The following is a 115,343-nucleotide window of genomic DNA, read 5'->3' as shown; positions in this document are numbered from 1 at the left end:
GAGTTGTGATGCTGAACTGGAAAGACAATGGCATACTCAGGAGAAAAGCCTTGCCGACGCGCCTGACTAACGCATTTTTGTTTACTAACCGCCTATCAACTTGCCAGGTAGTATACCACATATACCCTCTATAACTTTCCGATAGGCAATGTAGGTTTGTTAAATAATTATTAACTCATGAAGTAACCTACATATTCTATCGACTCGAAGATTAACTACCTTATTAACATATACCTGTTTGGTTTGTTTGGGAACCTTAGCGATCTACTGGCCGCAACAGCCGCAGACCAGCGCGTTATCTCCGGGCTCATTTTGTTATTTTTGATGCCCGACAGTTATTAATATTGCAGCCACATGCAACACACAGAGACCTATAAACTCACCCAATACAGCCACGGGGCCGGCTGCGGCTGTAAGATTTCGCCCAGGATTCTGGACCAAATCCTGCACAGCAACGCTACAGCCGCCCAACCTGCATTCCCGAACCTCCTCGTCGGTAATGACAGCCGCGACGATGCCGCCGTCATGGATCTGGGTAACGGCGAGGCTATCATCAGCACCACCGATTTTTTTATGCCCATTGTGGATGATGCCTACGACTTTGGCCGGATTGCGTCGGCCAACGCCATCAGCGACGTGTATGCCATGGGTGGAGAACCCATTATGGCCATTGCTATCCTGGGCTGGCCTATTGATAAGCTTCCGCCCGAAGTAGCCGGGCAGGTGCTGGAAGGCAGCCGCGCTATTTGCCGGGAGGCCGGTATCCCGCTGGCGGGCGGGCACAGCATCGACAGCCCGGAACCAATTTTTGGTCTCGCAGTAACGGGCAAAGTCAGGCTCCAGCACCTGAAGCAAAACAATACGGCCACGGCCGGCTGCCGGCTCTACCTGACCAAACCACTCGGCGTAGGTATCCTGACTACAGCGCAGAAAAAAGGCATTCTTCAGCCCGAACATGCCGATTTGGCTCCCGCCCAGATGGCGCAGCTCAACAAGTTTGGTGCTGTGCTGGGCCACCTGCCCTACGTAAAAGCCCTGACCGACGTAACCGGTTTTGGCCTGCTGGGTCACCTCACCGAAATGGCCGAAGGCAGCGGGCTAAGTGCCGAAATTGACTTTAACCGCGTACCCAAACTGCCAATGCTGGACGGGTACCTGGCGCAGAAAAGCATTCCCGGCGGTACGCACCGCAACTGGGACAGCTACGGCCACAAAATTGGCAATCTGTCTGACCTCCAGCGCTTTGTACTGGCCGACCCGCAGACCTCGGGTGGCCTGTTGATCGCCGTCGACCCCGACAGTACCGCCGAATTTGAGCGGGTAGCCGACGAAAACGGCCTTTCGCTGCAATACTTCGGGCGTCTGGTCGAGCAGCGGGAGAAAACGGTTTACCTGATCTGATTCATGAAACTCTATTACCGTACCGTCGGCGAGGCCGGCATACCCATTATTATTCTGCACGGCCTGTTTGGTTCGTCGGACAACTGGCTGACCATCAGCAAAACCATTGCCGACCAGGGCTACCGGGTTATTCTGCCCGATCAGCGGAACCATGGCCGCTCTCCCCGCAGCAACGATTTCGACTACCAAAGCATGGCCGCCGATTTAAAGGAATTGATAGACGACCTGGAGCTGGACCAACCAATACTGGTGGGCCACTCCATGGGTGGCAAAACGGTGATGCAATACGCCATGAATTTCCGTAACGACGGAACGCCAGGTAAATTCAGTCATCTGGTGGTGGTTGATATTGCGCCGAAGTTTTACCCGGTTCACCATAGCGACATTCTCAAGGGTCTCAACGCCATTAACCTGGCTTCCCTGAAAAGCCGTAACGAGGCCGATGCCGTGCTAAGCAGCCATGAGCCTTCGGTCGGTGTGCGGCAGTTCTTGCTCAAGAACCTGTACCGCAATGAACAGGGGCAGTTCGACTGGCGGATCAACCTGCCCGTGATCGAGCGGAAGATTCACGGCATCGGTGAGGAGCTGACCAATCCGCGTATCGTTACGGAGCCTACGCTGTTTATACGCGGCAGCGAGTCGTCGTACGTGCTGGACGATGATATTCCCGCCATCCGGCGCATCTTCCCCAACGCCCGGATCGCCACCATCGCCGGGGCCGGGCACTGGGTGCAGGCCGAAAAACCGGATGCGTTTGTAGAGGAACTGTTTAACTTTTTAGCCTGAAGTTCGTAGTTACAGTTCCTGCTTTTTAGCTACAAACTTCAGACTAAAGACCTCCAACTCTCTATGCCAACCCTCTACCTCATCCCCACTGTATTAGCCGACGGCACGGCGGAGCAGGTGCTGCCTCCGCAGGTGCGGGAGGTCATTGCCCGTACCGATGTATTTTTTGCAGAAAATATCCGCACGGCCCGGCGCTTTATTAGTAGTTTGAAGGTGGGCAAGGTAATTGACGAACTAACGTTTTACGAATTGACTAAAGATACGCCGGAGGCCGAAACCCGGCAGCAACTCCAGGATTTGCTTAAACAGAATCGTGATGCCGGGGTTATGTCGGAAGCCGGCTGCCCCGGTGTGGCCGATCCTGGTGCGGTAGCGGTGGGTATCGCCCACAAACTGGGCATGACGGTAGTGCCACTGGTGGGACCATCGTCGATTCTGCTGGCGCTGATGGCGTCGGGTATGAGCGGGCAGTCATTTGTGTTTCATGGCTACCTGCCCATCGACCGGCAGGACCGGGGCCGTACGCTCCGGCACCTGGAAAAAGAAGCCCGGCAACGGCAGCAAACACAGATTTTTATCGAAACGCCCTACCGCAACAACCAACTGCTAAGCGACATCCTAAACACCTGCCAGCCCGACAGCCGCCTGTGCATTGCCTGCAACCTGACGGCCCACGACGCCCTGGTGCGAACGCTGACGGTGCGGGAGTGGAAAACAAGCCCACCGGACTTACACAAAAAACCAACCGTCTTTTTACTTTTGTGATATGGTCAAGTCGTTTGTCTTTTCACCATTTCAGGAAAACACCTACGTTCTCTCCGACGATACCGGCGAAGCGGTCATTATTGATCCCGGCTGCTACGAGCAAACGGAAAAAGAAACGCTGGCCCGGTACATCGACGACAACAAACTGACCGTCAAACATCTGCTGCTGACTCACGCTCACCTCGACCATGTATTCGGCTGTGCGTTCGTGAAACGGAAGTACGGCGTAAAACTCTACCTGCACGAACGCGACATGGTCATCTTCAACGATGTGCCGGTACGCTGCCAGTTGTATGGCTTACGCGGTTTTGAGCCGACAGAAGTAGATGAGTACCTGCACGAGCATGACATCATAAAGTTTGGTAACACCACCTTATCGGTCATCTACGTACCAGGGCACGCGCCGGGCCATGTGGCGTTTGTCAACCAGGCCGAACGATACGTGATCAGCGGAGACATACTCTTCCGGGGCAGCATCGGCCGCACCGATTTCCCGTTTTGCAGCCATACCGACCTCATCAACAGCATAAAAACAAAAATGTACGCCCTACCCGACGACTATACCGTATACGCCGGCCACATGGAAACCACCACCATCGGCCGCGAGAAGCGCACAAACCCATTTGTAACGATGAATGATGAATGATAAACGATGAATAGGGCTGACACCAGTTTTGCATTCAACACTCATCATTAATCGTTCATCATTATGTTAAAGCATCTCCCCAACGCTATGACCTGTGGCAACCTGCTGTGCGGATGTCTGGGCATCGTTCAGGTCTTTGAGGGCGAGCTGGCCGTAGCCTCCTGGCTGATTCTGCTGGCGGCTGTACTCGACTTTCTGGATGGCTTCGTGGCCCGCGCCCTGCGGGCACAGTCGCCCATCGGCAAGGAACTCGACTCGCTGGCCGATTGCGTTACCTTTGGGGTGCTGCCTGCTTTCATTATATTCAGCCTGCTGAGAAATCCGGCCGATGGCGCTCCGGTCGGCAATGCCCCGCTCCTCCCCTATCTGGCATTCTCCCTGGCGGTTTTCTCGGCTCTGCGGCTGGCCAAGTTCAACATCGATACCCGGCAGAGTGATTCGTTTATTGGGGTACCCACGCCCGCCAACGCTATGGTTATTGCTTCCCTTCCGCTGATTCTGGTCTACCAGCCCGGCTATAGCAACTGGATACTTAATCCCTATGTGCTCTATGCCTATACGCTGCTGATGTCGTACCTGCTGGTGGCGGAGTTACCCTTGTTTGCTTTGAAGTTTAAATCGTTTGGCTGGCAGGAAAACCGGATTAAATTCATTTTTCTGATTATATCGGCGCTGTTGTTATTAATTTTGCGCTTCGCAGCCGTACCGCTGATTATCTTTTTGTATATCCTGCTGTCGGTTTTTGCGCCAAAACAAAACGCATGAGGGTTGATCTGCCATTCAATCACTCAGCCATTCAACCATTTAATTATTGATGAAATACATCGCCGAAATTGACATTATGCCCCAGAAAGAGATTCTGGACCCGCAGGGCAAAGCCGTTCGTCTGGGCCTGCATAACCTCCACATCGACTCCGTGGGTGACGTTCGCATCGGAAAGCACATTCGCCTGGAAGTAGAGGCCGAGTCGGAAGAACAGGCCCGCGAAACCGTCGATGCCGCCTGCCGCCAGTTGCTGGCCAACCTGATTATGGAAGAGTACACCTTCTCCCTTCATACTGCTTAAGCAGCGGAATACTATAATACCTACCAAAAAAAGTGCTATTTTTGCCGACTTTTCGGCATGACCATGACGTATTCCAAGATAACGGGACTGGGCTACTACGTCCCTGATACAGTTGTTACCAACGACGACCTGACGCAATACATGGAGACCTCCGACGCCTGGATTCAGGAACGGACCGGCATAAAGGAACGTCGCTACTTTACCTACGGCAAAGACACCAACGCCAGCATGGCCACAGCCGCGTCGCGCATGGCACTGGAACGGGCCGGTGTCGATGCCAAAGCTGTAGACCTCATCGTTTACGCCACCATCACTCCCGATTACTTTTTCCCTGGTTCCGGTTTTCTGATGCAGCGCGAACTGGGCCTCAACGGGATCGGCGTAATCGACATCCGGGACCAGTGCTCCGGCTTTGTCTATGCTTTATCCATTGCCGACCAGTTTATCCGGACAGGTATGTATAAAACCATTCTGGTAGTAGGCTCCGAAATTCAGTCGACCTGGATTGATAAAAGCACCAAAGGGCGGGGCGTAGCGGTTATTTTTGGCGACGGTGCCGGAGCCGCCGTGGTGCAGGCTACCGATGATCCGGAGCACCGCATCCTGTCGACGCACCTCCACGCCGACGGCCGCTACGCCGAAGACCTGTACGTAAAGGAGCCCGGCAGCAGCCGCCCTGATCGTTCGGCCACTAAAGAAATGGTCGATGAAGGCGGCTTCGATGTGGTTATGAACGGCAATGCGGTGTTTAAACATGCCGTAGTGCGGTTTACGGAAGTGATTCAGGAAGCGCTCCAGGCCAACGGGTACACCAAAGAAGACATTTCGCTGCTGGTGCCCCACCAGGCCAATATTCGTATCTCTGAATACGTACGCCAGCAACTCAACCTGCCCGACAACAAGATCGTAAACAACATTCAGCGGTACGGCAACACCACGGCAGCCTCCATTCCCATCGCCCTGAGCGAAGCCTGGGAGCAGGGCCGCGTCAGGCCCGGCGATCTGGTTTGTCTGGCCGCCTTCGGCAGCGGCTTCACCTGGGCCTCCGCACTAATCAAATGGTAGTTAAGAGTGATGAGTTAGCTGACGCAAGCTTTATTAACTCATCACTCATCACTCTTAACTCTAATAGTCACCTACCGCCAGCATCACCAGCGTGCAGGCTTCGATGGGCTGGATACCTTCTTTCTGTAATTGTCGCTCCAGCTCCGGATTTTCGGCACCGGGGTTGAAAATGACGCGCCGGGGCTTCAGTTTTTTAAGATAATCGTAATAGGGGCCCTGGTTGCGGGCTCCTACGTACATAGTTACCGTATCTATATCCTCCAGGTCGGGCAATCCGGTTTGAATGGGATGCCCCTGAATCTGACCGGGGCGTAAACCAATCAACGCAATGTCGTGGCCATGGCGCAGCAGGCTATGAGCCGCCCGATACGCATACCGGTCCGGTTTCTCACTGGCACCTATCACTAAGGTTCTATTGCGACTTTCTGTCATATTGCTGGTTTTGGTTGTACAAAAACTACATACCAGACGCCAAAATGTTTTAGGCTCCTCTCACCTACTCTATTTCTGTTGAAAAGCTATCAAACAAAACACCCGCTATTTGCAACAGCTATTACATCGTTTTCAACTACATTTTACAGGTCCGTTCGAAAAATATCGTTAACTGTGTTGACTTCCACGGCAATATCCCCTACCTTAGTTAAAATTAATGCAACATTTTTGTTTAATTGTTGTTTAACAAATGGCCACTTACAGAGCCGCCGTACTACTAAATTATATGAACCACTCAAACCCATGATTGAGAAAAAAAATCAAAGCTTCTGGAATGAAAAATGGGTGCTTATTGTATTCGACGGCGTCGAAAACCCACCCCGGTATGAGGTTTCCAATTACGGCCGTCTACGTAGTTTTCAATCCGGAGTAGATGGAACCATCATTAAAGGCTCAATTATTCAGGGGTACCGTTCGCTGAACATTCGCTCTGGCGGAAAAACCCTGAATCGCTACATCCACAAACTAGTTGCCGAGCACTTCGTATCCCGCGAGAATTCTGAGAAGACGTTTGTCATTCATCTGGACCATGATAAGCAGAACAACTACTACCAGAATCTGCAGTGGGTCAGCAAGGAGGAAATGATTGAGCATAACCGGAATAATCCGAATCTGAAAAACCGGGCAGTGCCCCGACGGACCCGCAATTACAAGCTCACCGAAAGTAAAGTTAAGATTATCAAGAAGTTGTTGCGTAATGATAAGAACCGGCTTAAGATGATTGCCAAACAGTTCGGCATTACGCATACCCAGTTAAACCGCATCCGGTCGGGCGAAAACTGGAAGCATGTAACCATTGAAGAAGAAGCCTGATCCGTCGCACGCAAACCCACTACGGCGCTGATGGGAACGCTGGTGGGTTTGCGCCTATATAGGGGCTTTCGACTGGCCATTCAGGGGTGGCACCACCAGCACCTGGGGCAGATTAATAAAGAACGATGTCCCTATCGTTTCCTCCGAGTCAAACCAGATACTTCCTCCCGCGTGTTCGACACCCCGCCTGGCAATTGCCAGACCCAGGCCGGAGCCGTTTTGCTTGGTACTGAAATTGGGCAGAAAAACTTTATGATGAATGGCTTTGGGAATACCGGCACCATTATCGTGTACCTCCAGATGAGCATTGGCCGTATCCGTATATAGCCGAACGGTAATCTGCGGAATACGCCCGGCCGGCACCGACTGTATGCCATTCAGGATCAGATTGGTCAAAATTCGGCTCATCAGTTGTCGGTCGCCCCGCACCATAACCGGCAGCGGAGTGATCTGGCGGTAAATGTGCATTTTGGTATCTTCCGTGTACAGATCAACCACTTTGGTCACGACCGGAGTCAAGTCAAACAACTCATTGCGCGGCATCGGCATTTTAGCAAAATCTGAGAACGAAGTGGCAATATCACTGATGTTGTCAATCTGATCGAGCAGCGACTCAAACGTTTGCCGGAATAACTGATGACTGCCTGCATTCGGATCGGCTATTTTCCGCTGAAGGTGCTGGAGTGTCAGCTTCATGGGCGTCAGCGGATTTTTGATTTCGTGGGCTACCTGCTTGGCCATTTCCTGCCAGGCCGACACCTTCTCGCTCTGCGCCAACGCCTGTTTGTTTTCCTCCAGCTTAATGAGCATTCGGTTGTATTCGCTGATCAGTAACCCAATCTCGTCGTCCGACTTCCACCGCAGGGGCTCATTCAGCTTATTGAGGTTTGTCCGGCGAATTTTCTGCGTCAGAATCTGAAGCGGCTTTGTGAGCAGATGGGCGGCAAAATAAGACAGCACCAGAAACAACAGAAACAGCAGGGTAAAAACATTCAGCGCCGACGTGGTAATGGCAATAATCCGCCGGTCGAACTCGGGCCGGGCCAGAAAATACGGAATACTGAGCACCCCCATTGAGCTGCCGGTGGTAGCTTTCAGCGGTACATATGCCGTATAGTACTCTTTTTTACCCAGCGACTCACTGAGCAATATACCGCCTTCATTGTGTTCCACCAGCCGGAGGTAGGCTTCGGGGTTAATATAGCGGGACAAGTGGCGCTTTTCGTAAATAATCGGTCGGGTGGTGGTAAACAAACGCCCCTGACTATCAAACAGGTTGACGTCCAGATCAGCCTCGCGGGAAATGGTTTTTATTTTCTCCTCCAGCGACGCCAGACTGCGCTTCCCCTGCCGGTACTCCTCCAGAAAAGACTTCATCACCAAAGCCATCTGGCTGGTCCCTTTAATATATGTCAGTTCCTGCTCCTGAGTGCTGTTTGCCTTAATATTACTCAGACTGATGGTAATTACCAGCAGCAACGGCATAAAAAACGCTATATTCAGCATTAGCTGAATACGCGTAGTATAGTTGATGCTAAATTGCGAGAGCCCATAGGTAATGGCGTAATAGATAATAACGGCGCTAACCGTCAGCACGAGCAGTAAAAACAGGAAGGAAAAATTGGTAAACAGCGTGTAAAACGGATGATAGGGCGAGGAAACTACAACTCGTCGGTCATCTTTACCGATTAGGCCCAGGTGTTTGTAGCCGTTTGCGATAATCCCCTGTTTGTATAAGATCGGATTGCCAAACCACCGGCCGGCACCATTCCCCTCATAGGCAAACTGTCCCGAGTTATGCAGTATCCGCTGGTCCGGGGCAAGCAAGGCGTAGCTGAATTCGTGCGATTCGTCAGTTTGGATCAAATTGTTTTCGGCCAGCAGTTCTTTATACACACTTTTGGGGATACCACTCAGCTTTTTTAGCAGCAGCACCACATAACCGACCACCCCCCGGCCGGCCAACTCAACCGGTACAAAGCTGATGTAGTGCCGGGCAAAATCGCCGGCCGATTCGTTGACCAGGAACAGCTCCGGATACAGGGTCTGATACCGGGGCTGGTGGTAACGGGTCATCAGGGTAGCATAAGACTCTTCGTCGGCCACCTTATCAAGGGGTTCTCCCCAGGCGTCGAACGCCAGCACCTGAACATCATACGTGTCGAAGTATCGATCCAAAATCACGCTTTTGACCTGTTGCTGAATTCGTTCGCGGGCAAACAGGGCATCGTTTAGCAGCGAATGCTGAATCAGGAAATCGCCGGCAATCGCTTTCTTTGCCTTGTTGAGCATCAACTCGCCCAGTTCGTCGTTGGTATTTAACAGCCGGCGGCCAAACTCCTGCTTCACGAACGACTCATTACGCAGCCCCTGATCAAAAAGCACATACGCCGGCAACAACGCACAAATCAGCGCGCTACAGATCAGGTAAAGCGAAGTCTGGTATCGGAACCGGTACAACGAATGTGGAAAGCGGGCCAGGTAAAGAATGACAAAATAAACACTATTCAGCAGCCAGACCGGCTCTGCACTCCTGTTTAACCAGAACCAGCCTGGCAGGGCCAGCCCCGTTCCGGCGGCAAACCAGATCAGCCCGCTGATGACCGGCTTGTTGAACCGGATAAACAGGCTGCTGAGCAGATGCATGACCAGGAAGTAAATAATAGCAATGCCAACGATGATCAGAAGCCCCAGCGTTTTCAGCGCGGTCACCCGGATACTCAAGGTGATGTCAAACGTAAAGGCCGGGTTAGCGCAAATCGTGATTAGTTGTTTGTAACACAAATAAAAAACCAGGTAACTGAGCACCACACATACCACCGAAAGACTGGTTTGTACCGCCGGAGACTGGTGCAGCAGGTACTGATAGGCCCGAAAGCGGAAGTATGTGCTACTGAGGTAGAACAGCCCAATCGCTACCATGCTTATGTTGATGAGCAGATCGCCCAGGGAGGGGGTCAGAAAGGAGGAAAAGTGTTTTGGGTTAAAGACCTCCGGATTACTGAACACAAACGGAATGTCAAAATACAACAGAAAAGCGCGTAACGCCACCAAATACCCCACCAGCCAAAGAAATCCCTGGGCGGGTCGACGCCGTTGCCTCAGGTACCCAATTTGCCGGATGACAGACAGGCCGAGCAACAGCACACCCGCCAACGCCAGCAGCAGGGATTCGGGTGACGCAAAATGGTGCCGAAAGGCGTTTGTCTGCGGAGGATATACTGAAAACAGAAAGGCGGGCGCAGCGTCGAAAATATTCTGGTATTGGTCCTGCTTTTTTCGCGAAATCGCTTCTGGGTCGTTCACGAAAATGTCCGGATTATACCCCGAGCGCAAATAGCTGTTCGATTTCTGATAACGTCGATAGAGGTTAATCAGCGAAACCAGGTCGTACGTTTGATCGGCATACTGCACCTGCCGGCGGCTGACCAGATACTGCCCCTGGTAAAAGTCGACGACGGTGGGTCGCGACTCAACAGCCGAAAGGGCCTGGTAATCCGGGACAAAGCGGTGATCGGACCAGAACACCAACTGCCCGTTCCGGAATACATAACACGGAAACTGCGCCGGAAAGTAAAGGCTCGCCAGCGAAACCGTTGTTTGCTTCTTCAGGCGCTGTTCCAGCGTATCCAGATCCTGCCGGCTATGTTCCAGACTTTTCAGCACCCGATCCTGCACAGTCAGCATATACTGAATGCCGGCATCGCCACCCACCCCCCGGTCCAGCCAAACATAATGAACGGCCGATAACAGCAGAAACATAGCCGACAAAATCAGAAACAGGTATCGGTAATGCTGCTTTGGCATACGCGCTCAGAATTAAGGTCTATGGCCGTTCAACGGTGAACCCACTACCTTCGCTATGGCGTTCATAGCCGATGGTCAGGCCCAGTACATACAGCAGATGCTTTTTATCGATTAGTACCCGCACGCCATCCAGCGCATAAACCTCATCGGTTTCGCCGGGCGTATCGAACCCCAGAACCCAGGATGCGCCACAGCCTCCCCCGCGAATGCCAACGCGCAACCCATATTCCGCCGGAATTTTGTTTGCCCGCAGCGTCTCCAGAATCTGGACTCTGGCCTCGGGGCTGATCTGTACCGGTTGTTCAATATCAATTCCTTGCTTCACTATAATGGCGGTAATGCTGTCGCTGTTATTCCTGTTATAGGCCAGAACAATGCGTTGCCTGGGACTTGCGACCAGTACAATAAACCAATAGGCCAAAAATAGCTATTTTTGGCCACATTAATACACACACTGTATGGAGTTAGTAAGTGAATTGCTCAAGTTAATTATACCCGCCGGGCTGGTACTTTACGGCATGTATCTGACGGTAAAACTGCTGCTGGAGCGCGACGCCGACCGGCACCGTTACGAGGCACAGAACCGCTACACCGAGGCCGTTATCCCGATACGACTGCAGGCGTACGAGCGCATGGTGCTGTTTCTGGAGCGTATCAGCCCCAATAACCTGCTGCCCCGGCTGGGCAGCAACGCCACCACCGCGCTGGAGTTTCAGCAGTTGCTGCTGCAGGAAATCAGGGAAGAGTTTACCCACAATCTGTCGCAGCAGGTATATATGAGCCAGAACGCCTGGGATCATATCCAATCGGCCATGAACGATGTGATGTCGCTGGTCAACCAGGCGGCTGCCAGTGTTGCAGCCGATGCCGCCCCCATCGACCTATCGAAGAAGATTTTCGGGCAGATAATTGATAAAGGGCAACAACCAACGGCCGAAGCGCTGCGGGTGGTCAAAAGCGAAATTCAGGTAATGTTTATGGAGCAGCCCAAAAGTGCCGGAGCCTAGCCTTCGCCGAAAACCTGGTTTGAAAGCCGCATGGCCTGCTGCCAGGCTCCCATCTGAAGTGCCAGTGGGTAACCTTCTTCCGACAGTACCTGAAGAATCTCTTCGGTCGGCAGGTTCCCGGTGAGTTCGTCGGCGGCCATGGGGCAGCCGCCAAAGCCGCGCAGGGCACCGTCGATGCGCCGGACACCGGCCCGCATGGCGGCTTTAACCTTACCGGCGGCTTCACCGGGCCGGGCGTGCAGGTGGGCGCCAAACTCTACCTCCGGAAAGGTGCGTAATAAGTGTCCGAACAATTGCTCGATGCCCTGGGGAGTAGATGTGCCTACCGTATCTGAGGGAGCAATAATCCGCACGCCCAGTTGCACCAGCCGCTGGGTAAACTCACCGACCAGGGCCGGACTGTACGGGTCACCGTAGGGGTTGCCAAAGCCCATCGACAGGTAGACCACCAGTTTCTTCTGGTGTTGTTCACACAGGGCCTGCATCTGCGCCACCTCCTCAAAGGCCTGGGCAATGCTCTTGTTGGTGTTCCGCTGCTGAAACGTTTCGGAGACCGACAGCGGAAAGCCCAGGTAGCGGATAGCATCGTAGCCAACGGCCTGCTCGGCCCCCCGCCCATTCGCCACAATGGCCAGCAGTTTGGTGGTGGTGGTGCTAAGATCCAGGCCGGCCAGTACCTCGGCCGTATCCTGCATCTGGGGCACGGCTTTGGGGGATACGAAACTGCCAAAGTCCAGCGTATCAAAGCCGACCTGCAACAAGGTGTTCAGGTACCGGATTTTTAAATCGGTCGGAACAAAGTGGGACAGCCCCTGCATAGCGTCGCGGGGGCATTCGATGAGTTTCATATGGTGAATAGAACGCAGGCTACCCTAAATACGTTATCAATTTAGAAAAAAACATATTAATGCTTTACCCGAATACCCTGGAATCCAAATTAGGTTTCGATAAAATACGCGAATTGCTGAAACAGGCCTGCATCAGCCCGCTGGGGCAGGATTATGTCGATAAGATTCGCTATACCGATAATTTTCAGCTCATCGACAAACTGCTGCGGCAAACGGCCGAATTTAAGCAGATTGTGCAATATGAGCCCGACTTCCCGGCCTCAAATTACATCGACGTACGGCCGCACCTCAGCAAAGCCCGCATCGAAGGCATGGCCTTATCGGAAACAGAGTTTTTCGACCTGAAGCTCTCGCTGCGCACCATTCAGCAGTGCCTGAAGTTTCTGGAACAGCGCGAAAGCAACAGCTACCCCTTCCTGACCGAACTGGCCGGACCGGTCGCCGTCGACAAAAAGCTGACCGAAGCCCTGGAGCGGGTCATCGACGACCGGGGCAATGTGCGCGACACAGCCTCGCCGGAACTCGCCAACATCCGCCGGCGCATCATTGCCGAAAACAGCAACCTGCGCAAGCGGCTCGACAGTATTCTGAAACAGGCCCGCACCCAGGGCTGGATACCCGACGACCTGAGCCTGACCGTGCGCGGGGGCCGGCTGGTGATTCCGCTGGCGGCCGAGCACAAGCGGAAAATAAAGGGTTTTATCCACGACGAATCGGCCACCGGGCAGACGGTATTTATTGAACCCGCCGAGGTGTTCGACGCCAATAACGAAATCCGGGAACTGGAGTACGAAGAACGGCGCGAGATTTACCGTATTCTGCTGGCGCTGACCGATCAGTTGCGGCCCCACCTGCCGGAAGTACAGAAAGCCGTCAATTTTCTGGCGATGATCGACTTTATCCGGGCCAAAGCGCGGCTGGCCGCGCAGTTGGATGCGGTGATGCCCAACCTGCAAAACCGGCCGCTGGTGAACTGGACCGAAGCCCGGCACCCGCTGCTGTACCTGTCTTTCCGGAAACAAGGCAAAAAAGTGGTACCACTCACCGTCCGACTCGACGAAACGCAGCGGATTCTGATTATCTCCGGTCCTAATGCCGGGGGTAAGTCGGTAGCCCTGAAAACCATTGGCCTGAATCAGTACATGCTGCAATGCGGGCTGCTGGTTCCCATCGCCGATTACTCCGAAATGGGCATCTTCCAAAACCTGTTTATCGATATTGGTGATGAACAGTCCATTGAAAACGACCTGAGTACGTACAGCTCGCACCTGACAGCCATGCGGCAGTTTCTGGTGGGTGCCAACAAGCGAACGCTGTTCCTGATCGACGAATTCGGTACCGGCACCGAGCCGGGTCAGGGTGGGGCCATTGCCGAGGCCATTCTGGAAGAACTGAATAAATCCAACGCGTATGGGGTTATCAACACGCACTACACCAACCTAAAAGTGTTTGCCGATAAAACGGCCGGCCTCATCAATGGGGCCATGCGGTTTGACGGTGAGCACCTGGAGCCGCTGTACGAACTCGAAATGGGTCGGCCCGGCAGCTCATTTGCCTTTGAAATAGCGTCGAAGATCAACCTGCCGAACGCGGTGATCAACCGGGCGAAGGAAAAACTCGGCAGTCAGCAGGTGAACTTCGAGAAGCTGCTGAAGGAGCTGGACATTGAGAAGCGCGTTTTTGCGGAGAAAAACATCGAGGTGGGTATCAACCAGCGGAAGCTGGCGCAGCAGTTGGCCGAATACACGGCCCTGAAGACGAAGCTGGAAAACGAGCAGAAGCAGATGCTCAACGAGGCCAAGCAAAAAGCAAAAGCCCTGGTGCAGGAGGCCAACCAACGCATTGAGAATACGATTCGGGAGATCAAGGAAAACAAAGCCGAGCGGGAGGCCACCCGGCAGGTACGGCAAAAGCTGGAGCAGTTTGAACAGCATACGCTGAAAACCGAAGTGCTGGCAGACGAGCCGAAGCCCCAGCAGCAGGAAGAGTTTGAGCATGCGGAGGGTGCCATTACCGTTGGTAGCTACGTCCGGCTCAAAGGGCAGCCTACGGTAGGCGAAGTGCTGTCGCTGCGGGGCAAAGACGCCGAAATCCGGATTGGCGATCTGAAATCGACCCTTAAGCTGAACCGCCTGGAGAAAGTGAGCCGCAAAACGTTCCGCGAAGCCACAGGCAAAGAAGAAAAACCCCGCGTGCAGGGCGTTGATATGAACGAGAAGATGATGAACTTTAGCTTCAACCTCGACATTCGCGGTAAGCGGGGCGAAGAAGCCCTGGGCGAACTAGACCAGTTCATCGATAACGCCCTGATGCTGGGCTACCCTGAACTCCGTGTCGTCCACGGCAAAGGCGACGGTATTCTGCGAACCTTAGTGCGCAATCACCTGCGCAGCTACCCGCAGGTAGCTCGCCTGGAAGACGAACACGTTGACCGGGGCGGCCCCGGCGTCACGATCGTAAAGATGAGATAAGCAAACAGCCCCGACAACCGTTGGGGCTGTTTGCTTAAAAACCGTGATAGAATAATTTTTCAGGTCCGCCGAAAACGGAACCTGCTGCACCCGGTTATTAGGTAAATTATCACTTCAACAGCCCGACGTATGAAAACGAAACAAAGCACTACCGGCCTATGGCTGGCCATTGGCCTTCTGGTCAGTATACTACACTATAGCTGCCAGTCGAAAGTAAAGGAAGCGACCAAAAACGTTCAGAACGAATACAAAGACGTTGTTGAAGCGAAGAAAGAAGGCGAAAGCCAGGAGGAAATACAGGAGGAGCGAAAAGAACTGAACAAAGCCCGGCAGGAGTATGTGGCGGTCTGGGAAGAAGAGCGAAACAAGATGAAAGACGAGATCAACAAAGGCCTCCAGCAGATTGACCAATCCATTGCCCGTCTGCAACAGCGAATGCAACAGGCGGATGTTAACGCACAGGATAAATACCGGCAGTCTATTTCGGAACTCCGAAAGGAGCGAACCCAGCTGGAGAGCCGCACCAAAGACGTTATGGCAGCCACGCAGGCCAACTGGTCGAATACCAAACGGCGGATTCGCAGCGCCATTGATGCATCCAGAAACCGGATCAACCGCTTGGTTGCCGACGCTAAATAACCGGGGGTATGGCTACCATAATCCGGCAAAATGATGCATTTTTGTGGTAAGTAAGTCCTGATAACTATGTTCCCAGCCAATCGTCTGACCTGTTACGCTGCGGTGCTCGGCAGCCTGCTCTCCCTATCCTGTTTTGCCCAGCAGGCCGTTCTGGTAACGCCACAAACGGCCGATTCGCTACTGCGTCACGTGCCGGCCATTCAACTGCTCGACGTTCGTACCGCCGGTGAGTTTGCCAATGGGCACCTCCGCAATGCCCGCAACCTGGATGTCCGGGACCCGGATTTTGAGAAAAAACTGGCTCAGCTTGACCCCAAACGCCCGCTGGTGGTGTACTGCCTGGCCGGTAGCCGCAGCGCCAAAGCCGCCGATATGCTGGCCAAAGCCGGTTTTACGCAGGTGTACGATATGCAGGGTGGCTTCGCCAAATGGTCGGGTAGCGGCCTGCTCGTTGAGGAAGGCGCTACGCCACCCAAAGGCGGTATGTCGCTGGAGGAGTTCACCCGCCTGACGGCCTCCGGCAAACCGGTGCTGATCGATTTCTACGCGAAGTGGTGCGCCCCCTGCCAGAAAATGCTGCCGACGGTGAAGAAGCTGGAAAAAGAACTGGCCAGCCAGGTCAGGATCATCACCCTCGATTACGATCAGAATCGCCAACTGGCCGTACAACTGGGTATAGACAGTATTCCCGCGTTTCTGATGTACAAAGACGGACAGGTCCGCTGGAAAGCCCTCGGCCTGGTCGAAGAAACTGAATTTCGCGAGCAGATCAGGGCAGTGCAGTAACCACCGACCCTGCCCCAATCAGCTTTATACGCAAAAGCCCCGCAACCGTCCGGCTGCGGGGCTTTATTTATTTACTTGATGTGATAGCTACCTGATACGCTAACTTACAGGTTAGGCTGCTGAAGTACTTTCTCTTCGGTAGCGTATGTTACCCGGCGGTTCCGCATGAAAATGTACAGCAGGGTAAACGCTACAACCAAAATAATGGGGAATGTTGTCATTCGGAGCAGCGTAGCCTGGCCGGCTGCCAGCTCCAGTTCATCACCCGACAGGCTCCCAGACAGTTGAGTTTTTGCGCTATCAATCCAACCACCGATAATAGGCTGGAAGATAGCCGTTGAAAACATACCCATACCACCAACGATCGACATACCCAGGGCACCACTCAGCGGAATGCGCTCGGCCACAAAACCAATCATGGTCGGCCAGAAATAACACACGCCAATGGCGAAGAAGATAGCGGCTACATAGGCCATTGCACCGGTCTGCGTACTGAACAGGTAAATACCGATGGTTGCGAAGATAGCGCCACCCAGCAGTACCCCCGTCTGATCCAGCCGATGAATAATAGGCCCACCGAAGTACCGGCCTACGGCCATCAGACCCGTTACCAGCGCCAGAATCAGCATCGGGCTGGCACCACTCTTGCTCATGATCAGACCTACCCACTGCTGCGGACCAAACTCAGAAATAGCGGTCAGGGCCATGCAGGCGAGAATGAACAGGAACAGGGGTGTCACCATAGCTTGGAAGTTCTTCGCCAGTGACGTTACACCTTCGACACGCGGCTGCGGGAATGTCTGCCCAAAATACAGGAACGCATACAACACCGTCGGGATCATGATCACCCAGATCTGCGCCTGCCAGGGCAGGCCGGCATCCGTCATAAATTTTGACACCAGACTACCGATTACGATACCACCGGGGAACCACATATGGAAACGGTTCAGCATTTTGTTCATCTGAGCCCCCGTATACATATCGGCAATCATCGGGTTACAGGCCGCTTCCGTACAACCATTACCAATACCGATAAACAGGGTTGAGATCAGCAGGGTTGAATAACCACCGGCGTAAATCGTCAGCAGAATACCCAGTGTGTGGCACAAAAAGGCAATCTGCATAATTGTTTTGGGACCAACAGAATGGTACACCAACCCACCAATAATCATGGAGATTGGAAAGCCGATAAACCACATGGAGTTGATAAAGCCAAGCTCCTCGGCGGTCAGATTGAACGATGTGCCCAACTGGGGCAAAATACCGGCCCGGATACTGAAGGAAAAGGCCGTGGTAATCAGGGCAAAACAACTGGCGTTAAAAAGCCGGGTCCTGTTAATGTCTAAGGTCATAGTTAAATTTACAGTTAAATGGAAGTTCGGAAAAGGTTTAGTTATAAACGTACAAAGATTTGTACTACTACAATTCTACGCATTTTTTTGAAATTACTTAATCTGCCTTTTTTCATTTCTCCATCGGATGCTCTTTGAGCAACTGATCCGGCGAGTAAAAATCCTTTTTACTCGCTGTTTCCGCCCGTACTTTTTTCACCTGCTCAGGCGTAATGGCCGGAGCCTGGTTGCCGAAGGCGTTCCGGACATAGGTCAGTACAGCGGCTACTTCTTTGTCGTTGAGCAAGCCGCCGTAGGGTGTCATGGGCACCTGCCCCGGATAGGTTTTGCCGTTTACTTCAATAGGGCCCATCAATCCTTTCAGCACGATCTTGATGAGCCGTTCTTCGTTGCCCTGTACCCATTTGGTGCCGGTGAGTGGCGGAAAACCGGAGGCCGTAAGACCACGCCCGTCGGGCTGGTGGCAGGTGATACAGTAGCCCTCTTTGGCAAAGATTTCGCGGCCCAGGGTATGTAGTTCCAGTTCGGTGCCTTTCAGAGTTGAGGTCACGGCTACTTCTTTCACTTTCTTCACCGGTTCTCCTTTCAGATGCGCCACAGCCGCTTCGTGCGCGTGAACCATCCAGTCATCGAGCGGCTTTTTGGTAGCCTCAGCCAATATCGGCAACCCCTTCTCCGGACCAATCCAGGAAGCAGCCACAATGGCCACCAGCCGCACCCGGCTGTTCTCATCCCGGACGGCCTGCATCAGCAGATCGGCCTGGTCGGCTACCTGGTGACCGGTATACCGCACTACCTGCACCGCAGCCGCCCGAACCCGGTAATCCTGGGCCTTGAGCAGTTGCCGCAGCAGCTTCTGATCTACTTTGTTCAGGCCCCAGCTTACCCACAAACCTTCCAGCAGATGGTGTTCGTAGCGGGGATCTTTTTTATCCAGCGTAGCCACCCAGGTGTTCAGTTTGGCTAAGACCTCATTGGCGTTGCGGCCCCGCAGCTCGCGCCGGGTGCGGTAGCGGGTGCGGTATTCCGGCAGTTTCAGGTTGTCCAGCAACTGATCAATGCTGGCCCCGTCGATTTTGGCCGGTGTCACCAGCGGCCGCGACGGATAGGTGATCCGGTATACCCGGCCGTGCATGTGGTCGCGCAGCGGGTCGCGGGCGTTATGCTGCATGTGGCCGATCAGGATATTGTGCCAATCGATGATATACAGCGAGCCGTCCGGGGCAAACTCCATGTCCACGGGCCGGAAGTTGCGGTCGTCGCTCACTACCAGGTCCATGCGGTGGCGGCTTTTGTAGCCCGTACCGTTATCCTCCAGCGTATGCATCTTCGTACCCAGAAAGCCGATGGTGTTGTTGATCAGGAAATCACCCTGCACGTCATCGGGAAAATGACGGCTGGACACTACTTCCAGGCCCGACGTAGGCCGCACCCGATGAGCCTCCTCAATCAGTTGCTTTGACTTATGCGTCGATTCACCGTAGCGGGGCAATACCGTGCCGGGGAGCATCCAGCGGAAATCGGGGCTGGAGGTTTCGGCGAAGAAAGGCTGACCCCACTCATCGACCATAATGCCCCACGGGTTCGGAATAGCCAGTTGGGCGGTGCGTTCCAGTTTGCGGAGTTGCGGGCTGTACCGGTAAAAACCGCCGTTGGTTGCCCGCACCGGTCCGTAGGATGTTTCTACGTTGGTATGCAGGAACACGCCTTCGCCCGTATAAATAGCACCGGACGGATCGGCCGTGAAGGCACTGCTGTTATGGTGGGTATCATGGTCATCGAAGCCGCTCAGCAGGATGTCAACTTTGTCGGCCCGGTCATCGCCGTTGGTATCCGTGTATAGTTTAAGGTTGGTGCCCTGGGAGACATACACGCCTTCGGGGGCAATTTCAAAGCCCAGAGGCAGGTGCAGGTGATCAACAAAGACGGTTTGTTTGTCGGCCTTCCCGTCGTTGTTGGTATCTTCCAGAATCAGGAGTTTGTCGTTTGGCTTCGGGTCACCCGGTTTGTAGTGGGGGTAACTGGGCATGACAGCCACCCACAGCCGGCCTTTGTTGTCGAAAGACATCTGCATGGGCTTAGCCAGATCCGGAAACTCCTGTTCAGAAGCAAACAGCTCGATTTTGAAGCCGGGCGGTACCTTGAGTTTGCTGAGGGCCTCCTGTCCGTAGAGGTACGTCAGGTTACCGTTTTTCTCCGGGTTATAGTTGGTTTTCACCTCGGGCAGGGGCCGCGTATTCGTATCGGCGGCTGCCAGATCCATCCGCTGCCCTTTCGAGGCTGCCAGCCAGATGGCGGTATCGCGGATCGCTGTCAGTTGGCGAATTTTCTCAATTTCGGCGGGGTAGTTGTCGGGACCGAACGGATTATACCGACGGCCGTAGGCATGCACGCCGTTCGGAATTTTGTAGTCGTTATGCCACATGAAGTTTTTCTCCATGACGGCTTCATGCACCAGCTTCCGGTTGCTTTCGGCTTTGGCCGCTACTTTGCCAAACACCTGGTCGGCCAGCAAAAGGCTCAGTTTTTTGTAGCCTTCATCGTTCAGTTGCGAGCCATCAATGGTGAGCGGTTCTTTATTAGCGGCATACCACTGCTGCGAGGGCGTAAAGGCATCGACAAAGAGCACCTTGTTTTTGTCGGCCACCTCTTTTGTGGCCTTCGTATAGAGGGCCAGGTTCTCATTCTCTTTTTTGCCGTTGGGCAGGTCGTAGCGATCCGACAGGTCTTCAAACGCAATAGGAGAAACCAGGGCCAGTTGCGGGGGTGCCGTTCCGTTGTATTTCTGGCTCAGCGTATGGTTGACGAAGGCATCGAGTTCAGCCTTGTAGTTTTCGAGGCCGGCCTTGCCCTGGAAGGATTCATTGTAGCCGAAGAAAGCCACAATTACATCGGCTTTGAGCCGGGTAAGCCACTGGTCGGGGGTTTCAAAATGCCCCTCGCTGTCGGAATTGGTAGCCAGTTCGGTCTGGAACTTCTCGGCACCGGGAAACGCCCAGGGCGAAAACCGGCTGGCGTGCGGCCGGAAACCGGGCGTATCGCCCCCGTCGCACATGTTGCGGATATAGAGCATATGTTCCGGATACCGCACCTGCATTTCGGTCTCAAAATGGCCGTAGTTCATCATCCGGGACCCCAGATTATTGCCGATCAGCATGATGCGGGCACCTTTGGCGAGCGTCAGTGACGGAGCCACATTCGTCCGAAAGGCGATAAAGGCAATCAGGATCAGGACAAAGGCGGTGAGTAAGGCGGTAAGGCTGTTCTGCCGGCGTAGCATGGCTTTCATAAGGTTCAGGCTTTAGCGTGTTGATCATAGGCAATATCAAAGGCTATCTTCCCCTTCCACCGGTCGGTGCCCCGACGCGTCGGAACCGGCTTGCCAAGCTCCCAGTGAATGGCGTTGATAACCAGCCGCTGCACCGCTTCCACCTTGAAATCTTCCGGATGGCCCAGGGTGGTCAGAAAGGCTTTGCCGCCCCATTGATTCTGCCAGGTCCAGGCAACCGGATTATCGACTGCGGCTTTATCCGGATTGACCGCCTTCCCCATCAGCAGCGGAACGGCTGATTTGGGCGGGTAATCCGGCAAGACGCGGTACAGCCAGGAAGGCACATGAAACGAAGGCTCCACGCCTGTCAGAACCGGGTGTTTGGCGGCTTCAGGAATGACTGACACATCGGTGGTACTCTTATGCCCATAGTGGGTATGCTTAGCCGGGCCGCCCCAGCCGGGAGGAGCGCCAAACGCAAACTCCCCGAAGGCATTCCACCGCTTCCGGTCGTCACCGTCCGGATAATTGAACGCGTGCGTTGAGGTTCGGAAACCCATCACGGGCTTGCCGGATTTCAGATAATCTTCAATATACTGAAGCTGTTCGTTGGGCAGCAGCCGCCAGCGCAGGAAAAAGACCGCCAGATCGGCATCTTTCAAGGCTTCCAGGCCGGGAATATCTTTTTCGCCGTTGTGGTCGGGCGACGACTTCAGCACAATGGTGCGCATGCCGTAATTTTTTTCCAGTTCGGCGGCAAACAGCGGCATGGTCAGTTCGCTGCTGTACTCATGGTCGCCGGTGACAAAGACCACCAGCGGTTTGCCGGCTTTACCCTGAGCCGCCCGGGCGAATGCCGATGATGCAGTGAGTTCCAGCAGGCTGGTTACGCCCAGAAGTCCGGAAGCCTGCTGCAGAAAAGATCTGCGGTTGGTTTTCATACTAGGTTGGGGTTGGAGACAATCCGTGGCCGTAGTCCGGCTGTTTTTCAGGTTTGTACTTTTACTCAAAAGAAAAGCACGAAAATACGTTCACTTACCCGGTTTACCCTAAACTTTTAACCCACTGCCGCTGCTAATCACCTGTATGTCGCTTACGGCTCCAGGGGTTCAGCCGGCCGCTCGCTTTCAATCGGTAGTGTAAACGTTACGGTAGTGCCCCGGCCTTCTACACTGTCGATATGGAGGCTTCCCCCGTGTAACTCTATAAACTGACGGACAATAATGAGTCCAAGGCCGGAACCCTGTATATTAACCACGTTGCCGGCCCGAAAGAAGGTTTCGAATAAATGAGGCATATCCTCCGCCGGTATACCGATTCCCCGGTCGATGACTGCCACGCTAAGTTCCCGACCAAACGTAAGGTGCAGTTCCGGATTGTTCTGGGAAAACTTGAAGGCGTTGGCGAGCAGATTGATCAAAACGTGCGTAATCAGCTTGGTATCCAGACAAACGGCCTGCGGGATACCCGAAACCCCTATCTCCACGTTCCGGTTATCGTTTCGTTCGCCAAAATGAGTAGCCACCACTTCCTTTACCAGAGCCTGTACATCTACGGGCCTGAGGCTACAGCTAATTTTCCCGGCATCAATTTTCCCGATGGTCAGTATATCGGCCATCAATTCACTGAAGTTGGTAATTTCCCGTTCAATGATTCCCAGATGGCGGTTAATGGCGGGCAAAACACCCTGTGTCGACCGTTCCAGATGCAGCCGGATCAAATCCAGACTCGATTGAATGGTAGCCATCGGCGTCCGGAACTCATGCGAAGCGGTAGCCACAAACTGCGATTTCATCCGGTTAAGCTCCTGCTCCCGCGCCAGTGACTGTTGTAGTACCAGTTCCTTTTCCTTCTGGTCGGTGATATCGGACGCAATGCCAATATAGCGCATGGGCTTACCGATCCGGGTGCGGATCACAAAGGTGCGTGAGCTAATCCAGCGGATAGACCCGTCGGGCTTTCGTATCCGATACTCTACCACGCTCGGTTCCCCATCCTGGTAACGCATCAGCGCCTGCGAGGCTGCGGGTTTATCTTCGTCCAGCACCAGCCTGAACGAAGAATTAGGATCCCGGTAAAGCTGCTCCGTGCTTAACCCAAAAACTCGCTCAAACGCCGGATTGATATACAACAGGTCGAAGGTAGTTGCCGAATGAATAAAGATCACCTTATCGATATTTGCGGCAAATTCCTGAAATAACTGATTGCTCTCGTAGAGGGCATCCAGGGTTACTTTGCGCTCGGTTATATCAGTAATAGTGCCGGTGGTGCCTACGGGCCGGCCGTCATCAGTTGCCACAAGTTGCACGAAGACTTCCGCCCACCGGTGATCACCATTTTTATGCTGATATAAGATGATATGCCGGAACGAAGACATCCGGTGGCTCAGCAACTCCCTGAACAACCGGTATACCTGCACCTGATATCTGGGCGAGAGATGGCGGTAAAAAGGCCGACCCAGCGACTCCTCCACCGTAAAACCGATGAGTGTGCTCCAGTAGGGGTTCAGAAAAGTCCAGTTGCCGGCTAAATCCGTCTGAAAAACAACTTCTTTTAGGTTATCAACCAGCGCCAGGTATTGCATTGTCCGCTGGTGCAGCACCAGCTCAGCCTCCTTACGCTCCGTTACATCCCAGGCTACGCCCACTGCCCGTTGGGGGTTACCATCGTTGCCACCTACAATGATGCCTTTTGTTTGCACGTATCGGATAGCCGCATCCGGCCGGACAATTCTAAATTCGCTTTCAACTGATTCGGCACCATTTTCAAGAACGGTTTTAATATGCACCAATGATTCATGATCGTCGGGATAAATATACGTAAGTAAATCTGCGAAACACAAGATAGTATCTTCGGACAGATCACCCAAAATTTCGTACAGGCGCTGGTCTAGGGTCAGCTTTTCGCTATCGATCTCGTACTCCCAGATACCCTGTTTGGCAGCCCGTGTTGCCAGTTCCAGCCGTTCATTGGCGGTTCTCAGCTTTAGTGCTGTCTCAGAGGCCTCCGTAATATTGCGTGCCGAGGTATAAAACAGGTTGCCGTCGAGCACAGCATGCCACTCGATAAGCCGGTAAGTGCCATCTTTCGCGCGAATTCTGTTGATCAGTTTATCGGCCCGTTTCCGGTCAAGGGCCCCCTGAATAGCTGCCTGGGTTGCCGCCACATCATCGGGGTGCAAAAAGGTAAGGATGGATTGCTTCTGTACCTCGGCGGTCGAATACCCCAGCATGGTCTCCCACGACCGGTTCAGCTGCATGATGACCCCTCTGGTATCGGTAATGCAGTGGAGATCGAGCGAACTGTCGAAAAATACCCTCAACTGGCGGCTCCTCTGTATCAGTTCATCCTCTGCCAGTTGCCACTGAGCGTGATTCGTAACCAGATCGCCGTACCCGTGGCTGACGATCGCCTGCAGCATTCCGTTTTTTTCCTGCAACTGCTGATTGGCTTTTTCCAGCAAGAGTTTCGTACGGCGCAGGGTCAGCAGCGATTCAACCTGCCGGGCAAGCCCTTTCAGCGCCGTAATCTGCCGGGCAGACAGTTGGCGGGGCCGGTGGTCAATAACACAAAGCGTACCCAGGGCATGACCCGATTGGTCGACCAACGGAACCCCGGCATAGAAGATTACGGGTGGATCACCCAGGGTAAGGGGGTTATGGGCAAACCGTTTGTCGATCCGGGCATCCGGTACTTCCATAATCTGGTCAGGATGCAGAATGGCGTGTGTACAAAACGAATGTTCACGGTGTGTTTGCCGGACACTAAAACCGTAGACAGATTTGAACCATTGCCGCTGGTCGTCTAAAAATGTAATCAGCGAAACCGGCGTCTCGCAGAGCTGCGACGCTAATTGGGTAATGGTATCATACGCTTCTTCGGAAAGGCTATCCAGTATATGATAGCCGGCGAGCGCATTCAGGCGCTCCTGTTCGGTATCGGAAAAACGCATAGTAGAGGTACTTACAGGCTGTTGAACAAACGAACCTGAACGACTCCCGACTCAGGTCGATGTTACTAAGTAGTCTAAACTAATGCAAAAGTTAACCGGGGTGAACAGTTAGCGAGTAAAAATAACTAAAAATTTAAAAAATTGACATTCTTTATAAAAAACGTCCTAATAGTTTTGCTTCAGCCAGTTGGCCACGAATTAAGTTATTATCTACGTCCATAACTAATACTACCTTGAACGACATGCCTCTTAATCCAACCGATTCACCTGTCAGCCTCGTTACATGGCAGCAGGAGATAGAAAACATGCATTACCACTATCATCTGATCAGCGTATTGCTGCGCGAACCGACCAACCTGCCGGCAGAGACCCTCCATAGTTACCGCCATCTTCAGGGGGAATTACTAAAAACCGTTAGCAGGTTTGCACGTGATTTGGATAGAAAGCCCGGTACAGACACAGCCTCCCCCTCGGCGAATCTGGGATTCCTGAAAAAGCATACCCGGATTATGAAGCAGATCAATCTGCATATGCGTACTCACCTGTTCTCTCAACAATAAAGCAAGCTACCCATGGAAATTTCTACGTCAGTTCTGGTCATAACCAATCGCCCACAGGAAATCGCCCAAATTAAGAGAAGCTTTGCCAGCCGACAGATAGCCGTGCATAGTCTGGTAACCATGTTTGACAGCTATGTAGCGGATTACCTGAACCAGCACAATACAACGGCGGCATACAGTCATGTGCTGCTCGATCTGGACATGGGGTATCAACCGGCCATAGACATCCTACGTCTGCTAAAGACCCACAGTTCTACCACTCAGATACCCGTTCTGGTTTATAGTCTGTACCAGAGTTCGTCTATTGTGCAATACCTTGAGCGGAACGGAGCCGATCTTTATTTTGTAAAATCTGCCGGCTGGCCCTCCTTGGTAAAAACATTCAGCCGGCTTTACCGAACCAACAAAAGCTTGTCTTCGGCTCATTACCTGAATAGTCGGAAAAGCGACTGGGCAGCCTGAGCAGAACATCCACTTACTTATTTGTTTCCTATAGAGGCCGGCAGCAGGAAATCTACTCAGCCTGCGGCCGGTCTCTATAGGATTTTTTGTATTCAACTGGCCGGCTATAGAAAGCTAAAGTTTGTTAAAAGCAACAAAATTCATTACCTTTTAGGCGTATACGTTATTTCTCGGCTAAAATTTATATCTTTAAATCATCATTTCTGCCTGACCGACTTGCTTAAGCTACCGCTTTTACGGTCAGGTACAGTAAATACCTATAAGACAATCGGTTAGTTCAGCATATATGGCAAAAATTCTGGTGGTTGAGGATGACAAACAATTAAGAGAAAATATTTGTGAGCAGCTTCAACTGGACAACCACCAGGTGAGAACCGCACCCGATGGACTACGGGCGTTTGAGGTCCTCCCCTTCTTTTCGCCACACCTGATATTGTGCGATATTATGATGCCCCAGATGGATGGTATTGCCTTTATTCGCGCCATTAAACGACACGTTAACTACCGCACCATACCGGTAATTTTTCTTACCGCTAAAGTTGCCCAGCAGGATAAGATTCAGGGGTTGGAGGAAGGGGCCATCGACTATCTCTCCAAGCCGTTTCTCTTTCGGGAACTATCGCTGAAGGTGAAAAACATAACTAGTCACCAGACAGAGTTTCTCCTACAGGAACTGGAGCAGGCCACTGGCGAAAAGCCGGAGATTCAATTTGTAAAACTATTTAGCGAACGACTGGAGCTTCACCTGAGCGATCCTTCCCTAACGGTCGAAAAAATGGCCGGGGAGATGAACATGAGCCTCTCGGCCCTACAACGAACCATTAAGAAATACCTGGGGCGAAGTTATATTGATATTGTGAAAGACTACCGGCTCCGGAAAGCAACCTCTTTCCTGATCCAAACCGATTATACGCTTCAGCAAATTGCCGATAAATGCGGCTTTTCCAGCCTTTCTTACTTCTCGTACAGTTTTAAAGAAGCCAACGGTCTGTCTCCGCTCCGGTTCCGGCAGCATCATCAGGTTAGAGCCGATCTGCCCTAAATCGAAACAAACCGCTGTACTGATTCAATGCAATATGGTTGTTGACCAGCACGCCGGTAATGCAGAACAGCCGCTACCAGATACCCTAGCGCTGCCAGGGCGTACGCCACCGGCAGCGCTTTTTTACCATCGGCAACGTACAGGCCGCTCACAATCATCAGCACAACAAATTCAGCGAAGAAAACAAAGGCGTCGAAGCTCCGGAAATGCCGGGCGAGCCGGTGATGAAAAATTGTGATCAGAAAGACGCCCCCACCAATCAGTGTCAGGACAATACCTATTGTCAGGTGGTGATGATCCTATTTTGTCAACCCCTTTGGCGACAATGATAAAACCAGCCAGGGCGTGTGCCAGTTGTTTCCGAACTTCTTTTTGCGTAAAGACATGTAATTGGTCAGGGTCAGATAGTCTGCTAATGTATTGGCAAAACGGGTACGATATACCCAAAGCAGCGTCCTGCCTGGCTACTAGTATCAGGCAGGACGCGCTATCAGGAGTCCGTTTCAACAATCAGCCGGATGCCGTCGAGCTTACGGATCACCACCGACGCCCCTTCGGCAATGGTCTGACCCGTACCCGAACGGGCAATCCACTCGGCCCCCCGGTAGAAAATCCGCCCTTCGCCGTTGGCCGGGATCGTGAGCGTTACTTTAGCCCGGTCGCCAATGTACTCTACATAACCCGGTGCCTTTTGCCGGCCACCAAGCCAGCGCTTGACCGACCGGCGGAAAGCTGCCAGCGTCACAATTGAAACAACGGAGAAGCAGAGCAACTGGCTGTTTATTTCCGGCGTCACACCCAGGTATGCCGTGAGTGAAGTTACCAGGGCTCCTACGCCCAGGAAGGCGAAAAAAAAGGAGACCGTCAGCAATTCGATAATCAGGAAGGCCAGGCCGGCAATGGCCCAGAACTCCGGTAAGCTGAAAAAGTCCATAGCGTTATTTTACTTGTTCCTGGTGTTTTACCACCGTCATTGCCGATGAAATAATAGACGCCATATCGCCGAAATTAGCCGGCAGTATCAGCGTGTTGTTCGTTCTGGCCAGTTTGCCGAACTGATCGACCAGTTGTTCGGCTACCCGAAGCTGCACGGCATCCATGCCGCCCCGCTGCTGAATGGCTTCCGCCACCTTCCGGATACTTTCGGCCGTAGCGTCGGCTACGGTTATAATGGCCTCGGCCTCACCGGCCGCTTCGTTGATCTGCCGCAGCCGGATACCCTCCGACTCCAGCACGACCTTCTGCTTCTGCCCTTCGGCCAGGTTGATGGCCGACTGCTTCTCGCCTTCCGATTGTAGAATCACGGCCCGCTTTTCGCGCTCGGCCTGCATCTGCTTCTCCATCGCATTTAGTACCGTCTGCGGGGGTGTAATGTTCTTGATTTCGTAGCGCAGCACCTTGACACCCCAGCTGATAGCCGCTTCGTCTATAGACTGCACCACCGCCCGGTTGATGGTCATCCGCTCCTCAAAGGTCTTGTCGAGTTCGATTTTACCAATCTCGCTCCGCATCGTCGTCTGCGACAACTGACTCACGGCAAAGCGGTAATCGGCAATCCCGTATGACGCTTTCTGCGGGTCGACAACCTGGATAAAGATAACACCATCGACGCGAACCTGCACGTTATCGCGGGTGATACAGATTTGTTCCGGAATATCAAGAGCGGCTTCTTTCAGGCTGTGCCGGTAGGCTACCCGGTCGAAGAACGGAATGATAAAGTTAATACCGGGCTGCAATACGGCATAGAATTTTCCCAGCCGCTCGACCACGTAGGCTGTCTGCTGCGGCACCACCTTGACAGTCATAAAGACAAAAAGCAGTGCCAGGATCGTAATGGTTAAGAATACGTAAAACATGGTTCGGTAGGTGTTAAAAGGGTGATTGATAGCGGAAAATTGGTGGAAAAAGCGGTGTGGTCCAAGCCTTGTAAGGATAAGCAGAAAAAAGCACAAATGAAAGGATGCCGGGATTGAGGAACGGAAAGGGCCAGAACCATTTTACCGGAACAGACGTATTGCTGTAAAACAGCTCTACCAGATACGCATGCATTTCAGCCATTCTGTTCCCATAGCCCGGTACCTGCTTCTGCTCATAACCGCCTTGGTAACAGCAGCCTGTACGCAGCAGCCTCCCACTTATAAAGCCGGCTCCGGTAACCCCGTCAACCATTTTGCATTTGACCAGCTTCTTCAGAAGCACGTCAACGAGCGCGGCTTAGTGGATTATATGGGGCTCAAAGCAGCCGAGAAACCGTTTAATGACTATCTGAATCTGTTAAGCCAGAATCCACCCTCCGACCAATGGAGCCAATCGGAGCAAATGGCTTATTGGATCAATGCCTACAATGCCTTTACCGTTAAGCTGATTCTGGACCACTACCCGGTAGAGAGCATCAAAGACATTGGACCACCAATTCAGATTCCGTTTGTGTATACCCCGTGGACCAAAAAATTCTTTACCATCGGGGGCACCAAAATGAGCCTCGACAACATTGAGCACGGTATCCTGCGTAAGCAGTTTAATGATCCGCGCATCCATTTCGCGCTGGTATGTGCCGCCATGTCCTGCCCGCGCCTGCGAAATGAAGCTTATACGAGCGACAAGCTAAACCAGCAGCTTGATGACCAGGGACACCATTTCCTGAACAATCCGGCGAAGAATAAAATCAGCGCAGACCAGGCCGCGCTGTCCAAATACTTCGACTGGTACAAAGGCGACTGGCAGGAGAACGGCCAATCGGTAGTGACGTGGGTGAACCGCTATTCAGCCGTTAAGATTACAAACAATACCCCAATCTCGTACCTGGATTATAACTGGAGCCTGAACGAGCAGTAGATGTTCTGTTTATTGTAAGCAGGTAGTGTAGTTGTGTTTTACTGATATATCAATAAGTTTTCGTCCCGCCGGCAATCTGATTCTTTCTTTTAGCAGTATGTATGGTCATTCCGAACAATTCCGAATGCCTATGCGCTAAAACAATTCTACTTTTTCCTATCGCTTTTCTGCTGTCCGCCTTACAGGTTGCCTCCCAACGCAACTAGCGCCCCCGTGCGTCCACATCCATCATTTTTCTTTTTCCACTTTCAAAAAACACCGCATATGTGTATATTTCCTTATGGAAGACTAAGGGTTAGTTTTCTTTTGTATGCCCTGTTAACGGTGACCATCGGCAGTTATGCCTCCAGCCACCGTGAGGCCCCGCTGATCTCCCAGGACCCGCTAGCCGATAACACGGATGTCTACGCCTTCAAAAGCCCCGACGATCCGAACACCATTACCATTATCGCCAATTACATTCCGTTTGAATCCCCGGAGGGTGCCCCCAACTTCTACGACTTCGGCACCAACATTCGGTATGAGATTCATATCAAAAACAAGACGACCACAACTGGCGATGACATTACCTACCGGTTTACGTTTTCAAAAACCGACCAGGACCCGTCGACCTTTTTCTACATCCGGCTCGGTAAGCAAAACCGCAAAACGACCTATAAATGCGAAAAAAGCCTCGACGGCGGCAAAACGTTTACGACCATTGTGATGAATGGCCTGGTGCCGCCGGCCAATGTGGGACCCCGCTCCATCGAAAACAATACGGTTGGCTTAGGCACCACCTACGAGGCTCTTGTGCAGCAGGCAATTGCCACGGCCACTACCGGCGAACAGGTATTTTGCGGACCGGTCGATGACCCGTTCTTTGTCGATCTGGCGGGCGCATTCGATGTGGGCAACTTCCGGCCGGCCGGTAATATGACCAATCCGCCCAAAGATGGTCTGAACCGCTTCAACGTACACTCCATCGCCCTGAAAGTTCCGGTCAGCCTGTTGCAGAAAGACGGCAAGGGCGTTGACCAGGCCAGCGACATTCTGGATTCCGATTACGTCATCGGCGTGTGGGCATCGGCCAGTCGCCAGATGGTCAGAACGCTGAATAACACCGGTGAGGTAGGTTACTCGGGTGAGTGGGTGCAGGTGTCCCGGCTGGGTATGCCGCTGACCAACGAAGCGGTAATCCCTATTGGGATGAAAGACAAATGGAACGGCCTGACGCCCTACAACGGCAGCGACCTGCAGTTTGCACCTTACTTTACCAACCCGGAGCTGGCCCTGTACATGGACGACTCCCAGTTTGGCCAGGCGGTTCCTTCGCTGAATGCGCTACGCATCCAGACCAAATCGCTGGGTTCGTTCGACTTCCGCAACGGCAAGCCCGGCCTGTTTCCCCTGAAAGGCACGGCGGCCCTCAACGGCACGGCCCTGTCAGAGGCCGCGTTTGGCAGTATCCTGCTGCCCGACAACAAAAGCCCTCGTGCTGTTGATCTGCTGCCGATCTTTTACACGGGCGTACCCAACCTGCCGCCCTACCAACTGGCAACCGGCAAGGGAGGTAATCCGCTGGCTAAAGGCAAGCCGTTCATCAACAATTTTCTGCCGACGCTGGGCGATATGCTGCGGCTGAACATGGCCGTGCCGGCTACCCCGCGAAACCATCCCAAGTTCAGTTCGCTGGGGCTGGTGCAGGCGGCCGTGCTGGGTTTGACCGATCCGGCGTACAACAATCCGAAAACCAACCTGAAGTTCATTCCCAACATGGACGGCTTTCCTAACGGCCGACGGCTGGAAGACGATGTCACCACGATTGAACTGCAGGCGGTATCGGGTGTTGTGCTGGCGGCTATCGGGTTGTTCTACGACGACGCTACGCCAACCATGCCGGTATCGCCCCGCTTGCAAAGTGTGCTGGGCTTTACTGCCGGACCCACCCAAAACGACACTGAGTTTAAGAAGGTGTTTCCGTACGAGCAAAATCCCTGGAGAGGGTTTGATTATCCACAAAAAGCCCGGTTCTAACCCCAACAGCGTATCCGTTTAAAATATGAAGAAGCTTTTGTATCTGGCAGGCTTCCTGGCAATGATTTGCCTCCTGCCCTTATGGTCTGTTGCCTCCTCGCACCGCGAAGCCCCGCTCATCTCCGAAGATCCGCTGGCCGACAATACCGATCTGTATGCCTTTAAAAGCCCGACTAACCCGGAAAACATTGTCCTAATCGCCAACTATATTCCGTTTGAGCACCCGGCCGGTGGCCCAAACTGGTACTCGTTCGGCGAGAATATCCGGTACGAAATTCACGTCGATAATAACGCGTCGACACCCGGCGACGACATTATCTACCGGTTTACCTTCCGGAAGATGAATGAGGACCCCACCACCTTTTTCCTCATCCGGCTCAGCCGGGAAAACCTGAAAACAACGTACACCTGCGAGCGGAGTATGGATGGCGGCCAGACGTTCACCACCATTGTGGAGAACGGCATGGTACCCCCGCCTAACATTGGACCCCGTTCCATTGAAAACAAGACGGTCGGCTTAGGTGCATCTTCCTACGAAGAACTCGTGCAGAAGTCGATCATGACGGCGGCTACGGGGGAGAAAATCTTCTGCGGCCCGGTCGATGATCCGTTCTTTGTAGACCTGGGTGGCATATTTGACGTGGGCAATGTGCGCCCGAACAGTGGCCGCGATGCCGTGGCTAAATTCAACTGCCACTCCATTGTTATTGAGGTTCCCGTTGCTTCGCTGCAGAAAGACAAAAAAACGGTAGCTCAGGCCGGCAATATGCTCGACCCCGATTACGTCATCGGCGTGTGGGCATCGGCCAGTCGCCGGCAGGTTACTACCCTGAGCAGCAGTGGCGAAACAGGCTACTCCGGCGGCTGGGTGCAGGTGTCCCGGCTGGGTATGCCGCTGACCAACGAAGCGGTAATCCCTATTGGGATGAAAGACAAATGGAACGGCCTGACGCCCTACAACGGCAGCGACCTGCAGTTTGCACCTTACTTTACCAACCCGGAGCTGGCCCTGTACATGGACGACTCCCAGTTTGGCCAGGCGGTTCCTTCGCTGAATGCGCTACGCATCCAGACCAAATCGCTGGGTTCGTTCGACTTCCGCAACGGCAAGCCCGGCCTGTTTCCCCTGAAAGGCACGGCGGCCCTCAACGGCACGGCCCTGTCAGAGGCCGCGTTTGGCAGTATCCTGCTGCCCGACAACAAAAGCCCTCGTGCTGTTGATCTGCTGCCGATCTTTTACACGGGCGTACCCAACCTGCCGCCCTACCAACTGGCAACCGGCAAGGGAGGTAATCCGCTGGCTAAAGGCAAGCCGTTCATCAACAATTTTCTGCCGACGCTGGGCGATATGCTGCGGCTGAACATGGCCGTGCCGGCTACCCCGCGAAACCATCCCAAGTTCAGTTCGCTGGGGCTGGTGCAGGCGGCCGTGCTGGGTTTGACCGATCCGGCGTACACCAACATAAACCTGCAGTTCATTCCCAACATGGACGGCTTTCCTAACGGCCGACGGCTGGAGGATGATGTCACGACCATTGCGTTTCAGGCGGTGTCTGGGGTTGTGCTGGCGGCCATCGGTCTCTGGTATGACGATTACATCCCGACGGTTACGGCGAGTCCGGTTACCCCGCAGTTGGTCAATGTACTGAGCTTTAATGCCGGAGTCACCAAAAACGATACCACCTTCAAAGCCGTGTTTCCTTATGAGCAGAACCCCTGGCGGGGCTTTCAAGGCAACAGCTACACAGGGCCGACGCTACCGCCGGCATCTGCTCAATTGGCCGCCACGGTAGTAAGCTATAACTGCGCCACGGGTGCGATTGTGTTTGGCCGGACGGGCGGTGACCCTAACCGGCAGGTCGAATACATGGCAGCGGGTGTAACGCCATACACCACCGATGTGAATCAACGCATTGGACCCGAAGCCCGGCGGGAGCAGACCAAAAACCAGACGATTACCCTAAAGGCCCGCTACGTAGGAGATCCGTCCTCTGAGGTACAATACATCTTCGACTTCGGAGCGTTCTGCAGCTCGGCGGCCCGACTGAGTGCCGAACAGCCGGAGCCACTCACAGCGCGGGTATTGGGCAACCCCGCAACCGGAGATGAGGTAATTGTAGAGATACGGGGGGCCGCCGGGCAGCCGCTGCAGTTGCAGGTCATCAACAGCCAGGGCCAGTCAATGAACGAGACTACGGTGGGTCTCGCCAAAGACGTAGAGCACCAGAAGGTGCGTCTGGGCCGGCAATCGGGTATTTACCTGCTACAGATGATAACCCCAACGCAGCGCCAAACCATCCGGATTATCCGGCAATAGCCGTGTATCCGGTTGGTCAACTGTTTTCCTGATTAAACCAGGTGCCGTTTGACCGTTGGGTCAAACGGCACCTTTACCCTCATTCAATCACTCTAATCCAGCCTTTTTATGTCTGCTTATCGATTTTTCAGCAAACAAGCCGCCCCGCTTTTCGGGGTAATGATGCTAGCAGTAGTGGCGTTTAGCTGCACCCAGCCTAAAGACAAAACAGCCACCGCCACCGTTGGCACGGATATGCCGGCCCTCTTTGAGCGACAGGGCGAACTAGCCAAAGCCGTTGAGTGGGAGCGCACCAAAAGCAAAGTTGCCGAACTAAAGCAAAAAATCACCAGTCATCCTAGCGAGGTTAAGCCACGCCTGCAACTGGCAACAATTTACCTGTCTGAAGCCCGCATTACCGGCGAACACCCATACTATTACCCGGCGGTCTTATCGATTCTGGACGGTGTTCTGACGATCGACCCCAACAACTTTGAGGCTACGACCTTCAAGGCATCGGTAAAAATGTCACAGCACCAGTTTGCCGAAGCCCGGACGCTGGCCAGACAAGCCCGGAACATAAACCCCAACAACGCGTATGTGTACGGTGTGCTGGTCGACGCCAACGTTGAACTGGGTAACTACGATGAGGCCGTGACCATGTCGGATACCATGCAGCGGCTTAAGCCTTCGCTGGAGTCGTATTCGCGGGCCTCTTACCTGCGCGAGATCTACGGCAACTACCCTGGTGCAATTGCCGTGATGAAGCTGGCGGTACAGGCCGGTTTGCCCGGCTCCGAACCCCAATGCTGGAGCAAAACCACGCTGGGGTATCTGTATGAGACCACCGGCAAGCTGAAGGAAGCCGAAATGCAGTACAACGAGATTCTGGCGATGCGGCCCAGCTATGCCTTTGCGCTGAGAGGACTGGCGCGTATTCACAAGAGCCGCAAGGAGTACGACAAAGCGCTGGCCTTATTGGCGCAAGCAGCCGGAATTATGCCTGAGTTCTCGTTTCACGAAGACATGGCCGATATCTACGCCTTGCAGGGCCAAACCGAAAAAGCCCGTACCAAGTATGCCGAAGTGGTAAAGATGCTGGAAGAAGATGCCAAATCCGGCCATGCCGTTGACCTGGAGCTGTGTAAACTATTTACCAAATCGGGGCAGTGGGAGCTGGCCCAGGCCTACGGATTGAAGGAATACCAGAAGCGGCCGAAAAACATTGATGTCAACCAGGCGCTGGCCTGGGTTTATTTTAACCAGAAGAATTTCCAGAAAGCCCGGCAACACATGCAGGTAGCTTTGCGTACAGGTAACAAAGACCCCGAACGCTTGCAGCAGGCCGGAGCCATCGAAATAGCACTCGGTCATGTACCGCAGCAAAAGAAACTACTGGCAGAAGCCCAAAAAAACTAATCTGGGATTTACCCTGTAAACGCAACCTATGAATAAGGCGGCTTTTGCCCTGCTTTTCCTGCTGATGAGCCTGCAGGCAGTTGCGCACTTGGGTAATCTGGCCGGAACGGTCTATGACCAGACCACTCATCAGCCGCTTCGCGGGGTAACGGTGCAGCTAACGGGCCTGGGTAAAGCCACCCTGACCAACGAACTGGGGCAATTCCGCTTTGAAGGATTGGTGGCGGCCACCTATAAACTGGAATGCTCGCACCTCGGCTTCCAGGCCCAGGTAATTACCGCAGCGGTGCAGCACGACCAGACAACTACCGTGCAGATCACCCTGACGAGTGCCCCGGTAACGCTGCGCGAAGTAGTGGTGTCGTCGCTACGGGCGCACGAGCAGCAACTGATTAGTTCGTTAGCCATTAAACTGCGGCCGGTCACCAACTCGCAAGAGATTCTGCGGTTGGTGCCGGGACTGTTTATCGGCCAGCACGCGGGCGGAGGAAAGGCCGAACAGATTTTTCTGCGGGGCTTTGACCTCGATCACGGCACCGACATTCGCCTGACGGTTGATGGCATACCCGTCAATATGGTCTCCCACGCGCACGGGCAGGGCTACGCCGACCTGCACTTTGTCATCCCTGAACTGGTCGAGGGCGTAGACTTCAAAAAAGGCCCGTACCATTCCGACAAGGGAAATTTTGCCACGGCCGGCTGGGTTGACTTCCAAACCCGCACCACCCTCGACCGCTCCTTTGTCAAGCTGGAGGGTGGTCAGTTCGACACCTTCCGGGTCGTGGCCGGGCTGGATTTGCTGGGGGGTAAGGGTGGGGCTACCAGGCAGACCAACAAAGAGTCGGCTTATCTCGCATCGGAATACACGTACAGCAATTCGTATTTCGATAACCCACAGCATTTCAACCGGCTGAATATCGTGGGCAAATACCACCGGCACCTCACGCCCAATACCTATCTGACCCTCAGCGGCTCAACGTTCCGGAGCCGGTGGAACCACTCGGGTCAGATACCCGACCGGGCGGTAACACAGGGATTGATCGGCTTTTTTGGGTCTATTGATCCGACGGAAGGTGGCCAGACCAGCCGCACCAACGCCAGCGCCGAACTTATGACGGTAACGCCCCGCAACCACATCCTGAAAAATCAGGTATTCTACAGCAACTACGCCCTGACGCTGTATTCCAACTTCACCTTTTTCCTGGAAGACAGCTTGCATGGCGATCAGATCAGGCAGTTGGAAGCCCGCAATCTGTTTGGCTATACCGGCAGCTATACCCGTACCGATTTCCTGGGCAGCACGCGCTTTACCTCTTCGGCGGGGGCGCAATACCGGCAGGACATCACCCACCAAACGGAACTGGCCCATACAAAAAATCGCACTGAAACCCTCGAACAGCGGCAGTTCGGCAACATCAACGAGGTGAATGCCGGCCTGTATGTTGATGAGCAGATCGAATTTTCTGACCGCTTGATGGTCCATGCCGGTGTCCGGGCCGATTACTTCCGGAATCAATACGAAGACCTGTTGGTACAACCCGCCGGCCTGAAACGCGCCCAGGTCGCCATTGTCTCCCCCAAGCTGAATTTATACTATACCGTCAATCCCAGGCTCCAGCTCTACCTGAACACCGGCAAAGGTTTTCACTCCAACGACACGCGGGTAGTGGTGGCCCAGCCGGGACGCCGGAGTTTGCCACCGGCGCTCGGTTCCGACCTGGGGCTCATAGCCAAACCGTTTCCGAAACTGCTTGTTCAGACGGCGCTGTGGTATCTCTGGCTGCAACAGGAGTTTGTGTATGTGGGCGATGCCGGCGTTATTGAGCCCAGTGGCCGCTCACGCCGGCAAGGCCTTGATGTTTCGCTACGGTACCAGCTCACCCGGCATCTGTACGCGGATGTCGATCTGAATACGGCCTCACCCCGCAACCTGGACGCCGAAAATGGGGCCGACTATATACCCCTGGCACCGGTATTTACGTCGGCGGGTGGTTTGTCGCTGAAAATGTCCGACGGGCTGAGCGGTTCGATACGCTACCGCTACCTGAGCGACCGCCCGGCCACCGAGACGAATTCCATTGTGGCAAAAGGGTATTTTATCACCGACCTGCAGGCCAACTACAACCGGCCCGGATACAACCTGGGTTTATCGGTTCAGAACCTGTTCAACACGCGCTGGAAAGAAACGCAATTTGCGACGGAAAGCCGGCTGCAAGGCGAATCAGCTCCCGTAAATGAGATTCATTTCACCCCCGGGACGCCGTTTTTTGCCCGGCTGAGCGTTACTTTTTTCTTTTAAGCACAACTCCTTCAAACGCGTAAAACAAAGGTATAGCCGGCATTCTCCTTGTCGGTCAGCCGGTTTGTTTTCTTGTGTTATTTAGCCGTTCAATATCACCGGACGCTTGTTCCTTAGGTGAGTGGTAATATACCTTTGTTCAATCACCCGCAGCGCTTCTTCCACCAATCCATCAATACCTATTCCAATCTGGCTTATTTCTTTTTCGGTATCCTCATCCTGCTCATTGCCCGGCATGATCACCGGCACCGGACAAACCGCCCGACGAATCGCTTAGCCGGCTTTCCCCTGATGGGCGTCTGCTTTGTGTATCTGAGTATTGGCAGTGCTTTTTTCCATGCCTCCCTCACGTATGCAGGCGAGCGGATCAATATGAACGCTACCTACAGCATTCTGCTCACGCTGGTGGACATTACCCTCTACTACATCGGCCACCGCATCCGGTTGAGCGGTTCACCAAGGGCTATGGGTAATTTCGCGGTTAGCGGTGATTGGCTTGTTTTACCGATTGCGCTGCGGGTGCCCAGTTCCCGGCTGGTACCCGCCCTGATTCTGCTGTTGAACGCTGGGATGGTGATCCACTATGTCCAGTTCAGGCGGCAACGCTCCATTTCGATTGTGCTGCTGAGCTTGGTGCTGGTTGTCCTGGCCATCTGCATCCGTACGCTAGATGTACAAAAAGTGGGCTGCGATCCGTATTTCTTCTTTCAGGGCCACGCACTGTGGCATCTGCTGACGGCCTTAAGCAGTTTCTGTAGTTATTGTTTCTTCCGGTTTCCTAAAGCCGAATAAACCCTACCCACAAAAAGTTCGGTCCCGCCTGCTAACAGACAATGCCGGACTACCACTATCTATCCGTTTATAACCTATTTTCTAAAGAACAGTTGGGCCAGGGGAGCCAGTGTAGCAAAATTCAGCAGCGCACCCGTCACGCAGTATACGCAGACTTTCTTCTGAACAGCCGCCATGTTGTAGAGGTAGTACGCTCCACCAGCGGCCTGCCCCAGCACCGAACCGGCCAGCAGCCAATCGAATACATTACCCCGTTTCCTGCTTTTTATGGCTCCGGCGGCCAGCAACACGTTGGCAGCATATAGCGACAGGCTCACCGGCCCGTCCGGTATACCCATCACCTGCGCGTCGTTGGCGGCATTGATGGTGTTGGAGTCGAAAAGCTCACCGGGCAGGTCGGGCAGTGATTTGATCACCCCCAACTGATACAGCGAGATAACGCTAAAATCGATAAGTCCGATTGCGCTCAGGGCGGCAATCTGGCGCCGGTCGTCGGCGGCCTCACTGTGCGCGGCTCTGACCACCCGAACGGCAGATTCGTTGTTTTTCATAACACGTTGGCTTTAGTTGTTAACAGACGTTTACAAACGGGTTACCTACGGAGGAGCAACCCTCCCAGCACTAAGCCGATCAGCACCGTTGCCGCCACCGGTACGGCCTGGTGCCGGCCCAGCCATCCAACTACGCTAACGTCATGAGCCTGTTCATCAAAACGGCCGTGTGCTCCGTAATCGCCCTTCACCGGTTCGTATAGGTTATCAGGCCGGCCCGGTTGCTCCGGCACATCGCTCTGCTGGCCCTGAAAGCCTTGTTTGGCCAGCACCCAGTCACCGACCAGGGGGAGCAATTTATTACCCAATATAGCCTGTAGCGTTGGAAAGCCTACCTTAAACTCCCGGTCCGGATTATGGGCGGCATAGTAAACGGTGCGGGCCGCCACCTCCGGCTGATAGATCTTGCCCATAGGCCGCATTTTATTCGGCATTCGATTCCGTGTCCAGTCAAACTGAGGGGTATTCATGCCGGGTAGCTGCACCATCGTTACCTTCACATCGCTTTTCTCGTGGAGCAATTCGGCCCGCAGCGAATCATAAAAGCCCTGGATGGCGTGTTTGGCGGCACAGTAGGCTGATTGCAGCGGAATACCCCGGTACGCCAGCGCCGACCCAACCAGCACTATGCTGCCCCGGTTGCGGGGCTTCATGCGGTTCAGAGCCACCATGGTGCCGTACACCTGCCCCAGATACGTAACCTCGGTAACGCGCCGGTATTCGTCCGGCTGCATCTCCCATACCGGACTGAGTACACTCACCATCGCGTTGTTTACCCACACATCAATAGCACCCCACTGCTGTTCTACCTCGGCGGCTGCCCGCTCCAGTTGGTCGAAATCGGCAACGTCGGCCGGGAAAATCAGGGCCTCCCCGCCTGATTCTTCAATTTCTTTCTTTGCCGATTGCAGTCGTTCTTCCTCACGGGCAATCAGCGCGACCCGAGCGCCATGCCGGGCAAATTCCTGGGCGATGGCGCGGCCCAGTCCGGCCGACGCGCCGGTGATAACTACTACTTCTTTTTCGTTCATCATGCAGTTTGTCGATTTATTGTTCGTCGGTATTTTCTGTCTCCAGGACAACCAAGTGCCGGGCAAGAGTCAGTTATTGACCTCGAAAACAAGCGTTTCAGGACGGGTTAGCGTAGCCATAGGTATGCGAGTAGTCCCTTCAGAAAGGGATCAATAGGCTGTAAACTAGCGGTCTATATAAAGGGTACTACAGGAGTAACCAATTTGTTCGGAGATATTGCCGGGTAGCCCGCTTTCCTATCGTTTGGTAATTTTCCGGACAAGGCCGGTTACCTTTATCCGTATTCTTTGTTGTAATAAGCAATCAGCCGGATCTGCTCATCGTTGATCCTGTACAGCTTCGCCGGCACCGCTATCACTTCGTATGAACGCAACTTCTCCCGAACATTTTGACGCTATCATTATCGGCGTCGGGCAGGCCGGTAAACCGCTGGCCCTGGACCTTTCCGAAAAAGGCTGGAAAACTGCTGTAATTGAGCGCAAATTTTTAGGCGGAAGCTGTATCAACTATGGCTGCACCCCCACCAAATCGCTGGTGGCCTCCGCACAGGTAGCGCACCAGGCCCGCCGTTCCCGGGAGTACGGCATTGGCACCGGTGCTGTTCAGGTTGATTATACAGCCGTGAAGCAGCGAAAAGATCAGATCGTCGAGCAGTTTCGGGACGGTATTCGGCAGAAATTTGATGAGGCCGAGCACCTGACGCTCATCCGGGGCGAAGCCCGTTTTACCGGTCCTAAACAGGTAGACGTGGCGCTGAACGAAGGGGGAAGCCGGACGTTGACGGCCGACCATATTTTTATCGACACCGGCACCAGCCCCCGCAAACCGGACCTGCCCGGTCTGGACACAATTACCTGGCTGACGTCTACCTCGCTGATGGAACTGGCAGAACTCCCGCAACACCTGCTGATTATGGGTGGCGGCTATATCGGGCTGGAATTTGGGCAGATGTTCCGGCGCTTCGGCAGCGAGGTTACCCTGCTTGAACGCGGTGACCAACTGCTGAGCCGGGAAGACAAAGACATTGCCGATGAGATGGCCCGATTCCTCCGCGACGAAGGCATCCGCATACAGCTGAACACCCAAATCGAACAGGTCAGCCGAGACTCATCCGGCCAGATTAACCTATCGCTGAAAACCGCCGAGGAAACGCATACGGTGAGCGGTTCCCATTTGCTTATTGCCATTGGTAGTACCCCTAATACAACTGCCCTCAACCTCGAAGCGGCCGGTATTGAGACAGACAAGCACGGCTACATACGGACAAACGAGCGGCTGGAAACCAGTCAACCGGGCATTTACGCCCTGGGGGATGTAAAAGGTGGCCCGGCGTTTACCCACATCTCTTACGACGACTACCGGATAATCCGCCAAAACCTGCTGGACGGCGGAAACACCACCATCACCAGCCGCCCGGTGCCGTACACGGTCTTTACCGATCCTCAACTGGGCCGTATAGGGCTTTCGGAAAAGGAGGCTACCGAACAAGGGCGAACCTTCAAAATAGCGTCTATGCCCATGTCGTGGGTAGCACGTGCCATTGAAACCAGTCAGACGACCGGGCAGATGAAAGCCATAGTGGACGCCGACACGGGACAGATACTGGGCGCGGCTATCCTGGGCATGGAGGGCGGTGAACTGATGGCGATGCTGCAAATAGCCATGATGGGCAAGGTGCCTTATACTGCGCTCAGAGACGCCGTTTTTTCGCACCCGACGCTGGCCGAATCGCTCAACACCTTGTTTAGCCAGATTGACTAATTATCTGTTTTTCTGTTGCCGATTCTCAACGTATGCACCCATTGGCTGACCTTCAATTAGTATACCCGCCGATTACCGATTTAGCCCTGATCGGCGACCAGCGTACGGCCGCCATTATCACCAAAGCAGGCACTGTAGTGTGGTACTGTCCCGGTAAGTTCGACAACCCATCGCTGTTTGCTTCCCTGCTGGATAGCTCCGCTGGCGGTTTTTGGGCGGTTGAGTTACCGGAGAAACAGGTTGTCCACCGACAATACCTCAACCAATCAGGCATTCTCCAGACTACGCTCCGGTCAGCCTCCGGACAAATACAACTCACCGACTGGATGCCGATGGGCGCAGACAGTCTGCCGGGCATTTGCCGCCGGTTTACGAAAGCACCTGACGATATGGAGCTTGTGGTGAGACCGGCTCCCGATTATGGCCGGTCTACAGTCTCGCTGACCCAACAGGATGGGGCTGTTGTGATTAACAACCAGTGGGCGTACTATGCCTCCCACCCGACCCGGATCGACAACGGTTCGCTCCGCACCCCTATTCCGAAAGGCGATACCAGTTGGGCGTTTCTGACGACCGCAGATACCGAACGACCCACACCGGCGCAGATGCAGGAGTGGCTGCTCCAGACCACCAAAGCCTGGGACAATATAGCCGTCCACACGACCTACGAGGGTCCATACCAGCGGGAGGTTGCCGACTCGGTACGCGCTATCCGCCTGCTGACCTACGCCCCTACCGGCGGTATTATTGCCGCACCGACCACCTCCCTGCCCGAAGTGATCGGCGGAGAACGTAATTACGACTACCGCTACGTCTGGCTCCGCGATTCCGCCATGATTATCAGCGCCCTCACCCGCTGCAACAGCGATGGGGTTGAGGAACGGCGTTTTTTGAGCTTTATCTGCGATACAGCATATAACATTCCCGATTTCCTCAAAACACCGCTGTTTTCTATTCATCAGGAAGCGGTAAAAGGTGAAGCGTTTCTGTCGCTGAACGGTTACCAAAACAGCCGGCCGGTACGGATTGGCAACAACGCCAATGTGCAGTTGCAGTTAGACAGCCTGGGTAACGTCCTACTGGCTGCCAAGCTGATCTACAACCGCTACGACACCCGCGAACACTGGCCGATTGTTGAGCAGATTGCCGATTTTCTGGTCGATAACTGGCAGCAGCCGGATCATGGCCTTTGGGAAGAGCGCGGAAAAAAGGAGTACACCAGCAGCAAGGTGATCGTTGCCCAGAGCCTGCATTTTCTGGCGAAACTTCAGCCAGATACCCAAAAGAAGAAACACTGGCAACAGACCGTAGAAACAATCCGGGAGTTTGTTCGGCAGCATTGCCTCACCCGCGACGGGGCTTATGCCGTGTACGCGGGCAGCAACGATGTAGATGTGTCGGCGGCCCTTTTCCCGGTGTGGGCATACACCGAGCCGGATACCGACGAGATGAAAGCCACAATGGCGCGGCTGGAACGCGACTACTGTCGCGAAAATCTCTACTGGCGGCACCTCGAATACCCGAGCGACAGGCCGGAAGGGGCCTTCCTGGCCGGCACGTTCTGGGTAGCGCAGTACTGGATCATGCGGAAAGAATACGCCAAAACCACCCGCATCATTGATGCCGCTTTGGCCTACATGAATGACGTAGGCTTGTTTGCCGAAGAAGCCGACCCCGACAGCCGGTGTATGCTTGGTAATTTCCCCCAGTCGTTTGTTCACGCAGCGCTGATCGGGGCTGCCATTGATCTGAATAATGCACAGGGTGGCCATTGAGGCTACCCGTCCTGTTTACAGATACTGCGCCACAACATGCCTCGCTCGTTCGGCGGTTTCCAGCACCAGCGGATGGCGGGGCTGGTGCTGGGCAGCATCCAGGTCGGCAATGGTGTCCTTGAACATCAGGTATACCGGCAGTTCGTGCGATTCCAGCTTCGATTTGGTGTAGACCAGCACAGGCTTTACCTTACCCTCAGCCGCCAGCCGGTTGTATTCTTTTTTGGCCTCGGCAAAACTTTCGTCCGTTGGACCAAAGCCAATGGTCTGCTCCGGCAGGGGCTGGGCTTTACGCTGGGCTAATTTACCATCCAGATCGGTTAGCATCTGGCGCAACCGGAACGTATCCTTGCCGGTACGAATGCGCTCCCGTAAAGACTGACGGATGAGGTACGTCAGCGAGTTGGTGATGTTCATGCCGATTTCGGCCATCTGCTTGAAGATGAGCGATGCCGGCGACATGCCCGGAATAGTGTTGGGGTCGTGCAGCAAAACACGGCCGTCGGGCGTCAGGAAGCCATCGATGCGCGAGTAGACGTTGATACCCAGCCGTGTGAATACCTCGGCCACCGCCTGCTGAATCTTGCGGTTATGCTCCAGACTGGCTTCGACTGGTATGCGCTTGCGGGTGGTATTGGACTGGTATTTGGATTTGAAATCGAAACTGGTGACGTTGTAAACCTCCGTTGGCGGCAAGGCAATGGCCATGCCTTCGTCGTCCTGAATAACCCCGCACGAAAACTCCTGACCGGTAATGAACTCCTCAAACAGCACCTCGTCTTCGGCATGAACAGAAGAAAGCGTGACGGGCTGCTGATGGTCCGCCAGAAAATCGAGCAAGGCCTGCGGAGAGCGCAGAATCGTACCGGTCTGTTCCGCTACTACCGGGTAGCCGATGCTTTCGTCCAGATTGGCGATGCGCTGGGCGTAATCCCGCTTATCGCCATCGGATAAGGCGCTCCACTCCTGCGGCTCTACCGTCAGGGTAAAGAAGCACTGCTCCACCGCCCGGCAGAACGCACTCAGGTTGTTGTCGCGAATGATAGCCACCCCGATAGACGAGCCCTGGTGCGGAGCTTTGACCACCACCGGCAACCCCAGATGCTCCACCAGCGAGGAGAAGAACGCATCTTTATTCGCCCTCAACCAGGCATCACGGGTAATGACAGTGGTCTTTTTCTGCTGCCCATTGACGAGTGCGATCAATTCGTTTTGCAGAATCTTGTTGATCCCCACCGCCGAACCCATCAGCCCCGGCCCGGTGTAAGGGATCTTATACCACTCGAACAAACCCTGGATACTGCCGTCTTCGCAGTCGGGGCCGTGCATGGCCAGAAACGCTATATCAAAATGCTGTTTGAAATCGTCTGGTTTGATTTCGGAATACTGACTGGACCAATCATCTTCCGGCAAGGACTCATCATAGACCGAAAACCCGGATACCTCCGGCAGTATCTGGCGGATGGCTGTATGCTGGAGTATGTCCGGAGTAGCCAGCCGGAACCGGCCGGTACCGTCCACAAAAACTAATACCGGCTCAAACAAGGACTTGTCGATATGGTCGAATGCCGTGCGCCCGCCGGCGAATGATATTTCCCGTTCCCGCGAGGGACCGCCGAAGAAGATTCCTACTTTCACTGTGCTCAGTTGGTCTATTGACGGCGCAAACTACAAAAAAAGCCGTCCCGCAGGGTAGCAGGACGGCTTTTTTCGGGTGTTCGTTATTCTATAAGCCCGGCGGCTCAGAAAGGCGAGGTGATATTCACGGCTTCTACCTTGATTACTTCGGGTACGGCCTTCAGCACGGCTTCTTCCAGACCGGCCTTAAAGGTCATGGCCGACATCGGGCACGAACCGCAGGCACCCACCAGCTCGAGCCGCACCACGCGGTCGTCGGTCAATTCCAGCACCTTTACGTTGCCGCCGTCTGCTTCCAGATACGGGCGGATACCGTTCAGGGCTTTTTCTATTCGTTCAATGATTTCGCTGTTACCTACCGCTGTTTCCATGTCGGCTTTATTTTACAAGAGCTGTGGTAAAAATACCATTATTTAGGTAAGAAAGCAAGGTGCGTTCTATTCATAACCGTTTCGTTACACCCGAAGTTCCACCCGCTTTGTCTGGTCGAGCTCGGCATTGCGTATAGAGACGAACTGCGCCAGGGCTTCGGCCGCCGACCGGAAGGCATCGGCCGCAACAGGCTCATCGCTGATGACCGCCGGCTTACCTTCGTCACCCGCTTCGCGGATGCGCTGCACCAGCGGAATCTGGCCCAGCAACGGTACGCTAAACTTATCGGCCAGTTGCTGCCCACCGCCTTTGCCAAAAATGTAGTACTTCGAATCGGGTAGTTCGGCGGGGGTGAAATACGACATGTTTTCGATCACGCCCAGCACCGGCACGTTGATCTGCGGCTGCCGGAACATAGCCAGGCCTTTGATGGCATCGGCCAGGGCAACTTTCTGCGGAGTAGTTACAATTACGGCTCCGGTTACGGGCACGGTCTGCACCAGCGTCAGGTGAATATCGCTGGTACCGGGAGGCAGGTCGATCAGCAGGTAGTCAAGTTCGCCCCAGTTGGTATCGCCAAAAAACTGCCGCAGGGCCTGGCTCGCCATGGGACCACGCCAGACCACCGCGCTGTCGGCCGGGGTCAGGAAACCAATCGACATCAGTTTAACGCCAAACTGCTGCACGGGCTGCAACAGATTCCGGCCATTTACCTCCGCCACTGCCGGCTGAATATCCTCGGCCCCGAACATGACCGGCATCGACGGGCCAAAAATATCGGCGTCGATGATACCGACTTTCGCGCCCGACCGGTGCAGGGCCACCGCCAGGTTAGCCGTTACGGTCGACTTGCCCACGCCCCCTTTCCCGGAGGCAACGGCAATGATATTCTTCACGCCCGGCAGCACCGGCGCGTTGTTTCTGGTAGAGGTCACATCGGCGGTCATATCCACCCGCACCTGAATGCTGGGGCCAATATGGGTATGAATCGCGTCTTCGCAACGCTTCCGGATCAGCTCTTTCAGCGGACAGGCCGGCGTGGTCAGTACGACGGTAAAACGCACCTGATCGATGCCCAGCTCAATATCTTTGATCATATTGAGCGACACCAGGTCTTTTTTCAGGTCCGGTTCTTCTACGTGGCTGAGCGCCTGCAGAACCGATTCTTTGGTCAATTTATAGGTAGACATACGTGATACAGTACGGTCGGATATAGTGCTAACCCCACGAAAGGCCGATTAGTTTGCCGGCTGCCGATTTGCTACTGTGGCGTCTAGCTGCTCCCGAACGGATGCGATCTCGGCCGACACATCCACCCGGCCCTGTAGCGCTTCCAGCCGGGCCAGCAGATGGGTCAGAAAACGCCGGTGGCCTTCGGTCGGTCCGTAGAGCGGGCGGTGCGCCAGCGACTTCCGGATGCCGGCCCATTCGGCAATGAAGGTGCGAAGTTCGTCATCAAACAGGCTTTCGCCAAACTTTTGGAAGATATACTCGTGGGCTACGGCATTGGGGTGGATCAGGTCAGCTTCGTAAAAGCGGTAATCGCGCAGGTCATCCACCATGATCTCGTAGCTGGGAAAATACTGGACGAAATCATGCCAGACAGTTAGCTCATGGCACACTACCCGCAGCAGCGATTTACTCACCTGGTTCACCGGCAGGGTATCGCGGGTGTGCCGCACCGGGCTAACCGTCAGCAGCACGTTCAGGTTGGGATTGGCCCGGTGCAACGCCTTCAGCAGCTTGGTCAGGGTATCGCGCACATGGTCCAGGCTATAGAGGTACTTCTCAAATAGGGAGCCGGGCATTTTATGGCAGTTCGCCACCACCTGCCCCGTTTCGATATGCCGATACACCATCGCCGTGCCGAAGGTCAGAAACAGCCAGTCGGCCCGGCGCAGCGTTTCGCCCACTTTCTGCAAAGTACCCACCAACTTTTCGGTAAGTGCCTCCCGGCTATTGGCCCAAAGTGACGAGTGAAAATCGTAGTGGAACCAGACACCATCCCGCTCTACATACAGATTCTCGTCCGGCCGGCTACCGTTCAGGGCCATCAGCAGCAGTTTAGCCATGGAGACCGGATTGAAAATGGTACCGAATGGATTGATGGTCACGTTCAGTTTATGGTCAGCCAGGTGGCGTCCCATCACGTCGGCGAAGCAGGAGCCGATGGTCAGAATTTCGTCGGTTTGCCGCAGCGCTTGCGGCAGTTTTATGGGCATACATTCAGTAGTGAACTGCATACCAATTAAACAAAAAAACGGACCAAATAGGTCCGTTTTTTTCATGATTTTACGTCTAAACCCCTCCTGATATACAGACATTTACGCACCAGGTCAAGGTTTTCTCAATAAGGTATCAATGTCATACACCTCGCCGTTTTTGACCACCTTCACCACATTCCAGGCATCGGTGATTGTCGTTAGCGGGTCACCCGTGACAATCACCAGATCGGCCAGCTTTCCCGGCTCCAGCGACCCCAAATCCTTACTCACCCCAACGGCTTCGGCAGCCCAGAGCGTGGCCGACCGCAGGGCTTCGTAGGGCGTAAGTCCCGCATCAACAAACGATTGCAGCTCGGTATGCAGGCTCATACCGTAGGGCACAAAGGGGCTGTCGGTGCCGGTAGTCACCCTGGCCCCGGCGGCTACCAGGGCTTTAACTGTTTTCTGCAGATTACCAAAATTGGTCAGGTAACCGGGGTTGATTTTGGTAATCTGAGCGGCTCCGGCCAGCATGGCGTTGGTAAACTGCTCGGAGTAAAACGCCTTGTACTGCCGGTTCTCGAAAAACTGGGGGTTTCGGCCCGACAACACGTTAAAGCCGCCCTGGAGCGAAGCCGTCGGCGTAATGTTCATGCCAGATTTGGCAATCAGTTGAATCACGTCCTGGTAACTCCGGTTCATGGCCGTTATCTTGGGCGAATACCCGCGCCGACTGGTACCGCCCATATGCTCCACGGCATCGACCTCGTAGCTCATGGCCGGGTAAATCTCGTGCGAGGATACGGGCATCCCGTGCGCGTGGGCAAAAGCCGTGATGCGCTGTTGCATGGCGTCGGGCATACGGACATACGTCTTAATCAGGTCGTAGCCCAGCCGGACCGACCGGTTCAGCTCCAGTTCCAGGTGGGCCGGCGAGGAGATGCTGGTGGCCATGCCATAATAAATCCGACTCCCGTCGGTCAGGCCACCGGTAAAGAACTGCCGGGGACCCCACCGCCGGCCGCTGGCCCAGGCTTCTTTGCGCTCCAGGGCATCGTACGGATCGGCTCCCGGTTCGCGCACCGAGGTGATGCCGTACGACAGCCACAGGCGGCCCTGCTGCTCGCCCGACATGGCGTTCTGGTGCGCGTGCATCTCAAACAAACCCGGAATGATGGTATTGGCGGAGGCATCAATTAGTTTGCCCGCCCGGCCGGGCTGATGCGGCTCAATGGCCCTGATGCGGTTCCCTTCGATGAGAATATCCACATTTTTCCGGTAAGTGGCCGAGCGGCCGTCGAATACCTGCCCCGCATGAATCACCACTTGCCCGGCCGGTTTTTTCAGCTGCCAGTTGAACGCAAGCGGAATAGCGTCTATCCGCCCGTCGGCCAGGTACACCTGCTTGAGCGTATCGGTGGCCAGGTACACCAGGCTCTGCGAGTCGCCCGTCCAGGTGGGCGCATCGGCCAGTTCGTTGGTGAGCCGTTTGGCAGGCCCCATCAAATTGCCTTTGCCGTCGACGGGCACCACCCACAACAGCCCATCCTGTATGTAAGCCATGTGCCGGCCGTCCGGCGACCAGACCGGCCCGTTCTTGCCCCGCGTACCCAGCGTCCGGTCGGGCGTGGGCGATACGGAACGGTCTGCCGGACGGTCGGGGCCGCTATCCAGCGATACCAGCAGAATTTCGCTGACGCCTTCGCGGTAGCGCGACGAATACACATCCAGAGCCGCCAGGGCAATGGTTTTGCCATCAGGCGACCAGCTCGGCTGACTGGGCACAAACACCGATTCGTGGTATTTTTCTACCGCTCCCGTCAATGCGTCGGCCACGTGCAGTGTACCCCTGCCCCAGACGTTCCGGGGGTCGCCCTGGTAAAAAGCAATCCGGCTACCGTCGGGCGACCAGGCCGGAAAGTTGATGTCGTCCGGCAAATCGACCAGCCGCTGATCTTTACCGGTTGCCAGATCACGCACCCACAGGTCCATGTTTCCTTTCCGGTCGGAGGTATAGGCAATTCGCCTGCCGTCGGGCGACCACACCGGGTCGGCATCCACATATACATCGTTGGTCAACGCTTTTGGCTGCGGATTCCCTTTGGTCAGCAGCCATAAATCGCCCAGCGCGGCAAATACTACCTGCCTGCCGTCGGGCGAAACGGCCGGTCCTTTCAGCCCGCGAACAGGCAGGGGAGCCGAGCGGTCGAAATCGTAGGCTTTGCGGGTATAGCTTGGTCTCGACAACGCCACGGTAGCCTGAAACGGAATCTCCTTTGCGTTTGCCTGCCCAACCGACCGCTTCTTCAGCTTGCCGTCGGCGGTATACAGATACTCCGATGCGGAGACCCAGCTTACGCGAAAAGGGAATACATCTTCGTCGGCGGCTGTCAGTAGTTGATTCTTCCCATCGGCAACCGTAACCGCAGCCAGACCACTTTGGCTTTTAGACACACTGTTGTACAGCACTCGTGCCCCATCGGGCGACCAGGTCGGGGCCGCCAGCCGGGCGGTCGTAGCGAACAGCAGGTGTTCAGTACCGCCCGCGTCAAGGCGATAAAGACCCGGCGTTTCGGTGCGCTCGGAGACAAAGGCGATCTGACTACCGTCGGCAGAATAGGCCGGATTGTAGTCGTTGCCGGCGTTACGGGTTAGCTGGGTCAGCAAGCCGGTGTCGAGCGTCAGTTGCCAGATATCGTAGTTACCGCTCCGGTCAGAGGCAAACACAAGGCGTTTACCGTCGGGTGACCAATGCGGTTCCCGGTCGTCGTATATACCTATCGTTAGCTGCTTTTTCTGTTTGCCGTCTTTGCTGACCATCCAGATATGGTAGGTACCATCCCAGAAGGCGTGGAAGGCCACCCAGTTGCCGTCGGGCGACCAGGCCGGTTGGCGGCAGTCGCCGTAGGCATCGGTGACAGGCCGGGCAACGCCACCCGCAGCAGGGACCAGCCAGATGGTGCCCTGCAGGTCCATGGCGATGGTTTTGCCGTCGGGCGATAAGGCGGCTGCCATATTGGTACCTTCGGTTACCGTTACCTTAAGCGAATCGATCAACCCACCTGCTATGGCAGATGAGTGATACGTACAACTGAGTAGCAAAGCCACAATTAACACAGCGAACCGGGATTTTCCGGAATTCTTCATAAGCCTGGTTAATGAGAAATAAAGAAAATGAAATACTGGTTGGCACAGAGCCGGATCATCAGCCGGGGAAGGGGGAGACTGATTGCCCAGCGAAGGACAGTTTACGGAACGAATACGTTACCCTGCGATGATACGTAAAAACAATTAAACCATGCGCTATTTGACAGATTAAAATATATTTAGTTGGGCCAATACTCTATTTTATAAAGTTAAATTTGGAAAAATCAAATAAACACCTAATATTCTACTAATCAGCCTTGACATTTTAGACTCGACCTATATCTTTGAGCCAGGTTTACGGAAAAATACAAAATAGCACTTACCCATAATGCTCCTTGCTGGCCGCACTTGAAGGATGCATTAGGCACCGGTAACCGGTGATTGGACTGCCCCCGGCAGTCTTACTGAAGCACTGATTATACACTGACGCATCGCACCTGCGCGTCTGGTTCATCCGGGAAGGGGAATGAATCGGATTCAAGGGCGCGGAGAATTACCGCAGTGGTTCTCACGAGCGGGCGTCGGAACGTTGAACGACGGCGATCATACTGGAACACTCCGGCGGTCGCTGGGCTTTTCGGCCCTTTGCAACGCATTATATCTGAACGGCCGGCCTCCCTTACGCTCTACGCCAGTGACAAAACCAGTTCCAGAACTGGTAAGGTATTTTTTTGCCTGCCGAAACCGAACGCACTCTCAATCAATCCATTCTCACCCTTTAAATTCTACTATGCGATGAGAAACAAACAGCTACTTCTGATTCTGCTTTTTATCACCTGTCTATCGGGCCGGTTACTTGCTCAGGAACGCATCATCAAAGGCAAACTAACCTCCGAAGAGGGGGAAGCGCTACCGGGCGTAAACGTGGTCATTAAAGGCACAACCATCGGGGCATCCACCAGCGCCGACGGCAATTATTCTTTGACAATTCCGGCGGCTCACGCGAAGGGCACTCTCATCTTTTCGTTTATCGGTATGAAAACGGAAGAAGTGCCCATTGGCAACCAGAGTATCATCTCCATGACCCTCAAATCGAACAATCTCGCGCTGAGCGAAGTGGTGGTAACGGCCCTGGGCTTTAAAGAGAACCGTGACCGGTTAGGGGCAACCTCGTCTAAGATTGAGGCCGGCGACCTGAAGCGGTCGGGCGAAACGGGTATTATCAACGGCATGGCCGGCCGGGCCGCCGGAGTCCGTGTAACGCGTTCGGCTGGCGACCCTGGCGCGGGTTCTACCATTCAGATTCGGGGGCAAAACACCATCACCGGATCAAATCAGCCACTGGTCATTATCGACGGTATTCCCGTCAGCAACTCAACGCTTGGGAACGGCAATGCCGGAGTAACGCAGCAGTCCCGCCTGAATGACATCAACGCGGAAGATATCGCATCCATGCAGATTCTGAAAGGCGCTTCGGCGGCTGCGCTCTGGGGGTCGCGGGCGGCCAACGGCGTAATCGTAATCACCACCAAGCGGGGAGCGAACGCCGATAAAGTCAACATCTCCTTTGGCTCGTCGGTATCGTTCGACCGGCCAAACCGGCTGCACCCATTGCAGGATAAGTACGGGCAGGGTTCCGGTGGGGTATATAGCCCAACGGCCGCTAACTCATGGGGCGATAAAATTGCCGACCGGTCCGGAGCAGCCGATGAAATCAACACAACCGGTCAGCGCTTTGAAGCCTACAACGGTCAGATCTTCTACCCCATTCTCAAGAAAAATTCAAAAGAAACGTTTCAGGAAGAACGGCTGAACGACGTTTTCCGAACAGGAACGTACATCGACAATAACCTGAGTATCAGCGGAGGCAACGAAAAAAGTAATTTCTACCTCAGCCTCGGCGACCTCCACCAGAAAGGTATTCTGCGCGGCACCAGCGATTATAACCGTACCTCGGTCCGGTTCAACAGCCAGCGGCAGTTCAATGACATTATCAAAGCGTCGACCAACGCCAACTACGTCCGCACCACCTCTAACCGGGTGCAGCGCAGCAACAGCGTAAACGGTCTGTACATTGGTATGCTGCGCACTCCGCCCGATTTCGACAGCCGGGGTTATAAGGGAAATTACTATGCGTCCCCCACCGCCAGCCCCATTCCGAACCGGCAGCGGGCGTACCGCAATTACCTCGGCGCTTCGGCCAACCCCATCTACAACGACCCGTTGTGGGCCATCAAAGAACAAACCAACTTCTCGGAAGTAGACCGGTTTATTGTCAGCTCCGAACTGGTGATCAGTCCGGTGAAATGGTTCGACGTAACGGCCCGTGGAGGCATCGACAGCTACACCGACCAGCGGCTAACTAATTTCCCGATGTGGTCGGCGACAGCCGCCGGCCTGGGTAGCTTTGAGGAGGAAATGCTGAAAGAAACCGAGCTAAACTTCGACGTCATCGGGCGGGCCACCAAAGAGTTCAGTCCGAATTTCACCAGCACGTTTATCCTCGGCTTTAACGTCAACAACCGGAAGTACTACCGATTGGGCGGTAACATGACCAACTTCGTAATTCCCGACGGTCCTCAGAACTTCAACAATTCCATCCGGGCCAACAACGAACCTTACAACGAACGCTCTAACCGCCGGATGGCCCGGTTATATTCGACCGTCAACCTGGGTTTTTACAACCAACTATTCGTGAATCTGTCGGCCGCCGGTGAAGCGGGTTCTACATTTGGGAGTGCGTCGCAGTCTACGTTCTACTACCCGTCGGGCGATGTTGCCTGGCAGTTTACGGAGCTACCAGCCCTGCGCAACAGTCCAATTCTGACCTTTGGAAAGCTACGGGCTTCGTACGGGATTGTGGGCATTCAGCCGGCGGCTTACCAGAACACCACGACCTTTGTCAACGCGAGCTTCAGCGATTGGGCCAGCGGCCTGAGCGGAACGGGGTACGGCGGAGCCTTTGTGCAGAACAACCGGCAGGGCGACCCGAACCTGAAACCCGAACGCAAGACGGAATGGGAAGTGGGTACCGACCTGCGCTTCTTCAATAACAAACTCACGGCCGGCTTTACGTACTACCAGAACCAAATTGTAGACCTGCTGCTCAACGTATCTACGGCCGGCTCCACCGGTTTTACCCAGAAATACACCAACGCCGGAACGATGGAAAATAAAGGAATGGAAGTGGAACTGACCTACAACATCCTCCGCCGGAAAGACTTCAACCTGAACGTGTTTGCCAACTGGAGCCGTAACATAAACAAGGTAACCGACCTGGCCGGCACAGATAACATTACCCTGGGTGGCTTCAGCAGCACGGCCAGTACGGTGGCTAAGGTGGGCTACGCCATGTCGTCGCACTACGGTGGTGCCTACCTGCGCAACGAAAATGGTACGATGGCGCTCAATGCCAATGGGTTTCCGCAGGTTGCGCCGGCCTTCCAGGTAATCGGCAATCCGAATCCTCGATGGCGGGGTGGTTTTGGCACAAATGCCTCGTACAAAAACCTCTCGCTGAATGTACTTTTCGAAACCTCACAGGGCGGTGACTTCTACACCGGAACACAAGGCGTGTTGTACAACTTCGGTACGCATCAGGATGTAGCCAATGAGGTAACGCTAACGCAGGGTCTGAAAAACTACGCCGGCAAAGTGATTCCGGCCGGCAGCACCGTGCGCGGCAATATTCAGGATTTCGGGGCCGGCCCGGTGCTGCTGGATGAGTCGTATTACACCTCAATTGGGGGTGGGTTCAGCACCCTGGTGGAGCAGTTCATCAAGGATGGCACCTGGACCCGAATCCGGGAAATTTCACTGGGGTACAGCCTGAGTTCGGCAGCTTTCCGGAAAAAAACAAAGCTCCAGTCCCTTGATATGTCGGTAACCGGCCGCAACCCGGTGCTGTGGACAAACATCGTTGGTATTGACCCGGAAACCAATTTGGGGGGTGTCAGCAACTCGCAGGGGCAGGATTATTTCAACAGCCCCAATACCAAATCACTGGTTTTCAGCCTGAAATTCACGTACTAACTCTGACATACCTATGAAGCGAATTTATAAATCCATCAGCGTGCTGCTGCTTAGCGGCTATTTTTTGTCCTGCGAATCCATCGTCGACAACCTGAATACCGACCCCAACAACCCCACCGATGCACCGGCTAGCCTGGTGTTTACCGGCACGCAGCTGGCCAATGTGGTGGTGCAGGAAGGTATCGCCAGCCTGCTGGGCTCTATCTGGGGCGGCTATACCACCGGCTACGACCGGCAGTGGAAAGATTACGGCCTGTACAACGTTACGGCCGGGGTGTACGATACCGAGTGGAACAACGTATTCCGGGGAGTTGTCATGAACGGCCAGATTACCATCAACAAAGCCACGACGCTCGGAAACCGGAAGATGGTGGGGATTACCAAAGTTCTGATGGCTAATTCGGTTGCCACGGCTACCGAACTCTGGGGCGATATACCGTTCAGCGAAGCAGCTCAGATCAGCGCGTTTCCGCATCCTAAATTTGAAAGTCAGCAGAATGTCTATACTAAAACGCTGGCGTTGCTGGACGAAGCCATTGCGGATTTAGCGTCGGGCGTTGGTACGGTGGGGGCCGAGGATATTCACTTCGGTGGCGATGCCACCAAGTGGACTCAGGTAGCCTATACGCTGAAAGCCCGGCTGCTGATGGACACGAAGCAGTACGAAGCCGCGTTTGCCGCAGCCGAAAAAGGCATCAGCACCTATGCCAACTCCCTGTACGCTCCGCATGGCACAACAACGGGCGTTAACCAGAACCAGTTTTACGTGTTTCTGACGCAGTCGCGACCGGGCGATATATCGGCGGTGGGCGCTTACAACGTGGGGCTGCTGAATCCCGCCGGCACGACCTACCGGGGTAATGCCAAAACCATCGAAACAGCCCGCTACCTGTTCTACTACCAGCCCACCGGGGTAAATACGCGCGGTGTGGTAGAACCGAATACATCCAGTACGACTACGGCCAAAGGGTTTTTCGGAATGGATGCCCGGTTCCCAATGGTCACCTATATGGAGAATATCCTGACGCTGGCGGAAACGGCCCTGCGAACGGGTAAGGGGATGACCGCAGCCCTGGGCTACCTGAACACCTACCGCAGCTTCCTGAATGCAGGCGGGTACATAGACGCCACGTACCGGACGGCGGCCACCCTCAAATACGAGCCGTACGTAGCCGATGATTTCGCAACCGGCGGTATCGAAAACAAAGACGGGCTCACACCCGAAAACGCCCTGCTGCGGGAAATTTTACAGGAGCGGTACGTCACCTTTTACGGCACCCACCTCGGCTGGAACGACGAGCGCCGGACCCGCAAAGAAACGGTGAGTGTGAAACTGCAACCTGCCAACGGCACCCAACTGCCGTGGCGGTTTATTTACTCGCAGAATGAGATCAACTCAAATAAGAATGCCCCCAATCCTGTACCCGGTATCTACGAACCTTTACCCATTTATAAATGAAACGGTATAGAAAACTATCCCGCCTTTTTGCGGCTACCCTGCTCTTTACAGGCAGTGTTACGGCCCAACCGGTGCCGACAGCCGTGTTCAAACAGATGAAAGCCCGCAGCATTGGCCCCGCCGTGATGGGTGGCCGTATTACCGCTCTCGACGCGGTACTGAACAACGGCTCCGGCCTGGTGACCGAGCCTTCTGTGATTTACGCGGGCGCGGCTTCGGGTGGCGTCTGGAAAAGCGAAAACGGGGGCGGCTCCTGGAAACCTGTTTTCGACGATCAGTCGAATATCAACATCGGTTCCATTGCCATTCAGCAGAGTCAGCCAAACATAGTATGGGTGGGCACCGGCGAAGGAAACCCCCGCAACTCGGTGAATATGGGAAACGGTATTTACAAAAGTATAGACGGCGGCCGAACCTGGAAGCACATGGGACTGGAGAAAACCTTCAACATCCACCGGATATTGATCGACCCCTCTAATCCGGATATTGTGTATGCGGGCGTAATCGGCTACCCGTTTGGGGAGCATCCGGAGCGGGGGGTGTTTAAGACCACCAACGGCGGGGTGAGCTGGGAGAAAATTCTGTATACCAACGAAAAATCGGGCGTGGCCGAAATGGTAATGGACCCGCTGAACCCCGGCAAGCTGCTGGTGGCGATGTGGCAGCACCGCCGGACACCCTGGGACTTTACCTCAGGCGGACCGGGCTCCGGATTATACCTGACCTACGATGGCGGCAAAACATGGAAGAAGAAGACGGACGCCGATGGACTGGCCAAAGGTGATTTCGGGCGGCTGGGCCTGGCTATCAGCCGGAGTTCACCCAACCGCATCTATGCCCTGGTCGAAGCGCCTAAAAACGGGCTGTACCGCTCTGATGATGGCGGGGAAAAATGGACGCTGGTGACCGATGAGCCCGCTGTGGCCACCGACCGACCGTTTTACTACAACGAAATATACGTCGACTCCAGAAACGAGAACCGCATCTATAAGCTCAGCGCTCCGCTGAACTACAGCGAAGACGGCGGAAAAACTTTCAAAGCACTGGCGACGCCTGATCAGGTCCATTCCGACCACCATTCGTTCTGGATTCATCCGGAGAATCCAAATTTCATAATCGTCGGCAACGATGGTGGGCTGGCGTTTAGTCGCGACCACGGCAAGACCTGGACCAATCCCGAAGGCATTCCGGTCGGTCAGTTCTACCACATCAATGTGGATAACGAGATTCCGTACAATATATACGGAGGCTTGCAGGATAACGGCTCCTGGACCGGCCCCGCTTATACGTTTTACACGGGCGGTATCCGCAACAACCACTGGCAGGCTCTGATGCTGGCCGATGGCTTTGATGTCATTCCCGACCCAACCGACTCCCGATACGGCTACGCGATGTCCCAGGGCGGCAACATTGTCCGCTACGATAAACAGACGGCCATTTCGTCGTTTGTCAAGCCGATCGTACCCGACGCCAACATCCGCCTGCGGTACAATTGGAACACCGGTTTTGCGGCCGACCCGATTGCCAAAAACACAATTTACGCCGGTAGTCAATTTCTGCACAAAACGACCGATCAGGGCATGACCTGGGAGGCCATTTCGCCCGACCTGACACTCAACGACCCGGAGCACCAGAAACAGGACCAGAGTGGTGGTCTGACCATCGATGCAACCAATGCCGAGAACCACAACACCATCCTGACCATTGCCCCCAGTCCATTGCAGGCCGGAGTCATCTGGGTCGGTACCGACGACGGCAATGTGCAGCTCACCCGCAACGGCGGCAAAACCTGGACCAACCTGAGCCCCCGAATAGCGGGTTTACCCAAGGAAGCCTGGATTGCTCAGATTACCGCATCGCGCTACAAAGCCGGTGAGGCTTATGTCGTCGCCAATGCCTACCGCATGGGTATTGACCTGGCCCCGTACGTCTACCGCACTACCGACTTTGGTCAGACCTGGACCCGGCTGGTAGACGATAAAAAGGTAAAAGGTTACGCCCTCTGCTTTTTGCAGGATCCCGCCGAGCCCAAACTGATGTTTGCCGGCACGGAACACGGTTTGTGGGTGAGCATAGACGAAGGCAAAACCTGGGCGCAGTGGGATAATGGATTGCCGGCCGCTACACCGGTCATGGACCTGGCGATTCAGGAGCGCGAAGCCGATCTGGTCCTGGGAACATTCGGGCGGTCGGTGTACGTGCTGGATAATATTCGGCCGCTGCGCCGACTGGCAGCTACGGGCGGTAAAATTCTGGAGCAACCGCTGGTGGCCTTTGAACCAGCAGAGGCTTACCTGGCTGCGTATCGGGGTCCGCAGGGCTACGGTAAAGATGCCGAAGGGCTCTACCAGGCCCCCAACCGCCCGGCCGGTGCCAACCTGACGTACTATATCAAACCCAAGGCTACCACAACGACACCGCTTTCGGCAACGGGCCAACCCGATTCCCTGTCTATCCGCATCTATGACGAAGCTAACCAGTTGATCCGGATCTTAACGCAGGCACCCGATACCGCTTTGGGTGTACAGCGCCTGACATGGGATTTGGCGGAAAAAGGAGTACGGCTACCCGGTAATACCGGTAGACGCGCCAACGATGAGCCTGTTGGCACACGGGTCTTGCCGGGCCGCTACAAGCTGGTATTTACCTTTGCCGGAGCCAAAGATTCTACTGTTGTGACGGTGAAACCTGACCCGCGTGTGCCGTACAACCAAGAAGCGGCCGTGGCCCGTTTCGCTTTGAACGGCAGGCTGAAAACAAACATACTCCTGGTTACGGCCGCTACCGACCGGATACAGGAAGCCAACAGCGCTACGGAAGTCATTCTAAGCCAGTTGAAAGGCAAATCGGATAAAGAAAGCGGAGAGCTGGTTAAACTCACCAAAGCTATTCAGGACTCCCTGAAAACCATTCGTGAGTCGATGATCGGCAGGCCGGTTCAGCGGCAGGGTATGGGCCGCACGTATATGCTTACCCCAGCCCTGAAACTACAGGAAGCCAATACGTACATCAGTCAGCGCGTGGGAATGCCCACCAAAACTGAAGCCCTGCTGCTCGAACAGGCCGAAAGTCTGATTCAGGAGACACTGGCCAAAGCCGACCGATTCTTCAATACCCAGTGGACAGATTACCGAAAAAAAGTGCAGGCCATCCCAGTGGAGGTGGTTAAAGCCTATTCACCGCTGGCCCAGGCAGGTATCAGCAGCACCCGGTAAGCCACATACCATTTATATTAAATGCAAGCGTCCCGCTCAAGTGAGCGGGACGCTGCTTTACGGTAGGGACCTTTCCTGCTTACTCGGCTATTACTTCAAACACAAGCGTATGCTTTACGTCTTTGTGCAGGTCGAGGGTAGCCTTGTATTCGCCGAGCGATTTTACGTCGTCGACTGCAATTTTCTTCCGGTCGATGTCGAAGCCTTTCTCGCGCAGGGCGTCGGCAATCTGGGTGTTGGTTACCCGGCCGAAGATCTTGCCGCTCTCACCGGCTTTGGCCGGGATGGTCAGCCGCAGGTCGCCGATCTGGTCGGCAATGGCCTGCGCATCGTTCTTGATCTTCTCGGCTTTGTGGGCCGCCTGACGGATATTTTCGGCGATCATCCGTTTGTTGGAGTCAGTCGCCATGATGGCAAATCCCTGAGGAATCAGGAAATTGCGGCCGTAGCCGGGCTTCACCGTCACAGTGTCATTTTTATAGCCCAGGCCGGCAATATCGGTTTTCAGAATTACATCCATTGTTAAAAGAGTCTTTAGAGTCGTTAGTCGCTGGTCGTTAGTGCCTCCGGCCTCCTATCGACTATCGACTATCGACTATCAACTAAAATTCTTACTTCAGCGAGTCGCCTACGTACGGCAGGATAGCCAGGTGACGGGCCCGCTTAACGGCCTGAGCCACTTTCCGCTGGTATTTCAGACTGGTACCGGTAATCCGGCGCGGCAGGATTTTGCCCTGTTCGTTCAGCAGTTTCAGCAGGAAGTTAGCGTCTTTGTAATCGATGTATTTGATACCGGAGCGCTTAAAGCGGCAGTATTTTTTCCGGTTTTCGTTCTTGTTGACAGATTCGTTCTGTAAGCTCATGATTATTTAGCCTCCTCGTTTTCTTGTTTTTTCTTACCGACTAACCCTTTGCGTTTCCGCTCGTTGTAGTCAACCGCGTGCTTGTCCAGGGCAATTACCAGGTGGCGCAGGATACGCTCATCGCGCAGATACTCCGTGTTCAGCGTAGCCAGGAGCGTAGGAGGGGCATTGAACTCAATCAGTTGGTAGTAACCCGTGTTCTTGTGCTGAATCGGGTAGGCCAGCTTCCGCAGGCCCATGCTCTCTTCGTGAACAAGCTCCGCACCATGATCGGTCAGCACTTTACGGAACTTGTCGACGGTGTCCTTTATCTGTTGCTCAGATAAAACGGGAGTCATAATGAACACCGTTTCGTAGCTTTTTAAAGACATGATTTAATGAACTGGTTTAAAATGAGGGGCAAAGGTACGGAAAATAGTCGATAGTCGCAAGTCAATAGTTGTTAGTTTATAAAGCCTGACTAACAACTATTGACTTGCGACTATCGACTATTGACTTGCGACTAATTACTTCACCGTAAACTCCCCCTCCCCGATTTTAAACCCTTCGGAGTAGAGTTCTATAACGTAGCGACCTTCGTTGAAGCGCTGCCCACCCCGACCATATACGAAGGAAACCTCCTGGCGGCTGTTGTCGAACTGAATGCGCTGCCGGGCGGTGTAGATCATGTCTTTACCGACGGCATTGAACTCACCGGAGCCGGTGGCCATGTCGGCGAGGACCGCCCCGTTCGGGTCGATGATCCGCATATAGATGTCTTTTTCGTTCTGCTGCGTCAACGGGTTTTCGGCCAGCCGGAAACTGACTTTCACCTTGTCGATGCGCCGGGCCTTGTAGCTGCCGCCGTCCCGCTCTTTGCCCCGCGAGTTAATGGCATTAACGGATACATTCTCAGCCCTCAGGGCCGAGGCAATGGTCACTTTTTCGGCTAACTCCCGATTTTTGACGGAATACACACTTACTGAGTCGCTGAGGGCCTGCCGCTCCGTTCGCAGGCCGGTGTTTTCCTGGGTCAACACCTCATTCTGCTGGGTCAGCAGACTGTTCTCTTTCTTAAGCCGGACAATCTCCCTGTCTTTCTGAACCAGCAGCCCCTCATACGACCTGATTTTCTGCTCGTATTTCCGGAGATTAAACGTATTGACATTACGCAGTTCCCGTTTATCCACTTCCAGTTGCTCCTTTACCCGCAACAGCGAATCGACATTGCCCCCCAGGCGCTGAATTTCGGCAATTTTGGCATCGAGCTGGAGCGAAATAGAATCCAGCTTGGTTTTGGTGAGCAGAACCTCCTCGGTTTTGGCAGCGATTGTGGCTTCCTGGGTTTTATTTGTTTGCCGTTCCTGATAATAGAAGTACAAGAGCAGTACATTCAGAGTGGCCAGAATCAACAGTGCGGCTATCAGATAATTACGACTGCTGTTCCGCCTTTCCTGATTTGCTTCCATAGAAGTGTGTAGCGTTTGAGGGTTTACATCTAAACGGTAATGAAACTTAATTTCAGACCGACTTATTGCTTCCGTGTGCCGAAATCGGGTATTTTGCGCCAAAAAGTACCTATTTCCACTAAATTCTCAAATTTAAACCCCGATAATCGGAAAAAATTTCCAATCACGGCGATTTTGCCGATAATAAGCCTATGACAATTGCCCAACGCATTGACTACATCCGTGCACAACTGAACGAGCGCGCCCGGCTGGTAGCTGTTACCAAAACAAAACCGGTTGCCATGCTCCAGGAAGCTTACGAGGCCGGCTGCAAGCTGTTTGGTGAGAACAAAGTGCAGGAAATGGCAGAAAAGCGGCCGCAACTGCCCGCTGATATCGAATGGCACCTGATAGGGCATCTCCAGACCAACAAAGTCAAGTACATTGCCCCATTTGTTGCCCTGATTCATTCGGTCGATAGCCTGAAACTACTCCAGGAGATTAACAAACAGGCAGCCAAACACGAGCGCGTCATCAACTGCCTGCTGCAAATTCATATTGCTGAAGAAGAAACCAAATTCGGCCTGAGCCCCGAGGAAGCCGAAACCCTGCTCAACAGCGCCGAACTGGACAGCCTGCCCAACATCTGCCTCGTCGGCCTGATGGGTATGGCCACCAACACCGACGATGAAACGCAGATTCGCCGGGAGTTTAGGGGGCTGAAACAGGTATACGATAAACTTAGCGCGATCCGGCGCACCAACGTCGCCTTCCGCGAACTCTCCATGGGTATGAGTGACGATTACGGCATCGCCATCGACGAAGGCAGTACGCTCGTTCGGGTGGGAAGTGCTATCTTTGGGGAAAGGAATTAATTCTGGTTTAAAGTTTGACGTTTGAGGTTTGAAGTTAATCTGGCAAAGCCAACTACAGACCACCGGGCTGCTCCAAACTACAAACTTCAGACTACAAACGTCAAACGAACATGGTCAAATTCTTCATCCAATCCGGTGCGGCTCTGGGCCTGCTGGGGGTAGCGCTTGGCGCTTTTGGGGCACATGCGCTGCGAGCAATGCTGGACGCGTCGGGCCGGGCCGATACTTATGAGACGGCCGTTAAGTACCAGTTTTACCACGCGCTGGCCCTGCTGGCGGTGGGTATCCTGATCCAGTTGCTGGGCAATAACCCGGCGGCCGTCCGCCTGCTGAACATAGCAGGCTACCTGTTTCTGGCGGGCGTTATCATCTTCTCCGGTTCACTGTATATTCTTTGCTTTACAGGCATCACCACCTTTGGGGCCATTACGCCGATTGGGGGGGTGTTGCTGATTGTGGGCTGGGCGCTGCTGTTCTGGGCGTTTATCTAAGGGGCTTACCCTCGGGCAAACATACTGGTCCGCCGGGAGTCGAGTTTCAGGAAGATAAAAAGCAGGATGGTGAACGACCAGAGCGACGAGCCCCCGTAGCTGAAGAACGGCAGCGGAATACCAATTACCGGCATGATCCCGATGGTCATGCCGATATTGACCATCACGTGGAAGAAAATAATTCCCGCCACACAGTAGCCGTATACCCTGGAGAACTTACTTCGTTGTCGCTCGGCCAGGAAAATCAGCCGGCATAACAGGCCGATAAAGAGCGCCACCACAATGGCGCTGCCAACAAAACCGTGCTCCTCGCCGATGGTGCAGAAAATAAAGTCGGTACTTTGCTCAGGCACGAAGTCAAATTTAGTCTGAGTACCCTCCAGAAAACCCTTGCCGTGGAGCCGGCCGGAGCCAATGGCAATCTTTGCCTGCGTCACGTTCCAGCCCACGCCCAAGGGGTCGATGTTGGGGTCGATCAATACCTTGATCCGGTTACGCTGGTGCTTCTGTAGCACATCGTTCACGAAAAAGTCAACTCCGGTGACCACCCCCATCATAATAACCCCGATCAGACTGATGGACAGAATATTGGTGGGCGTACGGTTATAGCGGGGCATCATCCAGATTACCAGCATGGCCAGGCCCGCAATAGCCAGAAAAATGTATAGTTTAGGCACAATCAGCGACAGCACCAGCAAGGCGGCAGCCGCAATCCCGATGGCCGGAATAAAGCCGGGCAGGCCCTCCCGGTATAGCATGATCACAAAGGAGGCAAAGACCAGCGTAGACCCCGTTTCGTTAGAGGCAATGATCAGGATAGCCGGCAACCCAATAAACCCGGCGATATACAGCAGATCTTTCCGTTTGGTCAGGTTTATGCCGGGGGCATCCAGAAACCGGGCCAGCGCCAGACTCGTCGCCACTTTGGCAAACTCAGCCGGCTGAATCGACACAGGGCCAAACTTAAACCACGACCGCGATCCGTTGATGTTGCTCCCCGCTACCAGCACCAGCAGCAGCATCAGAATCATGACGCCGTAGAAGATATAGGCAAATGAATCGTAGAAACGGTGATGAATCACCAGAATACAGATAATCAGGATAAGGCTGGTCCCGATCCACATCAACTGTTTTCCGGCATTGTTCGAAAAATCAAAAATACTGGTCTGGTCTTCCGGATTGTACACGGCGGCAAAGACATTAAGCCAGCCCATTATCACACAGGCCATGTACAGGATTACCGTCATCCAGTCGATATTACGCGTTATTTCTTCGTTACGATACATTTGAGTCTTAGCAATATTGAGCTGCAAAGGTGAAAGAGCGAAAGAGCGAGAGTCACTCTTTCGCTCTTTCACTCTTTATCATATTCATGGCCATTTTGGCTATAATGGGCTTGCGGGTGCTATCTTTCAGGATAGTATCTTTCTTTTTGGGAACCACTGGCTTAGGTGGAGAAGTCACCACGGCCGGCATGTAGTTCTTCTCGGTGATAAACTTCTCCAGTTCTTTGGCATCCGTCCGGCGTTTCAGGTAGCGCTCGGTCACCAGGGCCGCCACCGACGCGGCTGCTACCCCACCCCAGCCTGCATTCTCAACAAACACGGCAATGGCAATCTTGGGATTGTTGGCCGGGGCAAAGCCGATAAAGATCGAGTGGTCTTCTCCCTTCTTGTTCTGCGAGGTACCCGTCTTGCCGCAAAGTTCTACATCCGGCAGGTTGGCCATCCGCATCACGGTTCCGTTGGTGACGGCCGCCCGCATGCCGGCAATTACCGGTTCGAAGTACTTGGGGTTTATGCCGGTTTCGTGCCGCTCCCGGTACTCTTCGGGTACGCTATGGCCCGGTTTGGCAAAGCCCTTGATGTAGTGAGGAGTATAGTAATAGCCCCGGTTGGCGATGGTAGCCGCCACATTAACCATCTTGAGCGGGCTGATGAGCAGTTCACCTTCCCCGATACTCAGGGAGTATACCGTGGAGAACTTCCAGCGTCGCGTTCCGTATATTTTATCGTAATACTCCACATCAGGCAGCTTACCTTTCAGTTCACTGGGTAAATCAACGCCAAGACGTTCGCCGATGCCGAACTTCTGCACCATATCGTGCCAGTACTGCAGGCCGGCCGCCGACGCTTTGAAGGTGTTCGACTCGGAATTATTATACATCAGCCGCCGGAATACGTGGTAGAAATACGGGTTGCAGGAGTACTGAACCGCGCCGTACAGGTTGACCGAACCGGGATGGCCGTGGCATTTTACCGGCGCACCGGCGTGCGAATACACCGTGTTGGGAAACAGCGTTCCCTGCTGCTGCGCCACCAGGGCCTGAATCAGTTTGAAGGTAGACCCAGGCCGGTAACTGGCCATAACCGGCCGGTTGATCAGCGGCTTGTACGGATTCCGAAGCAGCTTGACATAATTCTTGGAAAAATGGCGGCTCGACAGCAGATTCGGATCATACGTCGGGGCCGACACCGACACCAGAATCTCACCCGTAGCCGGTTCAATGGCAATGACGCTGCCGACTTTGTTCTGCATCAGGCTGTCGGCGTATTTCTGGACCTCAATATCTATGCCGGTGTACAGGTTCTGACCGGGCACCGAGAGCGTATCGTATTCGCCGTCTTTCCAGGAGCCTTTGTATATCCCCCGGACGTTCTGCATGATGTACCGAACCCCGCGTTTACCACGCAGTTGCTCTTCATACTGCTCCTCCAGACCGTTGTGTCCGATATAATCACCCTGCCGGTAGTAGATCGTTTCCTGGTTGTCGAGTTGTCGCTTGGTAATTTCACTGACATACCCCAGCGCATTGGCCAGCGTACGGGCCGGATACGTACGCATGGAGCTGGTTGCGGGCTCAAACCCCCGGTAATCGACCAGCGCATCCTGAATGCGGGCAAAGTCTTCTTTTGACAACTGCCGCAGGAACAGCGAGGGTTTTACCGGCGAATACGCTTTAGCAATGGCCATCAGACTGTCGAACTCGCTGACCGTAATTCCCATCAGCCGGCAAAACGCCAGCGTATCGGGTATCCGGACCTGACGCGGAGTTACGTACAGATCATAAACCGGCGTATTATATACGATCAGTTTGCCGTTGCGGTCGTATATCTGACCCCGGACCGGGACTTCAATTACCCGCTTGATGGAGTTACTCGACGATTCGAGTGAGTAACTGTCATCCAAAATCTGGAGATAAAACAGACGAGTCAGATATACCAGGCCGACGAGGCAGAAGACGCCGATGATGATATATTTTCGATTCTCAAACATGAACTAAATTTCCGTAAATCCAGGCTACACACTACAACCCTTATCCTACAAAGTTAACACCGTTAGCCAGCATATGGCAAGTGGACCCGACCTCTGCCGATATTATTTTTCGGTTAAGCGTCGGCCCCTATATCTATAACGCTATCGTAGGGTTTTTACTGCATATCAAACCCCTGATTTGGCGGTAATGTTTGTATCAGGCCTGGGTGAGATCGGGCAGGCGGGGTACTTTTTACCTACCACCATAATGGTTACCAGCCCCTGGCAGTCGTGCGAATCCGGCAGAGGTACATATCGGCGGTCAGGTATAGCGTGGAGCCGTCGTCACCCCAGGCGCAGTTGGCGGTAGCCTCGCCCGTATCGATGCGCCCCAGCAGTTTACCGGCCGGGGAGATCACCAGCACCCCACCCGGACCGGTACTCCAGACATTGCCGTCGCGGTCGGTCTTCAGGCCGTCGGGCAGGCCCTTCAGGTTCTGCTTCAGGAGCGGAGCGGCATCAAACAAGACCCGGCCCTTCCCTACCGAACCGTCGGCCTGCACCGGATACGCCATGATGATGGGCCGATCCGGGTCCGACTGGGCAATGTACAGGGTCTTTTCGTCGGGCGAGAAGGCAATGCCGTTCGGCCGGGTCAGATCGCTGATCAGCAGCGACACGGTGCCGTTGGGCGCAATCCGGTACACACCGAATAGCTCCGTTTCCCGCCTGGGGTCTTTTTCCTTGCCGGGCAGCCCATACGGTGGGTCAGTAAAGTAGTAGCTGCCGCTGGAATGCACCACCACATCGTTGGGGCTGTTGAAGCGCTTGCCCTGGTAATTGTCGGCCAGCGTTCGTTTACCGCCCCCCGACAGCGGCATGGCCGATACCCGCCGGTCGCCGTGCTCGCAGGCAATAAGCCGCCCCTGCCGGTCGAGGGTCAGGCCGTTACTGCCCGGCTCGTCGCCATATGCCCCGGCGCCGGTATAACCTGAGGGTTTCAGAAACTGGGTGAGACCTTCTTTCTCCGACCATTTGAAGATGGTATTCTGCGGTACGTCGGAAAACAGCAGATAGTTACCGTCTTTGATCCAGATGGGTCCTTCGGCCCAGACGAAACCAGACGCCAGTACCTCAATGCGGGCATCTCTGGGAAGGAGTTTGTCCAGTTGCGGATCGTTCCGGACCACGGTGCCGATTGTCGGATAATGGGTAGTTTGGGCGGCCGCGCCGGTAGTCAGGACCATAGACAGTAAGGCACTTACGGCTATGGTGGTCGTCAGCGTTTCGGAGTACATGGATGTAGCATATAAGGCAGTTGGCGCAACTTACAAAGGTTTTGCGCATAGCGCAATGATTTCGTCGATAGCCAAACCAAATCGTTACCTTTGTCAGGAAATTAGATTGAAATGAAGTATCTATACCTTTTATTTATTGCCTTTTTTACGGTTTCTGCTTTCGCGCAGACGCTCACCATCAACGAACAAACGTACCAGTTACATATTCGAAAAGCCCGTTTTCCCCTTAACCTCGACGGTCAATTACAGGAGTCGGACTGGAAACTGGCCGATACAACTACGGTCTTTTGGCAGAATACGCCGTTTGACACGTCCCGGGCCTGGAATCATACGCAGGTGCGGGTTACCTTCGACGATCAGTTTCTGTATGTCGGGGCAGTTTGCTATCAGGCCCGGCACCGGTATGTGGTACAATCGCTGAAGCGCGATTTTCCCGGTGGCAGCTCCGATGTCTTTGTTGTCAATATTGATACCTACCGGGATAAACAAAATTCGTTCAATTTTGCGCTGAGTCCGTACGGTGTACAGCGGGAAGGGCTGGTATCGGGGGGAACAACCTTATCGACCGATTGGGATAACAAATGGTTCTCAAAGGTCCGTAACTACGACGACCGCTGGGAACTGGAGATGGCGATTCCGTTCAAGACCCTGCGGTACAAACCCTCAGAGGGGCAGAATGTCTGGAACATCAACTTCACCCGCAACGTCCTGGCCGATAACGAACGCTCGTCGTGGGCCCCCATTTCACGCAACTTCAACGGCAATAACATCGCATTCTCCGGCCTGCTGGTGTGGGACGACCGCCCGCCCACTCCGGGCGCAAACGTGGTGCTGATCCCCTACCTGTCGGGTAACGGTTACCGCGACTACGTACGTGATATACCCACCCAAACCCGGAGCGGGCTGGGTTTCGACGCCAAGATTGGTATAACGCCCGCCCTGAACCTGGACCTGACGGTAAACCCTGACTTTTCGCAGGTAGAAGTAGACCGGCAGGTCACAAACCTGAGCCGGTTTGAGCTCCTCTTCCCCGAACGGCGGCAGTTCTTTCTGGAAAACAGCGACCTCTTCGGACAGTTTGGTTTCAATACCATTAACCCGTTCTTCAGCCGGCGCATCGGTATTGTGCGCAGCCCCAATACGGGCGATAACCTCCAGGTACCCATTATGGCCGGGGCCCGCCTGAGCGGCAAGCTTACCAATAAGTGGCGGGTGGGGCTACTGTCGATGCAAACCAACCGTAATACCGAAATTGGCCTGCCGACCATCAACTACACCGTGGCGGCTGTGCAGCGGCAGATCTTTACCCGGTCGGGCATCGGGTTTATTCTGGTCAATAAGCAGGTATTTGCCGCCGACACGTCGGAACGGACCGGCTACCAGAGCCAATACAACCGGGTGGCGGGTCTGGATTACAACCTGAACTCCAAAGATGGCCGGTGGACAAACAAGTTTTTCTACCACCGCGTTATGACCCCCGTGGCAACACCGGGGCAATACGCCATGGGAGCCTTCATCAATTACAATACGCCGGAGCTGGAAGCCGAAAGCCGGTTTGAGCACGTGGGCGATCAGTACACCGCCGAAACGGGCTATGTACCACGCCGGGGCTATTACCGGGCCGCGCCCAACATCGCCTACAGTATTTACCCGAAAAACCCCCGGCTGGCCCGCGTTTTGAACCGGTACGGCGTTGGAGTAGACGGCGATATATTTATCCGCCGAACCGATGGCCTGGTAACCGATTGGGACGCAACACCGGTGTACCTGTTTGCCCGGCTCCAGAACACCAGTTCCATTCGGTGGAGTCCCTGGCGTATGGACTATACCTACCTGTTCTCCGACTTCAACCCCACCAATACCAAAGGCCTGCCCCTGAAGGCCGGCACTGCCTACCGGTACGCCAGTACCCGTCTGACATACCAGTCGGATACCCGACGGTTGCTCAACTACATCCTGCAGGCCCGTGTCGGGCAGTATTTCAACGGGAACATTGTGTCGATCACGTCTACGTTCAACTACCGCTACCAGCCGTACGGGGTCTTATCGCTGGATGTTAACTACAACCAGATTACCCTGCCGAAGCCGTATAGCTCGGCCATGCTGCTGCTGATTGGCCCCCGCGTGGAGCTATCCTTCTCCCGCAATGTGTTCCTGACCACGTTTGTGCAGTACAACAACCAGATCAACAACGTTAACGTAAACGCCCGGTTTCAGTGGCGGTTCCGGCCCGTCTCCGACCTGTTCATCGTTTATACCGACAACTACGTCTCCGACACCTTCCAGTCAAAAAACCGCGCCCTGGTGCTGAAGATGACGTATTGGCTAAATGTCTAGTTTGAGGTTTGAAGTTGCTTCGCCGTTTTAACCTCAAACGTCAAACCTATTCCACCCTCACCGTTTGGCGGCTGGAACCGGGTTGACCGGCGGCCGTGGTGCCTTCGGTGATAAAGCGGAGGGTGGTGCGGGCGTCGGAGGCAAAGAACGAAAGGGCGGCTTTACCGTCGGGGCCGGTCCGGATCAGGGGTGCCCAGTGGAGCGTGGCGCGGTAATCGGGCCGGATGTGTTCGGGTTTAGAGGTAGCGTACAGAGGGGCATAAAACTCCCGCACGGGCGTGTAGCCGGGGAGCCTGGCCACCAGAATACCCTCGGCTTTGTCCTGGCTGGGGTCGTAATTGGCCCCTCCGCGTTTGGTCATGACATTGATAACCCCGCCCCCGCCCCGCGAGCCGAAAATAGCGGCTCCAGCCCCTTTCAGCACATCAACATAATCGACATCCATCACGGGCAAGGACAGCACGGCCTGTTTATCCACCGGCATCCCATCAATCAGGAACAGCGGTTCTACCACGCCCGAGAAATTGGCGGCTCCGCGAATCTGCACCGTCGGGTTCATAGGTGAGCCGGAAATATTCAGGCCGGCTACGCGCCCCCGCAGGATGTCCAGCACGCTCATGGCTCCGCCGGCGAGTTGCTGGGTAACTTTCACCGTAGCATCGGCATTGCCGTAGATCTTGCGGCTGTCAGTTTCATTGCGCTTCGCCTTCACCTTCACCTCCTGCAGCAGGATTTCCCGGTTTTGCCGGATTTGCCGTTCTATAGCCAGATACTCGTTGGCGCGTTTCAGGAACTCGGCCAGTTCGTCGCGCTGCACCACCAACGGGTTATAGGGCACCTGCGTGAGCGTCACCGCCGGCTTTATCAGCTGGTCGAGTGTCAGGCTGAGATTCCGGTTGCCTTTTTGGGTTATTGCCTGGATCAGGACATGGGTCGTGTCGGTAAAATCGAGGCCGTACAGACTGTAATACCCGGCTTCGTTGGTCTCTTCGGTCAGGAAGCTCCGGGCACTGTCGCGGCCCACAAACATAAATGTCAGCCGCACCTTGCCGGCCTGTTTCTGGTTCGGCCGCACCACCTGCCCCGTCAGCGAGAGACCCGGCTCCACCGGGTACTTTGGTTCCGGCAGGTTGCCGGCCAGCACCTCCGGCCAGGTAAACCGGCGCCAGCCCTGGGTCATCAGCAGCAGATCGAGTTTTTGCAGGCGATCGCGTTTGCTACGGTCGAAATAGTAACCAGACTGCTCTATCGTCCCTTTCAGATCGGAAGTCAGCAGCAGATGCGATACCAGGGTGGTGCCGTTACTGTCGGGGTCCAGCGCCTGGCGGGCATCCGTCACAGCCATCGACAGATTGGCCGCTACCGGCTTATGCTCCGCATCGGTTACGTTTACGTTCAGTGTTATTTTCTCGCGGGGTTTTACCGCGCTTTTTTCCGGTGTCACCGAAATGGTGAGCAGGCCGCCGTTTTCTGCGTACACCAGCCGTTCGCAAACAGGGGTATTGGTTTCATCAAATAGGGTAAGCTGAGCGATGCCCTCCGGAAACTTATCTCTGGGAAACTGGACCAGCACCGCCTTCGGCCCTACAGGCACATTAGCCGCCTGAACAATCGTACCGCGTATCTGAGCTACCAGGGTCACTTCGCGGGTGCCATCGGCCGGTTTCTTGCCGGCTATAAACACCCGGATATGGCTCTTGTTGCTGATATTATCCACCGTCATCACATACCCATTGGGCTGAGCGGCCGGCAGCGGGTAGCGGCCGTAGGTCCCGGTGCCCTGCCGAGCAAAAGCGGTATAAGTCAGCCCCGGCTCCGGTTTTATGGTGAAAGAGCCCATCCCCAGATGCTGGGGTGTCAAACCGGTAATGGTATCATTGCGGGAATCAAGCACAAACCCCTCGATTTCGGCTCCGCGTCCGCCGGCATCGGTAGCCTTGAAGGCTACCCGGCTTTCGAGACCGGCAACCAGATTTCCACCCTCGGGCATGAACTGAACATCCGGCCGGGCCGCCGGCAAAACGGCTGGTTCGGGCATACCGGTACGGGTTTCCAGCACCATCAGCGAGCGAGTGAAGTAATAGTCTTCCGGAAAATTCCGCATCCAGCCGGTATACGCCCGCAACTGGTAGGGACCGGCGCTTAAGGTTTCCGGTAAGGTTAGCTGGCCCGGTGCGTGACCGCCTACCGCTTTCAACTGAGCCTGCATCACCAGCTTCCGGGCGGTCAGGTCGATCAGATCTACATATAACAACCCACTGACCGAATCGGCTTCGTGGCTCATGCCGTCGAACAGATAGCCTTTCAGCCAGACGGTTTCGCCGGGGAGATAATACGCCCGGTCGGTCTGCACATACACTTTTTCGTTAGGAAACCGCTGGTTGTATGTCTTCAGCCGGGCGATTAATCGGTTTACAAATTCATCGTCCGACAGCCGGAACGCGAACGCCCCCAGCGCCGTTAGCAGCAGCATGGCCCCGGCGATTAGGGGCCTGACCGGTTTGGTAAAAGAAAACATAAGGTAGGTTTTACGAGGAAGATGTTTCAATTTTGGGTATGGCGCATAAATTAGCAAAAATTCCGGCCCACGTATGACTTACCCCACCACAAAAACCGCCCTGATTGTTGGCGCTACGGGCCTGATCGGTGACCTGCTCACGCATCGGCTGGTAGACTCGACCGTTTACGACAAAGTAAAAGTACTGGTACGCAAACCGTTGGGCTGGCAGCACCCGCGCCTGCAGGAGGTCACCTATGATTTTGACCATCCGAACGGCTTGCTGGTGCAGACCGACGATATTTTCTGCTGTCTGGGTACCACTATGGCCAAAGCCGGCTCCAAAGAAGCGTTCCGCAAAGTCGATTATCAGTATCCGATGGACGTGGCCCGGCTGGGGCTGGCCAACGGAGCCCGGCAGTATGCGATTGTTACGGCGATGGGTGCCGACCTGGACTCCCGCTTATTTTACAACCGGGTAAAAGGGGAAGTAGAGCGGGACCTGGCTGCGCTGAACTACCCGACGCTGCTGATTTTCCGGCCGTCGCTGCTGCTGGGCAACCGCTCCGAATCCCGACTGGGCGAGAAAGTGGCTGCGGGCCTGATGCGGGCTACCGCCCCCCTGATTCCGGCGAAATACCGGGGTATTGAGGCTGAGAAAGTCGCCAATGCCATGTTTACCACCGCCCAGGAGGGGCTAACCGGCAAGCACATTTTTGAGTCGGATGTGCTCCAGCGGTATTGACGCCATGCCCATCATCACCAAAAAGAAGCTGGTTTACCGCATTAGCGAGGCACTGCACGACTACCTCGTGCAGTACAGCCGCGAACTGGCCCTGCCCATTCAGTATGCCGACCTGCTCCGCTATAACGACTCCATCACGCTGTACGACAATAAAGGCCAGGATACCCTCTGGGAAACCGTATTTTATACAGCTTCCGAATCGGACGACATTCACCTGGCACTGAAAGCCACGTACGCTCACCTGAAGGCCGATGGTGATATGTCTATCACCAACCACCTGACCATCGACCGCGTCGACCTCTGCAGCTACGGCAACACCAAGCCCTTCCGGGTGCGCATCCGGAATCTGGTCAACGACAACTTCGACTACTTCTACCTCAAAAATGCCGATGCCTCGCGGGTGTACGGGCTGGAACTGGAGCATATTCTGTCGCCCAACCGCATCAGCTACCTCACCAGCGGCCAGAGCCTGATTGAAGAACACATTGCCGGTATTCCGGGCGATATGTTCTTCATGATTCACATCCACGACCCCAACCTGAACCCCATCCGCTTATGCAAGGAGTTCATCAAGTTCAACGAGCGTTGCTTTGTGCGGCTACTGGGCGATATGCACTCCAGCAATTTCGTGGTGGATATAACCCCGGATTTCGATGAAGTGTATTACCGCATCCGCGCCATCGACTTCGACCAGCAGTCGTACGAAGGCCGCAAGTCGGTGTATATGCCGCAGTATTTCAAGCAGAACCTGCCCATTATTGACCTGGGCATGAAATACATGACACCGGAGAGCGTGCGGCAGTACCAGATTGAAGAGCGGTCGCTGATTGCGGGCCGTCTCCGCGTAGAAACGGCCCGCATCAGCGACCTGATGCGGGCCATGCGCGTTGATGAAATCTCGTTACCCGCCCATGTAGAGCAGCTAAAACACGCCCTCATGCGTCACTACCAGAACCCCGACTTCCTCCGCTGCCGGACTATGGGCGACCTGGTCTGGAAAAGCCTGGAGATGGTGCAGATGCATTAACCGTAGGGTTCGGCAGGACGCGGATTCCTACTTCGTCAGTTTCCCTTCCAGCATCTTGATAAAATACCCACCAACTACCGAGCGGGCGCGGAAACCGACGTGTTTGCCATTGGTGGTTTCGTGCCAGTCGCTGAGGGGAATGCGGTCGGGGCTTTCGCCGGCGAAGCGGTAGATAGGCCGGATGAAGGCCTCAAAATCGGCTGGGCGGTCGGCGAGGGTGGCGGTCCAGACAATCCAGTCGGATTTGGTGTAGGTCTTGCGGCTGTCGAGCGGCAGGCCGTAGGGTTGCTGTTTGGTCAGGTAGTAGCTGACTTCTTTCTGCGCCACTTCTTTCGGGAAAATGTTCAGACCGAGCAGTTTGTCCCAGACCAGGTTATACTTCTGGCTCCAGGAGTCTTTTTTGTCGAAGGTGAGGGCGTAGTGGTCGCCGTCCTGGGCCATATCCATCCACTTACGGGCCAGGTCGCGGGCCAGCTTCGTGTATTCATCGGCCACGGTTTTCTGCCCGAGCATACCGGCCAGTTTCCCGTAGGCGGCAATGCCCATGATGGCTTTGACCGACAGGTTGGCGTTGCGGGCGAGGTGACCGGCAAAGTCGTCGGTGCAGAGCTGATTGGCCGGGTCAAAGCCTTCTTTTTTCAGGTACTCGACCCAGGTGGTTAAGGTTGGCCAGTGCTGCCGGGCGTAGTTGGGGTTGCCTTCTGCGGCCGCAATGGCTGCGGTCAGGATAATCATGTTGCCGCACTCTTCCACCGGCATATCTTCGCCGTAGGTCTGCCCGTTGGCAATGGGATAGGTGCCTACGTCGTGGGCCGCAAACGGTTTGGTCCACTTGCCACTTTCCGAATAATAGAAGATCGGCTCCAGCATCCCTTTCAGCAGCGTGGGGTTGTACAGCAGAAACAGCGGGGCCGAGGGGTAGGTCACATCCACCGTACCGATGGAGCCGTTGCTGAAGTTCTCTTTGGACAGAAACAGCGGAGTACCCTTCGGGTCGGCTACCAGTTTGTGAGCGGCAATGGCCTGGCGGTAGGCCAGCACACACAGATCAGCGTAGGCAATGCCTCCAGCTTTCCGGGCATCGGCATACAGCTGTTTATCAAAGGCATCGCAACGGGTTTGCAGCGCCGTATAGTCCGTTTCGGCTGCCTGTAAGGCCTGTTCAATGGTCTTCTTCCCATCGCGTCGCCACCAGGCATTCAGCGGCTGCTGAAAGTATTCTACCGACTTTATATCATCGTACCCAATCAGCCAGTGCCGCTCAACCGGTTGGCCCGTCACCTGCCCCAGGTCAAAGGTGGTAGCCAGCACCAGCAGGCTATCGATTGCAGGGCGGGGCATCCGGCTATCGTCGGCACCCGATACATTTCCTTGCTTGCTGAACTGCGCCAGCGTCGACGTCAGAGAACCTATGTGGTTACTGATTCCCGCAGCCTTGGGTGCGGCCGTGTACAGGTAGCCCCAGTCGATGCGAACGTTATCGCCTTTACGGCCCAGCACCTTCTGCTCGGTGGTGCCCACGCGCATGAAGTTCAGGTTACCCGTTTGCCCCCGGTTCCAGGTTACGGTCTGGTCTGGAGAGTTGACGGCCAGTTCGGCCGACGCGCTGGTGTAGAGTTGAACGCTGTGGCGTTTGCCGTCTTTGGCGCGGGCGCGATACGTGACGTACTGCACCGGCCGCGACAGCACATCCAGGTTGTCCATCAGCAGCGGGGCCAGAAAGGTCACGGTCAGTTCAACGCCATCGGCCTCAAAGGTATATTCCGACTGGGTGGCGGTGATCCGCCGGCCGGTCTGGGCCGCGGGCGGGATATTAAGGTCATGCTCCTGCACCAGTCCCACATCCACAAAACCCGGACCGCTGAAATTCTGGCTGTGCACGGCAATCACGTTCGGGCCGGGTTTCAGCAGTTCAGCTACCTTCCGGTTGGTAGCCGCCAGTTCGTAATCGGCTGCGACGCCGGCCACGCCCGCCACCCGAACGCCGTTGACAAACACTTCGTAGTTGTCGTTGTAAATGGCCTTAACCAGCAGCTTACCGTCGGGCACGGTATTGAGCGTTACGGTCCGGCGCAGCCAGATTTCTTCGGTTTTCCAGGGCGTTTTATCGGTGTTGCGGGTGCCGAAGGTGCCCTCGCCTACCTGCCACGTGCTATCATCGAAGCCGGGCTGCGCCCAGTTATCGGATACCGGTTTGGTAGTCACGTATTTTGCCTGATAGCGGGCCTGCTGGGTAGTGGGCATAATGGTTCCGCCGGCAAAGGTGGGGTTGCCCATGAAACGATACGTGCGGCCATCCACGCGCACCAGGCCGTTTAGCTGCTGTGTCCGGCCGGTCCAGTGACGGGTCGATTCGCCGTTTAACTGGTCGCCGAACGACCATATGCTGGTGTATGGGTCAATGGTAATCAGGGGTGTTGCGGGTGGATTTAGCGCCGGCTTCGTCTGCGACAGACTGGCCGTATGGCTACCGAGAGTCAGAGCAGCAAAAAGGCAGGCGGTTTTCAGGCTAAGCCGCTTTACGGCTTGTAATCGGGTTTGCATAATGTATTTGGTAAGGAGAGCATGGGTTTACTGGACAAAAATAGTTTGGAGTTCCGGCAATGACGCGCCCAGCAGTCGCTGGGCAATGGGAGCTAGTTGGACTTCGTCACCCTGAATATGCAGGGTGGTATGCGTATGCGTCAGGCGGCCGCCGGGGGCCAGCGCTGCGGCCGGCGATGAGGTTTCCAGTTCATAAAACTGCCCCATCTGCGGTTTCCCGGGCTTCATAGGCCCATCGTTGTACGAGTTAACGACATCGCCCCCGTAGGGATTCTTTTGCTGCTCCCACATGGAGTTGACGTATTGCCGGTTGGTGGGATCGAAGGTGAACGTCACCAGCGTCAAGGTCTGCGTAGCCGGATCGTAGCTGCCGAGCCAGTTTTTGGCCCCATCGGGCGACACCCCGATTTTGCTGCGCAGTTTGGCATCCGCCCGGAAATACGCAATGGTATCGTTGATCACCAACCGGTCGAGCGGCACTTTGCCGAAATAGCTGTCGTTGATAACTGTCCCTGCTCCCTTCCGGAACGGCACCATCACGGTTGTACGCGGAGACGCATTAAACATCCCCAGTATCCAGACCGACAGCAGGCCCTTATCCGGTGTCCAGGCTCCCGGCCCCCGGTTGATCAGCGTGTTGCTGGACTGAATGCCCACCAGCTTCAGTCCATCGGCGGGCGGCACGCCCAGCAGTTGGGTCAATTCCGGGCGGGACAGCAGCCGGACGTCGCGTTCTACGCCCACCTGGAACGACGTGCCAGCGTAATTGGTCAGTTGAAAATTGCGGGTGAGCCGGGCCGACCGGTTATTTCCAGACACCACAATAAACGGCTCCGAATCGATGGGCGTGGGCGTTTGCCAGTTATCGGCCGTAAACGCAGCCCCTTTTTTGAAGAAGAGGGCGTACTGACCACCCTCCGGCCCCATCCAGAAGCGGTCTTCGCCCCCAAAGGCGTTCATGTGCGGCAGTAGTTTACCGGAGCGAATCAGGTCGTAATTGATCCAGCCGTAGCTGGTTTTGCCATCGGCGGTGCTGGTCATGACCCGTCCCTGGTAGGCCGGCAGTATCAAGGCCTGCGCGTCGCCATCGCGCAAAACCACAACATCTTTATGGTGATTCTGCAAAAACGCCAGATCATAGGCAAACGTCCCTACGGGCGGGCCGGCTGCGGTCTGCTCATTCGTCGTATTCGACCGGCAGGCCACCAGCCCGACCAGCAGCGCAGCGCCGATAATGATTACTTTTTTCATGCCTGGGTTCAGGATTTAGCGGAAAATCCCGAAATTAACCACACTTTAGGGACATCTTGCAGACCTGCTGTAAATCTTTCTCTATCTATGAACGCGCCCGTCGCCATCCGAAAAGCCAATAGCCACGATGTACGCACAATTTTTGACTTTATCTGCGATCTGGAGAAAACCGAACTGGATTTCGACGCCTTCCGGTCGGTCTTCCTGCACAACCTGACCGATCCGCGGGTTCACTACCTGGTAGCCGAGATCAAACAGGAAATAGTTGGTTTCATTAGTTGTCATATTCAATACCTGCTGCACCATGCCGGCAAAGTGGGCGAAATCCAGGAGTTGTACGTTAAGCCGGCATACCGAAGCCAGCAGATAGGCCGGAAGCTGGTAGAGGCCCTGGAAGAAATCGGCAAACGCGAAAAACTGGTCAACCTGGAAGTGACCAGCAATCAGGACCGCACGCATACCCACCGGTTTTACGAAGAGCTCACCTTTGAACCCTCGCATTTTAAGTTTGTAAAAAATATGCAGGAGCAGTAGCCTGAACTCCCCGTTCATAATGCTTTCAGACAAACCGGCATAGATACTATTATTTCTTTTCCGGTTGGGGTAAGTTTGCCGCTATCCGGGTCCCGCGCAAAAATGACAATATTGTCGGTATCCTGATTGGCGACCAGCACCCAGCGGCCGGTGGGATCAATCAGGAAGTTGCGGGGCGTTTTGCCCATGACGTCCTGATGGCCAACGTAGCTAAGTTTCCCTGTTTTTGGGTCGATGCGGAAAATAACCAGACTTTCGTGGGCCCGGTTCGAGCCGTACAGAAAACGGCCATCCGGCGAAATATGCACATCTGCACTCCATTTCCGGCCTGTGTATCCATCCGGCAGGGTATTAACCGTCTGAAAGGGTTTCAGCGTACCATTTTGGTATAGATAGCCGGTAATTGTAGAGGATAACTCCTGAATGACATACGCCCAGCGGCCATTCGGATGAAAGGTAAAATGACGCGGCCCCGAACCCGGCTGCGTGGCGATAAAAGGCGAAACCGCCGGCGCAAGCTGCCCGGTTTTGTCGTTGAACGTATACGCCATGATTTTATCAATGCCCAGATCGGGCACAAAAACATCCCGGTTGTTAGGGGCTATGTTGATGGAATGGACATGAGCCCGCTCCTGTCGCTCCGGATCGGGACCGGTACCTTCGTGCTGAATAGTTTGAATGGCCTTGCCCACTGAACCATCAGGCCGGATGGGCAGAACACTCAGATTGCCGGTCCGGTAGTTCCCCACGATAACCCAGTTGCCGGTTTTGTCCACCTCCAAATGGGGCGGTCCTACGCCAGCCGACGACTCGGAGTTCAGCAGGGTCAGTTGCCGGGTTTGCGGATCAATGGCAAACGCGTGGACCAATTCACCGTCTATGCCCTGCGCTGCGTACAAATAGCGCTGGTTGGGCGAGATCGCCAGAAACGAAGGATTCTTTATGCCTTTGGCAATGCTTACGGGGGTAGCATCGCCGGTACGGGTATCGAAGCGATACATATAAATGCCCTCACTGCCTTTGGTGGTATAGGTGCCAACGTACAGGTAGAAGCCGGTGGTTTGTCCGTGGCTGCAGAGGCTAAGACTCATCAGGAAGATCAGGAAGATAGAGCGGGTTTTCATACGTACTGGGCGAGATTTATCGGCCGGTAAATGGGCTTGTTATATAGTCTATGGGTCAAACCGTTAATAATACGTAATTTGGCGCATTGCATCAAGGACGTTAACGCCAACAGCCATGTCAACCCGGATTGTAGTAGCCGACGATCATCCTGTGGTACTCGACGGCATCAGGCTGATGCTGGAAAGCCTCCGCGAGTATACCCTGGTCGGGGTGGCTACATCGCTCCGGGAAATTGTATCAGTTTGTGCGGAAACCCACCCCGATATTCTGGTGCTGGACCTGAATCTGGAGGGTCAGAACGGTCTGGACCTGGTGCCTGAACTTCGCCAGCGGCACCCTGCTCTGCAAATTCTTATCTTCTCGGCTTACCAATCGAGCAGTCTGACCAAAAAAGCACTAGAAGCCGGCGTTGACGGTTATCTGCTCAAAGATGCTTCGAAAGCCGAATGGGCAGAGGCCCTCAGCCACATTACCCAGGGAAAAATGTACCTGAGCAAGCACCTGAAAGCCGGTGAAGGACTGCGGTTCGACACCCAACCGGTAAGCACCGCCTTTCCGCAATTGGCGGCTTTATCGGAGCAGGAACGAAAAATCATCCGACTGACGGCGCAGGGACTCACGGAACAAGCCATTGCCGAGAGCCTGTTTATCAGCAAACATACGGTACATACGCACAAGAAAAATATTTTCAGAAAGTTTCGGCTGCACACCAATACCGACCTGGTCAAGTTTGCCTACGAGAACAGTTTAGTCTGAGCGGGCAATTCAATCCGGTGTACCATACCCTGCGGCTGACGCTGTACCACAAACTGCCCACCCAGCAACTGCACCCGCGCCTGAATATTCTGCAAGCCTATCCCCCAGTTTTTTTCGGTAAGATCATACCCCCGGCCATCGTCGGAAACCAGTAACCGCAAGGCACTGTCGGCCTGATTGAGTTGCACCGTTACCGATTGGGCTTCGGCATGTTTCAGGACGTTGTTGAGTAGTTCCAGTGAAATCTGATACATAGTCTGGCTCACCATCGGATGAATAGCCTGGTTTACTATCTGCTCATGCTGAAACACCACCAATAAATCAGGATGGCTGTCCTGAATCTGCTGGGTCAGTTCATCCAGCGCGTCGACCAGTCCATATCGCTCCAGCATTACCGGCGACAAGGCGTGCGAAAACTGCCGGACATCCTGACCGACATTGCCTAATGCCTGGACCAGTTGCTGAGCCTCTTTTTGCCGTCCGTTCATACTGTCGGCCAGCATCGAAAGTTTCATCCGGATATTAGCCAGCGACAGGCTGATGCCGTCGTGCAGTTCCTGCGAGAGTCGCTTCCGCTCAATAATTTGCCCTTCGAGCAGTTGGATCGCATTTTTCTGCCGCTGAAGGGCGAGTTCGACCGCAATCCTGGCGTTCTGCACATGAATGTCCTTGAACCGGTTGGCCAGCAACACCGACAGAATAATGGTATCCAGGGCGTTGGTGACAAGCGGCAGGTTATGAGTAACGTAATTGTCTGGTAGCAGACCAACATGAACCAGCGTAATGGAAGAACCCGACAACAGCGCCATCAGGTAGCCGATTGCCACCCACAGACCTTCGGGCCGGCGGGTTTGCCAATACACCCGTAACCCAACAAAAATGACCGAAGCAATGGACACTATGGCTACCCCATGCAGCACAATCATGTAGCGCAGCAACCACTCCCCCGAATAGTAAACCGGGTTATACCAGTAATTTTTGAACAGGCCCAGAGCCGGGTTTTGCAGCCACAGCATCAGCAACAACGCCACCTGCACGCTTAACAGGATGGTGGTGTACCTAAACAGCCGTCGAAAGTTTGTTTCCAGCCGGAAAAATACCCGGACGAACAAAACAGAGGAAATATACATCATCAGCACCAGCGTCGGCCGGGCGGCACTGGTCCACCAGGTAGCCTGAGGCCACAGCAGCGCAAAGCCAAATCCGGTGTGAGCGGCCAGAAACAGCCAGGCCGAAACCGTGTAGCCGAAGTAGTAGAACATGAGCCGAAGGCGAAAGAACAGCAGAGCCAGCAAACTGAGCACGCAGTACAAGCCGCCAATGCCAAACATAAAGCCCACGAACAAATACAATTTATTCGTATTGGCCATAAAATAATCTTTCGCCCACAGCCGAAGCGGAATCTGCACCTGCTCCCCGTGTTTGTCGACCCACAGATACCCGTCGATGGTCTGGTTACCGGCTATCGTTATCGGAAACAGAAAATGGGGATGCCGGATGGGCCTCCGGCTAAACGGAAAGTGATCGCCCGTGAGCAGGCCGGCTTGTAAACGTCCCTGCGCATGCGTAAACAGTTGCAGCTTGTTGATGTGCGGATTCTCCACTTCCAGCACTAATTCTTTCGGGGTTGGCTCCGGATTCCTGACTCGAAAATGAACCCAGTAGAACTGATTGGTAAAGCCGGGGTTAATTGATGGACCCACCTGCGGCCGGAAGGCAGCGGGGTGTTTGATAACCTCCCGACTATGCGGCACCGGCACGGTATCGGCCAATAGGGTCGTCTGTTCGCTGAGTACGACCTGCCGAAAATGCCGGTCGGCCACAATCGGGGATTGCGGGTAAAGAGGCAGGCTGATCATCACCAAAGCCACCCAGCCGATACACCGCTGCCAGTATCTGCTCATCTACCGAAACGTTTGCAGAAAGATACAAAAAATACCCTCATGAGGGTATTGAGCAACGCCTTGAATCCCACGTACTTTGAATTAAAACTCCGCCTGCTTTTATGAAAAAGCGCTTCGCTTCACTGGTTCTGGTTATTCTATCCACCTCCCTTTGTCAGACGTTTGCCCAATCGGTCAGCCTGTCAAAGTCGATTTACCAGCCGGGAGAGCAAATCATTGTTAATTATGCCGGTTTTCCGGGCAACAGCCGCGATTGGATCAGTATTGCTCAGGTTGGCATGCCCGAAGATAAATACCTGGAGTGGTTCTACACAGGCGGCAATCGAAATGGCACACTGACCTTTGGTGGCCGCCCCTATGGCAACTACGAAGTACGCGGCTACTACAACAATGAAGGCATTGTGCGGGTACGGGTGCCGTTTCGGGTCGGAAATGCCGATCAGAATTTATCGGTCAAGACAGCGCAACCGGTTTACAAGCCCAACGAAAAGATTATCGTCCAATATTCGGGAATGCCGGGCAACAGCCGTGATTGGATCAGTATTGCACAACCGGGCAGTGCCGATGATAAATACCTCAGCTGGTATTACACCGATTCGAAGCAGAGTGGCACTACGGAATTCACCGGCTTACCCGAAGGCAGTTATGAGGTACGGGCGTATTACAATAATGAGGGCGTTGTTCGATCAAGATATTCGTTCACAGTCAGCAGAACGCCGGTTGTTAATCAGCCGGCTGGAGGAAAGCTCTGTAACCGGGAACTGAGTATTTTTTATGCCGGTGTCTATGGGTTAGGCTTAGCCTGGGCCCGCTTAGGGTCAGACGTCATTGCGCCCGGAACGATTGCCGATGTGCAGGCGGTACTGGGGAATGCCATTACCGGCTTAAATACCATCGGGTGTTTAGATTTTAACGTCAATAAAATCAGCGATTACACTCGCCGGTTGCCGGGCATGTCGCGCGCACAGGCTGTCAACGAAATTGATGCGCTGATCAAAGAAATTCTCGGCTCCATTCAGCGGTCGCGCATCAGTTGCAGTAATGGCGTCAGCCTGGCCTCTCTGTATTCCATCGGCATTCACCTGGGAGCCTCTCAGGGCATTGCCAACACCTTTGTATGCCGGATGATTCCCGCCGACTGGCAGCAAAACCTGCGCAACCACCTGGGGCTGGTTCGTGACGGCATTGCGGCTTACAGTAGCTGTATTCCCGGGGTAAGCCCCAGCCTCGTCAACGCCGTTGATGTCAGCTCGCCAAATGCCTACATCCCGTTCTCGACCATCGTCAGCATCCATATTCAGGTCCTATGGAGTGTCTCCCTGTCATCCTGCTGTTGTAGCTGCCCCTGACTGTAGACAAACCTTTTAATGCTTACCTACATGAAAACCGGCTTTTTACTTGGATTAAGTATGCTGCTGCTACCGGCAGCCCACGGGCAGCGGGTCGAAAGTTTTTTGGGGACCTACAAGGGTCAGAATGCGACAGGCTATTTGCAGCCGTTTGCCGATGCCCTGCCCGCCATGCTGCAGTCCGGCTATTCGCAGGATGCCCGCGTCGATTCCAGCTTTCATCTTTACATAGGTCTGGTGGTCTTTGCGGCCTTACCGACGGATGCCCAGCGACAGTTTACGGCTACCACAGAGGGCGCTTTTACGCCCGTACAACCAGCCACTGTTCCGACCATTTTTGGCGATACCAGGTCGGTAATCGTCAATGGCGATAACGGTACCTCGTATGTATTTTCGGGGGGCCTGAACACCCGGTATTTACCCCTGGCCGCTCCGCAGCTTACCCTAGGGAGTCTGTACGGTACCGAACTCAACCTCCGGTATTTTGCCTCCGATTTTGGTAAAAATTTCGGAAAGGTAAGCCTGATCGGCGGGGGCATCCGTCACAGTCTGAGTCAATATTTCCACCCAAGAAATCTTGATCTCACCCTGGCGTACGCAGAACAACAATTTAAGATTGGTACGGTGTTGAACGTCCGCAGCCGGCAGCTTATGCTCGAAGCCGGGCAGCACTGGAAAGGAATCGCCTACTATGGTTTTGCAGGCTATCTGATGAGCAAAACGGATATTCATTACGCCTACTCAGCGGAGGCCAGTTCGCAGGTCAATCTCAGCCTGAAAAACAAGAACGCCCTCATAGCCGGAGCCGGATTCAGTGTGAAGGTCTGGAAGATTAAATTAAACGCCAACGCCCGCTATGCCGGATCTATCGTCGCAACCGGTGGTCTGGGCCTTGATTTCTAACTCATTTTCCCTATGAAACTAACTAAACTCGCACGCTACAGCCTGTTAGTACTGATAATGGGCAGTTATGACCAGTGTGCACCAGAAGACTGGGACTACAGATCCCGGGAATATGTGGTGCGCAAAAATCTGGAGAGCAAGATTCCCCTTTCCGGTACATCAGGCCGTACGCAGGTGCTGACTATCACACCCGCTCAAATCAGAAGTACCCTGGGCTTGAATGAACAACTGGATTCGGAATGGCTTGGCGAGAAAATGACGTACACCCTGAAGGCGGTTAAGGTTGAAGGTTGCGCTGTCGATATTAACCTTTTAGCTAACAATCAGGCGTCAACCCTAAACCTGGAAGGTACGGTTACTGTAGCGGGCAGGAGTGGGAATGTGCCGCTATTCAATACCGGAACGGTGCAGATTCCCCTAAATGAGATTGCGCTGATCTTGTTAACGGCAAAGCTGAACCGAAACGCTGTAACAGACGTTCAGCAGGTTCTCTCCGATAACCTGAATAATCTTAACAAAGCACTGACCATCAGCTTTAAAGGAACGACAGATCCCAGTAATAAAGCTGCCTCTGCGGAAGCCCTCGTAACCTTAGGCATTACGGCTACCTATGATGTATGCCAACTTATGCCGCCCGGTTCTGGTGGAATGAAATGCAAATAAATTGCCGGACTAATGTCAATATAAAACTTTCACTTACAATGGATTGCTCCATTCGCCCTATTTCGTACATTGCCTCCCAATAAGTATGTACGTTTTGCCAGGTCGGAAACATGTACGGCAGGAAACGTACACGGCAACGAACCTTTCTCTAAAACCTTCATGAATCCGTCGCTTCATCAACTCACTACGGCCAAAACCTTAACCCCAAATAAGGTACGCATCGAGTCTGTTGACGTGCTGCGCGGACTGGTCATGGTAATCATGGCCCTGGATCATACCCGTGATCTTTTTCACAGCGCGGCCTTCGCCAACGATCCCCTGAATCTGGCCTCCACCACGCCGGCTTTGTATTTTACCCGCTGGGTCACGCACTTTTGCGCCCCGATTTTCGTCTTTCTGTCCGGCACATCCATCTATCTGCAAAGCCTGCGGAAGACCAAAAAGGAGCTGAGCCGGTTCCTGATTCAACGTGGGCTGTGGCTGATTGTTGCCGAACTCACGATCATTACGCTTGGCATCACCTTCAACCCATTCTACAACGTACTCATCCTGCAGGTTATCTGGGTGATCGGTATCAGCATGGTTATACTGGGCCTGCTTATTTACCTGCCTTTCCGATTGATTCTGGCGTTAGGGCTGGCTATTGTGCTGGGGCATAATCTGCTGGATGCATCTGAAGCCGCACCGGGGTTTAAACCAAATGTGTGGTGGTCGCTGCTGCATCAGACCGGACTGTATCCCTACGCGCCTAATTACATGGTGCTGGTCAGTTATCCCTTGGCTCCGTGGCTGGGGCTGATGCTACTCGGGTATTGCATCGGTACGTTTTTCAAGCCCACTGTCTCGCCCACCCGTCGCCGAACGGTATTGACCCGTATGGGGCTGGGGCTGATCGCCTTCTTTATCGTACTGCGGTTCAGCGGTATCTACGGTGACCCGCTCCCGTGGAGTCAGCAAAAAGATAGCCTGTTTACCCTGCTTTCGTTCCTCAACGTTCAGAAATACCCGCCCTCTCTGCTGTATATGTGCATCACCATTGGCCCGGCGCTGCTGTTTCTGGCTACCATTGAACCTGTAAAGAACCGGTTCACCCGCCTTATAGGCACCTTTGGGCGGACGGCCTTTTTCTACTACATCGCTCATTGGTACCTGCTCCACACGGTTTGCCTGCTCGTCTTTCTGATGCGGGGCCATTCACTGGCCGAAGCTGCTAAAATCCCAATACCCATCAAGTTTGTGGTACCCGGCGAAGGGTTCAGTCTGCCCGTTGTTTATCTGATCTGGGCCACGTTGATTCTGATTCTCTATCCGCTCTGCCGCTGGTATGATGCCTACAAAACAGCCCACAAAGAACAGTGGTGGCTGAGTTACCTGTAAGCGTTCACTTCCTGCTCCAAATGCAGCGAATCAGGAACGGCAAAATCGCTACATTTACTGCATGAAAAAGTCTCTGCCCGCTTGCCTGGTTCTGCTGACGCTGGCTACGGCCTCTTATGCCCAGCTCAGTTCCCTGCGGGTAAATCAGCAACGAATTAGTCAGCGGTTACAGGAACTGGCCGCCATTGGCGCTCAGCCCGGTGGCGCCGGTCGGGTGGGGTACAGCAAAGCGGACCGGGAAGGCCGGGCCTACTTTATGGGACTCATGAAAAATGCCGGCCTTGCCGTAACCATCGACTATGCGGGTAACATTATCGGTCGACGTGCCGGCAAGAATTCCGCGCTGAAACCCATTGGCTTCGGCTCGCACATCGACACCGTACCCAACGGCGGCAACTACGACGGTACCGTTGGCTCGATCAGCGGGCTGGAGGTGATTGAGATGCTGAACGAAAACAAAATCGTTACCGAGCACCCGCTTGAGCTCATCATTTTCGCCAACGAAGAAGGGGGAACCGTAGGGAGCGGGGCCATGATTGGCAAGGTTAAGCCGGCCGTGCTGGCCTCGGTAACGCAGAGTGGCCTGACCACCGCCGACGGGATACGGGCCATTGGCGGCAACCCCGACAGTCTGCAGCGAATGGTCCGGGAAAAAGGCGACCTCGCAGCTTTTGTTGAGCTGCACATTGAACAGGGCGGCATTCTGGAAGCCGAAAACCGACAGATTGGCGTAGTAGAGGGCATTGTCGGCATTGAAGACTGGGAGGTCACCATTGAAGGAATGCCCAACCATGCCGGCACAACCCCTATGAACCGCAGACGTGATGCCATGCTGGCAGCCGCCAGACTAACCGTAGCTCTCAACGACGTGATCACGAGTCGCGAAGGACGGCAGGTGGGTACGGTGGGCAAAATAGCCGTTGAGCCCGGCGCGTATAATGTCATTCCGGGCAAAGTAGTACTGGGCATGGAGATCCGGGATCTGAACTACGATAAGATCTGGACCCTCTTTCGGGAGGTAGAAGCCCGCGCGGCCGCCATTGCCAAGGCGTCGGGTACCACCATCACGTTCCGGCAGCCCTTTGCGCCGGTAACGCCCGCCCTGACGGCCAAACCCATTCAGGATCTAATCATCCGGGCAGCCAGTGGCCTGGGGCTTTCGTACCGCATGATGCAGAGCGGGGCCGGCCACGACTCACAGGAGATTTCCCATATTGCTCCGGTCGGTATGATTTTTATTCCCAGTGTTGGAGGCATCAGCCACTCGCCCAACGAATTTTCGAAACCAGTCGATATTGCCAACGGTGCCAACGTGCTGCTGCATACCGTGCTGGCCCTGGATTCCCGTAAATAGTCGCAACTTACGCTGAGGCCATCGGCCACATAAACGATTTAGACGAACCTACTTTCTCTGAAATGAAGAACCGATTCCTTCACCTTCTTACACTCGCCCTGGTGAGCAGTTTCGCAGGAATGGCTCAACCGCTCACCATGTCGCAGTTGGACACCCTCACCGAAAAATACGTCCGGGCCTCGTATAACGACCTGTACACCTTCCTGTCTTTGCCCAATAACTCCCGCATCGACGGGCATATTCAGCCGAATATCGACTGGCTCCAGAAGGCGTTTACCCAGCGTGGGTTTTCGGTGGAGGTGCTGCCCACCAAAGGCAAAAATCCGCTGGTCTTTGCCGAACATAAAGCCGACAAAACGCCGGCCGGAAAGCTGAAAACGCTGCTGTTCTATATGCATTTTGACGGTCAGCCGGTGCAGCCCGCCGATTGGCAGCAGGCCTCCCCGTTTACCCCCGTCCTGAAAGCGAAGGGGGAAAACGGCACATGGCAGCCCATTCCCTGGGAAAAGCTCCAGACCACCTATAACCGTACCGACGGATCGCGCGAATGGCGGATTTTTGGCCGCTCCTCCTCGGATGATAAAGGTCCCATTGTGATGCTGCTGACGGCCCTCACCGCCCTGCAACAGGAGCATATACCCATTCCATACAACATCAAAGTGATTCTGGACAGCGAGGAAGAGGTGGGGTCACCCCACCTGGCCGATGCGGTGGGTCAGTACAAAAATAAATTGCAGGCCGACTTTATGATGATCATGGATGGTGGTCGCCACCTGTCCAACCAGCCGACACTGATCTATGGCGCACGGGGCATTGCCAGCGTAACGCTAACCACTTACGGCCCCAGGGGTGCCCAGCACAGTGGTCACTACGGCAACTACGCCCCGAATCCGGCCTTACGCCTGACCCAGCTTTTAGGGTCGATGAAAGACGAGGACGGACGGGTAACCATACCGGGCTACTACGACGGCATTACGATTGATGCATCTGTAGCCCGGATTCTGGCGGCTGTGCCCGATGATCCGGCCCTGATCCAGCAGACGATTGGGGTTACAGTGCCCGACAAAGTCGGCCGTACTTACCAGGAAGCCCTGCAGTATCCCACCCTAAATATCCGGGGACTGTCCAGCGCCCACGTGGGCGTGCAAGCCGGCACCATTATCCCCGACAAAGCCATTGCCGAACTGGATTTGCGGCTGGTTCCCGAGTCGGACCCGCAGCGTCTGATTCGCCTGATCAGGCAGCACATTGAGCAGAAAGGCTATCACATCATTGACCACGAGCCGACCGATGCCGACCGGCTCCAGTATCCAAAGCTCATTCAGATGCGGGCAGCCGTAGGATCACTGCCGTTCCGGACCGAATTTGGGGGCCTGGAAGATCAGTGGCTCACCCAGGCCATGAAACGCGCCTTTGGCCGGGAACCGATCAAAATTCGGACAATGGGCGGTACGGTACCGATTGCGCCGTTCATCCGGACGCTGAACATCCCCGCCATCCACGTGCCGATGGTCAATCTCGACAACAACCAGCACGCGGCCAACGAAAACCTCCGGCTGGGCAACTACCTGGAGGGTATCAAAACCTGGCTGGCTATTTTCACGGAATAGCGAAAACCCCTCACGCAAAAAATAGTATCTTGACGGCTGAAAAACGCGACAGACCAACTATACCGAAAAATCAGCACAATGAAACTGACAACTACCTGTCTCCTCAGCCTCCTGACCGGCTTCGTTGTACACACCGCCCATATACAGGCCCAGGAGTTGGAACCGGGCAAAGCCGGCAACGTAGACGCCAGATACACCAAAGAAATTGACCAACTCGCCAAAAATCCGCAAATCCAAAAGGCGTTTCAGTTTATTGCCGCCCAGCAAAAGCAAAACCGCGACGAGCTGATTAGGCTCACCGAGATTTCGGCCCCGCCGTTTATGGAAGACAAACGCGGAGCCCGGTTCGCCACCCTGCTTAAAGAAGCCGGTGCCGACTCGGTCTGGACCGACAAGGTGGGCAATGTGCTTGCCTTACGTAAAGGCAAACAAGGCAAACGTACCGTGGCGCTGGATGCCCACCTGGATACGGTATTTCCGAAAGAGACCGACGTAACCGTAAAGCAGAAAGGCGACACGCTATATGCGCCGGGCATCGGCGATGATACGCGGGGGCTGGTGGCGGTAGTGGCTGTGTTACGGGCGCTGGAAAACGCAGGCATCGAAACGCAGGCCGATGTGCTGTTTGTTGGTTCGGTTGGCGAAGAAGGCCTTGGCGACCTGCGGGGGGTCAAGTACCTCTTCAGTGAGCAGAGCCGCAGGATCGACGCGTGGATTTCCATTGAAGCGGGCGATATGGGACGCGTCAGCAATATGGGCTTAGGGTCTAACCGCTACCGCGTTACGGTTAAAGGCCCCGGCGGGCATTCGTGGGGTGCGTTTGGTTTAGCCAACCCGCAACATGCCCTGGGCTCGGCTATCCATTACTTCTCCAAAGCCGCCGACAAATTCACCCGGACCGGTGCCCGCACCAGTTTCAACGTGGGCCGCATTGGTGGGGGGACGTCGGTGAACTCCATTCCATTTGAGTCGTGGATGGAAGTGGATATGCGCTCCGAAATTCCGGAAAACCTGGTGCTGATTGATTCGCTGCTGAAGCAATCGGTCCAGCAGTCGCTGGCCGAGCATAACCAGATGCGCCGGTCGGGTCCGGCTCTGACGGTCGAGTATACCCGTATCGGCGAGCGACCATCCGGCGAACTACCGGAGACCCTCCCGTTGATTCAGCGGTCGATGGCTGCGGTAGCTTATTTCGGCGTAACACCCAAAATAGGCCGCGGCTCCACCAACAGCAATATACCCATCTCTAAAGGGATTCCGGCAGTTACCATTGGGCAGGGTGGAACAACCGGCGGCAATCATGCCCTTAACGAGTGGTGGTACGACAACCAGGCCTACAAAGCCATTCAGGCCGCGCTGCTGACGCTGGTGGCCGAAGCGGGTCTGGCCAGGAAATAATGGAGGTGTCTTTCCTGACCAGACCCAACACAGCAGCAGGCAAATTTTAAAACGTTATCCGGACTTCGGCACCAACAAAGCGCGGAGGGCCGGCAATGAAGGTTGGGATGCCAAAGGCGTTACCCGTATTGCCGGCATCAATGATGTATTGCTCATTCAGCAGATTTTTGCTGTAGAAGCCGACCATCATGCGGGGCTTTGTTCCCAACTCCACCCCTGCATTAAGATTAACCAGGCCATAGCCATCCTGGATCAGATCCGGCTGATTCGAGTTTTCAAAGTAAACTTTCGATTTATAGGTGTAGTTGGGCCGGACGTAAATGGAATAGCGGGACTGAACCGGAAAGTTGAGGTCGGCACCCAGAGCCATCTGGTGCATCGGGGTTAGCCGGAAGCGATTGCCGCCGAACTCCTGCCGCCGACCTTCCTTATCGTAATCATCAAACTTGCCGTCGATGTACGAGTAGCTGCCGTAGAGCAGTGACGTACGAAATACATTGTACCGTAAGCCCACCTCAGTCCCCAGACTGCGGGCCGATCCGGCATCGGTGGACAATGCACGTAGCTGCCCCTGCTGCAGCACAATCGAAGTAGACTGGAAGTTATTCCAGTCGTAATAGTACACAGCCAGGTCATACTGCAGCCGGTTGGCCAGGGTGGCTCCTTTGTAGCCAAGCTCGTAGCTGATGACCGTTTCGGGCCGCAGCAGGATCGTATCAATGGCCGAAACCTGAATAACACCCGGCCGGCGTCCCCGCGACAGACTCGCGTAGGCCTTCTGACTCCCAATTTTGTAATCAACCACCAGACGGCCCACCGCCGAAAAATAATCTTTGGTTACCGAATGTATCCCCCTTGTGGGCCGGTTCAGCACGTTCGGGAAGTTGCCGACCAGCAAACCAATCACGCTCGGTACCGCCACCTGGTCGGCCTGAAAACCGCCAGTCTGGACGTCGTACGTTCCCCGGATACCGGCGCTCACACTCAGCCGGGGCGTAAGCTGATAGGTACCGTCGGCAAATACTTCGTAGGCTGTATTTTTTCCGAAGTTGGCAAAGTCTTCTTCGTGGCGGGTTTTCAGGGGCGGCAACGGACGCGGCACCTGGGACGGCAGCAGGCTGTTCAGCAGGGCACTGGTCAAGCTCAGGTTGGCCGAGCCGTCCGGCAGCACAATCGGCACCAGCGGTACGGAGGGCACCAACCGGGAAATTGCCGTTGTATACAGGGCCAGCAAACTCCGTTCGTCGGCAATCAGCGGCAACCGCTGTGACCCGTCTTCCGTGAAAAAGCTCAATCCGGCAAAGCCCGAAAAACGATTTTCGTTCTGGTAATTGAGCCGGAACTCCTGGCTCCACTGGCGACCAATAGCCAGTTCACGCAAAAACAGCGCCGGGGCCACGGTGCCGTCGGCGTCAAAGTTTTCGTGTGAGTCGAACCAGCGGAACGCCGAAATCGAATTCAGCGTGAGCCGGTTGCTAAGCTGCTGATTCCAAAGCAAGGTAGTGCCGAGTACTTTTCGCCGGGTAAAGAGGTTGGTACCCTGCTCCAGGTCGGCAAAGGTATTAGGGTTGGTGTCACCACCACGTGGCGCATAGCGGCCGCTTTTGAACGACGTTCCGGGATAATCATCGTATTGGTAATTGACCAGCAGATCGAGGGTAGAGCGGGTACCGGGCAGGTATCGCAGGGCCAGACGCCCGGCATACGTCCCTTTTCCGTTGAGGGTTCCGCCAGACAGGTTTTCGATAAAACCGTCGCGCTTACTGGCTACCCCGGCGAGTCGCACAAAAAACTTGTCTTTGACCAACGGCTGATTGATAACGCCCTGTGCATACAGGGCGTTATAGTTGCCGTACGAGAGCAGCACCTCGCCAGCCTGGTTGTTGCGGGCTTTGTTCTGGATCAGGTGAATAGCGCCGATCTGCGCGCCCCGGCCAAACAGCGTGCCCTGCGGCCCTTTGGCCACCTCCACACGCTCCATGTCGAACAGTTCGACCACGGCCCCGCGGGAACGCGAAATCTGAACGCCATCCTGAAACACCGACACGCGGGCCTGGGACCGGGCGTCGCCTTCGTCGCTGGTAACCCCCCGAATCACAAAGCCGGGGTTATTCGGACTCTGCAACTGCACCTGCAGACCTGGAATGTAATTGGCCAGCACATCGAGTTCCTGAATCCGCTGACGCTTCAGAAAATTACCGTCCACAGCCGCTATGGCAATCGGCACGTCGAGAATAGATTCGGCCCGCTTCTGAGTGCTGACAATCACCTCACCGAGCTGCGTCGGGTTGTCGGTCAGTGTTATATCGAGACGTTCATTACCGTTGATGACGATGGACTGGCGAAAGGTCTGGAACCCGACAAAACTGGCTTGCAGGGTATGCGGGCCGGTCGGAACGCTGCGAAGCAAATACCGGCCGCTTTCGTCGGTAACCGTGCCCAGCCGCGAATTGTCCAGTACAATTGATACGCCCGGCATGGTTTCACCCGATGCGGAACGAACAGTGCCGGTTATGGTGCCGGTATTCTGCCCCCAGGCGGGGCTTAGTAATAGTACGAAAAGAGAAAATAGTAATACGTTTCTCATGATGTGGTTGATTTACAAAACTATATCAGGTAAGCGAGGACAGATTTCACCTCATTCACTGACCGCAAAAAGATAGCAAAAACTATCGTAATTCCGGGTATCCTGCTTTCATTGTAAAAATCAATGCGATTTCAGTAAGGAAGGCCTGCATAAGCATTCAGCGCTTTATGAGACTTCCGGCAATTTTCTTAATATCGGAGTAAATCGGAAGGACCATCCATATGGGTCTGCACACTTAAAAAACTATTTATGATGCGCTATAGCCCTGCTGCTTTACGGCTTTTCCTGTTTATTAGCCTATACACGACAACCGGGATTAAAACTCTCGCTCAAGCTTCAGGGCTGATTAACCCTAAAGAGGACCCCAAGCTGACCCGTCAGATCCAGGACTTGCTCAGGGGCTTTAACGGGGATGTAGGGGTCTATGTCCGCCATTTGAAAAGCAACCGGGTCGTTGCCGTTAACGCTGATACCGTATTCCCCACCGCCAGCACGATTAAGATCCCCATCATGTGCGGGGTGTTCGACAAGATCCACAAAGGCGAACTCACCTACCAGCAGGAACTTATCTACCGAGACTCGCTGCACTACGACGACGGTATTGTCGGCTCGCTGAAAGACGGTGCCAAAATCCCGCTCAGCTATGTGGTCATGCTAATGGAGACGATCAGCGACAATACGGGTAGTCTGTGGCTCCAGGCACTGGCCGGCGGAGGGGCGACCATTAATCACTGGCTATCGGTCAATGGTTTTCAGCAGACGCGGGTCAACTCGCGCACACCCGGCCGGGAAGCCAATCGCTCCCGTTACGGCTGGGGTCAGACCACTCCCCGCGAACTGGCCGAACTGCTGGTGATGATCCGGCAGGGTCGGGCCATCAGCCCCGATGCCAGCGAACGGATGTACCGCAACCTGGGCCGGCAGTTCTGGGATGGTGAAGGGCTGTCGGAACTGCCGCCGGACATTAAAGTTGCGACTAAAAATGGAGCCGTCAACCAGTCAAAATCGGAGGTGGTACTGGTGCATGCCCCACACGGCGAGTACGTGTATTGTCTAATGACGAAAAACCAGAAAGATGAGCGCTGGGAACGCGACAACGAAGGCTATGTGTTGCTGCGGAAACTGGCCGCCCTGCTCTGGCATAATTACGAACCCTCCAGCCAGTGGAAACCGGCCGAAGGGTTCGAAAAATGGTGGTAAACGGAGTGCGCTGGTGTTAGTGCTGCATACCGCCCGGCTTTCTTTTGCCTAACTGGTCCAGGGCAGCGCGGAACCCTTTGGCCAGATTGGCCGCCGGTCCCCGGCCGTAATAGTGCAGGAAGATAGTCCGGGGTTGCTCACCGAGCATATGGTGATGCAGGGCCACGACTTCCAGATTATTTTGTCGCAGCACCTTCACGACATCGTTAACCTCACCTTCCAGCATGGCTATATCGCCCGCAATATGCGCGTCGCTCTGCTTACCGGCAAACGAGGCCCAGGAATTCAGCCCGATGGCGGCCGTCATCTCGGCACCCATGGCTATGATCTGTACGTCGTCACGTCCAACCGTGTACTTATAGGTAGGCCCATTGACAACGCCCTTGTATTTAACTAAACCATCCAGCGCGGGTAAATCAAAGAGGTCTGAACCCGTCGGTGCCGGGGCACTGGCGGTAGCCCCCCCGCTGGGTTGATTGGCCGGAAACAGCCTGGTGCTGCGGATGGCTTTCGCGTATTTCTGCGCTAATGCGGCCGTGTCGCCTATGCCGTGCAGGTGCATGTAGAAGATACGGGGCTGTTCGTAGAAAAAGTGGTTGTGAATTGCTCCAACCTCCAGACCGGCAGCATGGGTAGCGTCGATGAGCGGATTCACTTCAGCTTCCAGCAGCACTGTATCACTCATCATCACGGTCTGTTTGCCATCAAGCGATTTCTTGAAGGCCACCCAGCCCCCAAAGCCGAACGGAATGGGTACCGGGTCATTTTTCACGGTAACCTTCAGGTCATTACGGGGCAGCGGTACCGAGTAGGTAGCCTGGGCTTCGTTATAGGTTCCTTTCTTACCCAGCGCCATGGCGATGGCCTCCTGTTCCTGTGTCGATAAAGCGGGTGTTTTCAGGGGTACTCCCGTCTGTTCAACCGGTGCGCCACAGAACGGAATGGCACCGGCTACCCCTGCAGTTTTCAAAAAACTTCTTCGTCTCATCGGTTGTCAAGTATGTAAGGAATAACCAGCCGCCAAGCTACTCAAAACAACTGGCAGTTTCAAAAGTACCAACCCCTTGAATTATTTCCCTTTACCGGTAACAGCGAACAGAATGTACTGAAATCAGAACGAATACCGCAGCGTTACCCCGTAGGTTCGGGGATCACCGAGCACGGCCGCGTAGTGACCGGCATTACCGGCCGCCGGCAGAAGCTGCTCAAAATAATTTTTGTTAAGCAGGTTACGCGACCAGACCAGAACAGATACGCCGTTGGAGGCCCGGAAGCCCGCCCGGGCGTTGACCAGCGTGTAGCCGTTGATGTTCAGGTAGGCGGAAGGCGACGGGCTCGACGAAAAGGAAGAGCGGTAGTAGTTATCAATAGCGAGGAAGAACCGGCCTTTCTCATTGAGAAACGTACCCGCACCACTGATTTCTCCGCCCAGTGAACCAGCCCATTTGGAGATACCCGGCAAATCACCGCCCGAAATGTCTTTGAACGCCGACTCGCCACCGGTTTCTTCCAGCGGCACCGGTGCATTTTTGAACGAAATATACGTCCCGTCGGTGTACGCCACGGCACCATACAGGCTCAGATTGTTGCTGACCCGGAGGTTTCCGTCTACTTCCATTCCGATCACCCGTACGCGTTCGGCATTGGCCAGGTAGCCCCGGTTCACGCCCACCTCAGCCGTTTGCACCTGCGTCTGGTAATCGCGGATGTCGGTGTTATGCAACACCACGTTCAGCGTCGATCGCGGTGTCGGGCTGGTCTTCACTCCTACTTCATAGTGCGTCACGTACTCCGGCCTGATCCGCGCCAGATCGGTCAGCACCTGCCCATTGGCGGTCGGCAAACCACCCAGATTGACCCCAACGGGCTTGTAGCTGTTTGAATACGTGGCAAAAGCATTGAGCCGTTTGCTGGCTTTGTAAGCTAGCGTGAGCTGGCCCGACAGGTTGCTTTCGTCCACATCGGCCGCAAAGGTCTGGTTGGTATAGACGGCATTCTTCAGCGCAATTAAGGCTGGGTCGGTCGTTTGCAGACCACCGTAGGTCTGCCGGTTAAAGGCTACCTTCTTCTGATCATAGTTGTACCGAAATCCCGGCAGCAGGTGCAGCCGGCTGGTAATGGCCCAGTCTACCTGACTGAACACAGCCGCCCCGAAGGATTGTAGCCGGGAGGTGGTCCGGATACCGTAGCCGTCGAAAAGACCCGGCGTTTTCCACAGCGGACTGGTCGAACTCTGCGAGAAACGCCACTGAGCCGCCCCCGACTCCTCGGTATGTACAGGGTCCGTTTTGAGATCCTGCCCAATCAGAAAAACACCTATAACTCCGCTCAGGCGGGAAGACAGCTTACCGGCATACCGTACTTCCTGCGTCCACTGCTGGTGCCGCGAGGTGGCTGCTGATTTGGAGAGTACGGGCAGACCGGTAAAGTCACGGTCGTTGGAGGGGTCCCAGTTCCAGTACCGCCACGCGCTGGTGGAGGTGAGGGTCCCCGGCCCTAGTTTGGCGTCGAGGTTGAGCGACACGCCACCAAGCTGGTTATTCGACCGCCAGGGTGTATCATGGTCGATAATGCGGTCGAAAGGGTTCTGGCTGGGCAACTGATAGCCTAAATCGGCAATGATCTGGTTGAACTGCCGGTAAGCCGGCCGTTTGGTAGCAACTACACCCGCCACCACCTGCGCATAGCCGTCCGGCTTCTGATCCGATACATCACCGGCCAGGGTAATTCGGATCTGCTCGGTGGGCGTAAACAGCAACTGCCCCCGGAAACCCAGGTTGTTCAGGGTGTTTACATACTTATCCGTTCTGACGTTGTAGAGCAGGCCGTTCCGCTGCGTACCGGAAAAGGAAATGCGGGCCGCCAGGTTTTTGCTCAGCGGACCGGTAAGGGCGCTGCGGGCCTGGATATAACCAAAATTCCCGTAGCTGACCTCGAAAGTGCCGCCTGACTGGAAACTTGGGGCGCGGGTAGTAATGTTAAAGGCCCCGGCCGTGGTGTTCTTGCCGAAGAGGGTGCCCTGCGGCCCGCGCAGCACCTCGATCTGCTCGATGTCGATAAAATCGAGCGTGGTGGCCGCCGGACGGGCGAAGTACACGCCGTCGACATAAAAACCGACGCCCGGATCAATGCCGTCGTTGGTCAGCCCAAACGTAGAGCCAAGTCCCCGGATATTGAGGGTGGTGTTCCGGGGGTTGGAGGAATAAAGCTGCACGGTCGGCACCAGCTCCTTCAGGCGGTTTACGTTGAATGCTCCGGCATCTTCCACCAATGGCCCTCGTATCACCGAGATTGGAATAGGCACCTCCTGCACCGACTCCTGCCGGCGACGGGAGGTGATGACTACTTCCGACAGTACTTCAGAGCTTTCTTCCAGCTTTATGTCCACAAATTCTTCGCTGACAAGTACTTCTTTGGTTTTGTAGCCCAGGTGAGAGACCAGCACGGTAAAAGGTAGTTTCTGCCCGGTAATCAGCCCAAACTGCCCGTTCTGGTCGGTCGGAGCGCCGTTGGTGGTTCCTTTAATGGCTACGGTGGCTCCGGTTAGTTTCTTACCGGTGCGAGAGTCTGTTACCCGTCCGGATACGGTGGCGTTGATAACGGGGGTGTTCTGAGCGGATGTCAGGGCCGGAACGAGAAACAACCCGAGCAGCAGAACGGCATACAGCCATGACTTCGGGCCGTGAAAAAAAAAGAACAAATGGGTGGTAATGGCAATTTTCATGCGAGGAGTTGGTAAAGCTGATTGACAAAAAATGGCTGTAGTTGACTGGTTGGCTTGTTAATGGTAGCCGTGGCAATTTTAACCCGCCCGCCCGGAAACGAGGGCGAAAACGATCAGGACAAAAAAGGGTAAGCTATAGAGCCAGAAAAAAGCTTTGGCATAAGGATTCAGCGGTCCGGTTTCAACGGGTAAGTCATTCATAGCTGGTTGGTTGTACGCTTGAAACATTAAAAGATACATTCTCTATATACTAAGTAGTTTAATACTCTAAATAAATAAGTTGATTCGATAATCAACTTACTGGGGCCGGCCCGGTGTACTTGTTTCGGGTATGTGCAGGCAAAGTTGGTATGTGATTTAATACGACGCAAGAAAAAGTTAATAAATTGTTTTTCAGTATGTTACCTAATAGCCTATCTACTTTAAGGACTAATAAAGAATAAAATATGAAATTTTTTCTTGACTCTCCCCTTACGTCATAGCCTACCTTTCGCCCGTCAACCAACAAACCATCTGACCATGAGACAATACACGGTCCGGCAACTGGCAAAACTGGCGGGTGTGAGTGTGCGCACACTCCACCACTACGACGAGTTAGGCCTGCTGAAACCTTCTATCCGTACCGAAGCGAAGTACCGACTCTACGGCCCAAAAGAGCTTATCCGGCTACAGCAGATTCTCTTTTACAAGGAGCTGGACTTTACACTGGTAGCCATCAGGCAGATTCTGGAAGACCCGGATTTCGATGTCATGACGGCTCTGCAAAGCCACAAGCAGGCCCTACAGGCACGAAGAGACCGGCTATCCGAACTGTTGGTGACGATTGACAAAACAATTTCAACCTTAAACGGAGAACAAACTATGTTAACTGACGACGAACTGTACCAGGGCTTTTCTAAGGAGCAAGCCAACGCGTACCGGCAGGAAGCGGTCGAGCAATACGGCCGTGAAGCGGTTGAAGAATCGGAGAATAAGCTGCGTGGGATGAGTAAAGAGGCTTTTGCACAACTGGGTGCGGAGAGCAAGGAAGTGGCCCTGCAAATAGCCGGTCTGATGCACCTGGAGCCAACCGACCCGGCTGTGCAGCAGCTAATAGCCCGGCATTACGCCATTATCCGCCAGTTCTGGGCTGACTCAGTCGGTAAAAACGGCTCCATCGCCGACGCTTACAAAGGACTGGCGCAGACGTATGTACACGACCTGCGTTACACGGCGAGTTACACCGGTGAAGAGAATCCGGCTTACGCGGCATTTATCAGCAAAGCCATGACTCACTTTGCCGATACGCAACTGAAATAACCGGGCTGAATTATGGGAGAACTGGGTGAATACCCGGTTCTCCTCCTCTAAAGGTTTATACCCTGTCATTAAATTTTGCAATTGTTTTATAGTTAGTGTGATTCATATTCTTTCTTTATGTACTTTTGACATAAAGAATCGAACCATGCGTTTACCTCGTCTATTTCTTTCGCTTATTCTGCCTCTCACTCCTCTGTTGGCCTTTAGTGCCAAAGTCGACACGCTCGATGTGCCGAGTGCGGCCATGAAGCGCAACCTGCGGGCGGCTGTTGTGCTGCCGGAGTCGTACGCGAAAAGTAAAGCCAGCTATCCCGTATTGTATCTGCTGCACGGGGGTGGTGGTCAGTTCAGCGACTGGCTGAAGCAAACGCCCGATAAAATGCTGTTGCACAAACTGGCCGACCAGTACAACCTGATTATTGTCACTCCGGAAGGTGACCGGCTCGGCGGGTATCTGGACAGTCCGGTTCAGAAAGATAATCTGTTCGAGACATATATCGCCAAAGAGGTGGTTGAGAAAATCGACAATACCTACCGCACCATCCGCGACCGCAAAGGGCGGGTTATTACCGGGCTGAGCATGGGTGGCCACGGAGCCATGTACCTGGCAACCCGCCATCCCGAATTGTACTGCGCAGCCGGTACCATGAGCGGAGTGATGGACCTGAACTACAAAACCTGGCGCATTGACCCCAATTTTGAAACCCAGATAAAGCCGGGTTTCGCCCGCATTCTGGGTACGCTGGGCTCAACCCCTGATTACTACGCGGCCAACTCGGTCGTGAATATGGTCGACAGGATTAAGGCCAACGGCCAAAAGCTGATTATCGACTGTGGGGTCGACGATTTCCTGATCGAGCCGAACCGCGAACTGCACCGCCGGCTGGTCTACAATAGAATCGACCATGATTACACCGAACGGCCGGGCGGTCATACCTGGGACTACTGGCAAAATTCGCTGCCGTACCATGTACTGTTCTTTACTAACATCCTGAAAGCTAATGGCGCTGTTGTTCAATAAACGGAGGGTTAGTCTACCTGTTAAAACCCTGACCCTACTGGTCGGCTGCCTGCTATCGTTATCTTCGGTGGCAGCCAAAGTGGATACGCTGGATGTGCCCAGCGCCGGCATGAACCGGACCCTCAAGGCGGCTGTAGTGCTACCGGAAGCCTACCAAAAAGCCAGACAACCGTTTCCGGTGCTGTACCTGCTCCACGGCGGTTCGGGTAGCTTCCGGGACTGGCTGACTAAAACACCCGACAAAACGCTGCTGCACCGGCTCGCCGACCAGTACAACCTGATTATTGTTACGCCGGAGGGTGATGCCCGCAGCTACTATTTCGACAGTCCGCTGGTAAAGGCCAGTCAGTTCGAGACGTTTATTTCGACAGAGCTGATCAACAAAATTGATAACACCTACCGCACCATCCGGGAGAAGAAAGGGCGCGTCATTGCGGGCCTGTCAATGGGTGGTCACGGTGCTATGTTTATTTCTTCGCGCCATCCGGAGCTGTACGCGGCCGCTGGTAGTATGAGTGGCGTGATGAACATCAACACGGCGACCTGGAAAGTAGCGCCGGATTTCGCGAAATCCCGGGCTGAGAATTTTGTTCAGTTGCTTGGACCGCCGAAAGAAGGTGATGCGCCTTATCCCGGCTATACAATGGTGACGCTTACCGATAAGCTAAAGGCAAACGGCCTGCCCATCATGCTGGACATCGGTGTGGATGATTTCCTGATAGAAACCAACCGTGAACTGCACCGGCGATTGCTCGAAAACAAAACCCCGCACGATTATATGGAACGGCCGGGTGCCCATACTTGGGAATACTGGGAGAATGCCTTACCTTTTCAGGTGCTGTTTTTCAGCAAGGTTCTAAAAGCAAACGGTGTTACTATACCCTAAATCTGTCTCATGAAAACGATCCTTCCCGTGTTTGGTCTGGCTTTGCTGTTGTTCATCGGCGTTGTGGCGTTTGCACCAGTAACCGGTGAACTGGATACCGTTAACGTTACCGGCGGCCGCATCTCCGGCACGACCAACAAAAACGGTGATGTACGGAGTTTTAAGGGCATTCCCTTTGCCGCTCCACCCGTGGGCAATCTGCGCTGGAAAGCGCCACAGCCCGTAGTCCCCTGGTCGGGCGTTCGGAAAGCGGATACGTATGGACCAAGCCCCATGCAGAATTCGCCATCTCCTTTCGGGCCCTGGAGTGCCGAATACCTGATTCCCAAAGAGCCGATCAGTGAAGATTGTTTGTATCTGAATGTGTGGTCTGGTGCAAAATCTGCCAAAGAGAAGCGACCCGTTCTGGTATGGATTTACGGGGGTGGTTTCAACAGTGGGGGTACTGCCGTTCCGATTTACGATGGTGAAGCAACGGCTAAAAAGGGGATCGTGTATGTCAGCGTCAACTACCGCGTAGGACCGTTTGGGTTTTTCTCGCATCCGGAACTCAGCAAAGAATCCGGCCATAACGCATCGGGTAATTACGGACTAATGGACCAGATTGCCGCCTTACAGTGGGTGAAGCAGAATATTGCCCAATTTGGTGGTGACCCCAACAACGTAACTATTGCCGGGCAGTCGGCGGGTTCTATGAGCGTCAGTTGCCTGGTGGCGTCTCCGCTGGCCAAAGGGCTGTTCAACAAAGCCATTGCCCAGAGCGGTGCCGGTTTTGGCCGACGCTACCTGCCGCTTCAGCAGGCCGAGGAAAGCGGCCTGAAAACCATGCAGACGCTGGGAGCCTCGTCGCTGGCAGAGTTACGCGCCAAACCCGCCGACGAGATTCTGAAAAAAGCGCAGGGGCGTGGTGTGGTTATCGACGGCTACGTATTGCCGCAACCCATCGCCGATATTTTTGCGGCCGGTAAGCAAAACAACGTAGCGTTACTCACCGGCTGGAACCAGGACGAAGGCCTTACCGGTGCCCCCAAAAGTGCCGACGAGTTCCGGAAGCAACTGGAGCAGCAGTACGGCACCGACGCGCAGGCTCTGCTGCAACACTACCCCGCCGGTACCGATGCCGAAGCCGCCAAATCGCAGAATCACCTGTCGAGGGATATGACCTTTGGTGCGCAAAACTATGCCTGGGCTAATGTGGCCAGCAACCAGGGCCGCAAGGTGTACGTGTACCGCTTTACTCGCGTGCTACCCGCCACCGGTGAATACGCAAAATACGGTGCATTCCACACGGGCGAAGTGGCCTACGCCTACGATAACCTGAAATTCATTGACCATACCCTACGACCATTAGAGGCAGCCGACACCGAACTGGCCCGGTATATATCAAGCTATTGGGCAAACTTTATCAAAACCGGTAATCCAAACGGCAACGGGCTGCCACCGTGGCCGGCGTACTCCACCAATGACAAGCAGGTGATGATGCTCGGAGACATGGTTAGTGCCAGGCCGTTACCGGATGCAGCCGCGCTGGATTTTCTCTCCGTGCTGATGAGTAAAGCCCAACCAAACAGAACCAATTGATACTCAAAAACCAATACCTAACCTCAATTTTTCAGTTGATGCATACCAAACCCATGTTGTTCTCTCTGGCCGTGCTAGCACTGCCGCTGCTTTCCATAGCCCAAGCACCCAAACCAGCATCCGCGCCCATCGTAGCCGGCAAAGATGTTGCTGTTGTCCCTACCGAATCCGGCAAAGTGCGCGGCTACATCCACAACGGCACCTATACGTTCAAGGGCATACCCTACGCCAAAGCCGAGCGGTTCCTGGCTCCGACCAAACCGGATTCTTGGACGGGCGTACGCAGTTCAATGACCTACGGCCCGGTTTGTCCGATGGACGCGACGACCTCGACCAACGACGAAATTGAATTTTCCTTCCAGCACAACTGGGGCTATACCAACGAAAACTGCCTGAGCCTGAACGTTTGGAGTCCGCAACTCAGCGACAGCAAGAAGCGCCCCGTCATGGTCTGGTTTCACGGCGGTGGCTTCACCGCCGGCTCCTCGGTTGAACTGCCGTCGTACGATGGCGAGAACCTGACCAGAAAGGGCGATGTCGTTGTGGTTACCGTAAACCACCGCCTGAACATCCTGGGCTTTCTGGACCTGTCGGCATACGGCGACAAATACAAAAACTCGGCCAATGCCGGCCTGATGGACCTGGTGGCGTCGCTACAGTGGGTGAAACAGAATATTGCCCAGTTTGGCGGTGACCCCAACAATGTGACCATCTTCGGCCAGTCGGGCGGGGGCGGCAAAGTGACCAGCCTGATGAATGCACCCTCGGCGAAGGGGTTGTTTCACAAGGCTATTGTGCAGAGCGGCAGCTACATCACCAACTTTACCGAACGCGAGCTTACCCAGAAAGTGAGTGCCGCTCTTCTGGACGAACTGAAGCTGCAACCGAATCAAATCGACTCCCTGCAGAAAATTTCCTATGAGCGCCTGAACGCAGCCGGCAAAAAAGCCCTGCGTAAAGTAGCCGAAAGCCTGAAAGCCGAAAACCGCCCGGCCTTCGGCCTCGGCTGGGGACCGGTTCACGACGGCAGCTTCCTGCCATACCAGCCATCTGAACCGGCGGCCATCGAGCTAGCGAAGAACATTCCGTTGCTGGTGGGTACAACCAAGACCGAGTTTGGACCCTTCAACCCGGCTAACCGGGTGGCTGATATGGAAAGCGCCAAAACTGCTCTGCAAAAACGGTATAACGACAAAGCTGACTCATATATAACTGCCGTAAAAAAAGCCTATCCGGAAACGGCTAAGGCTTCTGATTACATGGATGTTGAGATCGGCTTCCGCGTCGGCGCTATCCGGCAGGCAAACCAGAAAGCCGCTGTGGCCGGAGCGGCCCCGGTCTATACTTACCTGTTCTCCTGGAGTTCGCCGGTGAACGACGGCATGTATAAGTCGATGCACTGCATGGAAATTCCGTTTGTGTTCGACAACATCAGCCGCTGCGAAGAAATGACCGGGGGCGGTAAAGAAGCCCACGCCCTGGCCGACAAAATGAGCCGGGCCTGGATTGCCTTTGCCCAAACCGGCAACCCGAACCACAAAGGCCTGCCCAACTGGCCCCGCTACACCGCCGAGAATGGCGCTACCATGATTTTCGACAACACCAGTCAGGTGAAAAACCACCATGATAAAGAGCTGATCGAAATCGCCACCGGCAAGCCGCTGATGACAGCTACGCGGTAAAAATTACTAGAGGCCGGGCTACTACCTACTAGCAGCACCGGCCTCTTCACTAGCCTATGTTCTGTTTATGAAATACGTAGCAACCTCATTGGTACTCCTTTCGCTGAGCCTAACCGGCCCGGCCAACTCCGTACCGCAACGCGCTGTTACGATTGAGCAACCGGTAGTAAAAGAGCGCTTTACCAAAGTCAGCGACATTGTCTGGGCCTCACCCAAGGGGATGAACCTGACGATGGACATTTACACCCCGAATACCGGAAAAGCCAGTTACCCGGTCATTGTCATGTTCCACGGCGGAGGCTGGCTCATCAACACCAAGAGCATCATGGACGAGCCGGCCGCCTACCTGGCCACAAATGGCGAATACGTCGTCTGCAACGTCAACTACAGGCTCCTGCCCGACCAGAACAATACCGTAAAGATGAACGAGATTGTGGAGGATGCCTTCGGTGCCGTGCTGTGGGTGAAAGACAACATCCGCAACTACAAAGGCAATCCCGGTCAGATTATCGTCACAGGCGACAGCGCCGGCGGGCACCTGGCCACTATGGTAGTTACCCAGGGCCACAACCTGGAATCCGACGGGTTCGCCGGTCCCACGTTAGGCTACAATCCAACCTATCTTCCAAAAGGCAAAACTACTGAGCAGGTAGCTAAAGAAAACGGGCTGGCGGTGCAGGCCGCTATCATCAGCTACGGTGCCTTTGACCTTTATGGCAGTGCGTTAGGTGGTTTTGAGAAACCCGGCAATATGTTCTGGGGCCTGGCCAAAGCCCAGCCCCGAGGCCTGTTTGGCGACGGTATCAACCCAACCGACAATCCCGCTCCGTACAAGCAGGTATCTCCCCTGTACAACATTCCCAAAGCCGGCGAACGGAAACTGCCACCTATGCTCTTTACCGTAGGCTCGAACGATAACCTGACTACCCCGGCTTCCATTGAAACCTACATAGCGAAACTGAAGGAAGCCGGTCACACTAACATCGCTTATTGGGTATACGAAGGCCGGCCTCATGCTTTTCTGGACTCGGGTTCCAATCCGTTTCTGGGCACCAGCTTCCAGAAAGATGCGCCCGCAGCGCTCGACAAAATGATTGCGTTCCTGGACACGATTTTTTACCGGCACTGACGGTTCAACCGAAAGAAAAGCGGTTTGATGCAGGAAAAACGGGAAATAAACAGACTGGTTACCAGGCATATTGTAACTTGTTCATCAAAACAACTCTATGCTTTCCGTACATCAAATTCTCTTTCACTATGGACCGTTTCTACCAGCTTCTCCGTCTGATGCTTCCCGTCCTGCTTTCGCAATTTGCGTTCGGGCAGGCACCGCTACCGGCTACCCTGAAGCAAATTGCCGAACAACTTAAACCGGTCAACGGCGCATCGCAGTCGTTTGAACAGAGCCTGACCTTTGATGCAACCCGTCCGTATCTGGTAACCACATCCGTCAAGGAAACAGATAAAAAGGGGCAGGCTACGGTGAACGAGTACGCGTTCAACCTGGCAGATATCGATCCGGGCAATGTCAACTTCGAAGCGAAAAAAGACCTGATGACACTGACGTTGAAAACACGCGCCAAACAGGCATTTATGGCGCTGAAGGAAAACGGCACGCAGAAGAACAACACAAGCCAGTTGGTCCTGTACGGGATCGACGCTGAGAATGCCCGTGCCCTGGCCGAGCTGTTTCGCAAGGCCATTCCCCTGGCCGATGCCCAGTTTGTAGCCGATGCGAAGCTGCCCGACACGTACGACGGGCTGATAAAATGGATTGGCAGCAATCTGGATGCAGCCACGGGCGGCTCCGATGCGCTCCAGCAATCCACTGAACTGGATAAAACCAATCCGCTACTGATGAAGCTACTGCAAAGCCGCACCGAAAAGGGAAAATCCATTGAGCGCCAATATCAGTTCAACATAGCCGACCTGAACCCGCAGCGCATCAGCCTGGACGTTGAAGGCTCGACCGTACTCGTCAGGCTGGAAAACAAAGACCGCTACATCCGGTTGCGAAAGAACGGGCAGTGGGAAAAGAATACCGATGCTGTGGAGGTCCGCTGCCTGACCGCCCAAAAGGCCCGAATAACCCAAATGGCCTGGCAAAAACTCCTGCCGCTGGCAGCAAAGCAACTGGAGGCCCAACAGGCTAAGGCCGTTCAGTATACCTCGCTGAACGACGGGCTGAAGCGCGTAGCGGCCGCCGTGCAGCCTGCCGACGATGGGTCGGACCATATCGAGCAGCAGCTTACCCCCAACTGCCTGGCTACACTGAGCCGCAAAGTATCGGGCCGTAAGAACCTCGACGAAACTTACCGCTTCTTCCTGAGCGACCTGGACGGAGCGAATGCCAAAGTCCGTTCCGACGGCAGCGCCTTCGTGCTGGTGCTGCCGGTAAAAGACAAGGGCAAGTGGATTACCACCACCCAGAATGGACAGCGCGGCAGTTACGAAAACACGCTGGAGATCAGAAGCAATGAGCTGGAAACCGTTCGGTTTATGCCGGCCTTGCTGACGAAACTGATTCCGGAGTGCCAGAAAACCGCGGCTACGGCCTTACCAGCCGGCGGGATGACCTGGGTAGCCGAAAAAATTAACGGCCTCCAGGATGCCAAAGGACAGACCACGTACCAGCTTCAGAAAACCGACAATTGCACCTTTACCTACACCGCCCGCCAGAATGGGGCGAAGAAAAGCACCGAGCTGCGCTGGGACCTGAACCTGGCCGACCTGAACCCGCTGGCCGTGAAAATAAACGTGTCCGGCAGTGAACTGGCCATCGATCTGGCCACGAACGGGAAGGAAAAAATAATTAAAGCGTTTAAAGATGGCCAGCCGACCAGCTATGCTAACCAGCTCAGTTTGCTGATCAACGATCTGGAAGTTGCCCGCCCGATGGCCGACATCTGGCAGCAAAGTATTGCGGGGTGCCGCCGGTAAACGGGCACACTTGACTTGTACCTACCCTATGCTTGCTTTTTTTGGTTTTGCCACTATTGTAACTTTTCTGGCGCTGATTTTCAGCAAACGACTGTCGGTGCTGACGGCCCTGGTGCTGGTGCCGCTGGTTATGGGGATACTCGCCGGCTTTACCCCAACAGAGTTGGGTGAGATGATTCTGGCCGGCATCAGACAGGTAGCCCCCACGGGCATTCTGCTGATGTTTGCCGTGCTGTATTTCGCCACCATGCTCGACGCAGGCCTGTTCGACCCAATCATTGCCGGTATCATCCGCTATGTGAAGGGTGACCCGCTGAAGGTCATCATCGGCACGGCCATTCTGACGATGATTGTCCACCTCGACGGCGATGGTACGGCTACGTTCATGATTGTGATGTCGGCCTTTCTGCCCATTTACCGTCAACTGAAAATCAACCGGCTGATCCTGCCGGGTATCGTGGCGCTGAGCGTCGGCCCGCTGCATCTGGTGCCCTGGTCGGGTACGTCGGCACGGGCCATCTCGACGCTGAAAACGGATGCGACCCAACTTTTCAACCCGAACATCCCGGCTATTCTGGCGGGTATTGGCTGGGTGCTGGTGGTGGCTTACTGGTTCGGGCTAAAAGAACGAAAACGCTTAGGCATAGCGGATTTTCAGTATGTACATCACGAAAACCTGACGGAAGAGCAGCGGCAGTTTCGTCGGCCGAAACTCTTCTGGGTAAACGCCGTGCTGACGGTGGGCTTGATTGTCACCCTGATGAAAGGCTGGATTCCGGCACCAGCCTTGTTTGTGGTAGCCGGGGTAGTCGCGCTGGTCATCAACTACCCCAGACTACCCGATCAGCAGAAAGTACTGCGGAGCCACGGCAACAACATTTTCATGGTATCGAGCATGATCTTCGCAGCCGGGGTGTTTTCGGGTATTCTGACGGGTTCAAAAATGATTGATGCCATGGCCACCTCGCTGGTGTCGCTGATTCCCCAACAGCACGCGGCCTGGCTGCCGACGCTCACCGCTATAACGAGTATGCCATCAAGTCTGCTCTTTACGCCCGATGCGTATTACTTCGGGGTGGTGCCTATTCTGAGCAACACCGCCACGCAGTTTGGTATCAATCCGCTGGAGATTGGGCGGGCAGCTTTGCTGGGGCAAATGACGGTGGGCTTTCCGGTCAGTCCGCTCACAGCCTCCACCTTTCTGCTGGTGGGTCTGGCCGAGGTAGACCTGGGCGACCATCAACGATTTATCCTGAAATGGGCGTTCGGGACAACATTAGTTATGACGCTGGCCGCTCTCTTAACCGGGTCGATTCATTTATGAAAGAAACTATACGCATTGGCTGCGGTGCCGGCTTCTCCGGCGACCGGCTCGAACCGGCCGTTATTCTGGTGCAACAAGGGCAGTTGGACTATCTGGTGCTGGAATGCCTGGCGGAACGAACCATTGCGCTGGCTCAAAAACGCAAGCGCCAGGACCCGACCCTGGGCTACGACCCACTGCTGGAACGCCGGATGGAATGCCTGCTGCCCCATTTGCTGGAAAAGAAGGTCCGCCTGATTACCAATATGGGAGCGGCTAATCCGCCGGCGGCCGCTGAGAAAATCTGCGCCATTGCCCGGCAACTACAACTACCCGTAACTGTAGCCACCGTTACCGGTGATGATGTGCTTCAGCAGCTTACCGGCAACGAGCCCGCCCTGGAAACCGGCAAGCCCCTCAACGAATCCGGAGCCTTGATCTCGGCCAATGCCTATCTCGGTGCCGATGCCATTTTGCCCGCGCTGGCCACGGAAGCCAACATCATCATTACCGGCCGCGTGGCTGATCCCTCGCTGTTTGTGGCTCCGCTGGTGCATGAGTTCGGCTGGTCGCTGGACAATGCCAACCAGATTGGGCAGGGAACTGTCATTGGTCATCTGCTGGAATGTGCCGGGCAATTGACGGGTGGCTACTTTGCCGACCCCGGTCGGAAAGACATACCCGATATGGCACACCTGGGGCATCCGTTTGCCGATATTTCAGCCGATGGCACGGCGGTCTTCAGCAAAGTAGCCGGCACCGGTGGCCTGGTTAGTGTCGCCACGGCTACGGAGCAACTTTTATACGAAGTGATGAACCCCGGCCAATACTTTACCCCCGATGTAGTCGCCGATTTTACGCAGGTACGGCTGGACCAGAGCGGTTCAGATCAGGTGAGGGCCACGGGTGGTCGTGGCCAGACCCGCCCCGATACCCTGAAGGTAAGTGTAGGATACGATGCCGGTTTTGTCGGCGAAGGCGAAATATCTTATGCCGGCTCAAACGCTTTGGGCCGGGCAAAACTGGCCGGAGCCATTGTTCAGCAGCGTCTGCAAGACCGCTTCGCCGACCTCCGCGTCGATTACATCGGCAGCACCTCCGTTCACCGCACCGCCTTCGGCCACTATCCCGATCCGTACGAAATCCGGCTGCGGGTGGCCGGGCGGGCGGCTACTGCCAAAGAAGCGGCCCTGGTGGGCGAAGAAGTGGAAGCGCTCTACACCAATGGACCGGCTGGGGGTGGCGGAGCCCGCAAGTACGTACACGAAATTGTCGGTATTGTGTCCACCCTCATCGACCGCAACCAGGTATCGCCCCACCTAACCGTTCTGCACGCATGAAAACCAAACTATACAGCCTCGCCCACAGCCGCGCCGGCGACAAAGGCAATACGCTGACGCTCTCGCTGATTCCCTACAATCCAGAAGACTACCCGGTGCTCTGCACACAGGTAACGGTAGAAGCCGTCAAAAACCACCTGTGTGAGATTGTGGCCGGTGAGATCACCCGGTATGAACTGCCTAACCTGCCGGCGCTTCAGTTTGTGTGCCAGCAGGCCCTGACAGGGGGCGTCACGACGTCGTTAACGATGGACACCCACGGCAAAAGCCTGAGCTATGCCTTGCTGGAAATGGAGATAGCGCATTGATTGTCAAAAAAAAGCATAGGGCAATCGGGCGGCATTTTCCCGAATCAGGCTTATTGCCCGTTTAGGGAAAAATGCTCATTTTACACCTTTCCTCCTTATCTTTAAGCACCGACATCATCTCCTTTCCGTCGGAAAGCATTTACGGTGAAATCTCTAGGCTTTGCCATTGGTTTTGTGATTTGTTGCTGGCAGCTAGCGCTGGGCGGCAACCCGCTGGGCGGCATCCCGCTGGGCGGCAACCAACCCTACGCGGCTTCGGTGCAACACTACGGGGTCGAGAATGGACTGGCGCACCGGGAGGTCAACGCCATTTTGCAGGACCGGCAGGGATTTATGTGGTTTGCTACCCGGTTCGGGCTGAACCGCTTCGACGGCAAGACGTTCACCACCTACACCAAGGAGCGCAACGGCCTGGCCGTTGACAATATCCAGTACATGGCCCAGGATGCCGACGGGCTGCTGTGGCTGATGGGGTGGCAGAATCCCTCGCTGATTATGCTGTTTGACCCTCAAACCGGCACCGCTACATCCTTCGGCCAGAGGTTCGGCCCAAAACTACTCCAGCAACAATGGACCGGCGACGAACTGCTGCTCGGCAGCCCGGACGGGACCATCTTTCTCCCCGGTAGCCGGCACCCCGCTGTGCTAATCAGCTATCACCCGAAAACGGGCCTGCGGCAGGTGTCCCTGCCGCAATTCAGGACCTTACGCATGGCGCACGCTACGGCGCACCATACGGTCTGGGCCATTGCCGACAACAGTCGGATGGTCGAGCTGACTCCCGACGGGCGTGTTATGCACCAGTACTATCATCAGTCCGTGTATCTGACAAGTTGGTGGGGGTATACTCGAAACACCCCTTTTTTTTACGCCGAATACACGAGCGACCAACAGTACAAAGCAGTTTACAGTATCGATGAGCAGGGGAACCGCCGTTTCTGGCCTCTCGGCACACTGGGCATTTATAACCCTTACCACCGGCCTATGCCGCTGTACCTGAATCAGTTGGGGTTGATCTGGCAAGAGCCCCAACTGATTGACCCAAAAAAAGGGGTATTGCTGGATCTGAAGCGGCTGGGATACGCCATCCACGGGGACCGAAGCATCTGTTACGACCGCAGCGGCCGCCTGTGGCTGGGCAGTAGCTACGGATTAGATCAGGTCAAACTGGCACCGAACCGGTTCCGGCGGCTATTTTACGAGCCGACCAACGTACCCGACCAAATGGTACCGGTCCGGGGCATCCAGATTATCCATAACGAATTGTACGTGAATCTGGAATCGAAAGGGCTGTTTAAAGTCAACCCGTCAGGTGGGCACCCTCAGACGCTCTACCAGCCGGTCGGCTCCGCGTCCATGCGTAGTCTGGCGCAGGACCGACAGGGTCGGTTGTATGCGGGGGCGAATGAGCAGTTGCTCCGCTCGGATACCACTCTGAAAAAATGGGCCGTTAGTACCCTGCCCTACGAAGACCGGCAACAATTCTGGGCCATGTACGCCTTCAGCGATACACATATGCTGGCCGGGACCGAGCAAAAGGGTCTGCGACTGATCCGGACCACCGACGGACAAATTCTGCCGTTCCGGCAATACAACCAGTTTACCGAACTGGCCCAGGCGCATATACTGCACATTGGTCCCGACCGGCAGGGTACTATCTGGCTCTGCACCACCACGGGCCTGTACACCTTTGATCCGGCCAAAGGCATTACCGGTCGCTACTGGAGCGGAGGACAGGGCCAATATTACCTGCCGGCCGATAACTTCCAGCACTTCTATCACGACCCTGTGGGCGTGTACTGGCTGGCAACGGCCAACACGGGCCTGATTCGCTGGGACTGTCTGCGTAACCAGACGCACTCGTTCCGGCGCACGGAGGGTCTATCCAACGACAATATTTACGCCGTGTATGCCGACCGGCAGGGGCACCTCTGGCTCAGCAGTGACTACGGCATTATGCATTTTGATCCGGTGCGGCAGACCACCCGCACCTACCTGGTGGAGGATGGCATTACCAACGTAGAGTTTAACCGCATTGCCCATTGTCAGGCCCCCGACGGCCGGATCTACTTCGGCGGGCTGAACGGCATCACGGCCTTCGACCCCCGCGATTTCGAAAACGAGCCGGCGCTGGAGCGTCCGCCCATCTACCTGACCACGTTCCGGCAGTTCGATCCGGCGGTTGGCCAGGTAGTTGACAAAACCGCCGGGGTGCTCAATACGGGGCAGATTCGCATTCCACCCGGCGATGGTACCAGTGTGCTGGAGTTTGCCTTCCTGAACTTCGACGACGCCAGCCGAAACGTATATGCCTACCAGTTTGAAGGGCTGGGCGAGGGCTGGGTCATGCAACCGGAGCCGCTGCTGCGCCTGAACCACCTGCCCTATGGCGAGTATCCCTTACTGGTCCGGGCGCAGGCCGCCAATGGACAGTGGTCGGCCAACACCCTGACCATCCATCTGGTTGTCCTACGGCCGTTTTACCTGCGCCAGTGGTTTCTGGGATTGGTGGGCGTGCTGGCCATTGCCGGCATATGGGGGTGGTTACGCTGGCGGAGCTGGGCGCACCGGCAGGAACAACAGCGACTCCAGACCGAGATCAAACAGGCTACCGCCCGCATTGAGCAGGACAAGGCGATCATTGAACAGCAGGCAGCGAACCTGCTGCGGCTGAACGAAACCCGCTCGCATTTCTTTACCAATATCTCGCATGAGTTCCGGACGCCCCTCACCGTGATTCTGGGTATGGCCGACGAAATCAGAAACTACCGGCCCGGCCCGGATAGGCCCGGCCCGCCACTGAATCAGATGACGGGTTTGATTGAACGCAACGGCACCAACCTGCTGCGACTCATTAACCAGATTCTGGACCTGTCGAAACTGGAAGCCGGAGAGATGCACCTGCATCCGGTTCGCGCCGATCTCGTCAGCTTTATCCGCTACGTGGGCGAGTCGTTTCATTCCCTGGCGAAAGCCAGAGACATTGAGCTTGGGGTATGGTCGGAGGTGGCGCGGTTCGAAACCGACTTCGACAAAGACAAACTCCAGGACATACTCGCCAACCTGCTGAGCAACGCGCTTAAATTTACCCCGGCCGGTGGGCAGGTATCCTGCCGGCTCAGCCTGCACGAAGGCTGGCAGCCGCTGAGCCCGCTGGGCTACCATGAAGAACTGGTCCCCACCAACCAACTGGGTGATACCTGGATTCAGATTACGGTCAGTGATACCGGAACTGGTATCTCTCCCGCCGACCTGCCAAAAGTTTTTGACCGCTTTTTCCAGCGGTCCAACGATTCGACAGGGCCTAACGTGGCCGGGTCACACAGGGCCGATACGCTGGTCAGCGGCACCGGTATTGGGCTGTCGCTGGTGCGGGAACTGGTGGGGCTGATGGGCGGTGGCTTAGCCGTGCGGAACCGGTCCGGCCAGGAAGGAGGGGCTGAGTTTGTGGTTAGTCTGCCGCTGATGGCAGTTGGCAGTGAGCCGTTGCAGTCCGACGGGTTAGCAGGGGGCAAGGCGCATGAGACGGTATCAATGCCCGTACTGGTTAATCCGGAGCGTAATGCGTGGACGGAGTCGGTTGCGGAAATTGGCGGGGAGAAGTCCCTTTTGCTGCTGGTGGAGGATAACGACGATGTGGCGGCCTACATCCAGGTTTGTGTCGCGGCCGATTACCGGGTTATCCGGGCCGAAAACGGAGAGGCTGGCATTGAGCAGGCGCTGGCGACCATGCCCGACTTGATTGTGAGCGACGTAATGATGCCCCTGAAAGACGGCTTTGAACTCTGCGATACGCTGAAAAACGACGAGCGCACCAGCCATATTCCCATTGTGCTGCTCACGGCCCGGGCGGCTGTTAGCGACCGCCTGTCCGG

The 115,343-nt window shown here is 54.8% G+C and carries 85 protein-coding genes (1 of these 85 running past the window's edge); 52 read left to right on the top strand and 33 right to left on the bottom strand.

The window, feature by feature from the left end:
- Nucleotides 1–354: 354 nt before the first annotated feature.
- From selD to ABD931_RS08170, 7 genes are all read left to right on the top strand, one after another.
- Nucleotides 355–1,401, top strand: a complete 1,047-nt coding sequence (selD, locus tag ABD931_RS08200) for a selenide, water dikinase SelD (RefSeq protein WP_345265814.1) — start codon at nucleotides 355–357, stop codon at nucleotides 1,399–1,401.
- 3 nt (nucleotides 1,402–1,404) lie between these two features.
- Complete coding sequence (locus tag ABD931_RS08195; protein WP_345265812.1) at nucleotides 1,405–2,187, top strand: alpha/beta fold hydrolase; 783 nt, start codon at nucleotides 1,405–1,407, stop codon at nucleotides 2,185–2,187.
- Between the two features lie 63 nt (nucleotides 2,188–2,250).
- A complete protein-coding gene (locus ABD931_RS08190; protein ID WP_345265810.1) occupies nucleotides 2,251–2,952 on the top strand; it encodes an SAM-dependent methyltransferase in 702 nt (233 codons plus the stop codon).
- 1 nt (nucleotide 2,953) lies between these two features.
- Nucleotides 2,954–3,598, top strand: a complete 645-nt coding sequence (locus tag ABD931_RS08185) for an MBL fold metallo-hydrolase (RefSeq protein ID WP_345265808.1) — start codon at nucleotides 2,954–2,956, stop codon at nucleotides 3,596–3,598.
- Nucleotides 3,599–3,661: 63 nt separating this feature from the next.
- Nucleotides 3,662–4,363 (top strand): CDP-diacylglycerol--serine O-phosphatidyltransferase, encoded by a 702-nt coding sequence (gene pssA / locus ABD931_RS08180; RefSeq protein WP_345265806.1) that lies wholly within the window; start codon nucleotides 3,662–3,664, stop codon nucleotides 4,361–4,363.
- A gap of 49 nt (nucleotides 4,364–4,412) precedes the next feature.
- Nucleotides 4,413–4,664 carry a phosphoribosylformylglycinamidine synthase subunit PurS gene (purS, locus tag ABD931_RS08175; protein ID WP_345265804.1) on the top strand — a complete coding sequence of 84 codons (252 nt, stop codon included), beginning with the start codon at nucleotides 4,413–4,415 and terminating at the stop codon, nucleotides 4,662–4,664.
- 63 nt (nucleotides 4,665–4,727) lie between these two features.
- Complete coding sequence (locus tag ABD931_RS08170) at nucleotides 4,728–5,729, top strand: 3-oxoacyl-ACP synthase III family protein (protein ID WP_370469311.1); 1,002 nt, start codon at nucleotides 4,728–4,730, stop codon at nucleotides 5,727–5,729.
- 60 nt (nucleotides 5,730–5,789) lie between these two features.
- On the opposite strand, the gene ABD931_RS08165 is transcribed toward ABD931_RS08170, so the two are convergent.
- The gene (locus ABD931_RS08165) at nucleotides 5,790–6,161 is read right to left on the bottom strand and encodes a CoA-binding protein (protein WP_345265800.1); all 372 of its coding nucleotides are present in this window, start codon (nucleotides 6,159–6,161) and stop codon (nucleotides 5,790–5,792) included.
- A 303-nt stretch (nucleotides 6,162–6,464) separates the two neighbouring features.
- Here ABD931_RS08165 and ABD931_RS08160 point away from each other — a divergent pair, with 303 nt between their 5' ends.
- Entirely contained in the window at nucleotides 6,465–7,034 is a 570-nt protein-coding gene (locus ABD931_RS08160) for an HNH endonuclease (RefSeq protein ID WP_345265798.1), read from the top strand.
- A gap of 54 nt (nucleotides 7,035–7,088) precedes the next feature.
- On the opposite strand, the gene ABD931_RS08155 is transcribed toward ABD931_RS08160, so the two are convergent.
- Both ABD931_RS08155 and ABD931_RS08150 read right to left on the bottom strand, forming a co-directional pair.
- On the bottom strand, nucleotides 7,089–10,841 hold the full coding sequence (locus ABD931_RS08155) for a sensor histidine kinase (protein WP_345265796.1): 3,753 nt from the start codon (nucleotides 10,839–10,841) through the stop codon (nucleotides 7,089–7,091).
- A 19-nt stretch (nucleotides 10,842–10,860) separates the two neighbouring features.
- Nucleotides 10,861–11,166 (bottom strand): HesB/IscA family protein, encoded by a 306-nt coding sequence (locus ABD931_RS08150; protein WP_345265794.1) that lies wholly within the window; start codon nucleotides 11,164–11,166, stop codon nucleotides 10,861–10,863.
- A gap of 133 nt (nucleotides 11,167–11,299) precedes the next feature.
- On the opposite strand from ABD931_RS08150, the gene ABD931_RS08145 reads away from it, so the two are divergent.
- Nucleotides 11,300–11,848 carry a DUF7935 family protein gene (locus ABD931_RS08145; RefSeq protein ID WP_345265792.1) on the top strand — a complete coding sequence of 183 codons (549 nt, stop codon included), beginning with the start codon at nucleotides 11,300–11,302 and terminating at the stop codon, nucleotides 11,846–11,848.
- Here the strand turns inward: ABD931_RS08145 and ABD931_RS08140 are convergent.
- The gene (locus tag ABD931_RS08140) at nucleotides 11,845–12,696 is read right to left on the bottom strand and encodes a hydroxymethylglutaryl-CoA lyase (protein WP_345265788.1); all 852 of its coding nucleotides are present in this window, start codon (nucleotides 12,694–12,696) and stop codon (nucleotides 11,845–11,847) included. The two genes, ABD931_RS08145 and ABD931_RS08140, sit on opposite strands and share 4 nt — an antisense overlap.
- A 59-nt stretch (nucleotides 12,697–12,755) precedes the next feature.
- On the opposite strand from ABD931_RS08140, the gene ABD931_RS08135 reads away from it, so the two are divergent.
- The 3 genes from ABD931_RS08135 to ABD931_RS08125 all read left to right on the top strand — a co-directional run bounded on the left by ABD931_RS08135 (nucleotide 12,756) and on the right by ABD931_RS08125 (nucleotide 16,592).
- Nucleotides 12,756–15,167, top strand: a complete 2,412-nt coding sequence (locus ABD931_RS08135; RefSeq protein ID WP_345265787.1) for an endonuclease MutS2 — start codon at nucleotides 12,756–12,758, stop codon at nucleotides 15,165–15,167.
- Between the two features lie 129 nt (nucleotides 15,168–15,296).
- Complete coding sequence (locus tag ABD931_RS08130) at nucleotides 15,297–15,806, top strand: sll1863 family stress response protein (RefSeq protein WP_345265785.1); 510 nt, start codon at nucleotides 15,297–15,299, stop codon at nucleotides 15,804–15,806.
- Between the two features lie 66 nt (nucleotides 15,807–15,872).
- Nucleotides 15,873–16,592, top strand: a complete 720-nt coding sequence (locus ABD931_RS08125) for a thioredoxin domain-containing protein (protein WP_345265783.1) — start codon at nucleotides 15,873–15,875, stop codon at nucleotides 16,590–16,592.
- A gap of 104 nt (nucleotides 16,593–16,696) precedes the next feature.
- Here ABD931_RS08125 and ABD931_RS08120 read toward each other — a convergent pair whose 3' ends face one another.
- The 4 genes from ABD931_RS08120 to ABD931_RS08105 form a co-directional block, all read right to left on the bottom strand.
- Nucleotides 16,697–17,944, bottom strand: a complete 1,248-nt coding sequence (locus ABD931_RS08120; protein WP_345265781.1) for an MFS transporter — start codon at nucleotides 17,942–17,944, stop codon at nucleotides 16,697–16,699.
- 112 nt (nucleotides 17,945–18,056) lie between these two features.
- Nucleotides 18,057–21,224, bottom strand: a complete 3,168-nt coding sequence (locus ABD931_RS08115) for a PVC-type heme-binding CxxCH protein (RefSeq protein ID WP_370469313.1) — start codon at nucleotides 21,222–21,224, stop codon at nucleotides 18,057–18,059.
- A gap of 14 nt (nucleotides 21,225–21,238) precedes the next feature.
- Entirely contained in the window at nucleotides 21,239–22,156 is a 918-nt protein-coding gene (locus tag ABD931_RS08110) for a ThuA domain-containing protein (protein ID WP_345265777.1), read from the bottom strand.
- 152 nt (nucleotides 22,157–22,308) lie between these two features.
- Nucleotides 22,309–25,167: a PAS domain-containing protein gene (locus ABD931_RS08105; protein ID WP_345265775.1), complete on the bottom strand. Its 2,859-nt coding sequence runs from the start codon at nucleotides 25,165–25,167 to the stop codon at nucleotides 22,309–22,311.
- A gap of 233 nt (nucleotides 25,168–25,400) precedes the next feature.
- Here ABD931_RS08105 and ABD931_RS08100 point away from each other — a divergent pair, with 233 nt between their 5' ends.
- From ABD931_RS08100 to ABD931_RS08090, 3 genes are all read left to right on the top strand, one after another.
- Nucleotides 25,401–25,727: a hypothetical protein gene (locus tag ABD931_RS08100; protein WP_345265773.1), complete on the top strand. Its 327-nt coding sequence runs from the start codon at nucleotides 25,401–25,403 to the stop codon at nucleotides 25,725–25,727.
- A gap of 12 nt (nucleotides 25,728–25,739) precedes the next feature.
- Nucleotides 25,740–26,189, top strand: a complete 450-nt coding sequence (locus ABD931_RS08095) for a response regulator (RefSeq protein WP_345265771.1) — start codon at nucleotides 25,740–25,742, stop codon at nucleotides 26,187–26,189.
- Between the two features lie 286 nt (nucleotides 26,190–26,475).
- Nucleotides 26,476–27,231 (top strand): response regulator, encoded by a 756-nt coding sequence (locus ABD931_RS08090; RefSeq protein ID WP_345265769.1) that lies wholly within the window; start codon nucleotides 26,476–26,478, stop codon nucleotides 27,229–27,231.
- Between the two features lie 490 nt (nucleotides 27,232–27,721).
- On the opposite strand, the gene ABD931_RS08085 is transcribed toward ABD931_RS08090, so the two are convergent.
- Together ABD931_RS08085 and ABD931_RS08080 are read right to left on the bottom strand one after the other, a co-directional pair.
- Entirely contained in the window at nucleotides 27,722–28,165 is a 444-nt protein-coding gene (locus ABD931_RS08085) for an NfeD family protein (RefSeq protein ID WP_345265767.1), read from the bottom strand.
- Nucleotides 28,166–28,169: 4 nt separating this feature from the next.
- Nucleotides 28,170–29,087: an SPFH domain-containing protein gene (locus ABD931_RS08080; protein ID WP_345265765.1), complete on the bottom strand. Its 918-nt coding sequence runs from the start codon at nucleotides 29,085–29,087 to the stop codon at nucleotides 28,170–28,172.
- A gap of 187 nt (nucleotides 29,088–29,274) precedes the next feature.
- On the opposite strand from ABD931_RS08080, the gene ABD931_RS08075 reads away from it, so the two are divergent.
- The 6 genes from ABD931_RS08075 (at nucleotide 29,275) to ABD931_RS08050 (ending at nucleotide 38,888) form a co-directional block, all read left to right on the top strand.
- Nucleotides 29,275–30,066 (top strand): DUF547 domain-containing protein, encoded by a 792-nt coding sequence (locus tag ABD931_RS08075; RefSeq protein WP_345265763.1) that lies wholly within the window; start codon nucleotides 29,275–29,277, stop codon nucleotides 30,064–30,066.
- Nucleotides 30,067–30,330: 264 nt separating this feature from the next.
- Entirely contained in the window at nucleotides 30,331–32,082 is a 1,752-nt protein-coding gene (locus ABD931_RS08070; RefSeq protein WP_370469310.1) for a DUF4331 domain-containing protein, read from the top strand.
- Between the two features lie 25 nt (nucleotides 32,083–32,107).
- Entirely contained in the window at nucleotides 32,108–34,399 is a 2,292-nt protein-coding gene (locus tag ABD931_RS08065) for a DUF4331 family protein (protein ID WP_345265761.1), read from the top strand.
- 108 nt (nucleotides 34,400–34,507) lie between these two features.
- Nucleotides 34,508–35,797: a tetratricopeptide repeat protein gene (locus ABD931_RS08060; protein WP_345265759.1), complete on the top strand. Its 1,290-nt coding sequence runs from the start codon at nucleotides 34,508–34,510 to the stop codon at nucleotides 35,795–35,797.
- 28 nt (nucleotides 35,798–35,825) lie between these two features.
- Nucleotides 35,826–38,096 (top strand): TonB-dependent receptor, encoded by a 2,271-nt coding sequence (locus ABD931_RS08055; protein ID WP_345265757.1) that lies wholly within the window; start codon nucleotides 35,826–35,828, stop codon nucleotides 38,094–38,096.
- A gap of 135 nt (nucleotides 38,097–38,231) precedes the next feature.
- Entirely contained in the window at nucleotides 38,232–38,888 is a 657-nt protein-coding gene (locus ABD931_RS08050) for a ceramidase domain-containing protein (RefSeq protein ID WP_345265755.1), read from the top strand.
- A 74-nt stretch (nucleotides 38,889–38,962) separates the two neighbouring features.
- On the opposite strand, the gene ABD931_RS08045 is transcribed toward ABD931_RS08050, so the two are convergent.
- On the bottom strand, nucleotides 38,963–39,439 hold the full coding sequence (locus tag ABD931_RS08045) for a vitamin K epoxide reductase family protein (RefSeq protein ID WP_345265753.1): 477 nt from the start codon (nucleotides 39,437–39,439) through the stop codon (nucleotides 38,963–38,965).
- A 41-nt stretch (nucleotides 39,440–39,480) separates the two neighbouring features.
- Nucleotides 39,481–40,473 carry an SDR family oxidoreductase gene (locus ABD931_RS08040; protein WP_345265751.1) on the bottom strand — a complete coding sequence of 331 codons (993 nt, stop codon included), beginning with the start codon at nucleotides 40,471–40,473 and terminating at the stop codon, nucleotides 39,481–39,483.
- Between the two features lie 361 nt (nucleotides 40,474–40,834).
- On the opposite strand from ABD931_RS08040, the gene ABD931_RS08035 reads away from it, so the two are divergent.
- On the top strand, nucleotides 40,835–42,232 hold the full coding sequence (locus ABD931_RS08035; RefSeq protein ID WP_345265749.1) for a mercuric reductase: 1,398 nt from the start codon (nucleotides 40,835–40,837) through the stop codon (nucleotides 42,230–42,232).
- Nucleotides 42,233–42,264: 32 nt separating this feature from the next.
- Entirely contained in the window at nucleotides 42,265–44,007 is a 1,743-nt protein-coding gene (locus ABD931_RS08030) for a glycoside hydrolase family 15 protein (RefSeq protein ID WP_345265747.1), read from the top strand.
- Between the two features lie 15 nt (nucleotides 44,008–44,022).
- Here ABD931_RS08030 and ABD931_RS08025 read toward each other — a convergent pair whose 3' ends face one another.
- From ABD931_RS08025 to ABD931_RS08005, 5 genes are all read right to left on the bottom strand, one after another.
- A complete protein-coding gene (locus tag ABD931_RS08025; protein ID WP_345265745.1) occupies nucleotides 44,023–45,645 on the bottom strand; it encodes a D-alanine--D-alanine ligase family protein in 1,623 nt (540 codons plus the stop codon).
- Between the two features lie 104 nt (nucleotides 45,646–45,749).
- A complete protein-coding gene (locus ABD931_RS08020) occupies nucleotides 45,750–46,016 on the bottom strand; it encodes a NifU family protein (RefSeq protein WP_345265743.1) in 267 nt (88 codons plus the stop codon).
- An 84-nt stretch (nucleotides 46,017–46,100) separates the two neighbouring features.
- Nucleotides 46,101–47,207 (bottom strand): Mrp/NBP35 family ATP-binding protein, encoded by a 1,107-nt coding sequence (locus ABD931_RS08015; protein WP_345265741.1) that lies wholly within the window; start codon nucleotides 47,205–47,207, stop codon nucleotides 46,101–46,103.
- A gap of 48 nt (nucleotides 47,208–47,255) precedes the next feature.
- The gene (locus tag ABD931_RS08010) at nucleotides 47,256–48,239 is read right to left on the bottom strand and encodes a GSCFA domain-containing protein (protein WP_345265739.1); all 984 of its coding nucleotides are present in this window, start codon (nucleotides 48,237–48,239) and stop codon (nucleotides 47,256–47,258) included.
- Nucleotides 48,240–48,353: 114 nt separating this feature from the next.
- On the bottom strand, nucleotides 48,354–51,368 hold the full coding sequence (locus ABD931_RS08005; RefSeq protein ID WP_345265737.1) for an amidohydrolase family protein: 3,015 nt from the start codon (nucleotides 51,366–51,368) through the stop codon (nucleotides 48,354–48,356).
- Nucleotides 51,369–52,103: 735 nt separating this feature from the next.
- Between ABD931_RS08005 and ABD931_RS08000 the strand changes: the two genes are divergently transcribed.
- From ABD931_RS08000 to ABD931_RS07990, 3 genes are read left to right on the top strand one after another with little or no spacing between them, the layout of a single operon-like run.
- The gene (locus tag ABD931_RS08000) at nucleotides 52,104–55,340 is read left to right on the top strand and encodes a SusC/RagA family TonB-linked outer membrane protein (RefSeq protein WP_345265735.1); all 3,237 of its coding nucleotides are present in this window, start codon (nucleotides 52,104–52,106) and stop codon (nucleotides 55,338–55,340) included.
- Between the two features lie 13 nt (nucleotides 55,341–55,353).
- A complete protein-coding gene (locus ABD931_RS07995) occupies nucleotides 55,354–56,799 on the top strand; it encodes a SusD/RagB family nutrient-binding outer membrane lipoprotein (protein WP_345265733.1) in 1,446 nt (481 codons plus the stop codon).
- Nucleotides 56,796–60,014: a WD40/YVTN/BNR-like repeat-containing protein gene (locus ABD931_RS07990; protein ID WP_345265731.1), complete on the top strand. Its 3,219-nt coding sequence runs from the start codon at nucleotides 56,796–56,798 to the stop codon at nucleotides 60,012–60,014. The genes ABD931_RS07995 and ABD931_RS07990 overlap by 4 nt, the downstream gene beginning before the upstream one ends.
- Before the next feature lie 79 nt (nucleotides 60,015–60,093).
- Here ABD931_RS07990 and rplI read toward each other — a convergent pair whose 3' ends face one another.
- The 4 genes from rplI to ABD931_RS07970 form a co-directional block, all read right to left on the bottom strand.
- Complete coding sequence (gene rplI / locus ABD931_RS07985) at nucleotides 60,094–60,534, bottom strand: 50S ribosomal protein L9 (RefSeq protein ID WP_345265729.1); 441 nt, start codon at nucleotides 60,532–60,534, stop codon at nucleotides 60,094–60,096.
- 91 nt (nucleotides 60,535–60,625) lie between these two features.
- Nucleotides 60,626–60,877: a 30S ribosomal protein S18 gene (rpsR, locus tag ABD931_RS07980; protein ID WP_345243757.1), complete on the bottom strand. Its 252-nt coding sequence runs from the start codon at nucleotides 60,875–60,877 to the stop codon at nucleotides 60,626–60,628.
- Between the two features lie 2 nt (nucleotides 60,878–60,879).
- Entirely contained in the window at nucleotides 60,880–61,248 is a 369-nt protein-coding gene (rpsF, locus tag ABD931_RS07975) for a 30S ribosomal protein S6 (protein ID WP_345265727.1), read from the bottom strand.
- A 135-nt stretch (nucleotides 61,249–61,383) separates the two neighbouring features.
- The gene (locus ABD931_RS07970) at nucleotides 61,384–62,325 is read right to left on the bottom strand and encodes a DUF8428 domain-containing protein (protein ID WP_345265725.1); all 942 of its coding nucleotides are present in this window, start codon (nucleotides 62,323–62,325) and stop codon (nucleotides 61,384–61,386) included.
- A 191-nt stretch (nucleotides 62,326–62,516) separates the two neighbouring features.
- Here ABD931_RS07970 and ABD931_RS07965 point away from each other — a divergent pair, with 191 nt between their 5' ends.
- Both ABD931_RS07965 and ABD931_RS07960 read left to right on the top strand, forming a co-directional pair.
- A complete protein-coding gene (locus ABD931_RS07965) occupies nucleotides 62,517–63,179 on the top strand; it encodes a YggS family pyridoxal phosphate-dependent enzyme (RefSeq protein WP_345265723.1) in 663 nt (220 codons plus the stop codon).
- Between the two features lie 110 nt (nucleotides 63,180–63,289).
- A complete protein-coding gene (locus tag ABD931_RS07960) occupies nucleotides 63,290–63,670 on the top strand; it encodes a DUF423 domain-containing protein (RefSeq protein WP_345265721.1) in 381 nt (126 codons plus the stop codon).
- Nucleotides 63,671–63,675: 5 nt separating this feature from the next.
- Here ABD931_RS07960 and rodA read toward each other — a convergent pair whose 3' ends face one another.
- The 3 genes from rodA to ABD931_RS07945 form a co-directional block, all read right to left on the bottom strand.
- Nucleotides 63,676–64,956 carry a rod shape-determining protein RodA gene (gene rodA / locus ABD931_RS07955; protein ID WP_345265719.1) on the bottom strand — a complete coding sequence of 427 codons (1,281 nt, stop codon included), beginning with the start codon at nucleotides 64,954–64,956 and terminating at the stop codon, nucleotides 63,676–63,678.
- Nucleotides 64,957–65,008: 52 nt separating this feature from the next.
- Complete coding sequence (locus tag ABD931_RS07950; RefSeq protein ID WP_345265717.1) at nucleotides 65,009–66,946, bottom strand: penicillin-binding transpeptidase domain-containing protein; 1,938 nt, start codon at nucleotides 66,944–66,946, stop codon at nucleotides 65,009–65,011.
- 251 nt (nucleotides 66,947–67,197) lie between these two features.
- Nucleotides 67,198–68,172 carry an SMP-30/gluconolactonase/LRE family protein gene (locus ABD931_RS07945; protein ID WP_345265986.1) on the bottom strand — a complete coding sequence of 325 codons (975 nt, stop codon included), beginning with the start codon at nucleotides 68,170–68,172 and terminating at the stop codon, nucleotides 67,198–67,200.
- A 162-nt stretch (nucleotides 68,173–68,334) separates the two neighbouring features.
- Here ABD931_RS07945 and ABD931_RS07940 point away from each other — a divergent pair, with 162 nt between their 5' ends.
- The gene (locus ABD931_RS07940; protein WP_345265714.1) at nucleotides 68,335–70,560 is read left to right on the top strand and encodes a carbohydrate binding family 9 domain-containing protein; all 2,226 of its coding nucleotides are present in this window, start codon (nucleotides 68,335–68,337) and stop codon (nucleotides 70,558–70,560) included.
- A gap of 46 nt (nucleotides 70,561–70,606) precedes the next feature.
- Here the strand turns inward: ABD931_RS07940 and ABD931_RS07935 are convergent, their stop codons facing one another.
- Entirely contained in the window at nucleotides 70,607–73,078 is a 2,472-nt protein-coding gene (locus tag ABD931_RS07935; protein ID WP_345265712.1) for a TonB-dependent receptor plug domain-containing protein, read from the bottom strand.
- A gap of 73 nt (nucleotides 73,079–73,151) precedes the next feature.
- On the opposite strand from ABD931_RS07935, the gene ABD931_RS07930 reads away from it, so the two are divergent.
- Both ABD931_RS07930 and ABD931_RS07925 read left to right on the top strand, forming a co-directional pair.
- Complete coding sequence (locus tag ABD931_RS07930) at nucleotides 73,152–73,802, top strand: oxidoreductase (RefSeq protein ID WP_345265710.1); 651 nt, start codon at nucleotides 73,152–73,154, stop codon at nucleotides 73,800–73,802.
- A gap of 4 nt (nucleotides 73,803–73,806) precedes the next feature.
- Nucleotides 73,807–74,829 carry a hypothetical protein gene (locus ABD931_RS07925; RefSeq protein ID WP_345265984.1) on the top strand — a complete coding sequence of 341 codons (1,023 nt, stop codon included), beginning with the start codon at nucleotides 73,807–73,809 and terminating at the stop codon, nucleotides 74,827–74,829.
- 27 nt (nucleotides 74,830–74,856) lie between these two features.
- Here ABD931_RS07925 and ABD931_RS07920 read toward each other — a convergent pair whose 3' ends face one another.
- Nucleotides 74,857–77,373: a glutaminase family protein gene (locus ABD931_RS07920; protein WP_345265708.1), complete on the bottom strand. Its 2,517-nt coding sequence runs from the start codon at nucleotides 77,371–77,373 to the stop codon at nucleotides 74,857–74,859.
- Between the two features lie 27 nt (nucleotides 77,374–77,400).
- The gene (locus ABD931_RS07915; RefSeq protein ID WP_345265706.1) at nucleotides 77,401–78,624 is read right to left on the bottom strand and encodes a DUF6786 family protein; all 1,224 of its coding nucleotides are present in this window, start codon (nucleotides 78,622–78,624) and stop codon (nucleotides 77,401–77,403) included.
- Between the two features lie 87 nt (nucleotides 78,625–78,711).
- Between ABD931_RS07915 and ABD931_RS07910 the strand changes: the two genes are divergently transcribed.
- Nucleotides 78,712–79,158 carry a GNAT family N-acetyltransferase gene (locus ABD931_RS07910; RefSeq protein WP_345265704.1) on the top strand — a complete coding sequence of 149 codons (447 nt, stop codon included), beginning with the start codon at nucleotides 78,712–78,714 and terminating at the stop codon, nucleotides 79,156–79,158.
- A 14-nt stretch (nucleotides 79,159–79,172) separates the two neighbouring features.
- Here ABD931_RS07910 and ABD931_RS07905 read toward each other — a convergent pair whose 3' ends face one another.
- Nucleotides 79,173–80,282: a lactonase family protein gene (locus tag ABD931_RS07905; RefSeq protein ID WP_345265702.1), complete on the bottom strand. Its 1,110-nt coding sequence runs from the start codon at nucleotides 80,280–80,282 to the stop codon at nucleotides 79,173–79,175.
- Nucleotides 80,283–80,397: 115 nt separating this feature from the next.
- Here ABD931_RS07905 and ABD931_RS07900 point away from each other — a divergent pair, with 115 nt between their 5' ends.
- Nucleotides 80,398–81,039: a response regulator gene (locus ABD931_RS07900; RefSeq protein ID WP_345265700.1), complete on the top strand. Its 642-nt coding sequence runs from the start codon at nucleotides 80,398–80,400 to the stop codon at nucleotides 81,037–81,039.
- On the opposite strand, the gene ABD931_RS07895 is transcribed toward ABD931_RS07900, so the two are convergent.
- Nucleotides 81,018–82,943: a sensor histidine kinase gene (locus tag ABD931_RS07895; RefSeq protein ID WP_345265698.1), complete on the bottom strand. Its 1,926-nt coding sequence runs from the start codon at nucleotides 82,941–82,943 to the stop codon at nucleotides 81,018–81,020. The two genes, ABD931_RS07900 and ABD931_RS07895, sit on opposite strands and share 22 nt — an antisense overlap.
- A 101-nt stretch (nucleotides 82,944–83,044) precedes the next feature.
- Between ABD931_RS07895 and ABD931_RS07890 the strand changes: the two genes are divergently transcribed.
- From ABD931_RS07890 to ABD931_RS07860, 7 genes are all read left to right on the top strand, one after another.
- A complete protein-coding gene (locus ABD931_RS07890; protein WP_345265696.1) occupies nucleotides 83,045–84,292 on the top strand; it encodes a hypothetical protein in 1,248 nt (415 codons plus the stop codon).
- A 30-nt stretch (nucleotides 84,293–84,322) separates the two neighbouring features.
- The gene (locus ABD931_RS07885) at nucleotides 84,323–85,195 is read left to right on the top strand and encodes a DUF6588 family protein (RefSeq protein ID WP_345265694.1); all 873 of its coding nucleotides are present in this window, start codon (nucleotides 84,323–84,325) and stop codon (nucleotides 85,193–85,195) included.
- Between the two features lie 12 nt (nucleotides 85,196–85,207).
- Complete coding sequence (locus tag ABD931_RS07880; RefSeq protein ID WP_345265692.1) at nucleotides 85,208–85,858, top strand: hypothetical protein; 651 nt, start codon at nucleotides 85,208–85,210, stop codon at nucleotides 85,856–85,858.
- Nucleotides 85,859–86,017: 159 nt separating this feature from the next.
- Nucleotides 86,018–87,235 carry an acetyltransferase domain-containing protein gene (locus tag ABD931_RS07875; RefSeq protein WP_345265690.1) on the top strand — a complete coding sequence of 406 codons (1,218 nt, stop codon included), beginning with the start codon at nucleotides 86,018–86,020 and terminating at the stop codon, nucleotides 87,233–87,235.
- A gap of 61 nt (nucleotides 87,236–87,296) precedes the next feature.
- The gene (locus ABD931_RS07870) at nucleotides 87,297–88,589 is read left to right on the top strand and encodes a Zn-dependent hydrolase (protein ID WP_345265688.1); all 1,293 of its coding nucleotides are present in this window, start codon (nucleotides 87,297–87,299) and stop codon (nucleotides 88,587–88,589) included.
- 62 nt (nucleotides 88,590–88,651) lie between these two features.
- On the top strand, nucleotides 88,652–90,199 hold the full coding sequence (locus ABD931_RS07865) for a M20/M25/M40 family metallo-hydrolase (protein WP_345265686.1): 1,548 nt from the start codon (nucleotides 88,652–88,654) through the stop codon (nucleotides 90,197–90,199).
- A 78-nt stretch (nucleotides 90,200–90,277) separates the two neighbouring features.
- A complete protein-coding gene (locus ABD931_RS07860) occupies nucleotides 90,278–91,597 on the top strand; it encodes a M20/M25/M40 family metallo-hydrolase (protein WP_345265684.1) in 1,320 nt (439 codons plus the stop codon).
- A 46-nt stretch (nucleotides 91,598–91,643) separates the two neighbouring features.
- Here the strand turns inward: ABD931_RS07860 and ABD931_RS07855 are convergent, their stop codons facing one another.
- Nucleotides 91,644–94,184 (bottom strand): TonB-dependent receptor, encoded by a 2,541-nt coding sequence (locus ABD931_RS07855; RefSeq protein WP_345265682.1) that lies wholly within the window; start codon nucleotides 94,182–94,184, stop codon nucleotides 91,644–91,646.
- Nucleotides 94,185–94,433: 249 nt separating this feature from the next.
- Here ABD931_RS07855 and ABD931_RS07850 point away from each other — a divergent pair, with 249 nt between their 5' ends.
- Complete coding sequence (locus ABD931_RS07850) at nucleotides 94,434–95,384, top strand: serine hydrolase (RefSeq protein ID WP_345265680.1); 951 nt, start codon at nucleotides 94,434–94,436, stop codon at nucleotides 95,382–95,384.
- Nucleotides 95,385–95,400: 16 nt separating this feature from the next.
- Here ABD931_RS07850 and ABD931_RS07845 read toward each other — a convergent pair whose 3' ends face one another.
- From ABD931_RS07845 to ABD931_RS07835, 3 genes are all read right to left on the bottom strand, one after another.
- Nucleotides 95,401–96,372, bottom strand: coding sequence for a DUF1259 domain-containing protein (locus ABD931_RS07845; RefSeq protein WP_345265678.1), 972 nt, complete (start codon nucleotides 96,370–96,372; stop codon nucleotides 95,401–95,403).
- Between the two features lie 123 nt (nucleotides 96,373–96,495).
- Nucleotides 96,496–99,108 (bottom strand): TonB-dependent receptor, encoded by a 2,613-nt coding sequence (locus tag ABD931_RS07840; RefSeq protein ID WP_345265676.1) that lies wholly within the window; start codon nucleotides 99,106–99,108, stop codon nucleotides 96,496–96,498.
- Between the two features lie 78 nt (nucleotides 99,109–99,186).
- The gene (locus tag ABD931_RS07835; RefSeq protein WP_345265674.1) at nucleotides 99,187–99,309 is read right to left on the bottom strand and encodes a hypothetical protein; all 123 of its coding nucleotides are present in this window, start codon (nucleotides 99,307–99,309) and stop codon (nucleotides 99,187–99,189) included.
- 318 nt (nucleotides 99,310–99,627) lie between these two features.
- Between ABD931_RS07835 and ABD931_RS07830 the strand changes: the two genes are divergently transcribed.
- The 11 genes from ABD931_RS07830 to ABD931_RS07780 all read left to right on the top strand — a co-directional run.
- Nucleotides 99,628–100,407, top strand: coding sequence for a MerR family transcriptional regulator (locus tag ABD931_RS07830; RefSeq protein WP_345265672.1), 780 nt, complete (start codon nucleotides 99,628–99,630; stop codon nucleotides 100,405–100,407).
- A gap of 145 nt (nucleotides 100,408–100,552) precedes the next feature.
- Nucleotides 100,553–101,428, top strand: a complete 876-nt coding sequence (locus tag ABD931_RS07825; RefSeq protein WP_345265670.1) for an alpha/beta hydrolase — start codon at nucleotides 100,553–100,555, stop codon at nucleotides 101,426–101,428.
- A complete protein-coding gene (locus ABD931_RS07820) occupies nucleotides 101,409–102,314 on the top strand; it encodes an alpha/beta hydrolase (RefSeq protein WP_345265668.1) in 906 nt (301 codons plus the stop codon). The genes ABD931_RS07825 and ABD931_RS07820 overlap by 20 nt, the downstream gene beginning before the upstream one ends.
- Before the next feature lie 9 nt (nucleotides 102,315–102,323).
- On the top strand, nucleotides 102,324–103,895 hold the full coding sequence (locus ABD931_RS07815) for a carboxylesterase/lipase family protein (RefSeq protein ID WP_345265666.1): 1,572 nt from the start codon (nucleotides 102,324–102,326) through the stop codon (nucleotides 103,893–103,895).
- 38 nt (nucleotides 103,896–103,933) lie between these two features.
- Nucleotides 103,934–105,577: a carboxylesterase/lipase family protein gene (locus ABD931_RS07810; RefSeq protein ID WP_345265664.1), complete on the top strand. Its 1,644-nt coding sequence runs from the start codon at nucleotides 103,934–103,936 to the stop codon at nucleotides 105,575–105,577.
- A gap of 67 nt (nucleotides 105,578–105,644) precedes the next feature.
- Nucleotides 105,645–106,706, top strand: coding sequence for an alpha/beta hydrolase (locus ABD931_RS07805; RefSeq protein ID WP_345265662.1), 1,062 nt, complete (start codon nucleotides 105,645–105,647; stop codon nucleotides 106,704–106,706).
- A 128-nt stretch (nucleotides 106,707–106,834) separates the two neighbouring features.
- Nucleotides 106,835–108,517 carry a hypothetical protein gene (locus tag ABD931_RS07800; RefSeq protein ID WP_345265660.1) on the top strand — a complete coding sequence of 561 codons (1,683 nt, stop codon included), beginning with the start codon at nucleotides 106,835–106,837 and terminating at the stop codon, nucleotides 108,515–108,517.
- A gap of 28 nt (nucleotides 108,518–108,545) precedes the next feature.
- Nucleotides 108,546–109,841, top strand: coding sequence for a CitMHS family transporter (locus ABD931_RS07795; RefSeq protein ID WP_345265658.1), 1,296 nt, complete (start codon nucleotides 108,546–108,548; stop codon nucleotides 109,839–109,841).
- Nucleotides 109,838–111,160, top strand: coding sequence for an acyclic terpene utilization AtuA family protein (locus tag ABD931_RS07790; RefSeq protein ID WP_345265656.1), 1,323 nt, complete (start codon nucleotides 109,838–109,840; stop codon nucleotides 111,158–111,160). Before ABD931_RS07795 ends, ABD931_RS07790 begins: the two co-directional genes overlap by 4 nt.
- A complete protein-coding gene (locus ABD931_RS07785) occupies nucleotides 111,157–111,468 on the top strand; it encodes an AtuA-related protein (RefSeq protein WP_345265654.1) in 312 nt (103 codons plus the stop codon). Before ABD931_RS07790 ends, ABD931_RS07785 begins: the two co-directional genes overlap by 4 nt.
- 144 nt (nucleotides 111,469–111,612) lie before the next feature.
- Nucleotides 111,613–115,343: the 5' portion of a two-component regulator propeller domain-containing protein gene (locus ABD931_RS07780; protein ID WP_345265652.1), read on the top strand. It continues 502 nt past the right edge of the window; only the first 3,731 of its 4,233 coding nucleotides appear in the window; it begins with the start codon at nucleotides 111,613–111,615; its stop codon lies off the right edge, out of view.

It is taken from the genome of Nibrella viscosa, assembly GCF_039541875.1.
GTDB lineage: Bacteria > Bacteroidota > Bacteroidia > Cytophagales > Spirosomataceae > Nibrella > Nibrella viscosa.
This window is presented reverse-complemented; position numbering and strand designations above follow the sequence as displayed.

What these genes read in the sequence shown, in the direction of transcription:
- ABD931_RS07855 (WP_345265682.1), bottom strand. Translation starts at nt 94,184, where the DNA reads ATGAGAAACGTATTACTATTTTCTCTTTTCGTACTATTACTAAGCCCC.
- ABD931_RS07810 (WP_345265664.1), top strand. Translation starts at nt 103,934, where the DNA reads ATGCATACCAAACCCATGTTGTTCTCTCTGGCCGTGCTAGCACTGCCG.
- rplI (WP_345265729.1), bottom strand. Translation starts at nt 60,534, where the DNA reads ATGGATGTAATTCTGAAAACCGATATTGCCGGCCTGGGCTATAAAAAT.
- ABD931_RS07950 (WP_345265717.1), bottom strand. Translation starts at nt 66,946, where the DNA reads ATGTTTGAGAATCGAAAATATATCATCATCGGCGTCTTCTGCCTCGTC.
- rpsF (WP_345265727.1), bottom strand. Translation starts at nt 61,248, where the DNA reads ATGTCTTTAAAAAGCTACGAAACGGTGTTCATTATGACTCCCGTTTTA.
- ABD931_RS07915 (WP_345265706.1), bottom strand. Translation starts at nt 78,624, where the DNA reads ATGAAAAAAGTAATCATTATCGGCGCTGCGCTGCTGGTCGGGCTGGTG.
- ABD931_RS08005 (WP_345265737.1), bottom strand. Translation starts at nt 51,368, where the DNA reads ATGAAGAATTCCGGAAAATCCCGGTTCGCTGTGTTAATTGTGGCTTTG.
- ABD931_RS08085 (WP_345265767.1), bottom strand. Translation starts at nt 28,165, where the DNA reads ATGGACTTTTTCAGCTTACCGGAGTTCTGGGCCATTGCCGGCCTGGCC.
- ABD931_RS07935 (WP_345265712.1), bottom strand. Translation starts at nt 73,078, where the DNA reads ATGTTTTCTTTTACCAAACCGGTCAGGCCCCTAATCGCCGGGGCCATG.
- ABD931_RS08075 (WP_345265763.1), top strand. Translation starts at nt 29,275, where the DNA reads ATGCATTTCAGCCATTCTGTTCCCATAGCCCGGTACCTGCTTCTGCTC.
- ABD931_RS07840 (WP_345265676.1), bottom strand. Translation starts at nt 99,108, where the DNA reads ATGAAAATTGCCATTACCACCCATTTGTTCTTTTTTTTTCACGGCCCG.
- ABD931_RS07930 (WP_345265710.1), top strand. Translation starts at nt 73,152, where the DNA reads ATGACTTACCCCACCACAAAAACCGCCCTGATTGTTGGCGCTACGGGC.
- ABD931_RS07825 (WP_345265670.1), top strand. Translation starts at nt 100,553, where the DNA reads ATGCGTTTACCTCGTCTATTTCTTTCGCTTATTCTGCCTCTCACTCCT.
- pssA (WP_345265806.1), top strand. Translation starts at nt 3,662, where the DNA reads ATGTTAAAGCATCTCCCCAACGCTATGACCTGTGGCAACCTGCTGTGC.
- ABD931_RS07990 (WP_345265731.1), top strand. Translation starts at nt 56,796, where the DNA reads ATGAAACGGTATAGAAAACTATCCCGCCTTTTTGCGGCTACCCTGCTC.
- ABD931_RS08165 (WP_345265800.1), bottom strand. Translation starts at nt 6,161, where the DNA reads ATGACAGAAAGTCGCAATAGAACCTTAGTGATAGGTGCCAGTGAGAAA.
- ABD931_RS07945 (WP_345265986.1), bottom strand. Translation starts at nt 68,172, where the DNA reads ATGGTCCTGACTACCGGCGCGGCCGCCCAAACTACCCATTATCCGACA.
- ABD931_RS08155 (WP_345265796.1), bottom strand. Translation starts at nt 10,841, where the DNA reads ATGCCAAAGCAGCATTACCGATACCTGTTTCTGATTTTGTCGGCTATG.
- ABD931_RS08170 (WP_370469311.1), top strand. Translation starts at nt 4,728, where the DNA reads ATGACGTATTCCAAGATAACGGGACTGGGCTACTACGTCCCTGATACA.
- ABD931_RS07940 (WP_345265714.1), top strand. Translation starts at nt 68,335, where the DNA reads ATGAAGTATCTATACCTTTTATTTATTGCCTTTTTTACGGTTTCTGCT.
- selD (WP_345265814.1), top strand. Translation starts at nt 355, where the DNA reads ATGCAACACACAGAGACCTATAAACTCACCCAATACAGCCACGGGGCC.
- ABD931_RS07900 (WP_345265700.1), top strand. Translation starts at nt 80,398, where the DNA reads ATGTCAACCCGGATTGTAGTAGCCGACGATCATCCTGTGGTACTCGAC.
- ABD931_RS08160 (WP_345265798.1), top strand. Translation starts at nt 6,465, where the DNA reads ATGATTGAGAAAAAAAATCAAAGCTTCTGGAATGAAAAATGGGTGCTT.
- ABD931_RS07845 (WP_345265678.1), bottom strand. Translation starts at nt 96,372, where the DNA reads ATGAGACGAAGAAGTTTTTTGAAAACTGCAGGGGTAGCCGGTGCCATT.
- ABD931_RS08130 (WP_345265785.1), top strand. Translation starts at nt 15,297, where the DNA reads ATGAAAACGAAACAAAGCACTACCGGCCTATGGCTGGCCATTGGCCTT.
- purS (WP_345265804.1), top strand. Translation starts at nt 4,413, where the DNA reads ATGAAATACATCGCCGAAATTGACATTATGCCCCAGAAAGAGATTCTG.
- rpsR (WP_345243757.1), bottom strand. Translation starts at nt 60,877, where the DNA reads ATGAGCTTACAGAACGAATCTGTCAACAAGAACGAAAACCGGAAAAAA.
- rodA (WP_345265719.1), bottom strand. Translation starts at nt 64,956, where the DNA reads ATGTATCGTAACGAAGAAATAACGCGTAATATCGACTGGATGACGGTA.
- ABD931_RS08190 (WP_345265810.1), top strand. Translation starts at nt 2,251, where the DNA reads ATGCCAACCCTCTACCTCATCCCCACTGTATTAGCCGACGGCACGGCG.
- ABD931_RS08015 (WP_345265741.1), bottom strand. Translation starts at nt 47,207, where the DNA reads ATGTCTACCTATAAATTGACCAAAGAATCGGTTCTGCAGGCGCTCAGC.
- ABD931_RS08120 (WP_345265781.1), bottom strand. Translation starts at nt 17,944, where the DNA reads ATGACCTTAGACATTAACAGGACCCGGCTTTTTAACGCCAGTTGTTTT.
- ABD931_RS07880 (WP_345265692.1), top strand. Translation starts at nt 85,208, where the DNA reads ATGAAACTAACTAAACTCGCACGCTACAGCCTGTTAGTACTGATAATG.
- ABD931_RS07815 (WP_345265666.1), top strand. Translation starts at nt 102,324, where the DNA reads ATGAAAACGATCCTTCCCGTGTTTGGTCTGGCTTTGCTGTTGTTCATC.
- ABD931_RS08095 (WP_345265771.1), top strand. Translation starts at nt 25,740, where the DNA reads ATGGAAATTTCTACGTCAGTTCTGGTCATAACCAATCGCCCACAGGAA.
- ABD931_RS07960 (WP_345265721.1), top strand. Translation starts at nt 63,290, where the DNA reads ATGGTCAAATTCTTCATCCAATCCGGTGCGGCTCTGGGCCTGCTGGGG.
- ABD931_RS08035 (WP_345265749.1), top strand. Translation starts at nt 40,835, where the DNA reads ATGAACGCAACTTCTCCCGAACATTTTGACGCTATCATTATCGGCGTC.
- ABD931_RS08125 (WP_345265783.1), top strand. Translation starts at nt 15,873, where the DNA reads ATGTTCCCAGCCAATCGTCTGACCTGTTACGCTGCGGTGCTCGGCAGC.
- ABD931_RS07965 (WP_345265723.1), top strand. Translation starts at nt 62,517, where the DNA reads ATGACAATTGCCCAACGCATTGACTACATCCGTGCACAACTGAACGAG.
- ABD931_RS07890 (WP_345265696.1), top strand. Translation starts at nt 83,045, where the DNA reads ATGAAAAAGCGCTTCGCTTCACTGGTTCTGGTTATTCTATCCACCTCC.
- ABD931_RS07905 (WP_345265702.1), bottom strand. Translation starts at nt 80,282, where the DNA reads ATGAAAACCCGCTCTATCTTCCTGATCTTCCTGATGAGTCTTAGCCTC.
- ABD931_RS07925 (WP_345265984.1), top strand. Translation starts at nt 73,807, where the DNA reads ATGCCCATCATCACCAAAAAGAAGCTGGTTTACCGCATTAGCGAGGCA.
- ABD931_RS07850 (WP_345265680.1), top strand. Translation starts at nt 94,434, where the DNA reads ATGATGCGCTATAGCCCTGCTGCTTTACGGCTTTTCCTGTTTATTAGC.
- ABD931_RS08010 (WP_345265739.1), bottom strand. Translation starts at nt 48,239, where the DNA reads ATGCCCATAAAACTGCCGCAAGCGCTGCGGCAAACCGACGAAATTCTG.
- ABD931_RS08195 (WP_345265812.1), top strand. Translation starts at nt 1,405, where the DNA reads ATGAAACTCTATTACCGTACCGTCGGCGAGGCCGGCATACCCATTATT.
- ABD931_RS07970 (WP_345265725.1), bottom strand. Translation starts at nt 62,325, where the DNA reads ATGGAAGCAAATCAGGAAAGGCGGAACAGCAGTCGTAATTATCTGATA.
- ABD931_RS08020 (WP_345265743.1), bottom strand. Translation starts at nt 46,016, where the DNA reads ATGGAAACAGCGGTAGGTAACAGCGAAATCATTGAACGAATAGAAAAA.
- ABD931_RS08000 (WP_345265735.1), top strand. Translation starts at nt 52,104, where the DNA reads ATGAGAAACAAACAGCTACTTCTGATTCTGCTTTTTATCACCTGTCTA.
- ABD931_RS08145 (WP_345265792.1), top strand. Translation starts at nt 11,300, where the DNA reads ATGGAGTTAGTAAGTGAATTGCTCAAGTTAATTATACCCGCCGGGCTG.
- ABD931_RS07785 (WP_345265654.1), top strand. Translation starts at nt 111,157, where the DNA reads ATGAAAACCAAACTATACAGCCTCGCCCACAGCCGCGCCGGCGACAAA.
- ABD931_RS08045 (WP_345265753.1), bottom strand. Translation starts at nt 39,439, where the DNA reads ATGAAAAACAACGAATCTGCCGTTCGGGTGGTCAGAGCCGCGCACAGT.
- ABD931_RS07860 (WP_345265684.1), top strand. Translation starts at nt 90,278, where the DNA reads ATGAAACTGACAACTACCTGTCTCCTCAGCCTCCTGACCGGCTTCGTT.
- ABD931_RS07800 (WP_345265660.1), top strand. Translation starts at nt 106,835, where the DNA reads ATGGACCGTTTCTACCAGCTTCTCCGTCTGATGCTTCCCGTCCTGCTT.
- ABD931_RS08090 (WP_345265769.1), top strand. Translation starts at nt 26,476, where the DNA reads ATGGCAAAAATTCTGGTGGTTGAGGATGACAAACAATTAAGAGAAAAT.
- ABD931_RS07865 (WP_345265686.1), top strand. Translation starts at nt 88,652, where the DNA reads ATGAAGAACCGATTCCTTCACCTTCTTACACTCGCCCTGGTGAGCAGT.
- ABD931_RS07910 (WP_345265704.1), top strand. Translation starts at nt 78,712, where the DNA reads ATGAACGCGCCCGTCGCCATCCGAAAAGCCAATAGCCACGATGTACGC.
- ABD931_RS07830 (WP_345265672.1), top strand. Translation starts at nt 99,628, where the DNA reads ATGAGACAATACACGGTCCGGCAACTGGCAAAACTGGCGGGTGTGAGT.
- ABD931_RS07795 (WP_345265658.1), top strand. Translation starts at nt 108,546, where the DNA reads ATGCTTGCTTTTTTTGGTTTTGCCACTATTGTAACTTTTCTGGCGCTG.
- ABD931_RS08040 (WP_345265751.1), bottom strand. Translation starts at nt 40,473, where the DNA reads ATGATGAACGAAAAAGAAGTAGTAGTTATCACCGGCGCGTCGGCCGGA.
- ABD931_RS08080 (WP_345265765.1), bottom strand. Translation starts at nt 29,087, where the DNA reads ATGTTTTACGTATTCTTAACCATTACGATCCTGGCACTGCTTTTTGTC.
- ABD931_RS08185 (WP_345265808.1), top strand. Translation starts at nt 2,954, where the DNA reads ATGGTCAAGTCGTTTGTCTTTTCACCATTTCAGGAAAACACCTACGTT.
- ABD931_RS07820 (WP_345265668.1), top strand. Translation starts at nt 101,409, where the DNA reads ATGGCGCTGTTGTTCAATAAACGGAGGGTTAGTCTACCTGTTAAAACC.
- ABD931_RS07790 (WP_345265656.1), top strand. Translation starts at nt 109,838, where the DNA reads ATGAAAGAAACTATACGCATTGGCTGCGGTGCCGGCTTCTCCGGCGAC.
- ABD931_RS08105 (WP_345265775.1), bottom strand. Translation starts at nt 25,167, where the DNA reads ATGCGTTTTTCCGATACCGAACAGGAGCGCCTGAATGCGCTCGCCGGC.
- ABD931_RS07835 (WP_345265674.1), bottom strand. Translation starts at nt 99,309, where the DNA reads ATGAATGACTTACCCGTTGAAACCGGACCGCTGAATCCTTATGCCAAA.
- ABD931_RS07885 (WP_345265694.1), top strand. Translation starts at nt 84,323, where the DNA reads ATGAAAACCGGCTTTTTACTTGGATTAAGTATGCTGCTGCTACCGGCA.
- ABD931_RS08115 (WP_370469313.1), bottom strand. Translation starts at nt 21,224, where the DNA reads ATGCTACGCCGGCAGAACAGCCTTACCGCCTTACTCACCGCCTTTGTC.
- ABD931_RS08055 (WP_345265757.1), top strand. Translation starts at nt 35,826, where the DNA reads ATGAATAAGGCGGCTTTTGCCCTGCTTTTCCTGCTGATGAGCCTGCAG.
- ABD931_RS08140 (WP_345265788.1), bottom strand. Translation starts at nt 12,696, where the DNA reads ATGAAACTCATCGAATGCCCCCGCGACGCTATGCAGGGGCTGTCCCAC.
- ABD931_RS08060 (WP_345265759.1), top strand. Translation starts at nt 34,508, where the DNA reads ATGTCTGCTTATCGATTTTTCAGCAAACAAGCCGCCCCGCTTTTCGGG.
- ABD931_RS07920 (WP_345265708.1), bottom strand. Translation starts at nt 77,373, where the DNA reads ATGCAAACCCGATTACAAGCCGTAAAGCGGCTTAGCCTGAAAACCGCC.
- ABD931_RS07895 (WP_345265698.1), bottom strand. Translation starts at nt 82,943, where the DNA reads ATGAGCAGATACTGGCAGCGGTGTATCGGCTGGGTGGCTTTGGTGATG.
- ABD931_RS08030 (WP_345265747.1), top strand. Translation starts at nt 42,265, where the DNA reads ATGCACCCATTGGCTGACCTTCAATTAGTATACCCGCCGATTACCGAT.
- ABD931_RS08135 (WP_345265787.1), top strand. Translation starts at nt 12,756, where the DNA reads ATGCTTTACCCGAATACCCTGGAATCCAAATTAGGTTTCGATAAAATA.
- ABD931_RS07870 (WP_345265688.1), top strand. Translation starts at nt 87,297, where the DNA reads ATGAAAAAGTCTCTGCCCGCTTGCCTGGTTCTGCTGACGCTGGCTACG.
- ABD931_RS08065 (WP_345265761.1), top strand. Translation starts at nt 32,108, where the DNA reads ATGAAGAAGCTTTTGTATCTGGCAGGCTTCCTGGCAATGATTTGCCTC.
- ABD931_RS08110 (WP_345265777.1), bottom strand. Translation starts at nt 22,156, where the DNA reads ATGAAAACCAACCGCAGATCTTTTCTGCAGCAGGCTTCCGGACTTCTG.
- ABD931_RS07805 (WP_345265662.1), top strand. Translation starts at nt 105,645, where the DNA reads ATGAAATACGTAGCAACCTCATTGGTACTCCTTTCGCTGAGCCTAACC.
- ABD931_RS07875 (WP_345265690.1), top strand. Translation starts at nt 86,018, where the DNA reads ATGAATCCGTCGCTTCATCAACTCACTACGGCCAAAACCTTAACCCCA.
- ABD931_RS08070 (WP_370469310.1), top strand. Translation starts at nt 30,331, where the DNA reads ATGTGTATATTTCCTTATGGAAGACTAAGGGTTAGTTTTCTTTTGTAT.
- ABD931_RS07995 (WP_345265733.1), top strand. Translation starts at nt 55,354, where the DNA reads ATGAAGCGAATTTATAAATCCATCAGCGTGCTGCTGCTTAGCGGCTAT.